General features: G+C 63.4%; 120 protein-coding genes (1 of these 120 running past the window's edge). 45 read left to right on the top strand and 75 right to left on the bottom strand.

Annotated elements, in window-relative coordinates; all coding sequences use genetic code 11:
• A protein-coding gene (locus G471_RS0104560) for an HD-GYP domain-containing protein (RefSeq protein WP_211226385.1) crosses the window boundary here: on the bottom strand, positions 1-1,019 show its 5' portion. Its footprint begins 229 nt before the window's first position; the window shows 1,019 of its 1,248 coding nt (coding positions 1-1,019); the start codon lies at positions 1,017-1,019; the stop codon falls past the left edge of the window.
• An 86-nt stretch (positions 1,020-1,105) separates the two neighbouring features.
• Between G471_RS0104560 and G471_RS0104555 the strand changes: the two genes are divergently transcribed.
• From G471_RS0104555 to G471_RS0104505, 11 genes are all read left to right on the top strand, one after another.
• Positions 1,106-2,038, top strand: coding sequence for a phosphoribosylaminoimidazolesuccinocarboxamide synthase (locus G471_RS0104555; protein ID WP_028994282.1), 933 nt, complete (start codon positions 1,106-1,108; stop codon positions 2,036-2,038).
• Positions 2,039-2,109: 71 nt separating this feature from the next.
• Positions 2,110-2,877, top strand: coding sequence for a DUF2189 domain-containing protein (locus G471_RS0104550; RefSeq protein WP_028994281.1), 768 nt, complete (start codon positions 2,110-2,112; stop codon positions 2,875-2,877).
• A 62-nt stretch (positions 2,878-2,939) separates the two neighbouring features.
• Complete coding sequence (locus tag G471_RS0104545) at positions 2,940-4,994, top strand: M3 family metallopeptidase (protein WP_028994280.1); 2,055 nt, start codon at positions 2,940-2,942, stop codon at positions 4,992-4,994.
• A gap of 20 nt (positions 4,995-5,014) precedes the next feature.
• On the top strand, positions 5,015-5,479 hold the full coding sequence (locus G471_RS16725) for a glutaredoxin family protein (protein ID WP_051295289.1): 465 nt from the start codon (positions 5,015-5,017) through the stop codon (positions 5,477-5,479).
• Positions 5,476-6,240, top strand: coding sequence for an exodeoxyribonuclease III (gene xth, locus G471_RS0104535; RefSeq protein WP_028994279.1), 765 nt, complete (start codon positions 5,476-5,478; stop codon positions 6,238-6,240). The genes G471_RS16725 and xth overlap by 4 nt, the downstream gene beginning before the upstream one ends.
• A 4-nt stretch (positions 6,241-6,244) precedes the next feature.
• Positions 6,245-6,910 (top strand): Crp/Fnr family transcriptional regulator, encoded by a 666-nt coding sequence (locus G471_RS0104530; RefSeq protein WP_043420884.1) that lies wholly within the window; start codon positions 6,245-6,247, stop codon positions 6,908-6,910.
• A gap of 70 nt (positions 6,911-6,980) precedes the next feature.
• Complete coding sequence (locus G471_RS0104525) at positions 6,981-7,172, top strand: YgaP family membrane protein (RefSeq protein WP_028994277.1); 192 nt, start codon at positions 6,981-6,983, stop codon at positions 7,170-7,172.
• Positions 7,173-7,314: 142 nt separating this feature from the next.
• Positions 7,315-8,559 carry a SpoIIE family protein phosphatase gene (locus G471_RS0104520; RefSeq protein WP_028994276.1) on the top strand — a complete coding sequence of 415 codons (1,245 nt, stop codon included), beginning with the start codon at positions 7,315-7,317 and terminating at the stop codon, positions 8,557-8,559.
• Entirely contained in the window at positions 8,556-9,125 is a 570-nt protein-coding gene (locus G471_RS0104515) for a SiaB family protein kinase (RefSeq protein ID WP_028994275.1), read from the top strand. Before G471_RS0104520 ends, G471_RS0104515 begins: the two co-directional genes overlap by 4 nt.
• Before the next feature lie 30 nt (positions 9,126-9,155).
• The gene (locus G471_RS0104510) at positions 9,156-9,545 is read left to right on the top strand and encodes a DUF1987 domain-containing protein (protein WP_028994274.1); all 390 of its coding nucleotides are present in this window, start codon (positions 9,156-9,158) and stop codon (positions 9,543-9,545) included.
• 55 nt (positions 9,546-9,600) lie between these two features.
• Positions 9,601-10,284, top strand: a complete 684-nt coding sequence (locus G471_RS0104505) for a GGDEF domain-containing protein (RefSeq protein WP_211226384.1) — start codon at positions 9,601-9,603, stop codon at positions 10,282-10,284.
• Between the two features lie 28 nt (positions 10,285-10,312).
• Here G471_RS0104505 and rsmA read toward each other — a convergent pair whose 3' ends face one another.
• Genes rsmA through G471_RS16720 form a run of 4 tightly spaced genes read right to left on the bottom strand, consistent with a single transcriptional unit; the run spans position 10,313 to position 15,886 of the window.
• Positions 10,313-11,083 carry a 16S rRNA (adenine(1518)-N(6)/adenine(1519)-N(6))-dimethyltransferase RsmA gene (rsmA, locus tag G471_RS0104500; protein WP_028994272.1) on the bottom strand — a complete coding sequence of 257 codons (771 nt, stop codon included), beginning with the start codon at positions 11,081-11,083 and terminating at the stop codon, positions 10,313-10,315.
• A complete protein-coding gene (gene pdxA, locus G471_RS0104495; protein WP_028994271.1) occupies positions 11,080-12,084 on the bottom strand; it encodes a 4-hydroxythreonine-4-phosphate dehydrogenase PdxA in 1,005 nt (334 codons plus the stop codon). Before pdxA ends, rsmA begins: the two co-directional genes overlap by 4 nt.
• Positions 12,081-13,373, bottom strand: coding sequence for a peptidylprolyl isomerase (locus G471_RS0104490; protein WP_088177952.1), 1,293 nt, complete (start codon positions 13,371-13,373; stop codon positions 12,081-12,083). The genes pdxA and G471_RS0104490 overlap by 4 nt, the downstream gene beginning before the upstream one ends.
• Before the next feature lie 5 nt (positions 13,374-13,378).
• A complete protein-coding gene (locus tag G471_RS16720) occupies positions 13,379-15,886 on the bottom strand; it encodes an LPS-assembly protein LptD (protein ID WP_081700102.1) in 2,508 nt (835 codons plus the stop codon).
• A gap of 87 nt (positions 15,887-15,973) precedes the next feature.
• Between G471_RS16720 and G471_RS0104480 the strand changes: the two genes are divergently transcribed.
• From G471_RS0104480 to hemF, 11 genes are all read left to right on the top strand, one after another.
• A complete protein-coding gene (locus tag G471_RS0104480) occupies positions 15,974-16,987 on the top strand; it encodes an aminoglycoside phosphotransferase family protein (protein ID WP_028994269.1) in 1,014 nt (337 codons plus the stop codon).
• A 6-nt stretch (positions 16,988-16,993) separates the two neighbouring features.
• A complete protein-coding gene (gene murU, locus G471_RS0104475) occupies positions 16,994-17,680 on the top strand; it encodes an N-acetylmuramate alpha-1-phosphate uridylyltransferase MurU (protein ID WP_245580504.1) in 687 nt (228 codons plus the stop codon).
• A gap of 43 nt (positions 17,681-17,723) precedes the next feature.
• Positions 17,724-18,575 (top strand): DNA damage-inducible protein D, encoded by an 852-nt coding sequence (gene dinD, locus G471_RS0104470; protein WP_028994267.1) that lies wholly within the window; start codon positions 17,724-17,726, stop codon positions 18,573-18,575.
• A complete protein-coding gene (locus G471_RS0104465) occupies positions 18,576-19,874 on the top strand; it encodes an aminopeptidase P N-terminal domain-containing protein (RefSeq protein ID WP_028994266.1) in 1,299 nt (432 codons plus the stop codon).
• Positions 19,867-21,009, top strand: a complete 1,143-nt coding sequence (locus G471_RS0104460) for an FAD-dependent monooxygenase (RefSeq protein WP_028994265.1) — start codon at positions 19,867-19,869, stop codon at positions 21,007-21,009. The genes G471_RS0104465 and G471_RS0104460 overlap by 8 nt, the downstream gene beginning before the upstream one ends.
• Before the next feature lie 66 nt (positions 21,010-21,075).
• Positions 21,076-21,930 (top strand): 1,4-dihydroxy-2-naphthoate polyprenyltransferase, encoded by an 855-nt coding sequence (locus G471_RS0104455; RefSeq protein WP_028994264.1) that lies wholly within the window; start codon positions 21,076-21,078, stop codon positions 21,928-21,930.
• Positions 21,931-22,012: 82 nt separating this feature from the next.
• Positions 22,013-23,041, top strand: a complete 1,029-nt coding sequence (gene dusB, locus G471_RS0104450) for a tRNA dihydrouridine synthase DusB (protein WP_028994263.1) — start codon at positions 22,013-22,015, stop codon at positions 23,039-23,041.
• On the top strand, positions 23,038-23,271 hold the full coding sequence (locus tag G471_RS0104445; RefSeq protein ID WP_028994262.1) for a Fis family transcriptional regulator: 234 nt from the start codon (positions 23,038-23,040) through the stop codon (positions 23,269-23,271). The genes dusB and G471_RS0104445 overlap by 4 nt, the downstream gene beginning before the upstream one ends.
• A 12-nt stretch (positions 23,272-23,283) precedes the next feature.
• Positions 23,284-24,876: a bifunctional phosphoribosylaminoimidazolecarboxamide formyltransferase/IMP cyclohydrolase gene (purH, locus tag G471_RS0104440; protein ID WP_028994261.1), complete on the top strand. Its 1,593-nt coding sequence runs from the start codon at positions 23,284-23,286 to the stop codon at positions 24,874-24,876.
• Positions 24,877-24,889: 13 nt separating this feature from the next.
• Positions 24,890-26,167, top strand: coding sequence for a phosphoribosylamine--glycine ligase (gene purD, locus G471_RS0104435; RefSeq protein ID WP_028994260.1), 1,278 nt, complete (start codon positions 24,890-24,892; stop codon positions 26,165-26,167).
• A 78-nt stretch (positions 26,168-26,245) separates the two neighbouring features.
• On the top strand, positions 26,246-27,142 hold the full coding sequence (gene hemF, locus G471_RS0104430; protein ID WP_028994259.1) for an oxygen-dependent coproporphyrinogen oxidase: 897 nt from the start codon (positions 26,246-26,248) through the stop codon (positions 27,140-27,142).
• 3 nt (positions 27,143-27,145) lie between these two features.
• Here the strand turns inward: hemF and G471_RS0104425 are convergent, their stop codons facing one another.
• From G471_RS0104425 to hemC, 5 genes are read right to left on the bottom strand one after another with little or no spacing between them, the layout of a single operon-like run.
• The gene (locus G471_RS0104425) at positions 27,146-27,385 is read right to left on the bottom strand and encodes a hypothetical protein (RefSeq protein ID WP_028994258.1); all 240 of its coding nucleotides are present in this window, start codon (positions 27,383-27,385) and stop codon (positions 27,146-27,148) included.
• Between the two features lie 18 nt (positions 27,386-27,403).
• A complete protein-coding gene (locus G471_RS0104420) occupies positions 27,404-28,594 on the bottom strand; it encodes a heme biosynthesis HemY N-terminal domain-containing protein (RefSeq protein WP_028994257.1) in 1,191 nt (396 codons plus the stop codon).
• On the bottom strand, positions 28,591-29,646 hold the full coding sequence (locus G471_RS16715; RefSeq protein WP_051295287.1) for a uroporphyrinogen-III C-methyltransferase: 1,056 nt from the start codon (positions 29,644-29,646) through the stop codon (positions 28,591-28,593). The genes G471_RS0104420 and G471_RS16715 overlap by 4 nt, the downstream gene beginning before the upstream one ends.
• Positions 29,643-30,425 carry a uroporphyrinogen-III synthase gene (locus G471_RS0104410; protein ID WP_028994256.1) on the bottom strand — a complete coding sequence of 261 codons (783 nt, stop codon included), beginning with the start codon at positions 30,423-30,425 and terminating at the stop codon, positions 29,643-29,645. The genes G471_RS16715 and G471_RS0104410 overlap by 4 nt, the downstream gene beginning before the upstream one ends.
• A 2-nt stretch (positions 30,426-30,427) precedes the next feature.
• The gene (gene hemC / locus G471_RS0104405; RefSeq protein ID WP_028994255.1) at positions 30,428-31,363 is read right to left on the bottom strand and encodes a hydroxymethylbilane synthase; all 936 of its coding nucleotides are present in this window, start codon (positions 31,361-31,363) and stop codon (positions 30,428-30,430) included.
• Between hemC and G471_RS0104400 the strand changes: the two genes are divergently transcribed.
• Positions 31,362-31,853, top strand: a complete 492-nt coding sequence (locus G471_RS0104400) for a thioredoxin family protein (protein ID WP_157272445.1) — start codon at positions 31,362-31,364, stop codon at positions 31,851-31,853. The two genes, hemC and G471_RS0104400, sit on opposite strands and share 2 nt — an antisense overlap.
• Complete coding sequence (locus G471_RS0104395; RefSeq protein WP_028994253.1) at positions 31,850-32,479, top strand: methyltransferase domain-containing protein; 630 nt, start codon at positions 31,850-31,852, stop codon at positions 32,477-32,479. Before G471_RS0104400 ends, G471_RS0104395 begins: the two co-directional genes overlap by 4 nt.
• Here the strand turns inward: G471_RS0104395 and G471_RS18245 are convergent.
• The 6 genes from G471_RS18245 to G471_RS0104365 form a co-directional block, all read right to left on the bottom strand.
• Positions 32,452-35,079 (bottom strand): response regulator, encoded by a 2,628-nt coding sequence (locus G471_RS18245; protein ID WP_051295285.1) that lies wholly within the window; start codon positions 35,077-35,079, stop codon positions 32,452-32,454. The two genes, G471_RS0104395 and G471_RS18245, sit on opposite strands and share 28 nt — an antisense overlap.
• Positions 35,080-35,150: 71 nt before the next feature.
• Positions 35,151-35,576: an ExbD/TolR family protein gene (locus tag G471_RS0104385; protein WP_028994252.1), complete on the bottom strand. Its 426-nt coding sequence runs from the start codon at positions 35,574-35,576 to the stop codon at positions 35,151-35,153.
• Positions 35,576-36,283, bottom strand: coding sequence for a MotA/TolQ/ExbB proton channel family protein (locus tag G471_RS16705; protein ID WP_043420876.1), 708 nt, complete (start codon positions 36,281-36,283; stop codon positions 35,576-35,578). The genes G471_RS0104385 and G471_RS16705 overlap by 1 nt, the downstream gene beginning before the upstream one ends.
• Positions 36,284-36,288: 5 nt before the next feature.
• Positions 36,289-36,945, bottom strand: coding sequence for an energy transducer TonB (locus G471_RS0104375; RefSeq protein ID WP_051295284.1), 657 nt, complete (start codon positions 36,943-36,945; stop codon positions 36,289-36,291).
• A 110-nt stretch (positions 36,946-37,055) separates the two neighbouring features.
• Complete coding sequence (locus tag G471_RS0104370; protein ID WP_028994250.1) at positions 37,056-38,513, bottom strand: PepSY domain-containing protein; 1,458 nt, start codon at positions 38,511-38,513, stop codon at positions 37,056-37,058.
• Between the two features lie 7 nt (positions 38,514-38,520).
• Positions 38,521-40,692: a TonB-dependent receptor gene (locus G471_RS0104365; protein WP_028994249.1), complete on the bottom strand. Its 2,172-nt coding sequence runs from the start codon at positions 40,690-40,692 to the stop codon at positions 38,521-38,523.
• Between the two features lie 174 nt (positions 40,693-40,866).
• On the opposite strand from G471_RS0104365, the gene pepN reads away from it, so the two are divergent.
• Together pepN and G471_RS16700 are read left to right on the top strand one after the other, a co-directional pair.
• Positions 40,867-43,467, top strand: a complete 2,601-nt coding sequence (pepN, locus tag G471_RS0104360; protein ID WP_028994248.1) for an aminopeptidase N — start codon at positions 40,867-40,869, stop codon at positions 43,465-43,467.
• A 141-nt stretch (positions 43,468-43,608) separates the two neighbouring features.
• On the top strand, positions 43,609-44,175 hold the full coding sequence (locus G471_RS16700; protein ID WP_081700100.1) for a response regulator: 567 nt from the start codon (positions 43,609-43,611) through the stop codon (positions 44,173-44,175).
• On the opposite strand, the gene G471_RS0104350 is transcribed toward G471_RS16700, so the two are convergent.
• Positions 44,172-44,945 (bottom strand): LytR/AlgR family response regulator transcription factor, encoded by a 774-nt coding sequence (locus G471_RS0104350; RefSeq protein WP_028994247.1) that lies wholly within the window; start codon positions 44,943-44,945, stop codon positions 44,172-44,174. The two genes, G471_RS16700 and G471_RS0104350, sit on opposite strands and share 4 nt — an antisense overlap.
• Entirely contained in the window at positions 44,924-45,934 is a 1,011-nt protein-coding gene (locus G471_RS0104345; protein WP_245580503.1) for a sensor histidine kinase, read from the bottom strand. The genes G471_RS0104350 and G471_RS0104345 overlap by 22 nt, the downstream gene beginning before the upstream one ends.
• Before the next feature lie 272 nt (positions 45,935-46,206).
• Here G471_RS0104345 and G471_RS18240 point away from each other — a divergent pair, with 272 nt between their 5' ends.
• From G471_RS18240 to argH, 7 genes are all read left to right on the top strand, one after another.
• Positions 46,207-46,887, top strand: a complete 681-nt coding sequence (locus G471_RS18240) for a phosphatase PAP2 family protein (protein WP_157272444.1) — start codon at positions 46,207-46,209, stop codon at positions 46,885-46,887.
• Positions 46,854-47,780: a lysylphosphatidylglycerol synthase domain-containing protein gene (locus tag G471_RS16690; RefSeq protein ID WP_157272443.1), complete on the top strand. Its 927-nt coding sequence runs from the start codon at positions 46,854-46,856 to the stop codon at positions 47,778-47,780. The genes G471_RS18240 and G471_RS16690 overlap by 34 nt, the downstream gene beginning before the upstream one ends.
• Complete coding sequence (locus tag G471_RS16685; RefSeq protein ID WP_043420874.1) at positions 47,777-48,790, top strand: glycosyltransferase family 2 protein; 1,014 nt, start codon at positions 47,777-47,779, stop codon at positions 48,788-48,790. The genes G471_RS16690 and G471_RS16685 overlap by 4 nt, the downstream gene beginning before the upstream one ends.
• The gene (locus tag G471_RS0104325; protein WP_051295281.1) at positions 48,787-50,322 is read left to right on the top strand and encodes an ArnT family glycosyltransferase; all 1,536 of its coding nucleotides are present in this window, start codon (positions 48,787-48,789) and stop codon (positions 50,320-50,322) included. The genes G471_RS16685 and G471_RS0104325 overlap by 4 nt, the downstream gene beginning before the upstream one ends.
• Before the next feature lie 7 nt (positions 50,323-50,329).
• Complete coding sequence (locus tag G471_RS0104320; protein WP_028994244.1) at positions 50,330-51,757, top strand: glycosyltransferase family 39 protein; 1,428 nt, start codon at positions 50,330-50,332, stop codon at positions 51,755-51,757.
• A complete protein-coding gene (locus G471_RS16680; protein WP_051295280.1) occupies positions 51,738-52,430 on the top strand; it encodes a phosphatase PAP2 family protein in 693 nt (230 codons plus the stop codon). Before G471_RS0104320 ends, G471_RS16680 begins: the two co-directional genes overlap by 20 nt.
• Positions 52,431-52,510: 80 nt before the next feature.
• Positions 52,511-53,899 carry an argininosuccinate lyase gene (gene argH / locus G471_RS0104310; protein ID WP_028994243.1) on the top strand — a complete coding sequence of 463 codons (1,389 nt, stop codon included), beginning with the start codon at positions 52,511-52,513 and terminating at the stop codon, positions 53,897-53,899.
• 24 nt (positions 53,900-53,923) lie between these two features.
• Here argH and G471_RS16675 read toward each other — a convergent pair whose 3' ends face one another.
• The 8 genes from G471_RS16675 to G471_RS0104270 form a co-directional block, all read right to left on the bottom strand.
• Complete coding sequence (locus tag G471_RS16675) at positions 53,924-54,253, bottom strand: ArsR/SmtB family transcription factor (protein ID WP_051295279.1); 330 nt, start codon at positions 54,251-54,253, stop codon at positions 53,924-53,926.
• 33 nt (positions 54,254-54,286) lie between these two features.
• Complete coding sequence (locus G471_RS0104300) at positions 54,287-55,231, bottom strand: CysB family HTH-type transcriptional regulator (protein ID WP_028994242.1); 945 nt, start codon at positions 55,229-55,231, stop codon at positions 54,287-54,289.
• Positions 55,228-56,307, bottom strand: coding sequence for a sulfate/molybdate ABC transporter ATP-binding protein (locus G471_RS0104295; protein WP_028994241.1), 1,080 nt, complete (start codon positions 56,305-56,307; stop codon positions 55,228-55,230). Before G471_RS0104295 ends, G471_RS0104300 begins: the two co-directional genes overlap by 4 nt.
• The gene (gene cysW, locus G471_RS0104290; protein ID WP_028994240.1) at positions 56,304-57,203 is read right to left on the bottom strand and encodes a sulfate ABC transporter permease subunit CysW; all 900 of its coding nucleotides are present in this window, start codon (positions 57,201-57,203) and stop codon (positions 56,304-56,306) included. The genes G471_RS0104295 and cysW overlap by 4 nt, the downstream gene beginning before the upstream one ends.
• Positions 57,203-58,039: a sulfate ABC transporter permease subunit CysT gene (cysT, locus tag G471_RS0104285; RefSeq protein WP_028994239.1), complete on the bottom strand. Its 837-nt coding sequence runs from the start codon at positions 58,037-58,039 to the stop codon at positions 57,203-57,205. Before cysT ends, cysW begins: the two co-directional genes overlap by 1 nt.
• Positions 58,039-58,170 (bottom strand): hypothetical protein, encoded by a 132-nt coding sequence (locus G471_RS19550; RefSeq protein WP_281170378.1) that lies wholly within the window; start codon positions 58,168-58,170, stop codon positions 58,039-58,041. The genes cysT and G471_RS19550 overlap by 1 nt, the downstream gene beginning before the upstream one ends.
• Positions 58,171-58,258: 88 nt before the next feature.
• On the bottom strand, positions 58,259-58,855 hold the full coding sequence (locus G471_RS16670) for an RBBP9/YdeN family alpha/beta hydrolase (RefSeq protein WP_043420871.1): 597 nt from the start codon (positions 58,853-58,855) through the stop codon (positions 58,259-58,261).
• 3 nt (positions 58,856-58,858) lie between these two features.
• Positions 58,859-59,869: a sulfate ABC transporter substrate-binding protein gene (locus tag G471_RS0104270; protein WP_028994238.1), complete on the bottom strand. Its 1,011-nt coding sequence runs from the start codon at positions 59,867-59,869 to the stop codon at positions 58,859-58,861.
• 161 nt (positions 59,870-60,030) lie between these two features.
• Here G471_RS0104270 and G471_RS0104265 point away from each other — a divergent pair, with 161 nt between their 5' ends.
• Complete coding sequence (locus tag G471_RS0104265; RefSeq protein WP_028994237.1) at positions 60,031-60,408, top strand: OsmC family protein; 378 nt, start codon at positions 60,031-60,033, stop codon at positions 60,406-60,408.
• Between the two features lie 65 nt (positions 60,409-60,473).
• On the opposite strand, the gene grxD is transcribed toward G471_RS0104265, so the two are convergent.
• The 3 genes from grxD to prfA are packed head-to-tail and all read right to left on the bottom strand — an operon-like array spanning position 60,474 to position 62,713.
• Entirely contained in the window at positions 60,474-60,797 is a 324-nt protein-coding gene (gene grxD, locus G471_RS0104260; protein ID WP_028994236.1) for a Grx4 family monothiol glutaredoxin, read from the bottom strand.
• A gap of 15 nt (positions 60,798-60,812) precedes the next feature.
• Entirely contained in the window at positions 60,813-61,634 is an 822-nt protein-coding gene (gene prmC, locus G471_RS0104255) for a peptide chain release factor N(5)-glutamine methyltransferase (RefSeq protein WP_028994235.1), read from the bottom strand.
• On the bottom strand, positions 61,631-62,713 hold the full coding sequence (gene prfA / locus G471_RS0104250) for a peptide chain release factor 1 (RefSeq protein ID WP_028994234.1): 1,083 nt from the start codon (positions 62,711-62,713) through the stop codon (positions 61,631-61,633). The genes prmC and prfA overlap by 4 nt, the downstream gene beginning before the upstream one ends.
• Positions 62,714-62,846: 133 nt before the next feature.
• On the opposite strand from prfA, the gene G471_RS0104245 reads away from it, so the two are divergent.
• The gene (locus G471_RS0104245; protein ID WP_051295334.1) at positions 62,847-64,475 is read left to right on the top strand and encodes a diguanylate cyclase; all 1,629 of its coding nucleotides are present in this window, start codon (positions 62,847-62,849) and stop codon (positions 64,473-64,475) included.
• Between the two features lie 12 nt (positions 64,476-64,487).
• Here G471_RS0104245 and hemA read toward each other — a convergent pair whose 3' ends face one another.
• Positions 64,488-65,738, bottom strand: a complete 1,251-nt coding sequence (gene hemA, locus G471_RS0104240; RefSeq protein WP_028994232.1) for a glutamyl-tRNA reductase — start codon at positions 65,736-65,738, stop codon at positions 64,488-64,490.
• 138 nt (positions 65,739-65,876) lie between these two features.
• Between hemA and G471_RS0104235 the strand changes: the two genes are divergently transcribed.
• From G471_RS0104235 to G471_RS18235, 5 genes are all read left to right on the top strand, one after another.
• Positions 65,877-66,431, top strand: coding sequence for an OmpA family protein (locus G471_RS0104235; protein ID WP_028994231.1), 555 nt, complete (start codon positions 65,877-65,879; stop codon positions 66,429-66,431).
• Positions 66,432-66,588: 157 nt separating this feature from the next.
• Positions 66,589-68,673 (top strand): methyl-accepting chemotaxis protein, encoded by a 2,085-nt coding sequence (locus tag G471_RS0104230; protein WP_028994230.1) that lies wholly within the window; start codon positions 66,589-66,591, stop codon positions 68,671-68,673.
• Between the two features lie 23 nt (positions 68,674-68,696).
• A complete protein-coding gene (dacB, locus tag G471_RS16665; RefSeq protein WP_081700097.1) occupies positions 68,697-70,148 on the top strand; it encodes a D-alanyl-D-alanine carboxypeptidase/D-alanyl-D-alanine endopeptidase in 1,452 nt (483 codons plus the stop codon).
• Between the two features lie 109 nt (positions 70,149-70,257).
• Positions 70,258-71,190 carry a substrate-binding domain-containing protein gene (locus tag G471_RS0104220; RefSeq protein ID WP_028994229.1) on the top strand — a complete coding sequence of 311 codons (933 nt, stop codon included), beginning with the start codon at positions 70,258-70,260 and terminating at the stop codon, positions 71,188-71,190.
• 2 nt (positions 71,191-71,192) lie between these two features.
• Positions 71,193-73,997: a PAS domain-containing hybrid sensor histidine kinase/response regulator gene (locus tag G471_RS18235; protein ID WP_051295278.1), complete on the top strand. Its 2,805-nt coding sequence runs from the start codon at positions 71,193-71,195 to the stop codon at positions 73,995-73,997.
• Here the strand turns inward: G471_RS18235 and G471_RS0104210 are convergent.
• The 8 genes from G471_RS0104210 to G471_RS0104175 are packed head-to-tail and all read right to left on the bottom strand — an operon-like array spanning position 73,977 to position 82,320.
• On the bottom strand, positions 73,977-74,381 hold the full coding sequence (locus tag G471_RS0104210) for a DUF4870 family protein (RefSeq protein WP_028994228.1): 405 nt from the start codon (positions 74,379-74,381) through the stop codon (positions 73,977-73,979). The two genes, G471_RS18235 and G471_RS0104210, sit on opposite strands and share 21 nt — an antisense overlap.
• Positions 74,378-74,875: a GNAT family N-acetyltransferase gene (locus G471_RS0104205; RefSeq protein ID WP_028994227.1), complete on the bottom strand. Its 498-nt coding sequence runs from the start codon at positions 74,873-74,875 to the stop codon at positions 74,378-74,380. The genes G471_RS0104210 and G471_RS0104205 overlap by 4 nt, the downstream gene beginning before the upstream one ends.
• On the bottom strand, positions 74,872-76,347 hold the full coding sequence (ubiD, locus tag G471_RS0104200) for a 4-hydroxy-3-polyprenylbenzoate decarboxylase (RefSeq protein WP_028994226.1): 1,476 nt from the start codon (positions 76,345-76,347) through the stop codon (positions 74,872-74,874). The genes G471_RS0104205 and ubiD overlap by 4 nt, the downstream gene beginning before the upstream one ends.
• The gene (ubiA, locus tag G471_RS0104195) at positions 76,344-77,219 is read right to left on the bottom strand and encodes a 4-hydroxybenzoate octaprenyltransferase (protein WP_028994225.1); all 876 of its coding nucleotides are present in this window, start codon (positions 77,217-77,219) and stop codon (positions 76,344-76,346) included. Before ubiA ends, ubiD begins: the two co-directional genes overlap by 4 nt.
• Positions 77,216-77,992: a hypothetical protein gene (locus G471_RS0104190; RefSeq protein ID WP_043420868.1), complete on the bottom strand. Its 777-nt coding sequence runs from the start codon at positions 77,990-77,992 to the stop codon at positions 77,216-77,218. Before G471_RS0104190 ends, ubiA begins: the two co-directional genes overlap by 4 nt.
• Before the next feature lie 43 nt (positions 77,993-78,035).
• Positions 78,036-79,916, bottom strand: coding sequence for an MFS transporter (locus G471_RS0104185; protein WP_028994223.1), 1,881 nt, complete (start codon positions 79,914-79,916; stop codon positions 78,036-78,038).
• Entirely contained in the window at positions 79,913-82,054 is a 2,142-nt protein-coding gene (gene aas / locus G471_RS0104180) for a bifunctional acyl-ACP--phospholipid O-acyltransferase/long-chain-fatty-acid--ACP ligase (RefSeq protein WP_211226382.1), read from the bottom strand. The genes G471_RS0104185 and aas overlap by 4 nt, the downstream gene beginning before the upstream one ends.
• Positions 82,054-82,320, bottom strand: coding sequence for an ArsR/SmtB family transcription factor (locus G471_RS0104175; RefSeq protein ID WP_245580502.1), 267 nt, complete (start codon positions 82,318-82,320; stop codon positions 82,054-82,056). The genes aas and G471_RS0104175 overlap by 1 nt, the downstream gene beginning before the upstream one ends.
• 170 nt (positions 82,321-82,490) lie before the next feature.
• Here G471_RS0104175 and G471_RS16655 point away from each other — a divergent pair, with 170 nt between their 5' ends.
• On the top strand, positions 82,491-84,824 hold the full coding sequence (locus G471_RS16655; protein ID WP_043420867.1) for a penicillin-binding protein 1A: 2,334 nt from the start codon (positions 82,491-82,493) through the stop codon (positions 84,822-84,824).
• A 15-nt stretch (positions 84,825-84,839) separates the two neighbouring features.
• Here the strand turns inward: G471_RS16655 and G471_RS0104165 are convergent, their stop codons facing one another.
• On the bottom strand, positions 84,840-85,586 hold the full coding sequence (locus G471_RS0104165) for a M48 family metallopeptidase (RefSeq protein WP_028994220.1): 747 nt from the start codon (positions 85,584-85,586) through the stop codon (positions 84,840-84,842).
• 123 nt (positions 85,587-85,709) lie between these two features.
• Between G471_RS0104165 and G471_RS0104160 the strand changes: the two genes are divergently transcribed.
• A complete protein-coding gene (locus G471_RS0104160; protein WP_028994219.1) occupies positions 85,710-86,600 on the top strand; it encodes an alpha/beta fold hydrolase in 891 nt (296 codons plus the stop codon).
• Here the strand turns inward: G471_RS0104160 and recG are convergent.
• On the bottom strand, positions 86,590-88,617 hold the full coding sequence (recG, locus tag G471_RS0104155) for an ATP-dependent DNA helicase RecG (protein ID WP_051295277.1): 2,028 nt from the start codon (positions 88,615-88,617) through the stop codon (positions 86,590-86,592). The two genes, G471_RS0104160 and recG, sit on opposite strands and share 11 nt — an antisense overlap.
• A 7-nt stretch (positions 88,618-88,624) precedes the next feature.
• Positions 88,625-89,005 carry a RidA family protein gene (locus G471_RS0104150; protein WP_028994217.1) on the bottom strand — a complete coding sequence of 127 codons (381 nt, stop codon included), beginning with the start codon at positions 89,003-89,005 and terminating at the stop codon, positions 88,625-88,627.
• A gap of 53 nt (positions 89,006-89,058) precedes the next feature.
• Here G471_RS0104150 and G471_RS0104145 point away from each other — a divergent pair, with 53 nt between their 5' ends.
• Positions 89,059-89,379: a tetratricopeptide repeat protein gene (locus tag G471_RS0104145; RefSeq protein WP_028994216.1), complete on the top strand. Its 321-nt coding sequence runs from the start codon at positions 89,059-89,061 to the stop codon at positions 89,377-89,379.
• Here G471_RS0104145 and G471_RS0104140 read toward each other — a convergent pair.
• The 4 genes from G471_RS0104140 to G471_RS0104125 are packed head-to-tail and all read right to left on the bottom strand — an operon-like array spanning position 89,376 to position 92,275.
• Positions 89,376-90,143: an SPOR domain-containing protein gene (locus G471_RS0104140; RefSeq protein ID WP_157272442.1), complete on the bottom strand. Its 768-nt coding sequence runs from the start codon at positions 90,141-90,143 to the stop codon at positions 89,376-89,378. The two genes, G471_RS0104145 and G471_RS0104140, sit on opposite strands and share 4 nt — an antisense overlap.
• A 9-nt stretch (positions 90,144-90,152) precedes the next feature.
• The gene (locus G471_RS16650) at positions 90,153-90,713 is read right to left on the bottom strand and encodes a DUF2802 domain-containing protein (protein ID WP_051295276.1); all 561 of its coding nucleotides are present in this window, start codon (positions 90,711-90,713) and stop codon (positions 90,153-90,155) included.
• Between the two features lie 6 nt (positions 90,714-90,719).
• On the bottom strand, positions 90,720-91,817 hold the full coding sequence (locus tag G471_RS0104130; protein WP_028994214.1) for an OmpP1/FadL family transporter: 1,098 nt from the start codon (positions 91,815-91,817) through the stop codon (positions 90,720-90,722).
• A 44-nt stretch (positions 91,818-91,861) separates the two neighbouring features.
• Positions 91,862-92,275: an acyl-CoA thioesterase gene (locus tag G471_RS0104125; protein ID WP_028994213.1), complete on the bottom strand. Its 414-nt coding sequence runs from the start codon at positions 92,273-92,275 to the stop codon at positions 91,862-91,864.
• A 90-nt stretch (positions 92,276-92,365) separates the two neighbouring features.
• Here G471_RS0104125 and G471_RS16645 point away from each other — a divergent pair, with 90 nt between their 5' ends.
• Together G471_RS16645 and G471_RS0104115 are read left to right on the top strand one after the other, a co-directional pair.
• Complete coding sequence (locus G471_RS16645) at positions 92,366-94,186, top strand: ABCB family ABC transporter ATP-binding protein/permease (protein WP_043420865.1); 1,821 nt, start codon at positions 92,366-92,368, stop codon at positions 94,184-94,186.
• 45 nt (positions 94,187-94,231) lie between these two features.
• On the top strand, positions 94,232-95,749 hold the full coding sequence (locus tag G471_RS0104115) for a SpoIIE family protein phosphatase (protein ID WP_245580501.1): 1,518 nt from the start codon (positions 94,232-94,234) through the stop codon (positions 95,747-95,749).
• Positions 95,750-95,813: 64 nt separating this feature from the next.
• Here G471_RS0104115 and rplQ read toward each other — a convergent pair whose 3' ends face one another.
• The 30 genes from rplQ to G471_RS0103965 form a co-directional block, all read right to left on the bottom strand.
• Complete coding sequence (gene rplQ, locus G471_RS0104110; protein ID WP_028994211.1) at positions 95,814-96,212, bottom strand: 50S ribosomal protein L17; 399 nt, start codon at positions 96,210-96,212, stop codon at positions 95,814-95,816.
• A gap of 57 nt (positions 96,213-96,269) precedes the next feature.
• On the bottom strand, positions 96,270-97,244 hold the full coding sequence (locus G471_RS0104105) for a DNA-directed RNA polymerase subunit alpha (protein WP_028994210.1): 975 nt from the start codon (positions 97,242-97,244) through the stop codon (positions 96,270-96,272).
• Between the two features lie 24 nt (positions 97,245-97,268).
• Positions 97,269-97,898, bottom strand: a complete 630-nt coding sequence (gene rpsD / locus G471_RS0104100; RefSeq protein WP_028994209.1) for a 30S ribosomal protein S4 — start codon at positions 97,896-97,898, stop codon at positions 97,269-97,271.
• A gap of 12 nt (positions 97,899-97,910) precedes the next feature.
• Entirely contained in the window at positions 97,911-98,300 is a 390-nt protein-coding gene (gene rpsK, locus G471_RS0104095; RefSeq protein WP_028994208.1) for a 30S ribosomal protein S11, read from the bottom strand.
• 12 nt (positions 98,301-98,312) lie between these two features.
• On the bottom strand, positions 98,313-98,675 hold the full coding sequence (rpsM, locus tag G471_RS0104090) for a 30S ribosomal protein S13 (RefSeq protein ID WP_028994207.1): 363 nt from the start codon (positions 98,673-98,675) through the stop codon (positions 98,313-98,315).
• A 50-nt stretch (positions 98,676-98,725) separates the two neighbouring features.
• On the bottom strand, positions 98,726-98,839 hold the full coding sequence (gene rpmJ / locus G471_RS18610) for a 50S ribosomal protein L36 (RefSeq protein ID WP_028994206.1): 114 nt from the start codon (positions 98,837-98,839) through the stop codon (positions 98,726-98,728).
• Positions 98,840-98,913: 74 nt separating this feature from the next.
• Positions 98,914-99,132: a translation initiation factor IF-1 gene (gene infA / locus G471_RS0104080; RefSeq protein WP_028994205.1), complete on the bottom strand. Its 219-nt coding sequence runs from the start codon at positions 99,130-99,132 to the stop codon at positions 98,914-98,916.
• Positions 99,133-99,137: 5 nt separating this feature from the next.
• Positions 99,138-100,460 (bottom strand): preprotein translocase subunit SecY, encoded by a 1,323-nt coding sequence (gene secY / locus G471_RS0104075; protein WP_028994204.1) that lies wholly within the window; start codon positions 100,458-100,460, stop codon positions 99,138-99,140.
• Positions 100,461-100,480: 20 nt separating this feature from the next.
• Entirely contained in the window at positions 100,481-100,915 is a 435-nt protein-coding gene (gene rplO, locus G471_RS0104070; protein ID WP_028994203.1) for a 50S ribosomal protein L15, read from the bottom strand.
• Positions 100,916-100,918: 3 nt separating this feature from the next.
• On the bottom strand, positions 100,919-101,101 hold the full coding sequence (rpmD, locus tag G471_RS0104065) for a 50S ribosomal protein L30 (RefSeq protein ID WP_028994202.1): 183 nt from the start codon (positions 101,099-101,101) through the stop codon (positions 100,919-100,921).
• Positions 101,102-101,104: 3 nt separating this feature from the next.
• Positions 101,105-101,632 carry a 30S ribosomal protein S5 gene (gene rpsE, locus G471_RS0104060; RefSeq protein WP_028994201.1) on the bottom strand — a complete coding sequence of 176 codons (528 nt, stop codon included), beginning with the start codon at positions 101,630-101,632 and terminating at the stop codon, positions 101,105-101,107.
• 26 nt (positions 101,633-101,658) lie between these two features.
• Positions 101,659-102,015, bottom strand: coding sequence for a 50S ribosomal protein L18 (gene rplR / locus G471_RS0104055; RefSeq protein ID WP_028994200.1), 357 nt, complete (start codon positions 102,013-102,015; stop codon positions 101,659-101,661).
• A gap of 9 nt (positions 102,016-102,024) precedes the next feature.
• Positions 102,025-102,555: a 50S ribosomal protein L6 gene (gene rplF, locus G471_RS0104050; RefSeq protein WP_028994199.1), complete on the bottom strand. Its 531-nt coding sequence runs from the start codon at positions 102,553-102,555 to the stop codon at positions 102,025-102,027.
• Positions 102,556-102,567: 12 nt separating this feature from the next.
• Positions 102,568-102,966 carry a 30S ribosomal protein S8 gene (rpsH, locus tag G471_RS0104045; protein ID WP_028994198.1) on the bottom strand — a complete coding sequence of 133 codons (399 nt, stop codon included), beginning with the start codon at positions 102,964-102,966 and terminating at the stop codon, positions 102,568-102,570.
• Between the two features lie 14 nt (positions 102,967-102,980).
• Positions 102,981-103,286: a 30S ribosomal protein S14 gene (gene rpsN, locus G471_RS0104040; RefSeq protein ID WP_028994197.1), complete on the bottom strand. Its 306-nt coding sequence runs from the start codon at positions 103,284-103,286 to the stop codon at positions 102,981-102,983.
• Positions 103,287-103,293: 7 nt separating this feature from the next.
• Positions 103,294-103,833: a 50S ribosomal protein L5 gene (gene rplE / locus G471_RS0104035; RefSeq protein ID WP_028994196.1), complete on the bottom strand. Its 540-nt coding sequence runs from the start codon at positions 103,831-103,833 to the stop codon at positions 103,294-103,296.
• A 9-nt stretch (positions 103,834-103,842) separates the two neighbouring features.
• Positions 103,843-104,160 carry a 50S ribosomal protein L24 gene (rplX, locus tag G471_RS0104030; RefSeq protein ID WP_028994195.1) on the bottom strand — a complete coding sequence of 106 codons (318 nt, stop codon included), beginning with the start codon at positions 104,158-104,160 and terminating at the stop codon, positions 103,843-103,845.
• Between the two features lie 10 nt (positions 104,161-104,170).
• Complete coding sequence (gene rplN / locus G471_RS0104025; RefSeq protein ID WP_028994194.1) at positions 104,171-104,539, bottom strand: 50S ribosomal protein L14; 369 nt, start codon at positions 104,537-104,539, stop codon at positions 104,171-104,173.
• 150 nt (positions 104,540-104,689) lie between these two features.
• The gene (gene rpsQ / locus G471_RS0104020) at positions 104,690-104,956 is read right to left on the bottom strand and encodes a 30S ribosomal protein S17 (RefSeq protein ID WP_028994193.1); all 267 of its coding nucleotides are present in this window, start codon (positions 104,954-104,956) and stop codon (positions 104,690-104,692) included.
• A complete protein-coding gene (gene rpmC, locus G471_RS0104015) occupies positions 104,953-105,147 on the bottom strand; it encodes a 50S ribosomal protein L29 (RefSeq protein ID WP_028994192.1) in 195 nt (64 codons plus the stop codon). The genes rpsQ and rpmC overlap by 4 nt, the downstream gene beginning before the upstream one ends.
• Positions 105,148-105,149: 2 nt before the next feature.
• The gene (gene rplP / locus G471_RS0104010) at positions 105,150-105,563 is read right to left on the bottom strand and encodes a 50S ribosomal protein L16 (protein ID WP_028994191.1); all 414 of its coding nucleotides are present in this window, start codon (positions 105,561-105,563) and stop codon (positions 105,150-105,152) included.
• Between the two features lie 2 nt (positions 105,564-105,565).
• Positions 105,566-106,351 carry a 30S ribosomal protein S3 gene (rpsC, locus tag G471_RS0104005; protein WP_028994190.1) on the bottom strand — a complete coding sequence of 262 codons (786 nt, stop codon included), beginning with the start codon at positions 106,349-106,351 and terminating at the stop codon, positions 105,566-105,568.
• Between the two features lie 9 nt (positions 106,352-106,360).
• Positions 106,361-106,690 carry a 50S ribosomal protein L22 gene (rplV, locus tag G471_RS0104000; protein ID WP_028994189.1) on the bottom strand — a complete coding sequence of 110 codons (330 nt, stop codon included), beginning with the start codon at positions 106,688-106,690 and terminating at the stop codon, positions 106,361-106,363.
• A gap of 9 nt (positions 106,691-106,699) precedes the next feature.
• The gene (rpsS, locus tag G471_RS0103995) at positions 106,700-106,975 is read right to left on the bottom strand and encodes a 30S ribosomal protein S19 (protein ID WP_028994188.1); all 276 of its coding nucleotides are present in this window, start codon (positions 106,973-106,975) and stop codon (positions 106,700-106,702) included.
• Between the two features lie 10 nt (positions 106,976-106,985).
• Positions 106,986-107,813 carry a 50S ribosomal protein L2 gene (gene rplB / locus G471_RS0103990; protein ID WP_028994187.1) on the bottom strand — a complete coding sequence of 276 codons (828 nt, stop codon included), beginning with the start codon at positions 107,811-107,813 and terminating at the stop codon, positions 106,986-106,988.
• A complete protein-coding gene (gene rplW / locus G471_RS0103985; RefSeq protein WP_028994186.1) occupies positions 107,813-108,115 on the bottom strand; it encodes a 50S ribosomal protein L23 in 303 nt (100 codons plus the stop codon). The genes rplB and rplW overlap by 1 nt, the downstream gene beginning before the upstream one ends.
• On the bottom strand, positions 108,112-108,735 hold the full coding sequence (rplD, locus tag G471_RS0103980) for a 50S ribosomal protein L4 (protein ID WP_028994185.1): 624 nt from the start codon (positions 108,733-108,735) through the stop codon (positions 108,112-108,114). The genes rplW and rplD overlap by 4 nt, the downstream gene beginning before the upstream one ends.
• 9 nt (positions 108,736-108,744) lie before the next feature.
• Positions 108,745-109,383: a 50S ribosomal protein L3 gene (gene rplC, locus G471_RS0103975; protein WP_028994184.1), complete on the bottom strand. Its 639-nt coding sequence runs from the start codon at positions 109,381-109,383 to the stop codon at positions 108,745-108,747.
• A gap of 110 nt (positions 109,384-109,493) precedes the next feature.
• The gene (gene rpsJ / locus G471_RS0103970; protein WP_028994183.1) at positions 109,494-109,805 is read right to left on the bottom strand and encodes a 30S ribosomal protein S10; all 312 of its coding nucleotides are present in this window, start codon (positions 109,803-109,805) and stop codon (positions 109,494-109,496) included.
• A gap of 64 nt (positions 109,806-109,869) precedes the next feature.
• A partial coding sequence (locus tag G471_RS0103965) for an EF-Tu C-terminal domain-related protein (RefSeq protein ID WP_028993561.1) occupies positions 109,870-110,264 on the bottom strand: 395 nt, incomplete at its 5' end.

The raw sequence follows: 110,264 nt of genomic DNA, 5'->3' as shown, positions 1-110,264 counted from the left end.
GGGTAACCGTCGCCGCCCGGTGATTCATGGTGATACGCTGCCCACAGCGCGATCTCGTCAAAGCCGGGAATCGGCTTGAGGATCTGGTAGGTCTCGAAACTGTGCGCATTCATCACCTTGCGCTCGCGCTCGTCGAGCTTGGCCGGCTTGTCGAGGATTTCATCCGGCACCCGCAACTTGCCGATATCGTGCAGCAGACCGGCAATTTCCAGCTGCTCGCAACGCGCCGCCGGCAGGTCGCAACGTTCGCCCAGCCAGCGGGCAAGCCGGGCGACACCGAGCGAATGTTCGGCGGTGAACGGGCTCTTGGCGTCGACGATGCGCGAGAAGATGGTCGCCAGTTGTTTCAGCTCACCGATGTTCATCACATGGCGGCGCCCGCGCGTGCGCATGTCGTTGAGGTAGGTCTGGATGCTGCGCGGCTCCAGGTTCAGCCAGAAGGATTCCGAGCGCGACGCTTCAAGGAACAGATCGACCAGTTCAGGCGCGAAAAAACTGCCCGAGCGCGCACTGATTTCACCCCGGATACGCTCGGTATGCATCAACAGGCTGCCGTCAGCGTAATGCGGCGCGGACAGCGCATCGACCCGGTCGACGAGGTAGATCAAGTTGGCCTGCAGGAGCACCTGCCGGTCGTGGTCGCGCTGGACCAGGTCGGCCCAGTGCGTGTGGTGCAGACGAACGGGCTGCGCCATGTCGGCCAGCGGCGCGAAATCACGCAGCAGTTCGTAGCCGGTCAGACAATGCTTCTGCGAGCTCTCCCAGTCGAATTCCTTGACCAGATGACCATGGGTAACCGTAGACGAGACACCGATATCGTGCAGCAGGCCAAGGTCGAAGATGAAACGCGTTTCCTCATCGCTCACCCCCTGGCTACGCAAACACTCGGCGGCCATGATGCCGACGCGCTTGCCGTGCGCCAGATCGTCGATACCGACCAGATCGAGGGCATCGGACAGGGCGTAGATGACGGAACGGAGATCGGCGCCAAGGAGCGCGTGAGGGTGGTGTGTGCTCATGGGAAGATTATGCATCAATCGCTGCCCGGTGCCTTGGCCGCGCCCCTCCCTTATAATTCGCCCTTTGATCTTTCGGGACCACGACCGTGACCGCTCCGCTTTTCGAATCTTCCATCACCAGCCTGCCGCTCCTGTCCAAGGGCAAGGTCCGCGACATCTACGCGGTCGACGCCGACAAGCTGCTGATCGTCACCACCGACCGCCTGTCGGCCTTCGACGTCATCCTGCCGGACCCGATTCCGAAGAAGGGCGAAGTCCTGCAGGCCGTCGCCAATTTCTGGTTCGACAAGCTCGGTCACATCGTTCCCAACCAGCTCACCGGCGTCGATCCGGAATCGGTGGTGGCTGAGAACGAACGCGATCAGGTGCGTGGCCGTGCCGTCGTCGTCAAGCGCCTGAAGCCGCTGCCGATCGAAGCCGTGGTCCGTGGCTACGTGATCGGCTCCGGCTGGAAGGATTACCAGCAGACCGGCGCCATCTGCGGCATCGCGCTGCCGGCCGGCCTGAAGATGGCGCAGAAGCTGCCGCAGCCGATCTTCACGCCGGCAACCAAGGCGGAAGTCGGCGATCACGACGAAAACGTGTCCTTCGATCAAGCTGCCGCCAACTGCGACGCGACGCTCAACGACATGCTCAAGGGTACCGGCAAGACCGGCGCCCAGCTCTGCGCCGAAGCGCGCGACGCGGCCATCCGCCTGTACCAGGAAGCGTCCGACTACGCGGCGACGCGCGGCATCATCATTGCCGACACAAAGTTCGAGTTCGGCATCGACGCCGCCGGCACGCTGCACCTGATCGACGAAGCGCTGACCCCGGATTCGTCGCGTTTCTGGCCGGCCGACCAGTACGCCGAAGGCAGCAACCCGCCGTCCTACGACAAGCAGTACGTCCGCGATTACCTGGAAACGCTGGACTGGGGCAAGGTTGCTCCCGGGCCGAAGCTGCCGGCCGAAGTCGTCGCCCGGACCAGCGCCAAGTACATTGAGGCCTACGAAAAGCTGACCGGTAAAACACTGTAACAAAGCGCCGGGAACCGTTCCCGGCCGCCGCAGTCCGACAGGTGTGTCTGATTCGACCGAGGAGTCCAGCCATGCACACCGTCTTTTCCACCCCTGGCGACAGCGCTGTCGCCATCCGCCGCATTGATGCCCGTGCCCCCAGCCGCTGGCTGGAGGCCGCCTGGCAGGACATCCGGCACAACCCCCTGCCCTCGCTGGCCTACGGCCTGCTGTTCGCGCTCGGCGGCGACCTGATCCTGCTCTCGCTGGTCAGCCATCCACACCTGCTGACTTTCGCCATTTCCGGTTTCTTCCTGGTCGCCCCGCTACTCGCCGGCGGCCTGTACGAACTCAGCCGGGCCCGCGAACAGGGCGAGAAACCGCTGTTCATCGAATCGCTGCGCGCCTTCCGGCGCAACGGCCAGTCGCTGGCGCTGTTCGGCCTGCTGCTGGCGTTGACCGCGCTACTGTGGGAACGCTTCACGGCGATTGCCTTCGCCCTGCTCAGCGGCGGCGGCGCCTTTGCCGGCAGCGCGCTACTCAGTGAAATCCTGATCGGCGGCGAACACCTGGCCTTTGTCGCCACCTGGGCTATCGTCGGTGCCCTGCTCGCCGCCTTCGTCTTTTCGCTGGCCGTCGTCTCGGTACCGATGATCATGGACCGGAACTGCGATCCGGTCACCGCCATGACCACCAGCCTGCGCGCGGTCGCCGCCAACCCCGGCCCGCTGGCACTGTGGGCGGTGTTGATCGTGATCCTGACACTGACCGGCTTCGCCACGCTGCTGTTCGGCCTGATCGTATTGATGCCGATGCTCGGTCATGCGTCGTGGCACGCTTACCGCGAGCTAGTAGAATAGGACGCTGACGCCAATAACCCGGGGCGGCCACGACCGCCCCTTTTTCTTGCCCCCGGACCATCATGACGACCACCAATCCCCTGCTCGATTTCACCGACCTGCCCCGTTTCGACCTGATCCAGCCGGAACACGTCAAACCGGCGATCACGCAATTGCTGGCCGACGGCCGCGCCCTGGTCGAACGCCTGACCGCCGACGGCACACCCGCCACCTGGGCCGACTTCGCCGGGGCCCTGAGCGAAGGCCTGGAAGGTTTCGGCCGCGCCTGGGGTGTCGTCGGCCACCTGCATTCGGTCAACGACGTGCCGGCCTGGCGCGAGGCGTACAACGAGATGCTGCCGGAAGTCTCGCGCTTCTACACCGAACTCGGCCAGAACCTGAAGCTGTTCGACAAGTACCGGGCACTCAAGCAGAGCCCGGAATACGCCACGCTCTCCGCCGAGCGCAAGAAGATCGTCGATAACGAGATCCGCGATTTCCGTCTCGGCGGCGCCGAACTGCCGGAAGACCAGAAACCGCGCTTCCAGGCGATCATGGAAGAGTTGTCGCAGCTTTCCGCCAAATTCTCGGAAAACCTGCTCGACGCGACCAATGCCTTCGCCGAGATCGTCACCGATGAAGCCCTGCTCGCCGGCCTGCCCGACTACGCCAGGGATGCCGCCCGCGAAGCCGCCGAGAAAGCCGGTGTCGAGGGCTGGAAATTCACCCTGCACGCGCCGTCCTACGGCCCGCTGATGCAATACGCCGAAAACCGCGAGCTGCGCGCGCGCATGTACCGCGCCTACGCCACCCGCGCCGCCGAGATCGACAACGGCTACTCGAAGCCGGAATGGGACAACGGCCCGCTGATCAAGCGCATCCTCGAACTTAAGGCCGAGGACGCGGCCATGCTCGGCTTCAACAACTTCGCCGAGGTCTCGCTGTATACCAAGATGGCCGATACGCCGGCGCAGGTGCTCGACTTCCTGCGCGACATGGCGAAGAAAGCCAAGCCCTTCGCCGAGAAGGACATCGCCGAACTGAAGGCCTTCGCCCGCGACGAGTTGGGCCTGGCCGACTTCCAGCCCTGGGACGCCGCCTACGCTTCCGAAAAGCTGATGCAGGCGCGCTACGCCTTCTCCGAACAGGAAGTGAAGCAGTACTTCACCGAACCCAAGGTGATCGCCGGCCTGTTCCAGGTCATCGAAAGTCTGTTCACGGTCAAGGTCAAGGAAGACAAGGCGCCGGTGTGGCACGAGGACGTGCGCTTCTACCGCATCGAGACGCCGGCCGGCGACCTGGTCGGCCAGTTCTACCTGGACCTCTACGCCCGCGAAACCAAGCGCGGCGGCGCCTGGATGGACGAGGCGCGCTCGCGCAAGCGGGCGGGCGGCGGCATCCAGAAGCCGATCGCCTACCTCAACTGCAACTTCGCCCGCCCGGTTGGCGGTAAACCCGCGACCTTCACGCACGACGAAGTCATCACCCTGTTCCACGAAACCGGCCACGGCCTGCATCACCTGCTGGCGCGCGGCGAGGAGCTGGGCGTTTCCGGCATCCACGGCGTCGAGTGGGATGCCGTCGAGCTACCGTCGCAGTTCATGGAAAACTACTGCTGGGAATGGGACGTGCTGCAGGGCATGACCGCCCATGTGGAAACCGGCGAACCGCTGCCGCGCGCGCTCTACGACAAGATGCTGGCAGCGAAGAATTTCCAGAGCGGCATGATGACCGTGCGCCAGATCGAATTCTCGATCTTCGACATGCGCCTGCATTACGAATTCGACCCCAAGGGCGACAAGACGGTGATGGATGTCATCGACGAAGTCCGCCGCGAAGTCGCCGTGCTCATTCCGCCCGAGTGGCACCGTTTCCCGAACAGCTTCTCGCACATCTTCGGCGGCGGCTACGCGGCCGGCTACTACAGCTACAAGTGGGCGGAAGTGCTGTCGGCCGACTGCTACGCGGCCTTCGAGGAGGCGGGCGACCCGTTCGACCCGGTGGTCGGCAAGCGTTTCCTCGAGGAAATCCTGTCGCGCGGCGGCGAACGGCCAGCGCTCGACAACTTCAAGGCTTTCCGCGGCCGCGAGCCCAGCCCCGACGCACTGTTGCGCCATAGCGGTATGATTGCCGCCTAAGTTCGCTCAGGGAGAAAACCATGCAACGACTGCTCGTCCTCTGCCTGGCGCTGTGCTGCGGTCTGGCACAGGCCCAGACCTACCGGTGGACCGATGCCAACGGCCGCACCATCGTCTCCGACACACCGCCGCCCGGCCAGGCACGCAATGTCGCCAAGGCCGGCGGCAAGGCCCAGCCCGATGACGGCCTGCCCTTCGCCACCCGCCTGGCCGCCGAAAAGCACCCGGTGCTGTTGTACACCGCCGCCGAGTGCGTGGCGGAATGCCAGCAGGCGCGCGAACTGCTCAAGACCCGCAACATTCCCTACAGCGAAAAGATGGTGAAGACGCCGGAAGAATTCGACGAATTGAAGCGGCTGATCGGCGACGTCTTCGTGCCGACGATGAAGGTCGGCCGCGAATTCCATCGCGGTTTTTCGCGTACCGCCTACGACAACCTGCTCGACCTCGCCGGCTACCCGAAAGCCGCAGGAGGCAAGCCTTGAAGATCGCTGCCTGGAACGTCAATTCGCTGAAGGTCCGCCTGCCGCATCTGCTCGACTGGCTGGCCGAAGCCACGCCCGACGTCGTCTGCCTGCAGGAGCTGAAGCTCGAGGACCACAACTTCCCGTGCGCCGAAATCGAGGCTGCCGGTTACCACGTCGCCTTCTCCGGGCAGAAGACCTACAACGGCGTCGCCCTGCTGGCACGCTCGCCGATCGCCGATGTCGTCTGCGGCAATCCGCTGTTTCCGGATGAGCAGAAACGCCTGATCTCCGGCACCGTCGATGGCATTCGCGTCGTCTGCGCCTACATGCCCAACGGCCAGGAAGTCGGCTGCGACAAATACGAATACAAGTTGCGCTGGCTCGATGCGCTGGCCGAATGGCTGGACGGTGAACTGCGGCAGTACCCGCAACTGGCGCTGTGCGGCGATTACAACATCGCCCCCGACGACCGCGATGTACACGACCCCAAGCGCTGGCAGGACTGCATCCTGGTCTCCGCGCCGGAACGCGCCGCCTTCCGCCGCCTGCTGGCACTCGGCCTGTCCGACAGCTTCCGCCTGTTCGAGCAGCCGGAAAAGACCTTCTCGTGGTGGGATTACCGCATGCTCGGCTTCCAGAAGAACCTCGGCCTGCGCATCGATCACATCCTGCTCTCCGGCCCGCTCGCCGAGCGGTGCACCGCAGCCGGCGTCGACCGCGGCCCGCGCAAGCGCGAACGACCGTCCGACCATGCCCCGGTGTGGGCAACGCTGAGCTGAAACGATGCCGATCCTGCTTGATCGCGAGCAATTGCTGACGCTCTACCCGGCACTTGCCGGCCTGCCCGAAGCGCGCATCGCACAACTGCTGCAGGCGCCGACCGCGAATCTGCCAGCCGGCACCACGGTGTTCTCCGAAAACCAGCCCTGCGCGGGGTTTCCACTACTGCTGGCAGGCAGCATCAAGGTCGTCAAGCAGGCCGCCAGCGGCCGCGAACTGATGCTCTACCGGGTCGTCCCCGGCGGCTCGTGCATCATTTCCTCATCCTGCCTGCTCGGCCGCAGCGACTATAACGCCCGCGGCATCGCCGAAACACCGTTGTCGCTGCTGCTTCTGCCGGTCGGCGAATTCGCCCGGCTGCTGGTCGACCACGCACCTTTCCGCGATTTCGTCTTCCACCTATTCGCCGAACGCATCGGCGAACTGATGCAACTGGTCGAGGAAGTCGCCTTCGCTCGTCTCGACCAGCGCCTGGCCAAGCTGATCCTGGCCCGCCAGAGCGACACCCTGAACGTCACCCACCAGCAACTGGCCGACGAACTGGGCAGCGTGCGCGAGATCGTCAGCCGACTGCTCAAGGGCTTCGCCGCGCAGGGCCTGGTATCGCTCGGTCGCGAGCACCTGACCGTGACCGACCGCGACGGCCTGAACAAACTTGCCGCTGTGTGACCCAGGTTACATACTGAACGGCGCGCCGCGCTTACATTGGCGTCGTCATTCAATCACTGGAGAACACATCATGAAAAGCAATGTTGGCGGCATCGACAAAATCCTGCGCATCGTGGCCGGCATCGCCCTGATCGCCTGGGCACTCACCGGCGGCCCGGTCTGGGCGTGGATCGGCATCGTCCCCCTGGCCACCGGTCTGATGGGCTGGTGCCCGCTGTATCCGCTGATCGGGTTGAATACCTGCCCGCTGAAGAAGGACTGAGCAGCCTCGCTCCGACAAAAACCCGCTGCGGCGGGTTTTTTTATTGTGCAGGACGACTAGGCCCTGCTTGTCACTGGTTGGACATATTAACTGCGTAGACTGCGGCGAATTCCAGCAACGCTAAGCCCACGGAACGCCGACCTTGGACATACCGACCCACCGCCTGCCCGATTACCGTCCACGTTTCCAGCAGCCAAGCGCTGCGGATCTTTGCGTCCCGACGCCGTCTGTGACCGCTGAAGACAGTAACGAACGGGTCATGGAGATTTTCTCCAAATACCGCGATCTGACCAGTCTACCGGTGACTGACAATGGCAAGCCAATCGGCCTGATCAACCGCGGGATTTTCCTGACGCAGATGAACAAGCCCTTCCACAAAGAGGTATACAGCCGCAAGAGCTCGATCGCCTTCATGGACAAGGAACCCCTGGTGGTTGAAGCCGACATGGACATCGAGACGCTGACCTTCAGGGCAGTGAATTATGGAGAAAAGGCCTTGGGTGACGGCTTCATCATCACCGATAACGGTCGTTTTACAGGCATCGGTCACGGCTTGCAATTAATGCGAGTGGTGGCCGACATGCAGGCTGCCCGCAATCGCCAGATCATGCACAGCATCGAATACGCGAGTGTGATTCAGCGCTCCATGCTGCGCACCTCCCGTGACACCATGCAGCACACGCTGAACGATGCTGATCTGGTGTGGGAACCGCGCGATGTCGTTGGGGGCGACTTCTATTACTTCGTTGCACGACACGATGGCTGGTTCGGCACGGTGGCCGATTGCACTGGCCACGGCGTTCCCGGCGCATTCATGACCTTGATTGCCTCCAGTTGCCTGGGCCAGGCCATTGATCAACATGGACCGACCGACCCGTCGTTATTGCTGTGCAGTGTCAACCGGGGAATCAAGCAGATGCTTGGCCAGGTCAACGGACAGGACGAAACGCCTGAATCCGATGACGGCATGGATGCCGCATGCTTCTGGTACGACGCCAGCACCCGCCAATTGCTGTTCGCCGGGGCAAAAACCAGCCTGTTCGTGCTGCATCCGGGCGCCGATGGCGTGGAGATGGTGGACGGCGACCGAGAATGTGTCGGCTACGTCGACAGCGGCCTGGATTTCACTTGGCAGAAGCGGACGGTGCAGATGCATGCCGGTAGCCTTGTTTTCGTCACCACCGATGGCCTGATCGACCAGATTGGCGGCCCCAAGTCGATCGCTTTCGGCAAGCGCCGCATTCGCGACCTGATTCTGTCCAAACGCGATCGCCCGTGCAACGAAATCAACCGCGCCATGCAGCAGGCACTGAACGACTGGCAGGGCCACAACCATCGCCGTGACGATGTTACCTTTTTCTGCTTCCGGGTACAGGAACCCCAATGAACACGCTCCACCTCGCCAAAGATTTCAGCGCCTCCTTCGAACTTGCATGCCAGCAACGGGTAATTTTCTACTACGTTGGCTACTTCTCGCAGAACGTCGTAGCCGCCATGGCCGATGCCGTCAGACTGCAACTGGAGATGAGCGGGGTAAACAGCTCGACCCGCCGCAAACTGTTTTCGTCTTTCGTCGAGATGGCACAAAACATCATCCATTATTCGGCTGATTCGCTAACCCCAAGCGATCAGGACAATCACGAAATGCGTCACGGCTCAGTGTGCATCTGCGAAAAGGAAGGGCAATACCTGCTGCAATGTGCAAATCCGATTGATGCTGCAGCCGCAGAAGGGCTGCGTGAGCGCCTGCAGTCACTGCGCAGCATGACTCTGGAAGAAATCAAGCAAGCATGCAGAGCGTCGCTGCGTGCCGAGACGCCCGAAGGAAGCAAGGGTGCCGGCCTGGGCTTCCTGACGGTGGCACGCGACTCGAGCGAGCCCCTGGAATTCGATTTCCAACCCTTGGAGGCGCACCCAGGGACGGTAATGTTCAATCTCAAGGCCACTGTCTGAGCACAGATACGACAATAGCGAGAAATTAGAATGGAAACCTTGTATATCGGCGCCACACCGAGCTCCCCGGAAGTGAATTTCGACTTTGCCAAACACCACCTCAGCATACGCGGCGAGTCCTACCCCGAAAATGCCGCCGCCTTTTATGGCGAAATCATCAAGCGCCTGCGTGAATACCTGGGCAATTGCAGCCAGACCCGCATCACCGTCGACATCTCCCTGGCCTACTTCAATAGTTCCAGCACCAAAATGCTGTTCAACATTTTCGAAGCATTCAACAGTGCGGTAACTGCGGGCAATGAGATCGTGCTCAACTGGTACCACGACGAAGAGGACGACACGATCCTTGAATTTGGCCAGGAGTTGCATATCGATTTCCCCCTGATCACCTTCTTTGATCATCCAGTGAAAACCGCCTAGCACGACCATGTCTCAGTCAAATCCGGATCTGTTCGACCAGGAGAACTGCGCCCTGATGTCCGCCCGTGCGGTGTACAACGTTGAAGCTGGCGAGACAGACATCTACCGTACTGCGCTTGGCGAATTGGTCGGCCACTACGATCAACTGCTGCGGCAAACCCGCCGGTTGATCCGCCACAGCGACCGCCAGGAGCTGGAAATGAACCGGCTCAACCATCGACTCGCCGATCTGGCCAGGGAACTGGAATATCGAGCGACTCACGACTCGCTTTCCGGTGCGCTGAACCGCGCAGCCGTCATCGAGCGCGGCGAACGCTTCCTGGCTCGGAACGAGATGGCAATGATCGTGCTCGACATCGACCACTTCAAGCAAGTCAACGATAGGTTCGGCCACCCAGTCGGGGACGCTGTCATCTGCGGAGTGGTCGATTGCCTGCAGCGAACCTTGGAAATCCCCGGCGAAATCGGTCGGGTAGGCGGCGAAGAATTCACGGTGATCCTGCCGCAACAGAATTACCTGCAGGCGCAAGAAATTGCTGAGCGCATGCGCAGCATGATCGCCAACCATGATTTTTCATTGCCCGATGCCAGTCGGATCACTGCCAGCTTCGGCGTCAGCTGGATGCCGGCCGGAGCCGCCTTCGCAACCGCCTACAACGAGGCCGACGCAGCCATGTACGAGGCGAAGCGCAACGGCCGCAACCGGGTAATCCGCGCCGACCACCTTCTTTGCGCTTAGCCGGGCAGGATCACCTGCCAGGAACGGATCAGTTCGTCAGGTAGTTGGCGATGCGCACGTAATCCTCGACCGGCAGGTCTTCCGGGCGCAGCGTCGGGGCGATGTCGAGCGCGGCAAACCCGGCATCGTCGAGGATGCCCTTGAGGTTGTTGCGCAGCATCTTGCGGCGCTGGGCGAAAGCGGCCTGGACCAGCGCCGAAAGACGCTCCGGATCGCGGGCATTGATCTGTTCCGGCGGTTTTGGAATCAGGCGGACGACCGCCGAATCGACCTTGGGCGGCGGATCGAAGCTCTCCGGCGGCACGTCGATCAGCCATTCCAGCCAGAAGCTGTACTGCAGCATCACCGACAGCCGGCCGTAGTCGGCGCAGCCGGGTTCGGCGACCATGCGCTCGACGACTTCCTTCTGCAGCATGAAGTGCATGTCGCGCACCTGCTGGCCATAGCTGGCAAGGTGGAAGAGCAGCGGCGTCGAGATGTTGTACGGCAGGTTGCCGACCAGGCGCAGGTCGCTGCCGATGCTGGCGAAGTCGAAAGCCAGCGCATCGCCTTCGTGGATGCTCAGGCGCTCGGGTGTATGCTGTTTTTTCAGGCGAGCGATCAGGTCGCGGTCGATCTCGACAACGTGCAGACGGTCGACGCGCTCGAGCAGCGGGATGGTGATGGCGCCAAGACCGGGGCCGATCTCGACGACGGTGTCGGTGCGCGCCGGATTGATCGCCGAAACGATGGCGCCGATGATGCCCTGATCAATCAGGAAATTCTGACCAAACCGCTTACGGGCGACGTGTCCCTTCATGCTTGCTTCCTTGCAGTTGCCCGTTGCGCCATTCTGGCCGCTTCGCTGACCGCGGCGAACAGGCTGCCGGCATCGGCCTGGCCGGTACCGGCGAGGGCCAGTGCGGTGCCGTGATCGACCGAGGTGCGGATGATCGGCAGGCCGAGCGTGACGTTGATGCCGTTGCCGAAGGTGGCGTACTTGAGCGCGGTCAGGCCCTGGTCGTGGTACATCGCCAGCACCGCGTCGCCGCCGGCGAGCACCGGCGGGGTGAACATGGTGTCGGCGGGATGCGGGCCGGAGAGTTGCAGGCCTTCGCCGCGCAGCCGGGCCAGCGCCGGTTCGATGATGTCGATTTCCTCGCGGCCGAGATAACCGCCCTCGCCGGCATGCGGATTCAACCCGGCGACCAGAATGCGCGGTTCGGCGATGCCATACTTGCCGCTCAGATCGGCGTCGACGATGCGCAGCGTGCGTTCCAGCAGTTCGCCGGTAATCGCTGCCGGCACGTCCTTGAGCGGCAGGTGCGTGGTCGCCAGCGCGACGCGCAGCGGGCCGCGTTCGGTATCGCCGGCGAGCATCATCACCACCAGCGGCGTATCGGTCTTGTCGGCCAGGTATTCGGTGTGGCCGGTGAAGGCGACGCCGGCGTCGTTGATCACGCCCTTGTGCACCGGCGCCGTTGCCATCGCGGCGAATTCGCCGGACTGGCAGCCGGCCAGCGCGCGGTCGAGCAGCGCCAGCACGTAAGGCCCGTTGGCGGCATCAAGGATACTGGCTTCGGCCGGCTTGGCGAGCGGCAAATGAATGATGTCGAGCGTGCCGGGCGCGGCCGGAACGGCGGGCAAATAGTCGCGCAGGACGATGTCGAGGCCAAGCATGGCGGCACGCTGAGCGAGCAGCTCGCGGTCGCCGAGAACGACCGGACGCCCTTCGCCGGACCAGCCGGCAAGCTCGAGACAGAGTTCGGGACCGATGCCGGCCGGCTCGCCGCTGGTAACGGCGATCACCGGTGCGGTCATTGCTGCTCCAGGCGGTTTTCGACGTAGGTGCGGTCGCGCAACTGACGCAGCCAGTCCTGGTAGGCATCGTCGAGCTTGCGCTCGCGGATCGCCTGACGGGCGACCGAGCGCTGACGTTCGGCCGAGACATCGCGCTCACGACGTTCGATGACCTGGATCAGGTGCATGCCGAACGGCGACTGGACGACCGGGCTGAGTTCGCCCGGCTTCAGGGCATCCATCGCCCGCTCGAAATCGGGCACGGTGTCGCCCGGATTCAACCAGCCGAGGTCGCCGCCCTTGGCCGCAGAGCCATCCTGCGAGAAAAGCCGCGCCTGCTCGGCGAAATCCATGCCGTTGACGATGCGCTCACGGACGGCTTCGAGGCGGTGACGGGCATCGGCTTCGGACACAACCTCGTTGACCCGGATCAGGACATGACGGGCATTGGTCTGCATGACCGAAGCCGGCGCATTGCCGCCGCGCTTGTCGAGCAGTTTGACGATGTGGAAACCGGCCGATGAGCGCAGCAAGTCGCTGACGCCGCCGGCCTGCAGACGCGCAGCTGCTTCGGCATACAGTTGCGGCAAACGATCCAGCTTCCGCCAGCCGAGCTCCCCGCCTTGCAGAGCATCGGGGGCATCGGAGTAGACTGCCGTCAATTCGGCAAAATTCTCGCCGGCACGCGCCCGGGCCTGCGCCTGTTCGCCACGTTGACGCAACTTGGCTAGTTGCTCCGGCGTCACCGATTCCGGCGCCCGCAACAGGATGTGAGCCAGTCGGTATTCGTCGCCGCCACCACTGGCTGCCTGATTGGCCAGGTAGTTGTCGATTTCGCTGTCCGAAACCACGAGACGGCTCTCTACCTCACGCTCACGCAAGCGCGCCATGATCATCTCGCCGCGGATTTCCTCGCGAAATTCGCTGTAGCCGATGCCGTCCTTTTGCAGTGCGGCACGGAACTGCGCCAAGCTCATGTTGTTGTTGGCCGCAATCCGACCAATTGCCTGATCGAGCTGCACGTCATCGATGCGCAATCCGCTCTCTTTGGCATAGGCAAATTGCGCACTGTCCATGATCATGCGTTCGAGCATCTGCCGTTCGAGAACATCCTGGGGGGGCAGGGGCGTCCCCTGTCGCTCCAGTTGCTTCAGGGCTACGGCCAGGCGTGCCCGCAACTCGTTACGGGTAATGACACCGTCACCAACCACGGCGACGATGTAATCGGCTTCGACCGGCTCCTGGGCCTGAACGGAAGAGGCGAACAGGCTGCACATGAAAACGAACAGGATTGCGAAAGTTTTTTGCATGGGTATCACTGGTTGGATATCAGACTGCGATCATTGGGCAATTCGTTGGTTTTACCATAGCCGGGAATGCTGCGCCGGAGCAAACCGAGGGGATTCGAGCCAATGCTGGTGAAATCCTGCAACTCCAATTGCAGGAAGAAACTGGTATTCGGCGAACCCGAGGTTGCTGCCAGGCGTTGCACGACCCCGCGCACCGCCCAGCAGCCGGCGTTGTATTCCAGGCCGCCGATGGTCTCAAGCGCCTGTTTGTCGCGCAGAGAATAGTTGAAACGGCCTATCCCGTACCACTGAGCGGCAAGCGGCCACTGACCTGCCAGATCGATCTGATCGACCACTGACTTGTTGGTCAGGGGATCCCGGGTATAGCGGTAACTAGCCGAGAGCACCTTGCCGTAGTCCGGCTGGAAGCGAACCCCGGCGGAGAAACGATCGCTGGCATGCTGATCATGGTTGTACTCCCAGGTCCCTTCTGCATAGGTTTTGGGCGCCACCAGACCGCTGACCGAGGCAATCAGGTTGGAAAACTTTTCCGGACGAGAAGTCTCATTTTTCAGGGCAACCCGCTGCCCGGAGAAATAATAGCGCTGGCCAACCATGGCCTTGAAACGCTCGGCCCCCGTGGCCTCATCAATCACCCGGCTGGTCAGGGCGACGGTCAATTGATCGGCGTCGTTGATCCGGTCCTGGCCGCTGTAGCGATTTTCCGAGAAAACCTGGGCAAAATTGAAATCGCTGAGCGCCGTATCGAATTCCGGAATCCGGCTCTGATCCTTGTACGGAATGCGTACGTAGTAAATTCTCGGCTCCAGCGTCTGCAAGTAGGTACGGCCAAACGCCGTACCCTGGCGCTCGAAAACCACCGTCGAATCCAGGGAAAAAATCGGCAGCGTGCGGGAAATCCGCTCCTGCCCACCACCATTCAGCGTCGCGCGGTCGATCGCATAGCTGCTCATGTGCAAGCCCAGCTTCGGCGTCAACTGAAAGGCGGAGCTGACGATCGGCAGGCTGATCTGCGGATAGAGCACCAAACGGTCCCCCCTGTCCTTGTTGGCGACATCGTCGTGCGTGAAGCGCGAGTACTGGCCAAGCATGGTGAAGTCCATGCCCGCCAGGTTCGGACGATAGGCGACCAGATTGAGTTGCGGCTCAAGGAAATAAGGACGCTCGACCGGATTGGATGCATCCGGTTGCAAGGTCTGGTAACGCAACAACTGCAACGAGGTCTGCAGCCAGGGACTGGGTACATAGTTGAGCGCCAGCCGACGCTCCAACTGAACCTGCGAAGTCTGCAACAGGCGCGACGACATGTCCTCCCAGTAAGTATCGTCGGAGACGCCATTCCAGTTGAGCGCAGCCGAAACCGCCTCGCTCAACTGGTGCTGATGGCGGACTGTATAAGCGTAGCGCTGACGACGCGCACTGGTGTCATTACCGATGTATTCAGCACGGATATCGCCGGCAAACGACTCGTCCAGATAGCGCGTCTCGATACCCAGCTGAGTACCACGCTTGCTCATGTAGCGCGGATAGAAAGTCGCATCGTAATTGGGTGCAATGTTCCAATAGATGGGTAAGGCAACATCGAAGCCGGTTTTCGTGGATTGTTTCAGCGAAGGACTGAGCAAACCGGAACGACGTTCACTGCTGATCGGGAACCAGGCTTTCGGCGCATAGAACAGGGGAACGCCCTTGAACCACAGCGAGGCATCGTCGGCACGACCGAAATCGCTATCATAATCAAGATCGAGAACCCCGGCCTTCAGGTACCAATCGGGCGACGACGGCTTGCAGGTGGAAAAGGTCCCCTGATTCAGGCGCATGTGGTTCTCGCCGAGAAAATCGATCCGCTCGGCGACTCCCGAGGCAGAAATCTCCCGCGGCGAAGGGGCGTCGGTCGGCAAGCCATATACGCGTGGGACATTCAGCATCATCGGCGCGCCACTGTTGCCGGCACCAGTCACCGTGACGACCGCCTGCGAGGTATCCTGATAGAACCTGCTGCTGACTTCCTTGCTGACCGAGTAGCGGGCCTTGTCGGCAAAACCCAGCTGTTCGCTCAGCTTCATCTTCAGGTAATCGGCCTCGATCTCGGCCGCTCCCCGAGTCAAACGAACCGCGCCAATCGCTTCGATCTCGTCGTCAGCGTGTTGATACGTCAGCCGATCCGTCTGCAGGGTCATGCCCGACTTGCGCAATTCGACGTTCCCTTCCGCCACCAGACGCTGGTCGGCCGCACCTTCCATCCGGTCGGCAACCAGGAATAGCGGAAGCTCCTCAGCACCGGTGAGCGGCAAGATGCTACCGACGGAAGCCAGCTTGGGTGCTGAACGCTTCCTCTCGCTGCCAACCAGCCTGCGCTCCAGTCTCAGCGGAACGACAACCTCGTCCTGAACAGCTCCGCGCCCCTCCGTTGCCAGAGAGGCAGGGTCTCCCACAGCCGCATGCACCCCCTGCGTGCCGGCAAACAGGCAGCAAACCAGCACGGCGATCGGACGTCGGGAGAAACCTGTCATCGGAGCATTCTGGGCGAGCCGGGACCGGAAAGGCCGATGCCCGGGTGTTAAAATCGCGCCATTTTACAACGAACCGTCCACTACTCGATGTCGCGCGATCAACTTGTTACCGACTGGGTTGCCAGTCGCTTCCCCGAACAGTCCGTTTCCATCACGCCAGCGTCCGCCGACGCCAGCTTCCGCCGCTATTTCCGCCTGACCTGGCCGGACGGCAGCACGCGCATCCTGATGGACGCACCACCCGAAAAAGAAGACTGCAAACCCTTCATCAAGGTCGCCGGCCTGCTCGCCAGGGCCGACCTGGCGGCACCGCGCATCCTCGACCAGGACCTCGACAACGGCTTCCTGGTGCTCACCGACCTCGGCCGCATCGGCTACCTCGACGCGCTCAACGCCGACTTGTCGCTGGCCGACACGCTGATCCGCCCGGTGCTCGACGTGCTCGTCAAATGGCAGCTATCGTCGACCGCCGCGACGCTGCCGCCCTACGACGCAACCCTGCTGCGCCGCGAACTCGACCTCTTCCCCGAATGGTTTGTCGGCCGCCACCTCGGCGTCCAGCTCGACACCAGCGAGTTGCTGATGCTCGACCGGACCTTCAAGTTCCTGATCAATTCGGCGCTCAACCAGCCCAAGGTCTTCGTCCATCGCGACTTCATGCCGCGCAACCTGATGGTCGTCGAAAGCGCGCAGACGCTGACGCCGGGCATCATCGACTTTCAGGACGCAGTCTATGGCCCGATCACCTACGACGTCGTCTCGCTGTTCCGCGACGCCTTCATCTCCTGGGAAGAAGAACAGGAAATCGACTGGGTCGTCCGCTACTGGGAAAAGGCCCGCGCCGCCGGCCTGCCGGTGCGCAACGACTTCGGCGATTTCTGGCGCGACTACGAGCTGATGGGCCTGCAGCGCCACCTCAAGGTGCTCGGCATCTTCTGCCGCCTCAAGTACCGCGACGGCAAGGAAAAATACAGCGAGGACCTGCCGCGCTTCATGAACTACGCGCGCAAGACGGCCAGCCGCTACATCCCGCTCAAGCCGCTGCTCAACCTGCTCGACAAGCTCGAAGGCAACACCGAGCAGATCGGCTACCGCCGCTAGGCCGCGATGAAAGCGATGATCCTCGCCGCCGGCCGCGGCGAACGCATGCGGCCGCTGACCGACCACACGCCGAAGCCGCTGCTTGAAGCCGGCGGCAAGCCGCTGATCGTCTGGCACCTGGAGAAACTGGCCGCCGCCGGTTTCAGCGAGGTCGTCATCAACCACGCCCACCTCGGTGAGAAGATCGAGGCCGTGCTGGGCGACGGATCGAAGTGGGGACTCAGCATCGCCTATTCTCCGGAACCGCCGGGCGCGCTGGAAACCGCCGGCGGCATCGCCCGCGCCTTGCCGCGACTCGGCGACGCGCCCTTCCTGGTGATCAATGGCGACGTCTACTGCGACGTCGATTTCCCAACTTTCGCCGCGCGCGGCTGCCCGCCCGGCGGCGCCCGCCTGCTGCTGGTCGACAACCCCGCCCACCACGGCGGCGGCGACTTCTCGCTGGCCGACGAACGGATCGTTCCCGCCAGCGGTGAGCAAACGCTCACCTACGCCGGCATCGGCGTCTTTTCCCCGGCCATGTTTGACCATGTGCCGGCCAACCAGCCGATGAAGCTGCGCCCGCTGCTCGACGCGGCGATTGCCGCCGGCACGCTGACCGGGGAACATCACGCCGGCCGCTGGGTCGACGTGGGTACGCCACAACGGCTCGCCGAATTGGATGCCGAATTGCGCGCAGCACAGGCAGGTTAAATTCCAATAGCATGGCGCTTTCAACCCCTGGAGGAATGCAGCGATGACCGACTCACCCGTTTCCCGCCAGCACCATGCCAGCTTTGAAGGCCTGCGCCAACTTGACGACGCCGGCAACGAATACTGGCTGGCCCGCAAACTGGCAACAGCACTGGATTATTCGCAATACCGACACTTTCTTCCCGCCATCGAACGCGCTAGGATAGCCTGTGAACAAAGCGGCCAAGCTGTTTCCGACCATTTTGAGGATGTCCTCACAATGGTCGACATCGGCTCGGGGGCAAAACGGCAGATCGAAGACATCCGCCTCTCCCGCTACGCCTGCTACCTGATCGTCCAGAACGGCGACCCCTCGAAGCCGGTCATTGCCAACGGCCAGACTTACTTTGCCATCCAGACCCGCCGCCAGGAACTGGCGAACGACACCGCCTTCGGGCAACTGAGCGAAGACGAGAAGCGGCTCGCCATCCGCAACGAACTCGCACAACACAACAAATACCTTGCTGCCGCTGCCGCCGAGGCCGGCGTCGAAAGTGGCCTCGACTTCGCCGTTTTCCAGGACCACGGCTATCGCGGCCTGTACGGCGGCCTGGGGGCCAAGGCCATCCACGCCCGCAAGGGCTTGAAGAAAAGCCAGAAAATCCTCGACCACATGGGCAGCACCGAACTGGCCGCCAACCTGTTCCGCGCCACGCAAACCGAGGAGAAATTGCGCCGCGACGGGGTCAAAGGCAAGCAGGAGGCGAACCTGACCCACCTCGCCGTCGGCCGAAAAGTGCGCGAGACGATCAAGGAACTCGGCGGTACCATGCCGGAAGACCTGCCGACGCCCGAGCGCAGCATCCGGCAGATCGAACATGCGCAGCAACGAATCGAGAAGAAAGACACCGACTGAATGACTCACGCCCATTACCTCACCCGCCGCCGACGCCTGCTCAAAACCATAAGCGACGGCGTCGCCATCATCCCGACGGCACCGGAGGTCGTGCGCAACCGCGACGCGCACTATCCCTACCGTTTCGACAGCTATTTCTGGTACCTGTCGGGCTTCCCCGAGCCGGAGGCAGTGGTCGTGCTGGTCGGCGGCAATAAACCGAAGTCCATCCTGTTCTGCCGCGACAAGCACGAAGAACGCGAAATCTGGGACGGCTACCGCTATGGTCCGAAAGCCGCGAAAAGCGCCTTCGGCTTCGACGCCGCATACTCGATCGAACAACTGGACAAAAAACTGCCCGAACTGCTGGTCGACCGCGACACGCTGTGGCATGCCGTCGGCCACGACGAGGCCTGGGATGCGCGCATCGCCAGGGCCTTGAACGAAGTCCGCGCCCAGGCCCGCGCCGGCAAGCGCGCGCCGCGCGCGATCCACGACCTGCGCGCCGAACTCGACGCCATGCGCCTGATCAAGGACAAGGCCGAACTGGCCACCATGCAGCGCGCCGCCGACATCGCCAGCGCCGGCCACGCCCGCGCCATGCACGCCTGCCGCCCGGGCATGGCCGAATACGAGCTGGAAGCCGAACTGTCCTACGAATTCCGCAAACGCGGCGCCGACGGCCACGCCTACACACCCATCGTCGCCGGCGGCGCCAACGCCTGCGTGCTGCATTACGTCGAGAACAACAAGCTCTTGAACGACCACACGCTGGTGCTGATCGACGCCGGCTGCGAAGTCGAAGGCTACGCCGCCGACATCACCCGCACTTTCCCGGTCAATGGCCGCTTCACGCCGGCACAGAAGGATGTGTACGAGATCGTGCTGGCCGCCCAGGCCGCCGCCATCGCCGCCACGGCGCCCGGCCGCCACTTCATGGAAGCGCACGACGCCGCCGTGCGCGTGCTGACGCAGGGCCTGGTCGACCTGAAACTGCTGACCGGCAGCGTCGACACCCTGATCGAGAAGGGCGACTTCCGCCGTTTCTACATGCACCGCACCGGCCACTGGCTCGGCCTGGACGTGCACGACGCCGGCGAATACAAGATCGGCAACGACTGGACGACGCTGCAACCGGGCATGACCATCACCGTCGAACCCGGCCTGTACATCCGCCCGGGCGCCGACGTGCCCACCGAACTGGCCGGCATCGGCATCCGCATCGAGGACGACGTGCGCGTCACGACCGACGGCTGCGATGTCTATACGACAGCGCCGAAGACGGTGGCCGAAATCGAGGAAGTGATGCGCCATGACTGAAGCTGTTGAAAACGTCGACATCCTGATCGTCGGCGCCGGCCCGGTCGGCATGACACTGCACCTGGCACTGGCAGCCGGCGGCCAGCAGTCGCTGCTCGTCGACCGGCGCCCACCGGCCGCGCTGCAAGCCGACCCTCGCGCCCTGGCGCTGTCGCACGGCGCCCGCGAACTGCTCGAACAACTCGGCGGCTGGCCGACGCGGGCAGCGACGCCGATCGAGACCATCCACGTCTCGCAGAAAGGCGGCTTCGGCCGCACGCTGATCGACCGCAGCGACTACAAGCTGCCGGCGCTCGGCTACGTCGTCCGCTACCGCGACCTCGCCGCCGCACTGGCCGCCCGGCTGGCCGACGACGCGCGGCTGACCGAGGCGGAAATCATCGACATCACCGCCGACAGCGACGGCGCCACCGTCGCCCTGCGCCACGCCGGCAAGCTGCGCCGTATCCGTTGCCGCCTGCTGGTCCATGCCGAAGGCACGCCGGGCGATGAAGCCGGCGTCACGGTCAGCGACTACGTCCAGCACGCGGTCATCTGCGAAGTCACGCCGACGCCGGGGAATGCCCGCCGCGCCTGGGAACGCTTCACCCCGGACGGCCCGCTGGCGCTGCTGCCGTTGGGCGACGAATACTCGATCGTGTTCACGCTGCCGCCGGCCAAGGCCGACGCCGTCATGGCGCTAGACGACGACGCGTTCGTCGCCGCGCTGAGCGCCCAGTTCGGCCGCAGCATGCGCTTCGCCAAGCCTGGCAAGCGCAGCCGTTTCCCGCTCGCCCTGCGCCTGCGCGACCAGTTGCACCGGGGCCGCGAAGTGTGGATCGGCAACACCGCACAGACCTTGCACCCGGTTTCCGGCCAGGGGTTCAACCTCGGCCTGCGCGACGCCTGGCAACTCGCCGACCAACTCCTTAAAGACGGCGTCGCCGGCATCGACCTTGCTGCCTACGCCGCCAGCCGCCGGCTCGACCGCGAAGGCGGCGCCTTCTTCACCGACAAGGTGGTCAAGGCCTTCTCCAACGACTGCGCGCCGCTCAGACTGGCCCGCGGCCTCGGCCTGCTGGCGCTCGACGTCTTCCCGCCGGCCCGCCATTTCGTTGCCAAACGCATGATCTGGGGCGCCCGCGCTTGGCCTTGATCCAAACCAAGGCGAATGCGCGAAGCCTAAGCTAATGTCGCACCATTCGCCCCCGGTCTGCACCAAATGAAGAAAAGCACCGCCTGGCTCCTCGCCTGCCGCCCGAAGACCCTGACTGTCTCGCTATCGCCAGTGATCGTCGGCACCGCCATCGCTTGGCAGCAGAACGGCCAACTGCTCTGGTTACCATTACTGCTAGCGCTTTTCGGCGCGGCGCTGATCCAGATTGGCACCAACCTGTTCAACGATGTCGGCGATTTCCTGCGCGGCACTGACCAACCAGGCCGCATCGGGCCACCGCGCGCCACCGCCGAAGGCTGGCTGACGCCGGCAGCAGTCCGCACCGGCGCCTTGACCAGCTTCGCCCTGGCTTTCGCCTGCGGCATCTATCTGGCCAGCCACGGCGGCTGGCCCATCGTCGCCATCGGCCTGTGCTCGCTGGCCGCCGGCTGGGCCTATACCGGCGGCCCGAGGCCGATTGCCTACGGACCGCTGGGCGAACTCTTCGTGATCGCCTTCTTCGGCGTGGTCGCCGTCGGCGGCAGCTACTACCTGCAAACCCTGGCGCTGAGCCCGGCGGCGCTGCTGGCCGGCCTTCAACTGGGCCTGCTGGCGGCGGCGGTGATCACCGTCAACAATTACCGCGACCTCGACAGCGATGCCACCAGCGGTAAGCGCACGCTGGCCGTACGCCTCGGCCGGCCGGCGACACGCTGGCTGTACGCCGGCGAACTCCTTTCGCCCTACCTGCTGCTGCTCGGCGGCACCGTCTGGCCGCTGCTGTCGCTGCCGCTTGCGCTGTGGCTGATCCGCCGTTTCTGGCGGGAAACGCCGGGCCCAGGCTTCAACGGCTTGCTGGCAGCAACCGCCGGCCTGCAACTGGTGTTCGCATTGCTGTTAACCCTGAGTCTGACGATTTGACTATTTTTTAGGCGCCGGATCAGGTAGAATTCACGGCTTCCCCTGATCTGCCCGGCGCCGCTGTTGCGCCCATTCGTCGCCCATGGAATTTGCCGGTTTTACCTTGCGAAACAACCTCTTCGTTGCACCGATGGCGGGCGTGACCGATCGTCCTTTCCGCCAATTGTGCAAGAAGTTGGGCGCCGGGTTGGCCGTCTCCGAGATGGTCACCTCGAACTCGCTGCTCTACGGCAGCGCCAAGACGCTGCGCCGCGCCAACCACGTCGGCGAAGTGGCGCCGATCTCGGTGCAGATTGCCGGTGCCGACCCCAGGATGATGGCCGAAGCGGCCCGTCACAACGTCGATAACGGCGCTCAGATCATCGACATCAACATGGGCTGCCCGGCCAAGAAGGTCTGCAACGTGATGGCCGGTTCGGCGCTGATGCAGGACGAGGCCCTAGTCGGCCGCATCCTCGACGCCGTCGTCGGCGCCGTCCCGGACACCCCGGTGACGCTGAAATTCCGCACCGGCTGGAACCTGGCCAACCGCAACGCGCCGACCATCGCCCGCATCGCCGAGAGCGCCGGCGTGCGCGCCGTCGCCATCCACGGCCGGACGCGCTGCCAGCAATACACCGGCGAGGCCGAATACGACACCATCGCCATGGTCAAGACGCTGATCCGCATTCCGGTGATCGCCAACGGCGACATCACGACGCCGGAAAAAGCCAAACATGTGCTCGACCACACCGGTGCCGACGGCATCATGATCGGCCGCGCCGCCCAGGGCCGGCCGTGGCTGTTCCGCGAGATCGAACATTATCTGAAGACCGGCGAAAAAATGGCGCCGGCACCGGTTTCCGAGATCCACGCGATCCTGCTTGCGCATCTCGAAGACCTCTACGATTTCTACGGCCTGGACACGGGGGTCAAGGTCGCCAGAAAGCACATCTCCTGGTACACCAAGGGCCTGGTCGGCTCGGCGGCGTTCCGCAAGATGATGAACACGCTGCCGACCGTCGAGGCGCAGCGGGAAGCCGTTGACCAGTTCTTCCAGCAATACGCGGAAGAACACGATCATCTGCAATACGAAGAAAACAAGACACTAGAGGAGGCGTTGGCAGCATGAGCCAACATGACTTGGGGCGGTGCGTGATCAACGCACTGGAGCAGTATTTCCGGGACCTCGACGGCGAAAAGCCGGCGGCAATCTACGACATGGTCCTGAAGAGCGTGGAAAAACCGATGCTGGAACTGGTCCTGGCCAAGGCCGGCACCAACCAGACGCTGGCTGCGGAGATGCTCGGCATCAACCGCAACACGCTGCGCAAGAAGCTTACCGAACATCAACTACTGTAAATCCGGACCACCATGACCATCAAGCAAGCGCTGATTTCCGTCTCCGACAAGACGGGTGTACTCGAATTCGCCCAAGGCCTGGCCGCCCAGGGTGTCAAGTTGCTGTCCACCGGCGGCACCGCCAAGATGCTGCGCGACGCCGGCCTGGCCGTCACCGAAATCGGCGACTACACCGGCTTCCCGGAAATGCTCGACGGCCGCGTCAAGACCCTGCATCCGAAGGTGCACGGCGGCATCCTCGCCCGTCGCGACCTGCCGGAACACCTGGCGACCATCGAAGAACACGGCATCCCGACCATCGACCTGGTCTGCGTGAACCTCTACCCCTTCGCCGCCACCATCGCCAAGACCGGCGTGACGCTGGCCGACGCCATCGAGAACATCGACATCGGCGGTCCGGCCATGGTCCGCTCGTCGGCCAAGAACTACGCCGGCGTCGCCATCGTCACCGATCCGACCGACTACCAGCCGCTGCTCGACGAAATGAAGGCCAACGGCGGCGCCCTGCAACTGGGCACCCGCTTCAACCTGGCCAAGAAGGCGTTCACCCACACCGCCCGCTACGACAGCATGATCGCCAACTGGCTGACCGGCCTCGACGACGGCGCTGAAGCCCAGCCTGAAGCCGCCGCACCGGTGCCGTCACTGTTCCCGGCCAAGCTGCAACTGGCCTTCGACCGCACCGAAATCCTGCGCTACGGCGAGAATTCCCATCAGCAAGCTGCCTTCTACCGCGACACCACGCCGCTGGCCGGCAGCATTGCCGCCTACACCCAACTGCAGGGCAAGGAACTGTCGTACAACAACATCGCCGACTCCGATGCCGCCTGGGAATGCGTCAAGGCCTTCGACGCCCCGGCCTGCGTCATCATCAAGCACGCCAACCCGTGCGGCGTGGCGGTCGACAGCGCCCTGGTGCGCGCCTACGAAAAAGCCTTCCTGACCGATTCGACCTCGGCCTTCGGCGGCATCATCGCCTTCAACGGCGAAGTCGGCATCGACATCGTCAACGCCATGAATGAACGCAAGCACTTCGTCGAAGTGCTGATCGCCCCGTCCTTCACCGCTGAAGCCAAGGCTGCGCTGGCGGCCAAGGCCAACCTGCGCGTGCTGGTGGTACCGCTCGGCCGCGAACTGAACAAACTCGAACTCAAGCGCGTCGGCGGTGGTCTGCTGGTGCAGACGGCCGACGACTTCACCGCCCAGGTCAAGGATCTGAAGGTGGTCACCAAGGTCCAGCCGACCCTGCGCCAGATCGAAGACCTGCTCTTCGCCGAGCGCGTCGCCAAGTTCGTCAAGTCCAACGCCATCGTCTTCTGTGGCGACGGCATGACCCTGGGTGTCGGCGCCGGCCAGATGAGCCGCGTCGATTCGACCAAGATCGCCTGTATCAAGGCGCAGAACGCCGGCCTCGAACTCAAGGGTTCGGTCGTCGCCTCCGACGCCTTCTTCCCGTTCCGTGACGGCCTCGACGTGCTGGCTGAAGCCGGCGCCGTCGCCGTCATCCAGCCGGGCGGCTCGATGCGCGACGAGGAAGTCATCGCCGCCGCCGACGAACACGGCATCGCCATGGTGTTCACGGGTGCGCGTCATTTCAGGCATTAACAAGGAATAAAGCATGAAACTCCTCGTCATCGGTTCCGGCGGTCGTGAACACGCCATGGCCTGGCGCCTGGCCAAGACGCCGGGCCTGCAGAAGGTCTATGTCGCGCCGGGCAACGCCGGCACGGCGCGCGAGCACGAGCTGGAAAACCTGAACCTCACCGACCCGCAGGCGCTCGCCGACTTTGCCGAAGAAAACAAGATCCACCTGACCCTGGTCGGTCCGGAAGCGCCGCTGGCGGCTGGCGTCGTCGACGTCTTCCGCGCCCGCGGCCTGAAGATATTCGGCCCGACCAAGGCAGCGGCGCAGCTCGAATCCTCCAAGGATTTCGCCAAGCGCTTCATGGCTCGCCACAACATCCCGACGGCCGAATTCGAGACCTTCTCCGACGTCGCCGCCGCCCACGCCTACATCGACAAGAAGGGCGCGCCCATCGTCATCAAGGCCGACGGCCTCGCCGCCGGCAAGGGCGTCGTCGTTGCCATGACACTCGAGGAAGCGCACGCCGCCATCGACGACATGCTGTCCGGCAACAAGCTGGGCGATGCCGGTGCCCGCGTCGTCATCGAGGAATTCCTCGATGGCGAGGAAGCCAGCTTCATCGTCATGGTCGACGGCAAGAACGTCCTGCCGCTGGCCTCCAGCCAGGACCACAAGCGCATCTTCGACGGCGACCAGGGCCCGAACACCGGCGGTATGGGCGCCTATTCGCCGGCGCCCTGCGTCACCCCGGAAATCCACGCCAAGGCGATGCGCGAGATCATCCTGCCGACGGTGCGCGGCATGGCGGCCGACGGCATTCCGTTCTCCGGCTTCCTCTACGCCGGCCTGATGATCAGCAAGGACGGCTCGGTCAAGACCCTGGAATTCAACTGCCGCATGGGCGACCCGGAAACCCAGCCGATCCTGATGCGCCTCAAGTCCGACTTCGTCAAACTGCTCGAACACGGCATCGCCGGCACGCTCGACCAGGTCGAGGCCGAATGGGACCGTCGCGTCGCGCTCGGCGTCGTTCTCGCTGCCGCCAACTACCCGGAAACGCCGAAAAAGGGCGACGCCATCATCGGCCTCCCGGCCGGCAACAGCTTTGGCGAAGATGCGCACGTCTTCCACGCCGGCACGGCCGACAAGGACGGCCAGGTGGTCACCGCCGGCGGTCGCGTCCTCTGCGTCACGGCGCTGGGCGAGAACGTCAAGCTGGCGCAGAAGGCGGCCTACGAGGCTGCCGTCCAGATCAGCTGGGACGGCATGCAGTACCGCAAAGACATCGGTTACCGGGCAATCAACCGCTAAGTACGGCCTGAACCCCATGACGACGGGCGGCTCATTCCAGCCAATGAGCCGCCCGTTTTTTTACCCCACGGAGACAAGATGGACACCACCCGCCTCAAGGATTACTTCACCGGCCTGCAGGCCCGCATCGTCGGCGAGCTCGAAGCGTTCGACGGCCAGCCCTTTCGCACCGATTCCTGGGTCCGCCCGGAAGGCGGCGGTGGCATTTCCCGACTGATCGAGGAAGGCGCCTTCTTCGAACGCGGCGGTGTCAATTTCTCGCACGTCACCGGCAAGTCGCTGCCGGCTTCGGCCACCGCCGTGCGCCCGCAACTGGCCGGCCGCGCCTGGGAAGCGATGGGCGTGTCGCTGGTGCTGCACCCGCGCAATCCCTACTGCCCGACGGCGCACATGAACGTGCGCTGCTTCGTCGCCACCAAGGAAGGCGAGGACGATGTCTGGTGGTTCGGCGGCGGCATGGACATGACGCCCTATTACGGCCAGCGCGAGGATGTGCAGCACTTCCACCGCACCTGCCGTGATGCCCTCGCACCCTTCGGCGACGAGGTCTATCCGAAATACAAGACATGGTGCGACGAGTATTTCTTCCTCAAGCACCGCAACGAACCACGCGGTGTCGGCGGCGTCTTTTTCGACGACCTCAACGAGGGCGGTTTCGAACGTTGTTTCAGCCTGACCCAGGCCGTCGGCAATGCCTTCACCCAGGCCTATCTGCCGGTGCTGGCCAAGCGCCGCGACACGCCCTACGGCGAGCGCGAGCGCGACTTCCAGGCCTACCGGCGCGGTCGTTATGTCGAATTCAATCTGGTCTGGGACCGGGGCACGCTGTTCGGCCTGCAATCCGGCGGCCGCACCGAATCCATCCTGATGTCACTACCGCCCATCGTCAAATGGCGCTACGACTGGCAGCCGGAAGCCGGCACGCCCGAGGCCGAACTCTACGCAGTCTTCCTGCAGCCGCAGGACTGGGCGTAAGCCTTACTTCAGCTTGCCCTTGACGACCCGGACGCGCACCGGGTCCTTGATCTCGAGCTTGCCGCCGCCGCCCTGCAGATTGCCGCAGGCGCAGGCGGCCTTGATGTGCGGCACGGAATTGACGATCACCGTGCAATCCAGGCATTCGTAGTAGATATCGCCGCCAGTGGGCAAGGCATCGGGCGCGGGTGCCGGCTCGACAGGGTAAAAGTTGTAGATCTTGCGCATGTCGATATTCAGCACTTCCCACTCCTCCGCGTTTTATTTTTCGCCATTGTCCGGCCGTACCGCGGCGCGGTAATGCCGGTTGGCCTCGTCGACCCGTTCGAGCTGATCGCCCAGACGCGCCAGTTCCAGATGCCCCGCCTGCGTCTCCTCGACCGACAGCGATGCTTCCAGGTAACTCTGCGCCTTGCCCCACAAGCGCTGACGGACGCACATCCGCCCCAGCGCCAGCAATAATCCGGCATGATCCGGGCGCTGCCGCAACCAGGTCTCGCCCCGGGCGATGCGCGACATCTGGTCGCCGCCGCCCAGGCGACCGTAGATGGACACCAGCTCGCTCTGCCAGACTTCCTCGTCGTCCTGGTCGAGCATGCCCTCGATCAATCGTTGCGCCTCGTCATCGGCCGCCGCTGCCGCCAGCCCCTTGGCTGCCGCCAGCACGACCTCGACCCCACGCTCGTCGGCCGGCACCTGGCGCAGATAGGCGATCAGGGCATCGCGATCGTCGCCACAACGCGCCAGATTGGCCAGATGGGCCTTGGTCGCCAAGGGCCGGACCATGTCGGCCGGCAGGGCATCGCGCTTGGCCAGCTGGCGCAGCAATTTCAAGGCGCCATCCCAGTCGCCGCTACCCTGGCGGGCACGCAGTTCCAGACGCAAGGCCGCGATATGCCGGCCCTCGCGCTGCTGCAACCGTTGCAGGACCCGCAGCGCCTCGTGAAAACGCCGCGCTTCGTTGAGCATTTCGGCTTCCAGCATCAGCGTCGCCGATTCGTTGCGCGCATCCTGCTGCTTGGCCTTGTCCAGCCATTCCTGCTGACGCTTCGGCTCACCCAGGCGCTGGGCCGCGCGCGCGGCGATCAGGGCGGCCAGCGCCGGCGCCCGGCCGGCCTCGTAGGCTTCACCGGCACGCTTCAGGGCTTGCCCGAAACGGCCTTCGAACAGGAAACGCACGGCATCCTGGAAAATCTGTCCGGATTTTTCCCGCTGGCGCCGCCGACGATACTCGGCCACCCGCTGGGGCATGCCGAAGGTCAGCGACAAGGCGCGCAACAGCGCGTAGAAGACGACAAAGGCCAGCAGCAAGGCCAGCAACAGGAAATTGAGCGAAACCTCGACCCGCCAGGGCGGCAGCACGATCAGCACATAGCCGTCGTTCATGCTGGCGCCGAGCGCGACCGCCACCGCCAGGGCAAACAGCGCGACGACCCAGAACAATCCTCTCACCGCGCCACCTTTTCTTCACGCAGGGTCAGCAGCGCCTGCTGGCTGGCGCGCAGGTCGGGCAGGTCGATGACGATCTCGGCCGCAGACAGCGCCTTGATCTGCTCGATGGCGGCCTGGACGGCACGGTCCTCGGTCGAGAAATACTTTTCCAGCCAGCTGCCGGCAACGGTCAGCTCGTTGCGGAAGGTCCGCTGCTCGCGGGCAAACAGCGCCAGACGAGCGCTGAGCAGGCGCAGCCTGAGGTTTTCGCGCAGGAAGAAGCCCTGCCCCGGCGCCAGCAGGGCCGGCTCCTCGCGGTCGAAGCGCTGGATGCGGATCATGCTGCGCGTTTCCTGCCACAGGTCGGCGAGTACCAGACGCCACCACGGCAGCGCCGACACTTCGTCGGCCGCCGCTTCGGCTGCGGCTTCCACCGGCCGGCCATGGACGGCAAAGGGAAACTTGTCGATGCCGGCGACGATCTGCTCCAGACGCAGGCTGATGCCCGGCACATCGACCAGCGGCAACTCGTTCAGGCGGGCGATGTCGGCAGCCAGGGCCTTGCGCAGCGGCAGATGGCGGGCCTTGTCGAGCCGGGCCAGTTGCGCATCCGCCGAACGCAGGGCAAGCAGCGCGACCGGCACGTTGCCGGCCAGCTGGATCTGCTGAACGGCCAGCGTCACGGCCTGCTCGATTTCGAGCAACTCGGCCTCCTCGCGGCCCTTGGCCACATCCTGGAACAGGGTCTGGAGCACAGCCTCCTGGTCCCGGGTTTCGGCCAGTCGCTGTTCGACGGCAGCCAGTCGCTCGTCAAGCGCCTTGGCCCGCTGCAACAGTTGCTGATCGATCTGAGCATCGTTGCGCGAGGTGACGGCGGCATCGGCCAGTTGGCGCGAGACACCCTGGCGCAGTTCGTTGATCTGCTGACGCGTTTCGAACCAGTGCCAGGCCAGCAGGCCGGCCAGGACGAGCACCGGCAGCACCCAGACGGCAATGCCCTTGCGCGCCCGGGCGGGAACGACAGGCGGGAGATCCGGATCGGAAACGGGAGAGGAAGGAGTTTCGGCGTTCATGCTGACCAATTATAAGCAAGTAATCCTTCAATCAGGCCGCTGTCAGTGGCTGCGGTCAGGATGATGCGTTGCAAACCGAGCACCTGGGCAGTCTCGGCGATCCGCGCATGCGGAACGAACAGCGGCGTTTCCATCAGACAGGCCCGCCCGGCCTCGTCCAGGCCGGCGACCAGATAATGCAGGGCCTCGCTGCTCGACACCACCAGCGCATCCAGTCGCTGGCCGCGCCAGGCTTCGAGCAGGACGTCAAAGCTGCCGGCCGGCCCGCTACGCCGGTAAGCAGTGATGCAATCGACCTGCGCCCCGCGGGCGCGCAAGGTATCGGCCAGCAGCTCGCGCCCGCCGTCGCCGCGGAAGATGGCGATCCGCTGGCCGGCCATTCTGTCGGCGGCCAGTTCGGGGAGTTCGAGCAGCCCCTCGGAATCGTAACGCGCGGCCGGCACCAGACAGTTTGGTACGCCGGCATCGGCCAGCGCAGCGACGGTCCCCGGACCGACAGCCGCCGCCGGTACACCGGCCGGCCAGGCACGACCGACAAGCAGCACAGGCAAGGCATGGCGGACAGCGTTCGGGCTGACGAAAACCGCCAGCGAATATTCCGCAAGTTGCGCCGCCGCCTGGCTCAAACCGCCAGCATCGTCGGCCGGCGCGATTTCCAGCAGGGGAAATAGCAGGGCATTGCCGCCGGCCGCGGCGATCATCTTGGCCAATGGCGCCGCCTGGGCGCGCGGCCGGGTGACGACGATGGTGCGCCCGGCAAGCGGGCCGGACGGGCCCATGCTTACTTGTGACAGGCCAGTGCCGCCAGGATGGCTTCTGCCCCTTGGGCACGCAGGACATCGGCGAGCTGGCGCCCCAGAGCTTCGTCATCGGCAGGATTGCCACGGACTTCGCCGCTGACCATCTGCGTGCCGTCGACGCTGGCGACGAAGCCGCGCAGCCACAACTGGCCGTTGTCGATGATCGCGTAGCCGCCCAGCGGCACCTGGCAGGAACCACCCAGGGCACGGGACAGGGCGCGCTCGGCCTTGACGCAGTGCGCCGTCTCGGCGTCGTTGAGCGGCGCGACGACGGCGGCCATGGCCGCATCGCCGTCGACCAGTTCGATCCCCAGCGCGCCCTGGCCCGGTGCCGGCAGCGACTGTTCCGGCGTCAGAACGGTCTTGATCCGGTCCTTCAGGCCGAGACGGATCAGGCCGGCGGCGGCCAGGATGATCGCATCGTATTCGCCGGCGTCGAGCTTCTTCAGCCGGGTGTCGAGATTGCCGCGCAGGCTCTTGATCACCAGTTGCGGGTATCTGGCGCGCAGGACGGCCTCGCGGCGCAGGCTGGAAGTACCGACGACGGCACCGGCCGGCAACGCGTCGAGGCCGGCATACTTGTTCGAGACGAAAGCGTCACGCGGATTCTCGCGGGCCGAGATGGCGGCCAGGACGAAGCCTTCCGGCATCACCATGGGCACATCCTTCATCGAATGCACGGCCAGGTGCGCCCGGCCTTCCTGCATCGCCACTTCGAGTTCCTTGATGAACAGCCCCTTGCCGCCGATCTCGGCCAGCGGCCGGTCGAGAATCTGATCGCCCTTGGTGGTCATGCCGAGAATGACAACTTCCGCAGCGGGATTTAAACTCGACAGACGATCCCGGACATGCACCGCCTGCCACATGGCCAGACGGGATTCACGGGAGGCGATGATGATTTTCGACGGAGCAGACATGAGGCAATCCTGGAAGTCTTGGAGCGTGCTGTTTGGGGGGCTGATTCTAGCATGCCTGCCCCTGACCGCCCCCGCCGCGCCCCAGCTTGCCCAGGCCAGCCACCTTGACGCCGAAGCCCGCCAGGCGGCGAAGGCCGGCGGCCCGCTGATCATTCTTTACAGCCGGGCCGACTGCAGCTTCTGCAAGACCATCAAGCGCGACTTCCTCGGCCCGCTGGCGGTCGATCCGCGTTACGCCGGGCGGGTGGTCGTCCGTGAGGTCGCCCAGGACAGCAACGCCGCGCTGACCGACTTCGCCGGGCGCGACACCACGCACGCCCGCTTTGCTGCCGCAGAAAAGATCCGCCTGGTGCCGGTCGTCGCCTTTTACGGGCCGGACGGCCGGCAACTCCACGAACCCATCGTCGGCGCTCGCCTGCCGGACTTCTACCAGAGCTACCTCGAAGCGGCCATCGAACAATCGACCCGGGCACTGCAACGCAAGCCATGAGCGAACAGGACAAGGTGCCGGCACAGCGGCCGGAACATCCGGATTTCTGGTGCAAACGCTTCGCTGAAGGGGTCACTCCCTGGGATGCCGGTTGTGTACCGGCGGATTTCGACGCCTTCGTCAGCCCCCGGCAAACCCCGATGAACACGCTGATTCCAGGTTGCGGCAGCGGCTGGGAAGCCGCCCGATTGGCCGCCGCCGGCTGGCCGGTCACCGCCCTCGATTTCTCGCCGGTCGCCGTCGCCCGGGCCCGCGAGGTACTGGCCGGACACGCCGTCGAACTGGTCTGTGCCGATTTCTTCAGCTACGCCCCGGCCACGCCGCCGACGCTGATCTACGAACGCGCCTTCCTCTGCGCCCTGCCGCGCAAGCTGTGGACGGACTGGGCCGGCAAGGTAGCAGCGCTGCTGCCCTCAGGCGGCCTGCTGGCCGGCTATTTCTTCGTCTGCGAGCAATTGAAGGGCCCACCGTTCGGCATCCAGCCGGAGCAGCTCGACACGCTGCTGCTACCGGCGTTCGAGCGCATCGAAGATCGCCCGGTCGCCGATTCGATCCCGGTCTTCGCCGGCCGCGAACGCTGGCAGGTGTGGCGCCGACGTCAGGACGAACGAGGCGCGGACAGGTAACGCAGCAGCATCGCGTACAGCCGCTCGGGCACGACCGGCTTGGCCATGAAATCGTCCATGCCCGCCGCCAGGCAGCGGGCGCGGTCTTCGGCAAAGGCATTGGCGGTCATCGCCAGGATCGGCACCGCCCGGCACGCCGGCAACTCGCGGATACGCCGGGTCGCCTCGATGCCGTCCATGGTCGGCATCTGCATGTCCATCAGGATCAGGTCGTAGGCGCCATTCGCCGCCATGGTCACCGCCTGTCCGCCATCCTCGGCCTGATCGACCGACAGCCCGGCATCCTCAAGCATCAGCAACGCAATTTCGCGGTTGATCGGCTCATCCTCGACCAGCAGCACGCGACGGCCGGCAAAATCCCGGCGCAGGATTTCTTCCGCGTCGTCGACCGGCAGATCGGCCTGCACCTCGGCAGCCTGGTCGCGTTGCAGGCTGACGGTGAACCAGAACAGGCTGCCGACCCCCGGCGTGCTGCGGGCACCAGCATCGCCGCCCATGAGCACGGCCAGCTTGCGGGTAATCGCCAGCCCCAGGCCGGTGCCGCCGTAATGGCGGGTGATCGAGGCATCGGCCTGCTCGAAGGCTGAAAAGAGTCGGCCCAGCGCTTCTTCGCTGATACCGACGCCAGTATCCTCGACTTCGAAACGCAAGCGCACCGACACCCTGCTGTCGTCCTCGACGATTACCCTGATGGCAACCCTGCCGCGCTCGGTGAACTTGACTGAATTGCTGACGTAATTGAGCAGGGCCTGCTGCACCCGCGTGGCGTCGCCAAGCAGGTTACCGGGTATTTCGGCGACCTCGGCATCGAGCACGAGACCCTTGCTGCGCGCTCGCTCCTGCATCATCGACACCACGTTGGCAACCAATGCCGACACCCGCAGCGGCGCCGAATCCAGCGTAAACCGCCCGGCCTCGATCTTGGACAAATCGAGCACGGCGTTGATGATTTCGAGCAGGTGATCGCTGGCCGCCTCCAGCTTACTCATCTGCCCGAGTTGCTCGTCGTTCAATCCCCCCTTGCGGACCAACCGGGCCATGCCCAGAATGGCATTCATCGGCGTGCGGATTTCATGGCTCATGTTGGCCAGGAACGCACTCTTGGCGACACTGGCGCTTTCCGCCAGTTGCTTGGCTTGCGCCAGTTCGGCCGTGCGCCGTTCGACCAGTTGTTCCAGATGCTCACGGTGCGCCGCGAGTTCGGTTTCGATACGTCGACGCTCGGTCATGTCGCGCAGACTACACTGGATCAGCACCCGGTCATCGAGCTTGATTCGCCCCAATATCACTTCGGCGATGAAGGGCTGGCGGTTGTCGATGCGTCGGTGCATCCATTCAAAGCGCGGATTTTCGCCGGCCAGCGCCAGCGCAGTCACTTCTCTGGCCAACACCAACGATGACTGACCATCAGGCTGATTTTCCGGAGAAAAATCAAGTGGCGTACTGCCCAGCAGAGCACTCTGGTCGCTTGCACCGAACAGCGTCGCCGCGGCCGGATTGCAGTCGACGATCCTCAAACCATCAAGGATCAATACCGTTTCCCCGGTCGACTCGAACAAGGTCCGGAAGCGTGCCTCGGACAGTTGCAAGGCCCGCGTCCGTTCGCTGACACGCTGCTCAAGCTCCTGATTGGCCTGCAGCAAGGCTTGGTCGGCGCGCCGCCAGCGACGACTGAAACGGAAGGCGAGCAGCATGCCGATCAGACTGGGCACCAGCACCATCAACGCCACCAGCTGCATGACCCGATAGACCTGCGGCCCGATGGCCGCATTCAGGGAGGCTTCGCTACGTTCCAGGGTCAACACCCAACCGTGGCGCAAGGCGACGGCGAAGCGCAACCAGGCCTCGCCATCGGCGTCGGCCACCCGGACCATGCCGGGCACCACCGGCGGCAAGGCGTGGGTAATCAGCTCCTGCGCCGTACCATGCCGCGAATCTGCCACTCGCCGGCCCTCACGGTCATACAAGGCCGCCCGCTCGAACGGGCTGATCTTGTCGGCAATCAGCAAGCCGCTCAAGCGTGACAGATGCAGGACGCCGCCCAGATGCAGGATGATCTTCCCATCAGCGTCGAGCACCGGCACGTCGATGGCCACCGCCGGCACGCCGTCAGCACCAACAAAGCCGCCGGACACCACGGCTTCCTTGAATGTCGTTGCCTGCTGGAAATAGGGGCGATCGGCCAGGTTGTACTTGCGCAGCGCCAATTGCACGCTGTAAGGGTGCGAAATGTAGTGATCGCCCTCTGGCGTCAGCACGAACAACACCGAAAAACCACCGGTTTTACGCAGGCTCTCCAGAATTTCGTGTTTTTCAGGATCGAGGTGTTCGGGAATGCCGTTCAAGGCAAGATCGATGGCCTGGCGTTCGGCGAGATGCCGGAATGCCCGGTTGCTGGCGACCAGCTTGAGCATTTGCAAAGGCTGCTCGATCTCCGCGTCCAGCCGTGCTGCCAAGGCATCGACAAAAGCCTGGTTGTCTTCGGCCCAACGCTCGACGGCCCATTCGTGCAGCGAGCCGCGCAGGAAAAAGAGGAGCAATGCCAGCGACAGCAAGGTCGGCAGCAATACCAGGGCAACGATGTGTCGCCGTTCACCCATCCAGCACCTCATCCACAACAAGTCTCCGCGATTATGCCTCGTTGGACAGCGGGAACAAGCGAGGATTTCCCCTAATGGGACGGATCGCTGACGAAACCGATCTTGCTTAGCCCGGAACGCGCGGCAATCGCCATCACCTGCGCCACCTGCTCGTAGGGCACCAGCCGGTCGGCGCGGATATGCAGCTCCGGCGCCACATCCTGGCCGGCGGCGGCGGCGCAGCGCGCCGGCAGCTCGGCCAGCGTCACCGGCTCGCCGTTCCAGAACATCTCGCCGTTCTCGCGCAGGCCAAATTCGATGTGCTCGGGCTTGGTCAGATTGACCGCACTCGACGCCTTGGGCAGGTCGATCTTGACCGCATGCGTGAGCAGCGGCGCGGTGACGATGAAGATGACCAGCAGCACCAGCATCACATCGACCAGCGGAACGACGTTCATCTCGGCTTTCGGCGTGCCATGCGCCTGACCGCGATAGCGGCGGAAATCGCCCCCGGCCATCAGGCGCCCCTGCCCGCCCCGTCGTTGCGGACGGTGAGCAGCACGTAGAGGTCGTGGGCAAAACCTTCCAGACGCGCCAGCCACAGTCTGTTGCGCCGGCTGAAAGCGTTGTAGGCAAGCACCGCCGGAATCGCCACGGCCAGACCGAGCGCGGTCATGATCAGCGCTTCGCCGACCGGTCCGGCGACCTTGTCGAGCGTACCCTGGCCGGACAGACCGATCTGCACCAGCGCGTGATAGATGCCCCAGACGGTGCCGAACAGGCCGATGTAGGGCGCTGCCGAACCGGCCGAAGCAAGCACCGTCAGGCCATGCTCGGCGGCAGCGGCTTCCTGGTCGATGGCGTTGTTCAGCGTGCGCGTAAGGTACTCGGCCAGGCCGCCGGCCGTCTTCAGGCTGTCCTCACCCCGCGCCGCTTCCTCGGCCGCATCGACCGCGTCGAGCGCCAGCCGGGCAAAGGCGTTGTCGATCTTTTCGGCGTGCAGGCGCGCCGCCAGTTCGCTGCGCGAACCGCCCTGCCAGAACCGCTTGAGAAAGGCCTCAGCCTGCCGCTGGGCCAGGAAATTACCCAGCCAACGGGTGACGATCAGGTACCAACTGGCCACCGACATCAGCAGCAACAGGCCGAGCACGACCCGCCCGACGCCATCGAGATGCCCGAGAAAATGGGCGAAGCCCAGACCTTCCACGACGACCGACTGCTCCATGAATCCTATCCTTCAAGTACGAAATTGAAAGGTTGCAAAGCGGTCGCCTCGACCGCCTGACCATTGCGTTGCGCCGGCGTGCACCGCCATTCGCGCACCGCCGCCAGCGCCGCCTCGTCGAGGCGGTTGAAACCGCTGCTTTGATTGACCGTCGCCTTGGCCACCCGCCCCTGGGCATTCAGGGTCACCCGCAACACCACTTTGCCGGTTTCGCCCAGACGCCGCGACATCGGCGGGTAGGCCGGTGACCGCCGCTCGGGACAGACCACCGACAACTCGCCGCCCAAGGCCACCGGCCCGGCCGGCAAGGGCATCGCCGGTGCTGCCGGCGCCGACTCGACCACCGGCACTTCGGGCAGCGGCGGCGCCACCGGCTCGGCCGGACTGAGCACCGGCGCCTGCGCCACCAGTTGCTGTGCCGGCTGTTTGGGTAAAGGCTTCGGTTCAGGCGGCTTCGGCGCCGGTTTGGGCGCCGCCTGCTGCAGAGCCGGCGGCGCGATGAAATTGACCATCAGGGTCACCGCCTCGTCGGGCATCGGCAACAAGCGCTGCGCCATCAGCCACCCGATGACCAGGACGTGCGCGATCAGGACGAAGGCAATCCCCAGCCAGCGGGTGGCGCGGGTCTGTGGCGGAACAACAGGAGATGACCGACGACTCACGATAAGCGGTGGGGATCTTTGAAGACTCGGGATGATACGCAAGAAGCCGGGCGCTGGCACCCGCCCGACGCACGCCTCGACTGCGACAAATCGTCGCAGCCCGGGCCAGGTCACCGTCGACACAGGCGTCGCCAACCGAGCACCACGCCACTGACGCTGACGGCAAAGCCCCCGAGACTACCGACGATCAGCAAGAGGTCCCACAACGGCCGACGCGCCAGCAGAGGCTGCCAGTCCCAGCTATGCAGCAGGGCAAACAGCCAGCGCTTGACCCGACCATGACTGTTCAGGCGCTGCACCACGGCACCGCTGCGTGGATCGAGGTAAAGCCAGGTCTGCGCAGGATCGTCGAACTGCAGGCGCAGCACCGGCAAGGGACGGTTCTGGTGTCCGCCCATGGTGTGCTCTGCCCGGGAATAATAGTGCCAGTCGTAGGCCTGCTGGACGAAGACATCGCTCACCCGGGCATGCGGCAGCATGGCGGCACCCGCCGCCAGCAGACTGGCCTGCTCATGCTCGCGAAACGGTGCGCAGCGTCCGGGCGACAACAGGCGACTACTGCCCCCGGCAGCGCGGGCGAGAATGAAAGATTCGTCGGCCAGCCGCACCCAGCTCAGTTCGCTGGCCGCAAACCCGGCGGCTTCTTCCAGGCAAGCAAGCATGGCAGCGGGACTCATTTCGTTGTCGGCCACTTGCACCACCGGCATGGGCGGACGCGGCCCACCGGCATCGAAGATTTTCCAGGGATTCATCGAAAGCAGGCCACTGGCGATCCAGGTCACGATCAGCCCGCCGAACGCCAGACCCAGCCAGTGGTGCCAACGCGCCCAGGGCGCCCGGTAAGGGCTGTGACTGCCGCTGGCGTAGGGGCGACGGCGCCAGCGCAGGCAGCCGGCCCAGAGGCCGGTCAGCCCGAGCACGGTCGCAGCCAGCGAGGAATAGATGACGATGCCGCTCCACCAGTCGTCGAACCAGCCGCCGCGTAGCGGGTACAACCAGTGCAGCCAGGCGCCGATCCAGTTCCACCGGCGTTCCGTCAACGTTGCATCGCGGACCACTTCGCCGGTGACGCTGGACACATACAGCCGGGTCCGCGCTTCGTCCTGCATGTCCACCCGGTGCAGCGGACGATGCCCGTCCAGCACTCGCGAATGAGTCCAGGCGTCTTCGTCGACCAAGCCCGCATACGTCGCCATGACGGGCATGAAAGCCTGCGCCGACTGCACCGCCAAGGCCGCGTCCGCGAGTGGCCGCAAGGCACCGCTACGGCCATCGATGGCGGCGAAGCGGTTCTTGTCCAGGGTCGCCACGTAGACCGGTGTGCCGGCAATCGAGGTCAGCCGCAAAGTGCGCACCACGCTGCCTGTCGGCAAAGCGGCCAGCGCCTCGCCCGCCGCCAGGCAGCAGGCGCCGCCGTCAAGCACCGGCAGACGTTGCCAGTGTTCCTGCGGCGTCAGTTTCGGATAACCGACGTACATCATGACGACGCCGGACAGGAACCAGAGCGCCATGAACACGCACAACAGGATGCCTAGCCAGCGATGCGCCAGGTAGAGATAGCGCTTCATGCCCGGCTCAGAAACTGGTCATGATCGACAGGTCGACCGTGCGCGGACGCCCCAAGTAAACCATGTTGGTCCCGGAGAAACTTTCGGCATAAATCTTGTCGGTCAGATTCTTGCCGCGCAAGACGATGCGCGTCCGGCGGTCGAACTGGTAACTGGCGTAGGCCCCGAGCAGGGTATAGGCTTCGCCGCTCAGGGTATTTGCCGAATCGGCATAACGCGCTGAGACATGACGCAGATCGCTGCCCAGTTCAAGCTTCGCCAGCGGGCGGTAGGTCAGCCACAGATTGCCGACCCGCTTAGGAACATTGCTCGGCCGGTTGCCGGCCCGCGAGACAGCCACACCGCCAACGGTTTCGTTGAACTCATCATATTGCGCATCGACCAGCGACAGGTTGCCGGCCACCTGCAAGGCAGGAACGATCCGGTAAGCAAGCGCCACTTCGATGCCGCGCGACGACTGCTGACCGACTGGAATTGTCGTTCCCGGATTGCTCGGATCGCTGACTGCGATATTGCGCCGGACGATGTCGTAGTACGCCACTGTGCCGTTACCCCGGCCGTCGGCAAAGGAAAATTTGCTGCCAATTTCCCATTGTTTGCCGGTGGTCAGATCGAAGTCGCGCACCTGGGTGAAGGTGGCGGTGGTCAGGATGCCGGACGGCGGATCGGCGGCCGTACTGTACTGCACATAGACATTGGCATTCGGCGTGACATCCCAGGCGAGCGCAATGCGCCCGGTGGTCGGGGTATAGCGACGAGCGAAAAATGCCGGATTGGTCGCCGTCACCGTGCGGTGGTTGGTCACTTCCAGATCGATGCGGTCATGCCGCAGCCCGGTCAGCAAGGAGAGCGCCGGGGTCAGCAAGGTACGGTTCTCGAGGAAGGCAGCCAGCGTCTTCACCCGGTTGCTGCGATCCGGATTGAAACCCGGCGTCACGCCCGGCAGGCTGAAGAAATTCTCGGTCGTGAAGTCATAGGGATCGACCGTGCCAAACGGCCCGGCGACCGACAACGGGAAACGCGTCTGTTTGTTGATGCTGTAATCGACACCGCCCGCCCAGGTCGTCGGTCGGCCACCCAGGCTATCCTGCCAGGTGAATTCGAAACGGTTGCCGCTCAGGGTCTGGTCGTGGCGCTGCAGCAGCGCATTCGAGCGAATGACGCCGGTGTTGGTGGCATTGAAGGCATAGGTTTCGACATTGCGATAGTCGCGCAAGGCGTCGTAATGGTAGATCGTGTTGCGCAGCTTGAGCCGCTCGCCCGCCTTGTATTCAAGGATCGAGCGCGCCCAACGCACGGTCTGCTCGTAGATGCCGTCGGCCGAGTTGTAATTCTTGAAGCGCGTTCCCTCGTCGATGCTGACACGGCTGCCGACCGGCTTGAGGATGGGCGTCCCCCAGTAGGGACGATCCACTTTCTCGTTCTGGTATTCCAGCGCCAGGGTATGCGTCAGGGCCGGCGTCAGCCTGGCCAGCCAGGACGCTGCGACTTCACCGGCGTTGCGCTTGCTACCATCGCTCCAGCCATTAACGGCGCTGCGATTGACGTCGAGGCGCAGCGCCTGATTGTCGCCGATCCGGCGATTAGCGCCGACCGCCAACTGACGCGCGTCGAAGCGGCCGTAAGCGGCTTTCAGGTCGGTCAAATCACCCTCGGTACTGGCCAGGCGAGTCACGTAATTGATCGTGCCGCCCACCGCCCCGGCACCATGCAGAAAACCGGAAGCCCCGCCAACGGCCTCGACCCGGTCATAGATCCAGCTATCGACCGCCCGCCCGGCAATGGCGTCGTATTGCACGGTAATACTGTTGAACAACTGGGTCACGCTGGCGCCGCCAAAGCCACGATAGAACACCGCCCCCGGCGACCCCGGCGCCGAAGAAGAAGTGATGCCCGGCACGCTGTTCAGCGCCTCCTTGGTCGACTCAACGCCACGTCGCTCCAGGGTTTCGCGGTCCACCACCGTCACCGAAGCCGGCGTTTCACGAATGCTCAAGCCCAAGCGGCTGCCGGTCTGGTGTTGTCGCCCCAGATCGAGTGGATCGCCGAGTGCACTGTCGGTCACGGTCATCTCATCGAGAACGCTGTCGGCCGCCAGCGAGACCAGCGGAAAAGCCAGCAAGAACGCCAGCGACAAAGGTTTCAGGGCACCACGCCCGATCGATTCATGAATCCGCATCCGTTCCCCCGGAAAGACATCACCGACCAGACCTGCGGCCCACTACCACTGGCTGTCGGAAGGAGGCGGATGGTAGCCAGCCGGCACCCATTGGAGAATGTGACATATCGTCGCACCCCGGACACTGGCGTATCATCGGCCGCTTCGCCCCTGCCCAGCGCACCAGACCAGACAATGAAAACCGACACCCCGCAAACGATTTACCTGAAGGACTACACCCCGCCCGCCTGGCTGGTCGACACGGTCGACCTCGACGTTTCGATCGAAGCCGACGGCACCGTCGTCAGCGCCACGCAGACCTTGCGCCGCAATCCGGCGGTGGCCGACCAGCCGCTGGTCCTGGACGGCGAGGAGCTGGAGACGCTGGCGGTATCGGTCGATGGTCGTGAGCACCCCTACCTCGCCAGCGCCACTTCGCTGACCCTGAACGATCTGCCGGCGTCCTGCACGCTGCGCACCGTGGTGCGCATCCAGCCGGACAACAACACCCGCCTGTCCGGCATGTACCGGTCCAAGGACGGTTATTTCACGCAGTGCGAGGCGCAGGGTTTCCGCCGCATCACCTGGTTCATGGACCGGCCGGACGTGATGTCCACCTATACCGTGACCCTGCACGCCGACCGCGCGACCTTCCCGGTGCTGCTCGCCAACGGCAATCCGGTCGCCAGCGGCGACGAGGCCAATGGTCGCCACTGGGCGACCTGGGCCGACCCCTTCCGCAAACCGGCCTACCTGTTCGCGCTGGTCGCCGGCAAGCTCGACGTGCTGCGCGACACTTTCCGCACCGCCTCCGGGCGCGAGGTTCAACTCGCCATCTACGTCGAACCCGGCAAGCTCGACCAGTGCCCGCACGCGATGGCGGCGCTGAAAAAATCCATGAAGTGGGACGAGGAACGCTTCGGCCTCGAATGCGACCTCGACCACTACATGATCGTCGCCGTCGGCGACTTCAACATGGGCGCGATGGAGAACAAGGGCCTCAACATCTTCAACACGAAGTATGTGCTCGCTCGCCCGGATGTCGCCACCGACGTTGATTTCGAGAACATCGACCGGGTCGTCGCCCACGAGTATTTCCACAACTGGACCGGCAACCGCGTCACCTGCCGCGACTGGTTCCAGCTCTCGTTGAAGGAAGGTTTGACGGTATTCCGCGATCAGGAATTCGGCGCCGACCTGCACAACCGCCAGACTGCCCGCATCCGCGAGGTGCGCGGCCTGCGCGCCGCGCAGTTCCCCGAGGACGCCGGCCCGATGGCGCACCCGATCCGGCCCGAGAGCTTCGTCGAGATCAACAATTTTTACACCGCCACCGTCTATGAAAAGGGCGCCGAGGTCATCCGCATGATCCAGACGCTGATCGGCCGCGATGCCTTCCGCGCCGGCATGGACGAGTATTTTCGCCGCCACGACGGCCAGGCCGTGACCTGCGAGGATTTCGTCGCGGCGATGGCGGCGGCCAGCGGTTTCGACTTCACGCAATTCATGCGCTGGTACCGCCAGCCTGGCACGCCGCGCATTGCCGCCGACGGTTTCTGGGATGCCGACAGCGCCAGCTACACGCTGACCCTGAGCCAGTCCAACCCGCGCGCCAGCGACGACGCGCCCTACCTGATCCCGGTCCGGGTCGCGCTATTTGCTGCCGATGGCCGCTTGCTGCCGGGCAGCGAGCGCCTGCTGCAACTGAGCGCGAGCAGCCAGTCCTTCGTCTTCGAGAACGTTGCCGAAGAGCCGGTGCCGTCGCTATTGCGCGATTTCTCGGCGCCGGTCTACCTCGATTTCGACGATACGCCAGAGCAACTGACCGTACTCCTGGCGCATGAGAGCGACCCGTTCAACGCCTGGGAAGCCGGCCAGCGCCTGGCGACCCGGCTGATCCTGGCCGCCAGCACGGAAATCGCCGCCGGCCGCACACCGGTGTGGCCAGCGAGCTTCGTCGACGCCGCCCGCCAGTTGCTGCAGAGCCATGCCGAACGCGGTGCCGCTTTCGTCGCCGAAGCGCTCACCCTGCCCGGCGAAACGACGCTGGCCGAACTGATCAGCGTGGTCGATCCGGACGCCCTGCACGCCGCCCGCAACAGCCTGAGCCGCCATCTCGCCGAACAGCTCGAAAACGAGTTCGCCGGCCTCTACGCCAGCCTGACCGTCAGCGAAGCCTACACACCGAGCAGCGAACATGCCGGTCGCCGCGCGCTGCGCAACCTGTGCCTGTCCTACCTGGTCGAGTTCGACGGCGAGGCGGTGCGCGAACTGGCGTTCAAGCAGTTCCGGGAAGCCGACAACATGACCGACCAGTTCGCCGCGCTGGCGGCGCTGGCCAACATCAACGCCGCCGACTGCCGCCAGCGCGACAGCGCGCTGGCCGAGTTCTACGCCCGCTGGCAGGATGAAGCGCTGGTCGTCGACAAGTGGCTGCAGGTGCAATCGACCAGCCGCCGGCCGGACACCCTGGCCACGGTGAAGGCGCTGACCGCCCACCCGGCCTTCGACCTCGGCAACCCGAACAAGATCTACGCGCTGATCCGCGCCTTCGGCGCCAACCTGGTCCGCTTCAACGCTGCCGACGGCAGCGGCTACGCTTTCATGGCAGAACAGATTCTGGCGCTGCACGACCGCAACCCGCAGGTCGCCTCGCGGCTGGCGCGCTGCTTCGACCGCTGGAAGAAATTCGACGCCGGCCGGCAAGCGCATGCACAGGCCGCGCTGAGGCGCGTTCGCGACCATCAGGGCTTGTCGCGCGACGTGCTTGAGGTGGTTACCCGGGCACTGGGCTAAGGGATATCCACAAGAAAATTTGCTGGAAATTATTCCCTTGTCGTGATCAAATGCGAACAACATGACTCGCGCCCGGAGACAGCCGACATCGTCGCCGGAAAGAACGCCCGAAGACTCAGGTGACCAAGCGGAGAACAGCAGATGGGAATACTCGACCAGCTCAAGGCATTGTTCGGCCGTCCGGCGATGGTGCCGGCCAGTCAGCCACTGACGGCAGCCCCGGCGCCTGAACGACGGCTACAGCCGCGACTGAACGCCCGCGACGGCACGCGCGTACTGATCATCGACGACTCCAAGACGGTCCTGGCCGTGCTGCGCAAATTCCTGCGCTCGGCCGGCTACGAAACCATCGAATGCCTCGACGCCGAAACCGGCCTGGTCGCCCTACGCGAACAGAAGCCGGAACTGGTCTTCCTCGACATCATGCTGCCGGGCATGAACGGATTTGCCGCCCTGCGTGCCATCCGGCGCGACCCGCAAACCCGTGAGACGCCGGTGATCATGATGAGCGGCAACGAGCAGGCCATGGAGCAGTTTTTCGGCACCCGCATCGGTGCCGACGACTTCATGAAGAAACCCTTCTCGCGACACGAAGTCTTTTTCCATGTCGAACGCCTGCTCGATGAAGACGGCATTCCCCGACGGGCGGCACCGCGCACCGCAGCGCCGCACCTGCAGCCCGAAATCCGCGTCGTCCGGGCCGCCTAGGCCGTCAGTTCGGCACGGGCAGTCGCCCATTGCCGGCGGCTGACCGGCAGTTTTTCGGAAACGCCGCGCAGCAACGCCCAACCATAAGCCTCGGCATCGTCGCCGGCTGCCTTTTCGAACCCTGCCAGCGCCGGGCGCGCGACCAGCACGGCGCGGTGCAGGCGCAGGAAGCGTTCGGGAAACTCTTCCTCAAGGTGGGTCAACGACTCGTCGAGCAGGTATTCGCGCTCAACCGTCCGGGCCGTGACGTATTTCAGGTCGGCCTTGAAGTAGAGGACTTCAGCCACCGGAACCAGCAGCAGGCGCCCGCGCTCGTGGCAGGACAGGTGGGTCCGGCCGCCACCACGCACCACCTGACCGATGCCGGCAAACAGGGCGCTGTCCGGGCGTTGGCCGGCTACCTTCTGCAGCGCTGCCAGCAGGCGCTGGGCACGTACCGGCTTCATCAGGTAATCGACGGCATTGAGGTCGAAGGCCTGGACCGCATAGTTGTCGTATGCCGTGGTGAAGATCACCGCCGGCGGCCTGTCCAGCCGGCCGAGATGCGAGGCCAGTTCGATGCCGTCCATGCCCGGCATGCGGATGTCGCTGAGCACGACGTCAACTGCCGCCTGCTGCAGGAATTCCAAAGCCTGAACACCGTTGGCCGCTTCGCCGGCAACCTCGACCGGGCATTGCCCGGCAATGTCGCCAAGCAGGGTACGCAGACGCTCGCGCGCCGGCGGTTCATCATCGACCAGCAGGATTTTCAGCGGGGTTTGCGTTGGCATGGCAGGACGATACGGACTTCGTAGGAATTGTCGCCGGCTTCGGTTTCCAGGCGGGCTTCGAGATCGTAATACAAGGCAAGGCGTTCGCGGATATTGGCCAGGGCCATGTGGTTGCCGGCAGCATGCGTCGCCTGAGCAACGGTTGGATTGGCGATACGGACATGCAGTTCGTCGCCGCGCCGACGAATCTGCACACTGACCACGCCGCCGGTCGCCGACGGCTCGATGCCGTGATATACCGCGTTTTCCAGCAAGGGCTGCAGCATCAGCGGCGGGATCGGCAACCCCAGGAGGGTCTCGTCGACCTGCCATTCAGCCGACAGACGCTCGCCCAGACGCAGTTGCTCCAGCTCGAGATACTGCCGGCCAAGCGCAACTTCGTCGGCCAGGCTGACCAGTTCCGCCGGATCGCGCATCGCCGCCCGGAACAGGTCGGACAGCGACTCCAGCGCCGCCTCGGCCTGCTGCGGCTGCGCCCGGATCAGCGACAGCACGGCGTTCAGCGAATTGAACAGAAAATGCGGCCGGATGCGGGCATTCAGCGCCGCCAGCCGCGCCTCTGCCTGGGCCGGCGAAAAGGCCCGCGAGCGAAGCTCGAAATAGGCGAGCAGCAAGCCCGTCGTCGCCAGGGTCAGCAGGATGCTGCGGCTGACCGCCCCGTCAACCAGATTCAATGAGGCCGCGTAGGCGTGCATCGCCCCCGCCATGACCGCCGTCAATGCGAGCACGCAGGCCTGCCCGTGACGCAGGCGCAAGCGCCACAGGACGTCGCGCAGCAAGGACAAGATGCCGAGACAAAGCAGCAGCAAGGGCTCGACAATCGACGCCAGATCCATGAATCGCTCGCCCCAGGAGAGCAGGTCCGGCGCCTGAACCAGCGCCCCAAGCGCCGCCAGCACATTGACCCCGAGCAGCACGCGCAGCATGACCCCGAAGTTGCGCCAGTCGGGCAGCGGGTAAGTCGCCGGAAAGTGACGGATACGCTTCAAGGTTTGATCACGCCTCAGCAAAATTGAATCTGGCAGGATTTTACGGCTGCGTGCCAGCGCTCATGCGCCATCCTTGACAAGGATGGCGCCTCAACCTAGACTGCTTCCCCATTTAAATCAAGGCCTTTCCCGTGTCCGCGGACTTACCGCCCAATCGTCCAGCCACTCCCGCCCTTGCAAACGACACGACTGCAGCGACATATTTCTGGCTAGTCCGCATCCTACCACTTGCCATCGCCACGTTGCTCCTGGCCCTTGTTCATGGCAGCGACATGCCGGCCATGATGTCTGCATTCCAGCAATACACGCGAACCCTGCCAGACGCAGTCTGGGCCTCGCTGACGATGCTGGGCCACGGCAGCGTGCTGCTCGCACTCGTCGTACTGGCCTGGAAATACCGGCCCGACTGGATATTAGCCTGCGTCTGTGGCGGTATCGTCACCGGCGCCTTCAGCAACATTCTCAAAAATCTGATCGGCGGCCCCCGACCGGCAGCCGTCATGCCGGCGGACCAACTGCACGTCATCGGATCCCAGTTGCTCAACCACTCCTTTCCTTCAGGACACACTGCCACCGCCTTTCTTTTTGCCGGCATTGTCCTGATGTCTCGCCGCCCGCCGCCGCTGGCAGCTGTGGCAGTCCTGAGCCTGGCCATCCTGACTGGCCTGTCGCGCATCGCCGTTGGGGCACACTGGCCGATCGACACGATCGCTGGCGCCGCTGGCGGCTGGTTCTCGGCTGCCGTCGGCATCGCCTTCGCCAACAGGCTTCGCTGGCTGGACACTGCCCACGCCAGACTGGCAATCGCACTGTTGATCCTCGGTTCGTCCATCAGTCTGTTTTTCATATCAACCGGCTATCCCCTGGCGTTACCTGTGCAGTATTTCTGCGCATGCCTTGGCGTAATCGTCGCAGGTCAATGGGGGCTCAAAGAATGGTCAAGGCTGCGCTGATCCGCCATCTGCTGTCGCTGGCAATTGCCCTGCTGCTGCTGTGGTGGCTGACCCACAGCGACATGGTCGGGGTTGCCCTGAAGCAATTGACGACACTGCCGGCAAGCCTGCTGCTGACCTTGCTGGTCAGCCAGTCGCTGTCCTACCTGTGCCGCGCCGGCCGCTTGTTCAGCCAGTTGCAAGCACGCGTCCCGCTCGGAATCAGCGGTTACATGCGCCTTGTCCTGCTGCACAACCTGAGCATCAACGTCATTCCTTTCCGCGCCGGGGAGTTGTTCCTGCCGGCGGCGCTGAAACGTTACGGCCTGTCGGTACAGGAAGCGATTGCCACACTGTTCTGGCTGCGCATCCAGGATGCATTGGTTCTGGCCGCACTGGCAATCGCCCTCTGGCCGGCCATTCCCATGCCCCTGCGAATAATGGCCGGCATCGGCATGCTCGTCGCCATCTATCTTGGTCACGCCTACCTGCCTAGCTGGCGCCCCGGCAACCCGCGCCTGGCGCGACTGCTGGAGAAAATCCGCCCGGTCATCGATGCCTCCCCGGTCAGTTGGAGCTGGTGCATCGCCAACTGGTGCAGCAAGCTGCTGGGTCTGAGCATCGTCCTCGCCGCACTGGGCGGGTTCGCCCTCAGCGGCGGCGCCGCCGGCGCGCTCGGCGGGGAGCTTTCCGCGCTCTTGCCGATTCAGGGCGTAGCCGGTTTCGGCACCTACGAAGCGGGCGTTGCCTTCCTCGTCAATCTGGCTGAAGGACAGGGGCGACAAGCACTGGCGTCAGCCTTCGCGTTACACTGCCTGACCCTCTCCCTGGCCATCCTGGCCGGGACTTTGGCCTGGATATTCCTGCCCGGACATAAGCAATCGTCCTCACCCCACCCCGAGTCACCGTCATGAACATGCGCCCAACGCCTTCACACAGCCTTTCCATTGTCGTCCCGCTCTACAACGAAGAGGACTGCGTGGCGCCACTGGTTGCCCGCATGCACGAATGCCTGGGCAACTATCAGTATCCCTGGGAGCTGATCCTGGTTGACGACGGTAGCAGCGACCGGACAGTCGATGAAATCCGCAAGGCCGCCGGCATCTGGGGCAACCATGTCCACCTGCTCGAACTGGCACGAAACTTCAAGCAGACCGCGGCCATGCAGGCCGGCATCGATGCCGCTACCGGCGACATCATCGTCACGCTGGACGGGGATTTGCAGAATGATCCGATCGACATCCCGAAGATGGTCGACAAGCTGCTCAACGAAGATCTCGACCTGGTCTCCGGCTGGCGGGAAAAACGTCAGGACGGCTTGTGGCTGCGCAAGATCCCGTCGCGTATCGCCAACCGCCTGATCGGCCGGGTTACCGGCGTCCGCCTGCACGACTACGGCTGCAGCCTCAAGGTATTCCGGGCTGAAGTGGTCAAACGGATTCGCCTGTTCGGTGAAATGCACCGTTTCATTCCCGCCTGGCTGAGCACGGTCACCTCGCCCCGGCGCATCGCCGAAATGCCGGTCAGTCACCATCCGCGCACGCTGGGCCAGTCCAAGTACGGCATTTCCCGGACCTTCCGCGTCATCCTCGACTTGCTGGCAGTCTATTTCTACATGCGCTTCCGTGACCGCCCCGGACACTTCTTCGGCGGCGTCGGCCTGATGCTGTCGACCGCAGGCTCGGCGGTCATCGCCTACCTGTTCATCCTGAAACTGCTGGGCGAAAGCATCGGTACCCGCCCGCTGTTGCTGGTCGGCTTCTTCTCGCTGCTGGTCGGCGCCCAGTGCATCCTGACCGGTGTGCTGGCGGAGACGCTGTCGCGCATCTACTTCGCCAGCGACGCCGGGCGCTCCTACACCCTGCGCCGCTCGACCAAGCAGGAACACTCCCAATGGCACGCCCCCCAGGAGGAAAATAGGTGATCAGCAAGCAGCGTCTGGTCGACGCCCTGCCCATCATCCTGCCCTTCCTGGCGCTGCTTCCCTTTCTCGGCAACAGCCCGCTGTTCGATGTCGACGAAGGCGCCTTTTCCGCCGCCACCCAGGAAATGCTGGCTCGCGGCGATTACCTGTCCACCTGGCTCAATGGCTCGGCACGTTTCGACAAGCCGATCCTGATCTACTGGCTGCAAGCGCTCTCCGTCAGTCTGCTCGGCGCCAACGAATGGGGATTCCGCCTCCCCTCGGCCCTGGCTGCTGTCGGCTGGTGCATCGTCCTGGCGCGCTTTGCGCGTGAACATTTTGGCCGCGACGCCGCGCTCATGACCAGCCTGGTGGTGCTGACCTGCCTTGGCGTCCAGTTGATCGGCCGGGCCGCTACCGCCGACGCCCTGCTCAACCTGCTGCTGGCACTGGCGATGGTCGACCTGTGGCGGCATATCGAAGGCAAATCGCCCTGGGCTGCCCGTCGACTCGCGCTCTGGGTCGCGCTGGGTTTCCTGACCAAGGGCCCGATTGCCTTGCTGGTTCCCGGCGCAACCATGCTGCTGTGGACACTGTTCAGCCGGCAAACCGATGCCCTCGTGCGACTGCTGCGCTCGCCGGCCAACTGGTTGATCTTCCTGGCCGTTGCCTTGCCCTGGTACATCGCGGCCTACGCCATCCATGGCGATGCATTCATCCAGGGTTTCTTCATGCGGCACAACGTCCAGCGCTTCTCGACAACGCTGGAGGGACATAGCGGCAGCCTGTTCTATTACGTGCTGATCGTTCCCCTGCTGATCTTTCCCTGGCTCCCCTGGTTGTGGCAGGCATTGCGCCGGCTGCGCAACGACATCCGGCAACCCTTGCCTCGCTTCCTCTGGCTCTGGTGTGGCTTCGTCGTCGTCTTTTTCTCGCTCTCCGGCACCAAGCTGCCACACTATGCCCTGTATGGCTGCACCCCGCTTTTCGTGCTGCTGGCGGCCCGCCACGCCGATGTCAGCTCGCGCTGGGCGATCCTTCCCGGCCTGCTGCTGCTGGCCTTGTTTGCCGCCCTGCCGAGCATCCTTGGCCAGACCAGCGTCACCGACGGTTTTTACGCAGCCCAGCTCAGCCGGCTGCCTGAATTGCTGACCTGGCATTACGGGCTGTTTGCTGGCCTGCTGCTGTTGTTCGCCCTGCTCACACCGAAGCTCGCCGTCGCCGCTTGGCAGCGGGCCGGCATGGTCGCCCTGGGCAGCAGCCTGTTTCTTTCCGCCGCGCTGGCACCGCTGCTTGGCGAACTCCTGCAGGGACCGATCCGCAATGCCGGCGTGTTCGCCCGCACCTATCAGGAACCCGTCATCCAGTCGCAAACCCACTGGCCGAGCTTCAGCGTCTATCTGGGCCGACCGACCCCGGTACGTAACGCCGAGCCCGGTGAACTTGCCCTGACCCGAACCGATCGACTGCCCCCCGCAGGCGACTACGACACGCTGTACGCCGAAGGTGGCGTTGCCCTGATCCGTATCCATGCCACACCTGTCGCTCAATAAGCCCGGCATGGGCCACCGTCTCTGGCTGTCCGCGCTGCTGCTCGGCGGACTGCTGCTGGCCTGGCGAATCTGGGCGATCCACCTGTCGGGGATCACCCTGTACGTGGACGAAGCCCAGTACTGGGGATGGGCTCAGGCGCTGGACTGGGGCTATTTTTCCAAGCCCCCCGGCGTTGCCGTCCTGATTGCCGCCTCGACCGCCCTGTTCGGCGACGGTGTCATCGGCACCAAGCTGCTGGCCATGGCCTGCTATCCGCTGACCGCCTGGGTGGCCCTGCTGATCGCCCGCGAGGCCTACGATGAACAAACCGCCATTGCCTCAGGCCTGGCCGTCCTGACCCTGCCCATCTACGCCTGGCTGGGGCTGTTCGTATCCACCGATGCGCCGCTGGTGCTGCTCTGGTCAGCCGCCATCCTGCTCTATACCCGTGCCCTGACCCGGGGCGGCACCGGCAATTGGCTGCTGCTCGGCATTGTCTGCGGCCTGGGCCTGCTGACCAAGTACACGATGCTGGCCTGGCTGGGTTCGGCCATGCTGCATCTGCTGATCGTCGAGCGGCGGCGACTTCTGCAGCCCGCCCCCTGGCTGGCAGCCATGCTGGCCTGTGCTTTCCTGCTGCCCAACCTGATCTGGAACGCCGGCCACGACTTCCCCACCCTGCGGCATACGGCCGACATCACCCTGCAAAGGACTGCCGGCGGCTTGCTGCCCTTGCTCACCTTCCTCGGCGCCCAGTGGCTGGCCTTCGGCCCCCTCCTCGGCACCGCCTTTGCTCCCGCCCTGTTACCGCAGCCGGCCAGCGACAATCAACGCCGCTTGCGGGGTATCCTGATCTGCTTTGCCCTGCCGCTATGGCTGGTCGCCGCCGCGCAGGCAGCCGGCGGCAGCGCCAACGCCAACTGGGCCGCACCGGCCTTCGTTCCGGCCAGCATACTCGCCGTCGCCTGGCTGCTCGGGCGCGGCCACCGGCGCTGGCTGTTCATCGCCTTGAGCCTGAATCTGCTGCTTACGGCCACGCTGTACCACTGGCCGACGCTCAGCGCGAGCTTCTTCCCGCAGGTTGCCACGCCCTACAGCCGGGCGCTCGGCTGGGACAAGGTGGGCCAGCAACTGCGACCGATCGCTGCAGCCCATCCGGGAACGCCCTTGCTCGCCGAGGAGCGTACCCTGCTCGCCCATCTGCAGTACGAACTGCGCGACCAACCCCTGCGCGTCGCCAGCTGGAACCCCCAGGGGACACGCAACGACCACTATCAGCTGACTGCCAGCTTCACCCGGGGAGACGCCCTGATCCTGGTCCCGGACAAGGTGCCCGAACACATCGCCAGCCGCTTCGCCGCCACCCGTCATCTGGCCACGCTCGAAGCCGACACCGGCCCCCGCCGGAAACTACATTTCCAGGTCTACCTGCTGCATGACTTCCAGGGTTATTGAATTTCGCCTGCTGACGCTCCTCGCCGGACTGCTGACAGTCGTTTTCCTGGCCTGGCCGGAGATCGACCTGGCCACCAGCGCCCATTTCTATGCCGGGGAAGGTCGCTGGCTGTACACCAATGAAATGAGCTTGCCGGGAATCGCCTACGACTGGACGACCATCCTCGGCCGCCTCCTGATCGCCGGCGTGATCCTGACCCTGCTGGCCGGCAGATGGCTCCGCCGGATCGCCCCCAATGCCCGGCAGACCAGCATCTTCCTGCTGGTCGGCGCCCTGCTCGGCCCCGGCTTGCTGGTGGACGTCGGACTGAAGGGGCAACTCGGACGGGCACGACCGGTGCAGACGGATGTCTTCGGCGGCCAGGCCAGCTTCACGCCGGCTTTTGTGCCAAGCACGCAATGCAGCAGCAACTGCTCCTTCGTCAGCGGCCATGTCGCCACCGCCGCCTTCGTCATGGCCTTCGGCTGGCTGGGCAGCAGGCGCCAGCGACTGGCCTGGCTGGGAGGCAGCCTGCTGACGGCGGGCTACGTCGGCTGGGCACGCATTGCGGTCGGCGGCCACTATCTGTCGGACGCGATCTTTGCCTGGTTCGCGATCTATTTCGCACTGTGGTTCAGCGAGTGGTGCTTGAAACGCCTGGGCGTCCTGCCCCGGGGGACGCCGACCCCCTGACTGAAACTGCCGTATACTTGCCACCTTCTGGCGATTTCCCTGAAAGTCGCCGTCGATCTGCCCCAATCCAGACCCGAATCATGACTTCCAACGCCAATCAATACACCTGGGCCGGCCGCTTCTCCGAGCCAGTCTCCGATCTCGTCAAACGCTACACCGCTTCGGTCGATTTCGACCAGCGCATGTGGCGCCAGGACATCCGCGGTTCGCTGGCGCACGCCCGCATGCTCGCCAAACAGGGCATCATTGCCGCCGCCGACCTGGCCGACATCGAGCGCGGCATGGCCATCGTCACCGAAGAAATCGAATCGGGCAAGTTCGAATGGTCGCTCGACCTCGAAGACGTGCACCTCAATATTGAAAAGCGCCTCACCGCCCTCGTCGGCGACGCCGGCAAGCGCCTGCACACCGGCCGCTCGCGCAACGACCAGGTGGCCACCGACATCCGCCTCTACCTGCGCGACGCCATCGACGACATCCAGATGCTGTTGAAGGCCTTCCGCAGCGCGCTGGTCGATCTGGCCGAAAAGGAAGCGGCGACGCCGATGCCCGGCTTCACCCATCTACAGGTGGCGCAACCGGTGACTTTCGGCCACCACATGCTGGCCTATTTCGAGATGTTCGGCCGCGACAGTGAGCGCTTCGCCGACTGCCGCAAGCGCGTCGCCCGCCTACCACTGGGCTCGGCCGCACTGGCCGGCACCACCTACCCGATCGACCGTGAATTCGTCGCCGAACAACTCGGTTTCGAAGGTGTCTGCGAGAACTCGCTCGACGCTGTCTCGGATCGCGATTTCGCCATCGAATTCACCTCGGCCTGCGCGCTGCTGATGATGCACATCAGCCGCCTGTCGGAAGAGCTGGTCATGTGGATGAGCCCGCGCGTTGGCTTCATCCAGATCGCCGACCGTTTCTGCACTGGCTCGTCGATCATGCCGCAGAAGAAGAACCCGGACGTGCCGGAACTGGCGCGTGGCAAGACCGGCCGCGTGTACGGCCAGCTGATGAGCCTGCTGACGCTGATGAAGTCGCAGCCGCTGGCCTACAACAAGGACAACCAGGAAGATAAAGAGCCGCTGTTCGACGCCGTCGACACGGTCACCGACACGCTGCGTATCTTCGCCGACATGGCCGGCGGCATCACGGTGCGCGCCGACAACATGAAGGCCGCGCTGACCCAGGGCTTCGCCACCGCCACCGACCTCGCCGACTATCTGACCAAGAAGGGCCTGCCCTTCCGCGATGCCCACGAAGCCGTCGGCCTGGCGGTCAAGGCCGCCGAGTTCAAGGGCGTCGACCTGCCGCAGCTGACGCTGGAAGAACTGCAGCAGTTCTCGCCGCTGATCGAGAACGACGTCTTCGCCGTACTGACGGTCGAAGGTTCGCTGGCTTCGCGCAACCACATCGGCGGCACCGCGCCGGACCAAGTGCGCGCCGCCGTGACCCGCGCCCGCGCACGTCTGGCCTGAAAAACCTGCGAGGGGAAGCAGGCCTCAGGCCTCGCTTTCCCCGCTTTCCTGGCCGGTGGGAAAATCGCAACTGGCAACGCGGATGCTGACCGTGCGGCAGATGTCCATGAAATCCGGGTCGATGACGCGGTAGAAAATGCTGGTCCCGGCGCGCCGCTTGTCGATCACCTCAGCCTCGAACAGGATGCCGAGGTGACGCGAGATGTTCGGCTGGGACAAACCGATGATGTCCACGATCTCGCCCACCGTACGCTCCTGATTGCACAGGCTGGAAAGAATCCGTAAGCGCGTCGGATCGGAGAGCAGCCCGAAATACCTGGCCACCCGGTCGAAAACTGCCTGTGTTTCATCCATGAAACGCGTTGTATCCGGTCAATGAAGGCTCAATCATAAATCCTCTTCACGGCGCGCGCCCGGATCGCTGACCGCCCGCACCCTGGCCTCGTTCAGCGCCGGTGCGCACAACTCGATGAAGCGGTAGGCGAAACCGCGCAGGTAATGGCCGCGCCGGATCGCAATATGCGTGGTGTTCAAGGGGAAGAGGTGCTGGCAGTCGATCATCACCAGGCCTTCGTCGCGCTTGGGGTGAAAGGCCATCGAAGCGACGATGCCGATCCCCAGCTCCAGTTCGACATAGGTCTTGATCACGTCCGCATCAAGCGCCGACATGACGACATCCGGCACCAGCCCGGCCTCGGCAAAGACACGGTCGATGCCGGCCCGGCCGGTGAAGCCCTCGTGATAGGTGATCACCGGATACTCGGCAATCGCCTCCAGGCTGGGCCGGGCAGCCGTTAACAACGCGTGCCCGGCCGGCACGACCAGCGCATGGTGCCAGTGATAGAAATCGAAAGCCGCCAGTTCAGGATGCCCGGCGACAGCTTCGGTGGCGATGCCGATGTCGGCTTCACCCTCAAGCAGCAGGTCAACGATTTCCTGCGGGCTGCCCTGGTGCAATTTCAGATGCACGCGCGGAAAAGCCTTCTTGAACTCGGCGATCACCCGCGGCAAGGCGTACCGGGCCTGGGTGTGCGTTGCGGCGACGGTCAGCTGTCCAACGTCCCGCTGGCTGTACTGTTCGGCCAGCGTCTTGATGTTGCGCGCGTCGTGCAGCATGCGCTCGACCAGGACCAGCAGGTCCTTGCCCGGATCGGTCAGACCAAGCAGGCGTTTGCCCTTGCGCACGAACAACTCGACGCCGAGTTCGTCCTCGAGATCCTTGATGTGCTTGGAAACACCCGACTGCGACGTGAATAGCGCGTTGCCGACTTCGGTCAGGTTGAAGTTGCGGCGCACCGTCTCGCGGATGATGCGCAGTTGCTGGAAATTCATGCGGACGCTCCTTCGCGTTCGAATACCTTCAGGCGGGACGGGACCAACCGCACGGCCTGTCCATCCTTGAGCCCAAGTTCGCTGACCCGCTCGCGGGTCAGTTCAACCTCGAAATGCTGGCCACTCGAACCATTGATGCCATCCAGCTCGACCCGGGCGGTGACACCGAAGGCGAGCACACGGTTGATGCGCGCGGCGATGCCGGCGGTCGACGCCGGATCGGTGTCGATATCCAGTTCATGCGGCCGGGCAAAGGCAACCACCTCGGCACCGTGATCGAAATCGTGCGGCTCGTGCGGCAAGGTGTCGTCGCCGACGCGAACGGCTTCGCCTTCGACCCGACCGTGGAAGAAATTGACCGAGCCGAGGAAGCCATAGACGAAGGGCGTCGCCGGGTGGCGATAGACCTCTTCCGGGGTGCCGATCTGCTCGACCTTGCCGTGGTCCATCAACACGACGCGGTCGGCGACTTCGAGCGCCTCTTCCTGGTCGTGGGTGACGAAGATCGAGGTGATGTGCAGTTCGTCGTGCAGCTTGCGCAACCAGCGGCGCAGTTCCTTGCGCACCTTGGCGTCGAGCGCGCCGAACGGCTCGTCGAGCAGCAGCACGCGCGGTTCGACCGCCAGCGCCCGGGCCAGCGCGATGCGCTGACGCTGACCGCCGGACAGTTGCGACGGAAAGCGGTCGGCCAGCCAGTCGAGCTGGACGAGGTTGAGGAGCTCATGCACCTTGTCCTTGATCTTCGCTTCCGACGGCCGCTGGCCGCGCGGTTTCATGCGCATGCCGAAGGCGACGTTGTCGAACACGGTCATGTGCTTGAACAGGGCGTAGTGCTGGAAGACGAAGCCGACCTGGCGCTCCCGGACATGAGTGCTGGAAGCATCGTCGCCGTCGAGCAGGACCTGGCCGGAATCGGCCTGTTCCAGCCCGGCGATGATGCGCAGCAGCGTGGTCTTGCCGCAGCCCGAAGGCCCCAGCAGGGCGACCAGCTCGCCGGTCGGGAAGTCGAGGGTGATGTCGTCCAGCGCGGTGAAAGCGCCGAACTGCTTGTGAATGTTCTTGACCTGGATGCTCATGATGCGGATTCCTGGGTGTCTCGGTAGGAGCGGGCCGCCTGATGCTCGACCCAGTTCTTGATGACCAGCGTGACCAGTGCCAGCAAGGCCAGCAGCGAGGCCACGGCGAAGGCCGCCGAGAACATGTATTCGTTGTAGAGAATTTCGACGTGCAGCGGCAGCGTGTTGGTCTGCCCACGGATGTGGCCGGAAACGACGCTGACCGCGCCGAACTCGCCCATCGCCCGGGCGTTGGTCAGGATCACGCCGTACATCAGGCCCCACTTGATGTTGGGCAGGGTGACGTACCAGAACACCTGCCAGCCTTTGGCGCCGAGAACCACGGCCGCCTCTTCCTCTTCCTTGCCTTGCGCCTGCATCAGCGGGATCAGTTCGCGGGCGATGAAGGGGAAGGTGACGAAGACGGTGGCCAGCACGATGCCCGGCACGGCAAAGATGATCTTGATGTCGTTGTCGATCAGCCAGCTACCGAACCAGCCCTGGGCACCGAAGATCAGCACGAAGACCAGACCGGCGATGACCGGCGAGACCGAGAACGGCAGGTCGATCAGGGTGATCAGGAACTGCTTGCCGCGGAACTCGAACTTGGCGATCGCCCAGGCTGCAGCGACACCGAAGACCAGGTTGAGCGGCACCGAAACGGCCGCCGCCAGCAGGGTCAGCTTGATCGCCGACAAGGCATCCGGATCGACCAGCGCGGTGACGTAGGTTTCCCAGCCTTTACGGAAGGCTTCAACAAACACTGCGATCAACGGCATCAGCAGGAAGACGGTGAAAAAAGTCAGGGCAATGGCCAGGATGGTCCATTTGACCAGCGGCGTTTCGCTGGTCGCTGCCTTGTTCTCGAAGCGGGCAGCGTGATTGCCGCCCAGGTGCATGGTGGTTGCGCCAGCCATTACCGATCCCTCCCGGTGCGTTTGGCGGTCCAGGCCTGCAGGCCATTGATGATCAACAGCAGGATGAAGGAGAAGACGAGCATCACTGAGGCAATGGCCGTCGCCCCCTGGTAGTCGTACTGCTCGAGCTTGGTGATGATCATCAGCGGCGTGATTTCGGAAACGAAAGGCAGGTTGCCGGCGATGAAGATGACCGAGCCGTACTCACCGACCGCGCGGGCAAAGGCCAGCGCGAAACCGGTCAGCAGCGCCGGCAGCAGGATCGGGAAGATGACGTGGCGGAAGGTCTGCCAGCGTTGCGCGCCGAGACTGGCGGCGGCTTCTTCGAGTTCGGTGTCGAGGTCTTCCAGGATCGGCTGCACGGTACGCACGACAAACGGCAGGCCGATGAAGACCAGCGCCACCAGCACGCCGAGCGGCGTGAAGGCGACCTTGATGCCGATCTCCTCCAGATACTGGCCGAGCCAGCCGTTCTTGGCATAGAGCGCGGTCAGCGCAATGCCGGCCACGGCGGTCGGCAGCGCGAACGGCAGATCGACCAGGGCATCGACGATCTTCTTGCCGGGAAAGCTGTAACGCACCAGCGCCCACGCCAGCATCAGGCCGAACACCGCGTTGATGGCTGCCGCCAGCAAGGAGGCGCCGAACGACAGCTTGTAGGTGGCGACGACCTGCGGCGCCGTAACCACCTCGACGAAGCGCGCCCAACCCATCCCGAAGGTCTTCAGGAAGACCGCCGACAGCGGGATCAGGATCAGCAGCGACAGGTAGCCCAGCGTGTAACCGAGCGTCAGATTGAAGCCCGGCAACACGCGGAAGGTTCTTGTTGCGGTCATTACTTCCTCGCGACGATCTGGTCATACAGGGCGCCGTCGGCAAAATGCGCCTTCTGCACCGCCGCCCAGCTGCCCAGCTTCTGCGTGAAGGTGACGCTGCTGACAGCCGGGTAGGTGTTGGATTGCGACATGGCAGGACTCCGGAAAGAAACGATGCGGCAGTGTAGGCACGAGGGCTTAGCAGCCAAACTAATAAAAATCGATTTTTATATTCGTTATTCAGCTAAACGAGGCCGCATCGAGCACTTCGCCGACCAGGAAACTGCCCTGGGCCGCCTGCATCGCACGCAGCATCGCCAGACCATCCGGCCAGGGGCCGAAACCGGAATCGACATTGATGTGACCGACCGCCCCCAGGCAGTGCAGCCGGCTGCCCCAGCGGTCGGCCCAGTAGGCGGCGCTGGCGAAGTTCATCCAGGGGTCGTTGGTGCTGGCAACGACCAGGCTCGGACAAGCCAGCCGGGTGTCGTAGAGCCAGCGGGCGATGCTGCTTTCGTCGCGCTGACGGAAACCGGCTTCGGCAAAGCGCTCCGGATCGGCCGGCGCCACCAGCAAGGCGCCAGCCACCCGCTCCGGCCGGATCGATGCGGCAATCACACCGGCGAGGCAGCCGAAACTGTGGGCGACCAGCCAGACCGGGCCGTCGGCCCGGTCAATGGCGTCGCCGACGCGCCCGGCCCAGCGCCCGAGTTGCGGCGCCTGCCAGGCTATGCCTTCGACCCGCCGGGCTTCCGGCAATTGCCGTTCAAACCAGCTCTGCCAGTGGGCAGGACCGCTGCCGAGATAGCCCGGCAGGATCAGGACGGGCTGCTTCATGATTCAGCGGCCGTAGATCTGGTCGAAGCTGCCGCCATCGCTGAAATGCTTCTGCTGCGCCGCCTGCCAGCCACCGAGATCGTCGATGCGGATGAAATTGACCTTGGGAAAACGCGCCACATCGCGGGCATCGGCGAGTTCCGGCTTGATCGGACGGTAGTAGTGACGGGCCGCAAGTTTCTGCCCGACCGGCGAATACAGGTATTCGAGGTAGGCCCGGGCGACGGTCTCGGTCCCGCGTTTGCGCGCCACCGCGTCGACCACCGCCACCGGCGGCTCGGCCAGGATGGAAACGGAGGGCACGACGATCTCGAACTTGTCCGGACCCAGTTCGTTGATCGACAGAAAAGCCTCGTTCTCCCAGGCCAGCAGCACATCGCCCAGCCCGCGCTGGACGAAGGTGTTGGTCGCGCCCCGGGCGGCCGGATCGAGGACCGGCACGTTCTTCAGCAAGCGGCTGACGTAATCGCGTGCCGCCGCTTCGCTGCCGCCCTTCTTCAGGGCATAGCCCCAGGCCGCCAGGTAGTTCCAGCGGGCGCCGCCGGAAGTCTTGGGATTGGGCGTGATCACCTGCACACCGGGCTTGACCAGATCGTCCCAGTCCTTGATGCCCTTGGGGTTGCCCTTGCGCACCAGGAAAACAATCGTCGACGCGTAGGGCGAGGCGTTGTGCGGCAGGCGCTTCTGCCAGTCGGCCGGCAGCTTGCCCGACTTTTCGGCAATCGCATCGATGTCGTAGGCCAGCGCCAGCGTCACCACATCGGCATCGAGCCCGTCGATGACCGACCGCGCCTGCTTGCCGGAACCGCCGTGCGACTGCCTGACGGTGACCGACTGGCCGGTTTTCTCCTTCCAGTAACGCGAAAATTCGGGATTGAAGGCCTGGTAGAGCTCGCGCGTCGGATCGTAGGAAACATTTAGCAGGCTCAATTCATTGCTCTGGGCAAACGACAGGGGCGCAACGGCAGCCAGGAGCAAGGCCAGCAACTGGCGACGGCTTGATTTGAAGATCATGGTTTTTTCCTCGGTTTGATTGGGGTCGAGGAAATGTACCCAGCGCCGCCGTCGCGACGAAGCGAGAAAAAATGCTGAGCTTATGAAGCGCTGCCAGTTGCCTCGCTGCATATTAGCGACTTAATATATAAGCACACATCAATAACCAAAGGCAGAACAGCATGTACAGCACCATCGTCGACAGCACCCCGCTGATCAAGGTCAGCACCGGCAAGCACGAAACCAGTTTCGCCCTCAACGGCAGCCTGATGAACCCGCTCGAAGGCTTCTACGCCACCCTGGCCGCCTGCGCCGCCGTCTATGCCAAAAAAGCGTGCAAGGAACTCGGCATCTCGGCCGAAGGCATCGCCATCGACTGCAAGCCCTTCGCCGGCCCCAAGGGTCCGCTGACGCTGGCCAAGTTCAAGACCGACGTGCGTTTCCCCGAGCATTTCAACGCCGAGCAGAAGGCCGCCATCCTCGACAGCATCGCTCATTGCGCGGTCAAGGAAGTGGTCATGGACGGCCCGAGCATCGAATTTCTGGTCGCCGAAGTCTGATTCCGGCAAACCTGGAATGACAAAGCCCGCCAATCGGCGGGCTTTGTCATTGGCGAAACGAAAACTCAGGGCTTGGCGATGTCGGCAAGCAGCGGTTGCAGTTCGCCGGACTGGTACATTTCCTTGACGATGTCGCAGCCGCCGATGAATTCGCCCTTGATGTAGAGCTGCGGAATGGTCGGCCAGTTGGCGTACTCCTTGACGCCCTGGCGGATTTCCTCGTCGGCGAGCACGTTGACCGTGACGAAGTCGGTGACGCCGCACAGCTTGAGCACCTGGACGACGGCGGCCGAGAAGCCGCACTGCGGGAAGCGCGCGTCGCCCTTCATGTAGAGGACGACCGGGTTGTTGGTGACGGTTTCGTGGATGCGTTGCTGAACGTCGGACATGCTGGCTCCAGAGGATTACAGTTGGCCGCCGGACACGCGATCGGTGCCGGCAAGGTCGGGATGGGTGAACGCCGCTTTGAACCCGGCGGCGGTCAATAAGTTCCGGCTGGCTTCGCCCTGGTCGTAACCATGTTCGAACAAGAGCCAGCCACCAGGCTTGAGGAAAGCGGGTGCGGCGGCGACGATGCGGCGGATGCAGGCCAGGCCGTTGCCGCCCGGTTCGAGATCGCTCAGGGCCATCTGCGGCTCGAAGGGGAGGCCGTCCCGGCGCAGGTGCGGATCGCCGTCGGCGACGTAGGGCGGGTTGGAGACGATCAGGTCGAAACGCTCGCCGGTCAGCGGCGCGAACCAGTCACCCAGGCGGAAATCGACAGCGGCACCGAGCCGGCCGGCGTTGTTGCGGGCAACGGAAATTGCCCCGGGCGACAGGTCGACCGCAACAATCCCGGTCTGCGGACATTCGAGCGCCAGCGAGATGGCGACGATGCCGGAGCCGGTGCCGAGATCGACGACACGCGCGGTTTTTTGCGTTTTCAGACGGTCGACCGCAAGATCGATCAAGACTTCGGTTTCCGGCCTCGGGATCAGCACCTCGGGCGAAACCTGGAACACCCGGCCGCGGAATTCGGCTTCGCCGACCAGATAGGCCAGCGGTTCGCCGGCGGCGCGCCGCTCGACCCACTCGGCGAACTGCGCATACGCCGGCGCGATCACCGGGGTTTCCGGACGCGCCAGCAGGTCGGCGTGGGTACAGCCGGTGGCGTATTCGAGCAGCAGGCGGGCGTCGAGCCGGTCGATCTTCTGCCGCGCCGCGGCCAGCGCCTCGCCCAGCGTCATTGCTGCTCGGCCAGTTCGGCCAGCAGGTCGGCCTGGTGTTCGGCAGCCAGTGCGCCGAGCAGTTCGTCCATGTCGCCGTCCATGATCGCGGCGATCTTGTACAGCGTCAGGTTGATGCGGTGATCGGTGATCCGCCCCTGCGGGAAGTTGTAGGTGCGGATGCGCTCGGAACGGTCGCCGGAGCCGATCAGGTTCTTGCGCGTGCTGGCGATGTGACTCTGCTGGGCGCGCACCTGCACGTCCTTGATCCGTGCCGCCAGCACCTTCATCGCCGACGCCTTGTTGGCGTGCTGCGAGCGGCCGTCCTGGCATTCGGCAACGATACCGGTCGGGATGTGGGTGATGCGCACCGCCGAGTCGGTCTTGTTGATGTGCTGGCCGCCGGCGCCGGACGCGCGGAAGGTGTCGATGCGCAGGTCGGCCGGGTTGAGGTTGACGTCCTCGACCTCGTCTGCTTCCGGCATGATCGCCACGGTGCAGGCTGAGGTATGGATGCGACCCTGGGTTTCGGTTTCCGGCACGCGCTGGACGCGGTGGCCGCCGGACTCGAACTTCAGGCGCGAATAGGCGCCGTAGCCGGCGATGCGGCAGATGATTTCGCGGTAGCCGCCGAGCTCCGACTCGCTCGCCGACAACACCTCGACCTGCCAGCGCTGGCGCTCGGCGTAGCGCGAATACATGCGGAAGAGGTCGCCGGCGAACAGCGCCGACTCGTCGCCGCCGGTGCCAGCGCGGATTTCCAGCAGCACGCTGCGCTCGTCGTTGGGGTCTTTCGGCAGCAGCAGTTTCTGCAGTTCGACTTCCAGCTCGGGCAGGCGCGCCTTGGCGGCGGCGATTTCTTCTTCGGCAAAATCGCGCATTTCCGGGTCGTCACGCATCGCCTCGGCCTCGGCGAGATCCTGCTCGGCCTGGCGGAAGGCGTTGAAATGAACGATCACCGGTTCGACCTCGGCGCGCTCGCGCGACAGCTTGCGGAACTGCTCCATGTCGCCGGCGGTTTCCGGTGCCGACAGCATGCGGTCGATCTCGTCGAGACGGTCGACCAGCAGATCGAGTTTTTGGCGGATGCTCGGTTTCATTGATGGGGCCGGGCCGGCGAAAGCGCTGGAAAGGGGCGTTATGGTACCCGAGTTCACCATCCCCCGGGAATCGACCGAGATTGCCTTGTCATTCTGCGAGCCGCATAATCACGCATTCCCGAAAAGCGACGCAATGTCCTCCTTCCCAAATTCCATCGTAGCCCTGGCCGCCACCCTCGAACGTGGCTGGCAAAGCTATCGCAGCTCTGGTGAGTTCGACCTTTTCGTCGAATTCACGCTGTCGCTGAACGGCCTGACCGAACAGTTGCATCGTCAGCACCTGCCCGGCCTGGTACGCGCCTGCCAGGAACTGGAAAACACCGCGCTGACCTTCTTCGCCGACCGCGAGATGCACCCCATCCCGCTCGACCAGGCGGTGGCCATCGAGCGCAAGTTGCAGATCATTCTCGGGGAATTGCGCCGCCACGAAACCCCGGCAATCCTGGCCCGACGCACGCTGGACACGGCGGAAGGACAAATCGGCGACTGCTGGAACCAGCCCCGCCGCGTCCTAATCGTTTCCCGGGAAAACCACCCGTGGTCGGCATCGCTGGCCGAACAACTCGGCTTCTTCGGCTTCACCCCGGAAGAAGCGCGCTGGGGCGAGCAACCGGCCAACGACGAACCGCCGCTGGCCATCACCTTCATCCCCGATGTCGAGGGACGTGCCTACCCGCCGGCCGCCATCTCGGCGATCATCGCCCTGCGCACCCGTTTCCCGACCAGCTATTTCTACTGCCTGTCGGTGCCGTCCAACCTGCAGAGCATCGTCCTGCTCCAGCGTGCCGGCGCCGATGCCTGCGTACCGGTCGGCAACAAGGTCAGCGACGTGCTGTCGCGCATCCTCGACCTGGTCGAAATGCACGAACAGGAAATGCACCGGGTGCTCATCGTCGAAGATTCGGCCACCGCCATCGCCCACATCCGCCGCTCGCTGTCGCAGCACGGCATCGACAGCAAGGCGATCAACGACCCGCGACTACTCTTCGAAGTGGCCAACGAATACCGTCCCGACGCCATCCTGATGGACATGTACATGCCCTTCTGCACCGGCGTCGAAGTCACCAGCGCTTTGCGCCAGATTCCCGAATACCAGGCGCTGCCGGTGATCTACCTGTCGAGCGAGAACGACATCGTGCAACAGGTCGAGGCGCTGCGCCTGGGCGGCGACCAGTTCCTGACCAAGCCGGTCAACCCGATCATCCTCGCCTCAGTGGTCAAGACCAAGATCGAGCGCTACCGGGAAATGCTCTATTCCGGCCAGCACGACAGCCTGACCGGCCTGTTCAACCATTCAACCTCGAAGGTCCAGGTCGAGCGCCTGCTGCACGCAGCGCAACCCGACGGGCAACTGGTCGTGGCGATGATCGACATCGACCGCTTCAAGACGATCAACGACAACTACGGGCACCCGGTCGGCGACCAGGTCATCCGCAGTGTCGCCTGGCTGTTGCGCGGCCGTTTGCGCAGCACCGACCTGGTCGGTCGCTATGGCGGAGAGGAATTCATCATTGCCCTGCCCGGCATCGACCCGGCCCAGGCGATCGGACTGATCGAACAGATTCGCGAGGATTTCTCGCAACTGCCGCACGCCCATGCCCACGGCACCCTGCGTGCCACGCTCAGTTGCGGCGTTGCCGCGCTACCGGACTACCTGACCGCCTCGTCGTTGATTGCTGCAGCCGACGACGCTCTGCTCGAAGCCAAGCGCACCGGACGCAACCGCGTTGTCCTCAACCGGGGCAATCCTCAGGGCCAGTAAGGCCCGACGACCTCAGTCGCCGCTGCGCAGGTGGAACAGTCGTTCGACCGCCGCATGCAACTGCACGCGGTCCTCACCGTCGGCCGCATTGAGGGTGCTGGTCGGTGCGTGCAGGAACTTGTTGCTCAAGCGCTGCGCCAGTTGTTCGACCACTTTCTCCGGCGCTTCGCCCTTGCCCAGGGCCTTGAGCGCGTGCTCGACCTCGTGGCGTCGGATCCGGTCAGCCGAGTCGCGCAAGGCGCGGATCACTGGCACCGTGTCCCGCGACTGCAACCAGCCGACGAACTCGCGGACCCGCTGGCCGATGATGTCCTCGGCTTCGACCACGGCAGCCTGCCGCGACTCCATGCCGCTTTCGACAATCTGGGCCAGGTCGTCGACGGTATACAGGAAAACGTCGTCGAGTTCGCCGACTTCCTCCTCGACGTCGCGCGGCACCGCCAGGTCGACGATGAAGATTGGCCGGTGCCGGCGTGCCTTGATCGCCCGTTCGGCCATGCCCAGGCCGATGATCGGCAGCGGACTGGCGGTACAGGAGACGACGATGTCGTGCTGCGGCAGGGCGTCGGCCAGTTCATCGAGCCGGATGGCCTTGCCACCGTAGCGCTCGGCCAGTTCGCGACCGCGTTCGACAGTGCGGTTGGCGATCGTCACCTGTTTCGGCTGTTCGGCGCAGAAATGCGCTGCGCACAATTCAATCATCTCGCCGGCGCCGATGAACAACACCCGCTGCCCGGCAATCGAATCGAAGATGCGTTCGGCCAGATGCACGCCGGCGGCGGCCATGGAAACGATATTGGCGCCGATCGCGGTTGTGCTGCGCACCTCCTTGGCCACCGAAAAGGCGCGCTGGAAGAGCTTGTGCAGTTGCGTGCCCAGCGTCCCGACCTCTTCCGCGGCACGCACCGCATCCTTGACCTGCCCCAGGATCTGCGGCTCGCCGATGACCATGGAGTCCAGTCCGCAGGCAACACGGAACGCATGGCGGATCGCTGCCGGCTGATCGTGTACATAAAGGAAGGGCGACAGTTCGTCATGCGCGACCTGGTGATAGGCCGTCAACCAGTCGATGACCCGCTGCGGCGACTCCGCAGCGCAATAGATCTCGGTCCGGTTGCAGGTGGACAGGATCGCAACCTCGCGCACCACCTGGGCATGTGCCAGCTCGGCCAGGGCATGGTGCAGCTTGTCAGCACCGAAAGCGACGCGCTCGCGGATGGCGAGTGGTGCTGAATGATGGTTGATGCCTAGGGTGAAGATCACTGGAAAACGCCAGGTGCAAATTTCGGTGGGCGATTATATCACTGCCGTGCGGGCGGGTTTTCCGGGGCGGGCCAAAGCAAACTGGTCGGAAAGCGGGAGAGCGGATATCATTCCCGCTTTCCCGGATGCCAGAACACCATGCGTACGCTCCTTGCCCTCCTGCTTGCTTCCCTGCTCAGCGCCTGCGCCACGAGCGACGATCCGTCCCGTACGCGCCAGGTCGCCCAGACCGGCAACCTCAAGGTGCACCCCGGTCTGCTCGGCCAGCCGGTGCCGACTGAGCTTCTGGTCCCACAGACCGTCGCCGCCCGCGAAGTCGAGCAAGCGCCGATGCGCATGGACGAAGAAGGCCTGCGCACGCAACGCAGCATCTATTTCGACCTCGACAAGGCCGACCTCAAAGCCGATTACGACCCGGTCATCAGCGCCCACGCCCGCTACCTGGCGCGTAATCCGAATGCCAAGGTACGCGTCGAAGGCCATGCCGACGAACGCGGCAGCGCCAGTTATAACCAGCGCCTGGGCCTGAATCGCGCGCAGACGGTACGAGCCACCCTGCTCGGCTACGGCGCTGGCAAGCAACAGGTCAGCATCAAGAGTTGGGGTAAAGCAAAACCCAAGCTGCTTGGCCGCAACGAAGAGGCCTGGGCCGAAAACCGCCGCGCCGACATCGTCTACGAATTGGAAAAATAAACGCCTTTCTGGCGCATCAACAACCCGCCCATCCGGCGGGTTTTTTTCGTCAACATCTGGACACATTGCAAAATCAGCATGACGAACAACACGAGCTATTACTAACGTTATATATTGCTGGGCTAAGCATCTCCATCGCCACGCTTCCGGACACAACATGAAAAACAATCAGCCCGTCACCCAGCATGAAGTGCATTTCCCCCGTGACACCTATCTGGTATCACGCACCGACCTCAAGGGCATCATCACCTATGCCAACGACGCCTTCGTCAACATCAGCGGCTTCACCCGCGACGAACTGATCGGCAAGAGCCACAATCTTGTTCGCCACCCGGACATGCCGGAAGCCGCCTTCCAGGATTTGTGGGGCACGGTGAAGAAGGGACTGCCGTGGCGCGGCATGGTCAAGAACCGCTGCAAGAACGGCGATTTCTACTGGGTCGAGGCCTTTGTCGTCCCGCTCAAGAAGAATGGCCAGATCACCGGCTACATGTCGGTACGCACCCCGGCCCCCAGCGCCAAACGCGCCGCCGCCGAAGCCGCCTACGCTGCTGCCGGACAGAAGGGCCGTCTACCGGCCACCGGTCGTAAATCGCTGTCGCTGCGCGCCCGTATCTGGGCAACCATGGCGGCGCTGGTCGTGTTGATGAGCGTGGTCGGCATTGTCGGCCTGACCAGCCTGAAGAGTACCGACGACGAGTTGATCGCCCTGTACAACGAGAACCTGGTCCCGTCCAACATCGTCAACCGGATGATGTTCCTGCTCTCGGACAACCGCTCGCAGATCATGCTCGGCCTGCAACACGACACGTCCAGCCAGTTTGCCAAACTGCACGACCACCCGATCGACCTGCACATCGACAACACCCTGAACAACCGCAAGGAAATCAACGAACTGCTCGACCGACTCAAGGCCATTTCGCTGACCGACAAGGAAAAGGCGCTGCTCGACAAGTTCGGCGAGACCCGCGAACGCTTCTCTCGCGAAGGCATCAACAAGGCCCGCGACCTACTGCGCCAGGGCAACTTCATGGACGCCAATGTCCTGCTGCTGCGCAACATCAACCCGCTCTACGCCGAGATGCAGCGCGATGGCCAGGCGCTGATCCAGGCCATCGCCGATGGCGCCAATGCCCGCTACGAAGCGGCCGACGCACACTACCGCTGGGTGCGCAATCTGAGCATCGGCCTGCTGGTCGCTGCCGTCCTGCTGGCGGTCATTGGCGGCGCCTTCCTGGTCAATGCCATCGTCGGCCCCATCCGCAAGACCATCGACCAATTCGACCGGATCGCCGAGGGCAAACTGACCGACGAGATCGACATCGAAGGCCGCGACGAAACCGGCCTGCTGCTATGCAACCTCGGCGTCATGCAGGGGACCCTGAAAGCCATGCTCGACGAGATCAACGCCGCCTCGCGCGCCATCGACTCGCGCAGCAAACTGCTTGAAACCCAGATGGCCCAGGTTACCTCGCAGTCCGAGCAACAGCAGGCCAGCGTCGAGGGTGTGGCCGCCGCGACCGAGGAATTCAGCCAGTCGGTCCAGGAAGTTGCCGCCAACGCCCAGGACACGGCCAGTGCCGCCCGCGAATCACAAAACCAGGTCAACCAGAGCAACACCAACATCAGCCAGAGCATGGCGGCGACCAACCGGGTGGTCGATGCCGTCAATGCCTCGAACGGCACCATCGATCAGTTGAACCGCTCAATCGCCAAGATCGGTGACATTACCAGCGTCATCGCCGACATCGCCAGCCAGACCAACCTGCTGGCGCTCAACGCGGCCATCGAAGCTGCCCGTGCCGGCGAGCAGGGGCGCGGCTTCGCCGTGGTGGCCGACGAGGTACGCAAACTGGCCGAACGGACAACGACCTCGACCGCCGACATCAATACCACGGTCAGCGAAATCCAGTCGGTCACCGCACAGGCCGTGGCCAGCATGGACGTCGCCTCGCAGGAAGTCGAAACCGGAATCGGCAAGCTGCGCGAGAGCGTTGCTGGTCTGGAAGGCATCACCCAGTCGTCGAGCCAGGTTTCCCTGATGGCCGGGCAGATTTCCGATGCTGCCCGCCAGCAGGGCATTGCCAGCGAAGAGGTCGCCATCAGCATGCAGCAGATCACCGACCTGATCGAGCAGAACACCAACGCCGCCCGCCAGGCCCGCCAGGCTTCGGCCGAATTGCTGCAGACTTCGAAATCGCTGGCCGACCTGATTTCCGGCTTCGAGCTGTACAAACGCTGATCGCCGGTCGACGGCAACGTAGAATGGGGGCTTCAGACCCCCATTTTTTCGTCTGCCGCACCATGCTCGCCCGCCCCTTCATCCTCTTGTTGTCGCTGCTGGCCCTGACCGCCAGCACCCCGACCTTCGCCCAACTCCCGCCGCCGGTTGTCCGTGCCCTGCAGGCGGCGCAGATCCCCTTGGACAAGGTGGCCGTGATCGTCCAGCCGGTCGACAGTGCGACGCCGACCCTCGCGCACAATGCGGAAATGGTCATGAACCCGGCGTCGGTGATGAAACTGCTCACCACCTATGCCGCACTCAATCTGCTCGGCCCCGCTCACACCTGGCAAACCACCATCCTCGCCGAGCAGCCGGTCGAACGCGGCACGCTGCCGGGCAACCTGTACCTGAAGGGCAGCGGCGACCCCCGCTTCACCGTCGAACACCTGTGGCTGCTGCTGCGCCAGTTGCGCACCCGCGGCGTCGACCGCATCGCTGGCGACATCGTCCTCGATCGCAGTGTTTTCGCCAGCATGACCTTCGATCCTGCCGCCTTCGACAACAAGCCGTTGCGCGCCTACAACGTCGGCCCCAACGGCCTGCTGATCGATTTCCAGGCCCTGCGCTTCACCCTGCTGACGACGGACGGACAAGCCCGGGCATGGCTGGAATCGCCCAGTGCCGGCCTGATCGTGGACGACCGCCTGCAGACAATGAACGGCCCCTGCCCCGGCGACTGGCGCGACCGCATCGCGCTCGCGCTGATCCCCGACGGCAGCAGCCGTCGCCTGGAAATCCGTGGCAGCTACGCAGTGCAGTGCGGCGAACGCACGGTCAACCTGGCGCCGCTGTCCGCCGACGCCCATGCCAGCGGCCTGATTCTCGCGTTATGGCAGGAACTGGGCGGGCGCATCGACGGCCAGGTTCGCCCCGGTCAGACCCCGGCTACCGCCGTCGCCTTGGTGCGCCACGAATCCGCAGCACTGGGCGAAGTCGTGCGCGACATCAACAAGTACAGCAACAACGTCATGGCCCGCCAACTTTTCCTGACGCTCGGCAACGATGGCGCACCGGCCAGCAACGAGCGGGCGACGCGCCGCATCATTGACTGGCTACGCACGCGTCGCCTGGACTTTCCCGAACTGGTCATCGACAACGGCTCCGGCCTGTCGCGCAGCGAACGGATCAGCGCCGGCAACATGAACCGCCTGCTGCTCGATGCCTGGCGCAGCCCGGTGATGCCGGAATTCATCGCCAGCCTGCCGCTGGCCGGCATCGACGGCACCATGAAGAAACGCCTGAACGGCGACGCGGCCAGCGGCCGGGCGCATATCAAGACGGGCACACTGAACGGCGTACGCACCGCCGCCGGCTATGTGCTCGACGCCAACGGCCGCCGCCACGCCCTGACTTTTTTCATCAACGACCCGCGCGCCCAAGCCGGCGGCGAAGCCATCGACGCCCTGCTCAACTGGCTGGCCGACAGTCGATGACTTGCTGGTCACGGCTCGAAAAGCGACCGTGAATGGGTTAAAGTGAAGCTATTGGTGCGACAGCGGCACAAGAATCGCTGACGCCAAACAGAAGAGAAGGGAGTCTCTCATGCAACGCCGGCAATTTAGCCTGCTCGCCCTCGGGCTGAGTCTGGCGCCGCAGTTATTTGCCAATCCCTCCCGGCAGCGCAAGCATGTTGTCGCCTTCGCCCAGGACACCATGGCCAACGACTGGCGCGCCGCCCAGGTCCGCGACCTGCAGCAGGCTTTCAGCAAACGCCCCGACATCGAGTTCGTCTTCAGTGACGCCGGCGGCGACACCGCCCGCCAGGTCCAGGACATCGAGCAGTTCGCCGCACGCGGCGTCGACATCCTGATCACCAGTCCGCGCGATGCCGACCTGATGCGCGAACCGATCGCCCGCATCCATCGCCGGGGCATTCCGGTCATCCTGCTGTCACGGCGGGTCAATGGCGAGGAATTCACCCATTTCGTCACCGCCGACAACCGCGCCATCGCCCGTCAGGCTGCGCAATACCTGGCCAGGCGACTGAACGGCAAAGGCCGGATACTGGTGTTGCAGCACATCCCGACCTCGACCCCGGGACAACTGCGTACCGAGGGATTCATGGACGAACTGGCCAGACACCCCGGACTGAAGATTGCCGCCGTCAAGCGTGCCGATTCGCAACGCGCACTGGCCATCCAGAAAGTCGAGGAAGCCCTGGCCGAAAACCTGGCCTTCGATGCCATCTACGCCCAGTCCGACAGCATGGCACTCGGCGCCATCATGGCACTGAAGAAGGCGGGACGCGATCCCCGGCAGATTCCGATCACCGGCATCGACTTCATCACCGAGGCGCGCAACGCCATTCGCGCCGGTGACCTCGACGCCAGCTTCACCTACCCGACTTTCGGCCGGGAAGGCGCCGAGGCCGCGCTGACCCTGATCGATGGCGGCCGGCTGGCAACGCGCGAACGTATCGTCGCATCGATTGCTGTCACCCGCGACAACGTGGAGCGGATCGAACCGATATTCTGATCGTGCGCAAGCTGCCCCTGGCCCATCGGCTCCTCCTGCTGTGGTTTGCCGCAACCCTTGCCGTGCTGGTGGTTGCCGGCTTGCTGTTTTCCGTCCTGCGCGGGCAGCAACAATGGGAAGAACAGACGCGCACGATCGACGCCGCCTGGCATCACCTCGACACGGAAACCGAATATCGTGCCCAGGAACTGGCTGGGATGACGCGAACGCTGAGCGAATCGCCCAAGCTGCAGGCTACCCTGCACCTGTTTGACGGCTACTTCGACAGCGAACGCGGCAACCCCGACATCTTCGACTTCCCTGCCCGCGAACTCGCCTTGCTGCTCGGTGAAAGCGGCCGGACCAGCGGCATCGACTGGTTGCTGGTCAGCGGCCGGCACGGTCCGATCGCCGGCTATGCCATGCAGCAAAATCTCTACTGGTCGCAGCGCAGCGAAGGCGAGCCGGTGCTTTTCGCCAGCAAGGCCAGTCTGGCACCGTTCGAACCGATTGCCAGCATTGACCTGGCAGCACCAGCCAACGGCAGCGATAAGGTCCGTTTCGGGCGTTGCCGCACCGCCCCCGGCATCGCGCTGCTCCATGACCTGCCCGTCGTTTCAGCGGCCGGCGAAATCGGCCGGCTGTCGGTCGGCCGCTGCCTGGATCTCGCCTTCATCGAACGCACCGCCGGCGAAACCGGCCTGGCCTTCGCCATCGGCAACGACGAAACGCTGCATTCGGCACTGATGCCGCCCCAGGCATTGATGACCGACAGCGGCAAGGAACGCGAGCTGAACTTGCGCTGGTTTACCGACCTGCACCTCGGCAGGTCCGGAGAACACACCTTCTCCACCGCCACCGCACAACTGCTCGATGGCCCCGCCGTCAGCTTCCGTTTTGTCCGTCCGGCTGACATCGGTGATGCCTCCACGGGTTTGCTGATCGGCGCCGGCTTCGCCAGCCTGGCTGCCGTTTCGCTGCTGGTATTCATCATCGGCCTGATTTTCATGCGCCGGGAAATCATGAATCCACTCGACCGCCTGATGCAGGCCGTCGACTCGGCCCGCAGCGGGCACTTCGTGCCGGTCGACGGCAAGCTGCCGGACAACGAACTGGGGACGCTGGCGCGTGTCCTCAACGAGACCATGACGGCGCTGACCCGTGAGCGCGCGCACCTGCACACCCTGGTCGACACCATCCCCGACCTGATCTGGCTGAAGGATCCGGAAGGCGTGTACCTGGCCTGCAATCCGCGTTTCGAGCAGTTTTTCGGCGCCAAGGAAGAGGAAATTGTCGGCAAGACCGATCACGATTTCGTCGACGCCGAACTCGCCGACTTTTTCCGCGAAAAGGACCTGGCTGCCGTTGCCGCCGATGGACCAAGCACCAACGAGGAATGGCTGCACTTTGCCGGCTGCGACTATCAGGGCTTGTTCCTGACCACCAAGGTGCCGATGCGCCTGGCCGACGGCACCCTGATCGGTATCCTTGGGATCGCCCACGACATCACCGAACTGCGCGCCGCGATGGATGAAATTGCCGGCCACCGCGACCAGCTGGAGATCAAGGTCCGCGAACGCACCGCTCAGCTTGAAGCGGCCATCGAACTGCAGAAGACAACCGAACTGGCATTGCAGGAAGCCAAGGAAGTCGCCGAGGCGGCCAGCCTGGCCAAGAGCAGCTTCCTGGCCAACATGAGCCACGAAATCCGCACCCCGCTCAACGCCATCACCGGCATGGTGCACCTGATCAGCCGCGCCGGTGTTCCGCCCGATCAGCAGGAGCGCCTGCACAAGATCGACCTGGCCGGCCAGCATCTGCTGAACATCATCAATGCCATCCTCGACCTGTCGAAGATCGAAGCCGGCAAGTTCGAGCTCGAGGAAAACGAACTGCAGCCGGGCAGCATCCTCGCCAATGTTTCCTCGATGATGCTCGACAAGGCGCTGGAGAAGGATTTGCAACTGGAGATCGTCAACGACGTTCCCGGTCTCGTGCTGCGAGGTGACGCCGGCCGCCTGCAGCAGGCATTGCTCAACTTCGCCGCCAATGCCATCAAATTCACCGACCAGGGCAGCGTTACCCTGAAGGTCAGCCGCGAACAGGAAGACGAGCACGGCGTCCTGCTCCGCTTCGAGGTCCGCGATACCGGCATCGGCATCGACCCGGCGGCCCAGGCCCGCCTGTTCTCCGCCTTCGAACAGGCGGACAACACGATTACCCGACGCTTCGGCGGTACCGGCCTGGGCCTGGTCGTGACCCGCAAACTGGCGCTGGCCATGGGCGGCGACACGGGGGTCAGCAGCCAACCCGGGCACGGCAGCACCTTCTGGTTCACCGCCCGACTGAAACACGGCCACGCCAGCATCACCGCACCGAGCCGCCCGAGTATCCAGGGAGAGAGCGCCGAAACATTGCTCGCTCGCGACCATGCTCACTGCCGCCTGCTCCTCGCCGAGGACGAACCGATCAATCGCGAAGTCGCACTGTCGCTGTTCAGCGATGTGAACCTGCAGGTGAATGTCGCCGAAGACGGTCAGCAGGCACTGGAGATGGCAACCCGCGGCAATTACGACCTGATCCTGATGGACATGCAGATGCCGCGTCTCGACGGTCTCGAAGCGACCCGCCGCATCCGCGCGCTACCGGCGCGGCAACACGTACCGATCCTGGCGATGACCGCCAATGCCTTTGCCGAGGACCGTCAGCGCTGCCTCGATGCCGGCATGGACGACTTCATCGCCAAGCCGGTCGATCCCGACATCCTGTTCGGGACGGTGCTCAAGTGGCTGCGCAAGCGCGCCGCCTCACAAGCCGATAGCGTTTGAACTGCCGAGCGCCAGCCAGCCGCGGACAACGCGGTAGGCAACCCAGAAACCGAGCACCAAGATCACGCCGATGGCGATCGGAATACCGATGATGGTGATCAGAAACAGGCCATAGACACCGAGCCACAGCACGGTGAACCAGAAGGTCCGGATCTGCCAGCGAAAATGGCTTTCCAGCCAGGTGCCGCGAACTTCGCTGCGCATCCAGTAGTTGAGGAAGACCGCCAGCAGCGACGGCACCCCGAAGACAAAGCCGCCGGCGATGGTCGCCGACGAGGTGACGCCGACGACGACGGCAATCGCATGCAGGCCATAGATCAGGTGGGTGACATTGACCAGCGACGGGCGCACGCCGCCGGGGCCGCCAGGGACAGGCTCGTTCATGATTTCTCCTCGGCCAGCAGTTTCTGCAGGAACAGCGCCTGACCAGCCGCCGGGTCGAGCACATAGGGCGCGAAACCGGCGAGCTGGTACGAAGCCATCGCCTGCTGGTTGTTCGACAACACTTCCAGCGTCAGCTTGCAGCAGCCGAGTGCCCGCGCCTTGGTCTCGGCCCAGGCCAGCAGCGCCTGACCGATACCCTGACGGCGGCGGTCGCGGCGCACCACGATATCGTGGATGTTGAGCAGCGGCCGGGCAGCGAAGGTCGAGAAACCGGCGAAGCAATTGATCAGCCCGACCGGCTTGTCGCCAGCCAGCGCCAGTCCGCCGTGATAGACCGGCACACCCTTCAAGCCTGCGACCAGCGTCGCCTTGACCTCGGGCTTGAGGCCCTGACCGCCGCCCATCGGGTCCTGCGCGTAGTGGTCGAGCAGCTCAAGCAAGGCCGCCGCATGGGTGGTGTTGTTCAGATCGAGATCGATGACGGTCAGGCTCATAAGCCCAGTTTCCCCCAGAGATCGTCCACGCGCTGTTTAACCGCAGCGTCCATGACGATGGGCCGCCCCCATTCGCGCTGGGTTTCGCCCGGCCACTTATTGGTCGCGTCGATCCCCATCTTCGAGCCCAGGCCGGCGACCGGGCTGGCGAAGTCGAGGTAGTCGATCGGCGTGTTATCGACCAGGGTCGTATCGCGCACCGCGTCGAAACGCGTGGTCATCGCCCAGATCACTTCCTTCCAGTCGCGGATGTCGATGTCGTCGTCCACGACAACGATGGTCTTGGTGTACATGAACTGGCGCAGGAAAGACCAGATGCCGAACATGATGCGCTTGGCGTGGCCGGGATAGGCCTTCTTGATGCTGACGATGGCCATGCGGTACGAGCAGCCTTCCGGCGGCAGGTAGAAATCGACGATTTCGGTGAACTGCTTCTGCAACAGCGGCACGAACACTTCATTGAGCGCCACGCCCAACACCGCCGGCTCGTCGGGCGGCTTGCCGGTATAGGTGCTGTGGTAGATCGGGTTCTTGCGCATGGTGATGCGGTCGACCGTGAACACCGGAAATTCCGCCTGCTCGTTGTAGTAGCCGGTGTGATCACCGTAGGGGCCTTCGAGCGCCATCTCGCCGGGATGGATATGGCCTTCGAGAACGATCTCGGCGGAAGCGGGCACTTGCAAACTTGAGCCGAGGCATTGCGTCAGCTCGGTCTTGCCGCCGCGCAGCAGGCCGGCGAACTGGTATTCGGAAAGGCTGTCCGGCACCGGCGTCACCGCGCCGAGTATGGTCGCCGGATCGCAGCCGAGGACCACGGCAATCGGGAAAGGCTGGCCGGGGTTGGCCATCTTGAAATCGCGGAAATCGAGCGCACCGCCGCGATGCGCCAGCCAGCGCATGATCAGCTTGTTCGGCCCGAGCACCTGCTGGCGGTAGATGCCGAGGTTCTGGCGGCTCTTGTGCGGGCCTTTGGTGACGACCAGGCCCCAGGTGATCAGGGGCGCGACGTCGCCGGGCCAGCAATGCTGGATCGGCAGCCGCGAGAGGTCGACGTCCTTGCCTTCCCAGACGATCTCCTGGCAGGGCGCGTTCGACACCTTCTTCGGCGCCATGTTGAGCACCTGCTTGAGCACCGGCAGCTTGTCCCAGGCATCCTTCAGGCCCTTGGGCGGCTCCGGTTCCTTGAGGTAGGCAAGCAGCTTGCCGACTTCGCGCAGCGCCTGCACCGAATCCTCGCCCATGCCCAGGGCTACGCGCCTGGGCGTGCCGAACAGGTTGGTGAGTACTGGCATCTCGTGACGCCGGCCCTGCGTATGAGCCTTTTCGAAGAGCAGTGCCGGACCGCCGGCGCGCAGCACGCGGTCGCCGATCTCGGTCATCTCCAGGTGGGTATCGACATCGACCGCAATGCGCTTGAGTTCGCCGGTCTTTTCCAGTTGCGACAGGAAGTCGCGCAGGTCGTGGTATTTCATCGGAGCAGGAAGTCCAGGGCAATGCCGGCGAAGATGATGCCGCCGACCCAGTTGTTGTGCAGGAAAGCCTTGAAGCAGGCCATGCGTTCGCGGCCGCGAATCCAGATGTAATGGACGCCCATGATGCCGGCGGCAATGGCCAGCGCGCTGTAGAACGGCCAGCCCAGCGCGTAGGTGCTGCCGACCCAGGCGATCAGCGCCAGCGTCGCGGCGTAGCAGAGCATGACGGCGGCGACGTCGAAACGACCGAAGGTGATCGCCGAGGTCTTGATGCCGATCTTGAGGTCGTCGTTGCGGTCGACCATGGCGTATTCGGTATCGTAGGCAACCGCCCAGAAGATGTTGGCCAGCAGCAGCCACCAGGCTTCGGCCGGCACGCTGCCCTGGTGCGCAGCGTAGGCCATCGGGATGCCGAAGCCAAAGGCGATGCCGAGGTAGGCCTGCGGAATAGCCAAGAAGCGCTTGGTGAAGGGATAGCTGGCAGCCAGGAAGACCGCTGGGATTGACAGCCAGATGACCAGCGGAATCCCCAGCACCAGCACCAGCGCGAAAGCCAGCAGGCAGAGGACGGCGAACAGCGCCAGTGCTTCCTTCGTGCTCACCCGACCGGCAGTCAACGGACGCTCCTTGGTCCGTTCGACATGCTTGTCGAAATCGCGGTCGGCGTAGTCGTTGATGACGCAACCGGCCGAACGCATGAGCACGGTGCCGAGCACGAAGACCAGCAGCACGGGCCAATCCGGACGGCCATTGGCAGACAGCCACAGCGCCCACAGCGTCGGCCACAGCAAGAGCAGGATGCCGATTGGCTTGTCCAATCGCATCAGCTTCTCGTAGAGATCCAGTCTTTCCTTGATCGCGGCCAGGGTCATGCGTCGATTCTACCTTCTGTGTCGCGTGCCCGCCGCGCCTGCTGCCAGGCAACGACGGCCTGCCCGGAATGGGCGAGGATGGCCTGGTAACGTTCAGCAGGCAGCGCGTGACGCAAGGCCGCGAATAACTGCTGCGTGCCGTCCTGGGCCATCGCCGAGGCCGCCGCATCGGCGAGCAGCGAAATCTGGATGCTGGCCAGCGCGTCGGCAATCAACCGCCAGCCGAGCTCCGGCATCTGTTCGTTGAGCCCGAGCAGCAGGCTGCCCAGCGGCCGGACCAGGCCTTCGGCCTGTTCGGCCGTCTCACAAGCGGCCATCGCATGCCACAGCGCGAGATGGATGCTGCGGCGCAGTTCGACCTTGAAATCGACGGCGGCGAATTCATTCCCCGTCAGCGCCGCAAACTGTTGCTGGAAGCGCGCATCGGCGGTGGCGTCGAGACGCGTGCGCAGTCCGCCGATCAGCGCCGTCAGCGCCGGGATCGCTTGGAGCTGGAATGCCTGCGTGTAAGCCAGCCCCCAGGCATCGAGCCCGTTGATCAACAGGGCCAGGCGCAGCGCCCGGGCGTCGTCGGCGGCACCGGCCTGGCTCCAGTTGTAGCAGCGCCCGGCCAGTTCGCCGAGGGCGCCGGCTTCGGCGTCACTGTCCGGCGCGACGGCCATGCGGAACACGGCGGCAAAGGCATCCTGCGCTAGGCGCGCGGCCAGTCGCTGGCTGTCGGTATCGGCCAGGGTGGCCAGCGGGTCGGCGGGAATCGGGGAAGCGGTGGCCATCGTCAGCTTTCGGGCAAAGTCCGGGATTTTACCGCCGCGCCGGCTATTTGGCCGCCCCCCGCAAGCTCAGCACGCGTTCGAACAAGGTCGTCGGCGTTGCCGCCGTCGGCGCCAGCGGCGCGCCGACGTGCAAGCTGATCGGCGAAAACATCCCGCGGCGGAACGGCGTTTTCATCGCCGCACCATCGATGCGCGAGAAAAAACTACCCCACAAGCCGGACAGCGCCATCGGCACCACCGGCACCGGATTGGCCGCGAGGATGCGGGCGATACCCGGGCGGAAAGGCTGCAACTCGCCATCACGGGTGATGTTGCCTTCGGGGAAGATGCCGACCAGTTCGCCATTGGCCAGTGCGGTCGACACCTCGGCAAAGGCCTTCTCCGTCAGCGCCGGGTCTTCCTTGGCCGAGGCGATCGGAATCGCCCCGCAGTGGCGGAAGACGAAGCCGAGCAGCGGCGTGCGGAAGATGCGGTGATCCATGACAAAGCGGATCGGCCGCGGTGACGCCCCCATCAGGATCACCGCATCGGCGAAGCTGACGTGGTTGGCGACCAGCACCGCCGGCCCGGCCAGCGGGATGTGTTCGACGCCTTCGCTGCGCAACCGGTACACCGCCTTGACCAGCAGCCAGGCGACGAAGCGCAGCAGAAATTCCGGCACCAGCCCGTAGATGTACACCACGACTGCCGCATTGAGCAGTGCCGCGATGCCAAACAGCGCCGGGATCGACAGTCCGGCGCCGAGCGCCGCCGAGGCACCGAGGGCGCCGACCACCATGAACAAGGCGTTAAGGATGTTATTGGCGGCAATGATCCGCGCCCGGTGGCTGGCCTCGCTACGCGTCTGCACCAGCGCGTACAGCGGGACGATGAAGAAGCCGCCGAAGACACCGATCATCAGCAGGTCGAACAGCACCCGCCAGATCGCCGGGATACTGAGCAGCGCCGTCAGTTCATGCGCCGTCGTGCCGATCAGGCCGACCGGCGAGGCGAAATACAGGTCCAGGCCGAACAGCGTCAGGCCAATCGAGCCGAACGGCACCAGGCCGATTTCGACATGCTTGCCCGACATCCGCTCGCAGAGCAGCGAGCCGACCCCGATACCGACCGTGAAGATGGCCAGCAGCAGCGTCACCGTCGTTTCGCCACCGCCGAGCACGTTCTTCGTGTAGGCCGGGAACTGGGCGAGGAACAAGGCACCGTAGAGCCAGAACCAGGAAATACCGAGAATCGACAGGAACACGGTCCGGTTACCCTTGGCAAAAACCATGCTGCGCCAGGTTTCGGTCAGCGGATTCCAGTTGACCTTCAGTTCGGGCGCCGGCGGTGGCGCTGCCGGAATGCCCCGGCTGTAAAGGTAACCGAGCACCGCCACGGCCAGCCCGCCAACAGCGATCCACACCGGCTGACTCACCGCCCCCGCCAGCAGCCCGCCGGCCAGCGTGCCGATCAGGATGGAAACGAAGGTGCCGGCCTCGATCAGCGCGTTGCCGCCAACCAGTTCGTCCTCGCGCAGGTGTTGCGGCAGGATCGAATACTTGACCGGGCCGAACAGCGTCGACTGCAGGCCGAGCAGGAATAGCGCGGCGAGCAGCCAGCTCAGGCTGTGCAGCCAGAAACCGGCGGCGGCGACGCCCATGATCAGGATCTCCAGCACCTTGGACAGCCGCGCCAGGCCGGCCTTGTCGTACTTGTCGGCCAGTTGCCCGGCGGTCGCCGAGAACAGGAAGAAAGGCAGGATGAACAGGCCAGCCGCCAGATTGCCGAGCAGTTCGACCGGGATCGTCGTCCATTGCGCCGCCTGGAAAGTCAGCAGCACAACCAGCGCGTTCTTGTACAGGTTGTCGTTGAAGGCGCCGAGGAACTGCGTGCCGAACAGCGGCCCGAAACGCTTTTCCTTGAGAAGTCCGAATTGTCCGCTCATGCCGCCTCCGCCATCTGTTTCAGCGTCACGTAATCGATCTTGCCGGTGCCGAGCAAAGGCAGTGCGTCGACCAGCTTGATCTTTCTCGGCACCGCCAGTTCCGGCAGGCCGAGCTCGCGCGCCTTGCTGGCCAGCGCCTCACGGTTCAGTGCCGGGTCGGTGGTGAATAGCACCAGCCCCTCGCCCTTGCTTTCATCCGGCTGGCTCGACACCGCGTGCGGCTTGTCCGGCGCGGTGGCGACGGCGAGTTTCTCGACCACTTCCAGGCTGACCATCTCGCCGGCGATCTTGGCAAAGCGCCTGACCCGGCCGACGATCTTCACGAAGCCCTCGTCGTCGATGTCGACCACGTCGCCGGTTTCATACCAGCCATCACCGGCTTCCGAAGTCGGCGCTTGCAGTACCCCCGGCTGTTCGGCCTTGAGATAGCCGGCCATGACGTTGGGACCGCGCACGTGCAGGATGCCGCCGTTATCAATGCCCGGCACCGGCACCAGCTTGTGCTCGATGCCCGGCAGCAGGTTGCCGACGGTACCGGTTTTGTAGGCCATCGGCGTGTTGACCGCCAGCACCGGCGCCGTTTCGGTAGCGCCATAGCCTTCGAAGATGCGCACGCCGAACTTCTCGAACCATTGACTGCGCACCGCTTCGGAAAGCTTCTCGGCACCGGCAACAACGTAACGCAGGCGGTAGAAATCGTAGGGATGGGCGAACTTGGCGTAATTGCCGAGGAAGGTCGAGGTGCCGAAGAGCACGGTGCAGCCACGGTCATAGGCGACTTCCGGGATCACCCGGTAATGCAGCGGCGACGGGTAGAGGAAGAGGTTGGCGCCGGTCAGCACCGGCAGCAGCGCGCCGGCGGTCAGGCCGAAGCTGTGGAAGATCGGCAGCGCGTTCAATACCTTGTCGTCGACCGAGAAGTCGATCACCGCGCGAATCTGCGCGATGTTGGCGAGCAGCGCCCGGTGCGGCAGCACGACGCCCTTGGGCTTGCCCTCCGAACCGGAGGTGAACAACACCACCGCCGGCTCTTCGGGCGACGCCGACAATTCGAAGGCACGCGGAAAATGGATCGCCCACAGCATCAGCCACAGCTTGTCGCCCAAGCTGATGCGGTCGCGGATATCTTCCAGGTACAGCAACTCAACACCACGCAGCCCGGCCAGCTTGTCGGCGAGCTTGGCCTGCTCGACAAAGGCGCGCGAGGTGACCACCGTCTTTACCTCGGCAGCGGTGCAGGCGGCCTGCATGGCGTCAGTACCGGCCGTATAGTTGAGCATGGCCGGCACGCGCTTCCTGGCACTCAAACCGAAAACCAGGCCAACGGTAGGCACCAGATTGGGCAACAGCAAGCCGACCTTCTCGCCAGGCGCCGATACGCGCTCGATCTGTCGGCCCAGCATCAAGGCCATCTTGAGCAGGTCGTTGTACGAATACTCGATCTGCTTCATGTCCTCCAGCAGGCGCCGGCCGCGCCCGTACACCGTGGCCGCATCGCACAGCGCGCCGTACAGCGTTTGCGTGGGACGCGAAGCAAAGATCATTTCCTGCATCAACTTGCGCATCTGCTCGCCCGCCTTGCGCCGGCGCAATTTTGCGGTCGACGCCGCCGGCATCGGGAAATGCGCTTCCGGCAGCACGGTCAGGCGGATTTTCGGAAACAGCACCTTCGGATACTTGCCCGACAGGCGCGAAAAATACGAGCGCGACGCGCCATCGACGCGTACCGGAATCACCGTCGCGCCGGTCTTGGCAGCGACGAAGGCCGGGCCGTCGTAAACCTTCATCAGCGAACCGGTCTGGGTAATCCGCCCCTCCGGGAAGATGACCACCGGCCGGCCGGATTCGATCAGCCGGATGACCTTCTTCATCGCCATCGGGCTGGTCGGATCGACCGCCAGGTAATCCACCTGCGACAGCAGCAGGCGGAAGTACCAGCGCCGAACAACCCCGGTATGGACCACGAAAACCGGATCAACCGGCAGGAACAGGCCGAGCAACAGGCCATCGAGAAAGGATTCGTGATTGGCGACGATCAGCAGCTTGTGCTGCGAAAAATCGGACTGCCGGAACTGCACATCAACGCGGAACAGCAGGCGGGCGACCCCCCGCAGGATTGGACGCAAAACGGCACGCATCAGGTGGACTCCCGAACGTAATCAAGAACGTTGGTAAAGGTGGTTTCCAGCGCCTTACGGTCAATCCAGAACCACACCTCCTTGCCGATCTTCTCCGAGGCCAGCACGCCGGACTCATGAAGCACTTTCAGGTGGTGCGACACGGTCGACCGCGCCAGCGTCGACACTTCGGCAATCTGCCCGACATTCAGGCGCTCACCCGGCTCGAACAACAGCAGGATGCGCTGACGATGTTCATCGCCCAAGGCAACGAACATCCTGGACATGACGGCCCACTGCGGGGGGATGGTTTGGCTGTAGTCAGATTTCATGTCGACAAGTTTAGTTATATCGATATGATATAGTCAAGCAAAACCACCGAAATTTTTTGTCTTCAACATTACGGCTAAACTGCGCCTTCAAGCGGCCCAGTTGCCACCTCGACCAGGACCAACGCGTGAATTTCTTCTCAACCGCCGTCAAGTTTCTTGCCTTACCTTTTGCCCAAGCCAATTACCGCAATGACCTGCGGCGCACGCTCCTGGCGCTGAGTGCCATTGGCGTGCTGACGGTGTTCGTGCTGCTCGGCGGCACCCTGCTGAGCATCCTGCCCAGGCTGCCATCGCTCGACCTGGTCACCGACTATCGCCCGAAAATCCCCTTGCGCATCTATACCGCCGACGGCGCGCTGCTCGGTGAGTTCGGCGAGGAACGCCGGGACTTCACGCCGATTCAGGAAATTCCGCCGGTGTTGAAGGATGCCCTGCTGGCGATCGAGGATGCGCGCTTCTACGAGCACGGCGGGGTCGATTACCGGGGCGTGGCGCGGGCGGTGGCTGCCGGGCTGACCGGCGGCATGCGCCAGGGGGCATCGACGATCACCATGCAGGTGGCGCGCAATTTCTTCCTGACGCCCGAGAAGACGCTGCGCCGCAAACTGACCGAGGTGATGCTCTCCTACCGCATTGAATCGGCCTTGAACAAGGACCAGATCCTTGAGCTCTACATGAACCAGATTTACCTCGGCCAGCGCTCCTACGGCTTTTCCAGCGCCGCCCGCACCTACTTCCGCAAGCGCCTGCCCGAGCTGACGCTGGCTGAGGCGGCGATGCTCGCCGGCATTCCGCAGAACCCGTCCAAACACAACCCGGCGGTCAATCCGGCGCGGGCCAAGGCACGCCAGGAACTGGTGCTCAAGCGCATGCTGCAACTGGAGACGATCACCCAGGCGCAGTTTGACGAGGCCGTCGCCCAACCGCTGGCGGTCAGCCAGCGCATGCAGTTCGAAGCCCAGGCCGATCATGTTGCCGAACTGGTTCGCCAGGAGCTTTATGCACGCTACCAGGGGGCCACCTATACCCAGGGTTTCAACGTTTACACCACGCTCGACAAGGCTGAACAAAACGCTGCCTACGAATCGCTGCGGCGCAACGTGCTGGCTTACGACCAGCGCCACGGCTACCGCGGCCCGGAAGCTTACGTCGAGCTGCCAGCCGACGCCAACGAACGCGAGGAAACCATTGATCAGGCGCTGGCCAAACACCCGGGCAGCGACAAGCTTATCGCCGCCGTCGTCACCGAGGTTTCAGCCAAGCGCGTACGCGCCGAACCAGCCTTCGGCGACACCCTGGAGATCACCGGCAATGGCCTGCGCTTCGCCGCCCGCGCCCTGCAGCCGAAAACGCCGCTGGCCGAGCGCATCCGCGTCGGCTCGGTGATCCGCGTCAGCCAGGACGCCAAGGGCCATTGGGCGATCGCCCAGATGCCGGAGGTGGAAGCAGCTTTCGTCGCTCTCGACGCCGAGGATGGTTCCTACCGGGCGCTGGTCGGCGGCTTCGACTTCAACCGCCGGCAGTTCAACCACGTCACCAGCGCCTGGCGTCAGCCAGGGTCGATCATCAAGCCTTTCGTCTATTCAGCGGCGCTGGAAAAGGGCTTCTCGCCGGCCACGCTGATGAACGACGCGCCACTGTCGCTGCCCGGTGGCGCCGACGGCCAGCCATGGGAGCCGCGCAACGACGACGGCTACGACGGCACGCTGACGCTACGCCGGGCGCTCGCCCGCTCCAAGAACGTGGTCGCCGTGCGCCTGCTGCAGGCGATCACGCCGCAGTATGCGCGCGACTATCTGACGCGCTTCGGCTTCGACGCCGCCAAACACCCGGACAACCTGACGCTGACGCTGGGCAGCGGCTCGGTAACGCCCCTGCAGATGGCCCAGGCCTACGCGGTGTTCGCCAACGGGGGCCACCAGGTCAGCCCGCGCCTGATCGAGAAGATCACCGACGCCCGCGGCCAGGTGCTGTGGGAAGCCCCGGCGCCGTCGAAGGAAGACAGGCAACCGGTGATCGATCCGCGCAATGCCTTCATCATCGACAGCATGCTGCGCGAAGTGGTGAGCAGCGGCACCGGCGCCGCTGCCAGCCAGCGCCTGGGGCGCAGCGACCTGGCCGGCAAGACCGGCACTACCAGCGACGCGGTCGACGGCTGGTTCGCCGGCTACGCCGCGAACGTGGTGGCGGTGGCGTGGATGGGTTACGACCAGCCGAAATCGCTCGGTGCCCGCGAATTCGGCGCCACCCTGGCACTACCGATCTGGGCCGACTACATGCGTCAGGCGCTGGCCGGCAAGCCTGCCAGCGAGCGGACGGCGCCACCCGGCGTTTCCTACGTCGACGGTGACTGGGTGTACGACGAATTCACGGGCGACGCCGGGGTCAAGGCACTGGACGTGGAGATGTCGCCGCTTGATTCCATTTTCGATGCGATACGGAAGATATTTGGGGACTGAGCAAGGCCCCCTGATTTATACCTGGGCGCGCATGCGCTCGGCCCGGGCTTTCGGGCTCGGGTGGGTGGACAGCCATGACGCCCCACCGCCGCCCAGCGCATCGAGTTTCTCCAGCGCCGTCACGCAGGCCGCCGCCGGATAGCGCTGGGACTTCATGAACTGCATCGCCAGATCGTCGGCCTCGTTCTCGTTGGCCTGCGAATGCTGGGCGCGAACGACCTGCTCGAACAAGTCGCCAAGTTGCGATTCGGCAAGCTGCGCGGTCTTGCCGCCGGTCGAGGCCACGGCACTGCGCAGGGCGCTGGTGCGCATCGCGGTCTGGATGCGGGACTTGGTATGACCGGCCTTGACGTGGCCGATTTCGTGACCGATCACGTAGCGGATCTCGTCGTCGGTGAATTTGTCCATCAGCCCGCTGTAGACGCGGATGGTGCCGTTGGCCATGGCAAAGGCGTTCACTTCCGGCGTCAGGTAGGCCTTGATGTCGAGCTTGAGACCGTCGTAACTGTCCAGCCCCTTGGCCAGTTTGGCGATGCGTTTGCCGTAGGCATCCTTCGGCCCGGCCAGCTTGTTCTTGGCATCGGAATCGGCGGCCATCTGGTCGAAGTAGGACTTGAGGTCGGCGTCGCTGAGCGTCTCCGATTCCATCAGCGTCTTGCCGGCTTCGAGCACCTTGCCGAAATTGAACTGGGCCAGCACCGGATTGACGGCACTGACACCGGACATCAAAGTACCCAACAGCACGAAATCGCGACGTTTCATCAAAGCTCCCGACGGTAAAAACTGGAAAGGCGCGATTATATGCCATCGACACATTTTTCATGCAATGCTGCTGTCGGGCACCAGGCGCTACAATGCCCGCTTCGCGAAGCTCCCCGATCGACCATGCGCCCCTCCCGTTCCGAATTCCTCGACGCCTACGGCGTCCGCCTGCACATCCGTCGCTGGGGCAATCCCGAGGCGCCGACACTGTTCCTGCTGCACGGCTGGATGGATGTTTCCGCATCCTGGCAGTTCGTCGTCGATGAATTGCAGCAGGACTGGAACATCGTCGCCCCCGACTGGCGCGGTTTTGGCCCGTCGCAATGGCTGGACCGCCCGTACTTCTTCGCCGAGCACATGGGCGACATGCTGGCCATCATCGACCGTTACGCGCCGCAAGGGCAGGTGCGCCTGGCCGGTCACAGCATGGGCGGCATCATTGCCACACTGTACGCCGGCCTGTATCCGGATCGCGTCGAAAAACTGATTTCACTCGAAGGCTTCGGTATTGCGCCAACCACGCCGGACATGGCGGCCGGCCGCTACCGGCACTGGCTGGGCGAATTGAAGAATCCGCCGCGCCTGCATGTCTATCCGGATCGACCGGCTTTCGCCCGGCGCCTGATGAAGACCGACCCCTACCTGACCCCGGCACGCGCCGATTTCCTGTCGCGGCACCTGGCCCGGATCGGCGATGGCACGACCAAGGGCGGCGAGTACCGGCATGGCATCATCTGGAACGGCGACCGCTGGCACAAGGCGATGTCGCCCAACCTGTTCCGCCTCGAAGAGTCGATGGCGATCTGGCGCGACATCACCTGCCCGGTACTCTGGGTCGCCGGTCGCCAGTCGTGGATCGTGCGCGATTTCGCCACCCGCCCCGGCGACTGGGAAGCGCGCCGCGCCTGCTTCGCCGATGTCCGCGAAGCCTGGATCGACCAGGCCGACCACATGCTGCACCACGACCAGCCAGAACAGGTGGCGGCGCTGATCGAGGACTGGTTTACGACTTGAGCAATTCCTCGCGGGCGCCCAGCCAGCGTTGCAGGTGTTTTTCGGCCAGGGCCGGATGCTCGGTGAGCATTTCCTCGGCAATCTGGCGCGCCATCTCGACCAGATCAGCGTCCATTTCGAGATCGGCGTAGCGCAGCAGCGGCACGCCGCTCTGGCGGGCCCCGACGAATTCGCCGGGACCGCGAATCTGCAAGTCCTGGCGGGCAATCTCGAAACCGTCGGTATGCTCGAAGATGATCTTCAGGCGCTGGCGGGCGACCTCGCCGAGCGGCCCGGCGTAGATCAGCACGCAACTCGATTCGTACTGGCCGCGACCGACGCGGCCGCGCAACTGGTGCAGTTGCGAAAGGCCGAAGCGTTCGGCGTGCTCGATGACCATCAGGCTGGCATTCGGCACGTCGACGCCGACCTCGATCACCGTCGTCGCCACCAGCACGTCAATCTCGCCGGCGGCGAAGGCGCTCATCACCGCCTGTTTCTCGTCGGCCTTCAGCCGTCCGTGCACCAAGCCAACGGACAGCCCCGGTAGATCGGTCGAAAGCTGTTCGTAGGTTTCTTCCGCCGTCTGCAACTGCAGGGCTTCCGATTCCTCGATCAGCGGACACACCCAGTAGGCCTGGCGGCCTTCCTCGACGTGTTTCTTGACGAAGCCGACGACATCCTGGCGCCGGTTGTCGGCGACCAGCCGCGTCTTGATCGGCGTCCGGCCGGGCGGCAGTTCGTCGAGCACGGTGACGTCGAGGTCGGCGTAGTAGCTCATCGCCAGCGTGCGCGGGATCGGCGTCGCCGACATCATCAGCTGGTGTGGGTTGCTGCCCTTCTTGCGCAGCGCCAGGCGCTGGGCGACGCCGAAGCGGTGCTGCTCGTCGACGATCGCCAGGCCCAGCCTGGCGAAGTCGACGCCATCCTGGATCAGCGCATGGGTGCCGACCACCAGTTGCGCGTCGGCCGCCGTCGCCGCCAGTTGCTCGCGCTTGGCCTTGCTCTTCAGGCTGCCGGACAGCCAGGCGACGCGCACGCCGAGCGGTTCCAGCCAGTCGCGCAATTTCAGGTAATGCTGTTCGGCGAGGATTTCGGTCGGCGCCATGAACGCCGCCTGCCAGCCGGCGGCAATCGCCTGGCAGGCCGCCAGCGCGGCGACGATGGTCTTGCCGGCGCCGACATCGCCCTGCAGCAGGCGCTGCATCGGATAAGGCTGGGCGAGGTCGCCGGCGATCTCGGCCATCGCCCGCAACTGCGCGCCGGTCAGGCCGAAGGGCAGGCGGTCGAGCAGGCGGGCGCCAAGGTCGTCCTGCGCCACCAGCACCGGCGCGCCCTGCTCGCGGCGCGCCAGGTAGGCGCGGCGCAGCGACAGTTGCTGAGCGAGCACCTCGTCAAATTTGACCCGCCGCCAGGCCGGATGATGGCGGGCATGCAGCGTGTCGACATCGGTACCCGGCGGCGGCCGGTGCAGGAAATGGATGCTGCGTGCCAGGCCGGGCAGCTTGAGGCGCTGGCGGATCTCGTCGGGCAGCGTCTCGGACAGGTCACCATCGGCCAGCGCCCGGCCGATCAGCTTCTGTAGCGCTGAACTGGTCAAGCCGGCGGTCGACGGGTAAATCGGCGTCATTTCCGCCGGCAGCGGCTCGCCCTCGGCGATCTTGCGGAAACGCGGATGCACCATCTCCAGCCCGTAGAAGCCGCCGCGCACCTCGCCGAAGACGCGCACCAACGAGCCTTCGCTGAGCGCCGCCTGCTGGTTCGGGTAGAAGCTGAAGAAGCGCAGCGTGATTTCGCCGCTGTCGTCGCAGGCGCGCACGACCATCTGTCGGCGCGGCTTGAACTGGATCTCGTTGTTCAGCACACGCAGTTCGAGCTGCACCGCCTCGCCGCTGAAGGCGCGGGCGATCTCGGTGATGCGCGTTTCGTCCTCGTAACGCAGCGGCAGATGCACCAGCAGATCGGCCTCCGTATGGAGACCGAGCTTGGCCAGCTTTTTCTTCAGCGCATCGGAGGCGCGGATCGGCGCCAGCGACATCCAGCGATCAGCCGAGGAACATCACCGCGTCGGCCTCGACCAGCGCGCCGCGCGGCAATTCCTTGACGCCGACGGCGGCACGCGCCGGGAACGGCTCGCTGAAATAGCGCGCCATCGTTTCGTTGACCTTGGCGAAGTTGCCAAGGTCGGTGAGGAAGACATTGAGCTTGACCACGTCGGCCAGCGAGCCGCCGGCAGCTTCGGCAACGGCCTTGAGATTTTCGAAGACGCGAACGATTTGCGCGTCGATACCGTCTACCATCTGCATGGTCGCCGGATCGAGACCGATCTGCCCGGACAGGTAGACGGTATCGCCGACGCGCACGGCTTGCGAATAGGTGCCGATGGCAGCCGGTGCGTTCGGCGTGGCGATGATGGTCTTGGCCATGTGGAATTCCTTCTGATGATTGGCGAAAGCCGCTATTTTAGACCCGAGCCCCCATGAACCCGCGTATCGAATCCCTGGAAAAAATGATCGACGGCCCGCGTGACGGCGCCCTGCTCCGCTTCTCGTTGGGCAATGAGTACCTGAAGGCGGCGGCGCCGCAACAGGCGGCAAATTGCTTCCGTGCGGCAGTTGAACGCGACCCGCAGTATTCGGCGGCGTGGAAGGCGCTGGGCAAGGCGCTCGCCGAAGCTGGCGATGCGGCCGGCGCCATCGCCGCCTATGAAGCGGGAATCGCCGTTGCCGAGACCAAGGGCGATATCCAGGCCGCCAAGGAAATGAAGGTGTTCGCCAGGCGCCTGCAGAAAGCCGGTTAGCGCCCGCCCTTGGGCGCGATCAGGATCGAGTCGATGCCCAGTTCGCGCAATTTCTCCTGGGCTTCGGCGGCTTCCTTGCGGGTGCGGAAAGGTCCGACCTGAACCCGGGTTTCGATGCTCGATTGAACCCCGCTCAGCGTCAGCTTGGCATGCAGTTCCTCGGCCCGCTGGGCACTGGTGAACACGCCCGCCTGCAGGACAAAACCCGAGAACAAGCGGGGCGCAGCCGGCGTGGTCGGCGTGGACTCGACGACCCGGGCCGACGGCACCGGGGCTTTCGGCACGCTGACCGGCGGCGCAGGCGCAATCGGCGGTGCCGAGGTCATTTCGGGAACGATTTCCGGGCTGGCCGGTGCCACAGGGCGCACCCGCGGCCGTGCCACCGGTGGATTTGCTGGCGCGACCGTGGGCTCAATCGCCGGTTGCGCAGCGACCTCGGGCGGCGGCGGCGCCCCGACCGCAGCCTCAACCGGAACGGCACCCACAGGTGCCGCTTCCTGCACGACCGGCGCCTCATCGGCCACCGGCTCGACCGGTGTCACCGGCTGCGTCACCATCTTCTTGGGCGCGACCGGTACCGGCTCGGTGAACACTCGGACTTCCTGTTCGTCGGCTGGCTGGGACAAATGGTCGAACACCGCCAGCATGCCCAGCAAAACCGCCACCAGGCCACCGGCCATGGCCAGCCGCCGGATCATCTGGTTACGTAGGTCAGGGGCTGCCGCCGTCTCGTTCGCACTATCACCTGCCGGCTTGTCCGTCATGCTCATTCCTCACTGAACCTGGCTGCGAGCGAGAGCCACCACCAGCTCGGCTTCGGCGCGCGCAATGCCGCAGCGTTCGGCAATCGCCGCTGCGTCGTAACCTGCTGCCGCCATCTGTACCGCATCGCCGTAAATCGGTGAAACGGTCTGCGCAGCCCGCAGATGCGCGACTTCCTGCAGCATGTCCTCGCGCAAGGCGGCCAGTTCACCGCGCATCGCATCGACTTCGTCGCGCAACTGGCCCAGTTCGCGCGCCAGACCTTCGGTGACCAGTTCGCTGGCCAGTCGAGCGGACGATGAGGCAAAACTGTCAGCCGACAGGGTATCGCTACGGCGGTCTGGCAACGTCGATTCATCCTCGTTTCCGGCCGCAGCGGGGATTTCCGTTGGCTCGGCTTTCCCCGCAGCAAGGCTGGTGGATGGCGCTGCCGACATGCCTCCCAGCCGACGCATCCGCCACAGAACAACGGCGATATACAGCGCAACCAGAACGATCAGCGCAAGTACGGCCTCGCGCACGCCGATGGTGAGACCGGCGATTTCGAGCGAAGGCAGACTGGCGCCGAACACGACCCCTTAGAACCCGATCGAATACTGGACACCCACGACGTGGGCTGCGCTATCGTACTTCCCGATCACACCTTGCTCGATACTGACATCACGCATGTAGCGATAAGCATAGCCGACATCAAGCAGGCTGCGACCAAAGGTCCACTGCCCGCCCACCGACAGCCACAAGCGACTGCTATCCGGCATGCGCACGGTACGCTTGCTGTCGGTTACCGGCGAACGGTCATAGGCAATACCGAATTTCAACTTTGCCTGATCGTTGTACTTGTAGGCGGCCCCCCAAGCGAGGCGCCAGGCATTGTCAAGATCAAATCCATCGACTCCCTTCCAGCGTGTATGGGACAGGTCTCCCATGGCCTCCCAGCGATCGGAAACCTGTTGCCAGACCGACAGGGTGAACACCGCCGGCGTATCGATATCGCGTCGCGCGGCAACGCCTGAATCAGTTCCCGAAATCGCATGCTCGATCTTCGAACGATAAGCGACCCCGACACGCATGGCCGGCGATAGCGTGAACAACGCACCGACATTCCAGCCCAGCGAGTTGTCGTCGCCCTTGAAATCTTCCCCGGTACGGGTCAGGCGGACGTCCATCGTCTGGTAGTTCAGGCCGGCACCGAGGGAAACCACGTCGCTAACCTTGTAAGCGATGGCCGGATTGACATTAACCGTGGTCAGTTCGGTTTCGATGCCGGACGCACTTCCGGCCCAGCCAGCGTCATAACGCGTATCGAGCAGGTACGGCCGGGAAACACCCAGACCAACGGTTAGAGCCGGCGTGAACTGCCAGGTCAGGTAGGCATTGGGCAAGGCATTGCTTTCGCCGGCATCACCGCCCGAGCTCACACCGGCATTGTTACGGAACTTGTAACGCTCTGACACACCGACCACGCCCATGGAGAAATTGACGCCTTCAAGGCGGCTCATGCCGGCCGGATTGGCAAACAGCGTGGCGGCATTGTCTGCGATGGCTGCCGAGCCTGCGTACGCGACGCCCAGTCCGCTGGCATTCTGCTCAAGCGCCTGGTAACCGGCTGCCGATGCCAGGCCAGACATGGCCAGCAGCATTGCAGCAGGCAGGGTACGCATGGTGGTCTTGTTCATTTCCTGAATCCCCGAAGACATCCGAATTATTTGATCGCGCGATTTTATTCCATTTCCCCGCCATTTTTGCCGGGAACCTCGCGTTTGTTGCCGGATTCGTCAATTGCCACGTAAGTCAGCTCGGCCTGGGTCACCTTGACGGTGATCGGATCGGCATAATTCCGCTCGGCAAAGACCTCGACGCGTACCGTCAACGAGGTCCGGCCCACATGCACGATTTCCGCATAAAAGCTGACGATATCGCCCACCGACACTGGTTGCCGGAACTGGAATGAATTCACGGAAACGGTGGCCACCCGGCCACGAGCCCGGCGCATGGCGGGAATGGCACCGGCCACATCGACCTGGGCCATGACCCAGCCGCCGAAAACATCACCGTTCTGATTGAGATCAGCCGGCATCGGCACCACGCGCAAGGTGGGCTGACGGTCCGGCAAACAAAGGCTTGGCTTGTTCATGAAAAATCCTTGACGACAGGTCCTGTCGATTCTCCCGGAAATCCCGCTTATTTCATATACTCGTTTCCTTCGAGACTCAGGGCAGCCCCCATGCGCCGCGCCACCGCCTTACCCAAACCGCCTGCCGGGCAACCGCTGCAGGAGATCCACGTCTGGCAGACGGTGCGCACGCTCTTCCCCTATCTCTGGCAGTACCGTTTTCGGGTCGTTGCCGCCCTGTTCTGCCTGGTCGCCGCCAAACTGGCTAATGTCGGGGTTCCGCTGGTCTTCAAGGACATGATCGACGGCATGTCGGGCGAGGTACTGGCGCTGCCGGTGATGCTGCTGGCGCTTTACGGCGCACTGCGCTTCTCCAACTCGCTGTTCACCGAATTGCGCGAACTGCTGTTTGCCCGCGTTACCCAGCGGGCCATCCGCAAGGTGGCGCTGGAAGTCTTCCAGCACCTGCACGCGCTATCCCTGCGTTTTCACCTGGAACGCCAGACCGGCGGCATTTCCCGTGACCTTGAACGCGGCACGCGCTCGATCTCCAGCCTGATTTCCTACACCCTGTATTCGATCCTGCCGACCCTGATCGAGATCGGGCTGGTACTGATCATCCTCTACGTCCAGTACGACATCGGCTATGTATTGATCACGGCGGCTTCGCTGATCGCCTACATCGTGTTCACGGTCAAGGTCAGCAATTGGCGCATAGCCATCCGGCGCGCCGTCAACGAAAGCGACTCAGCCGCCAACACCAAGGCGGTCGATAGCCTGCTCAATTACGAGACGGTCAAATATTTCAACAACGAAGCCTGGGAAGCGAAGCGCTACGACGAGCAACTGGTCAAGCTCGAAGATGCCAGCACCCGCAGCCAGAGCAGCCTGGCGCTGCTCAATCTCGGCCAGCAGGCAATCATTGCCCTGGGGGTAACGGCCATGATGTGGCGCGCGGCCAACGGCGTGGTCGAAGGGCGGATGAGTATCGGCGATCTGGTCCTGGTCAACGCCTTCCTGATCCAGCTCTACATGCCGCTGAATTTTCTCGGCATCGTCTATCGCGAAATTCGCCAGGCGCTGACCGACATCGAGCGGATGTTCGGGTTGCTCAACGAACACCGCGAGGTTGCCGACGCAGCGGACGCTCACACCTTGCCGGCAGACCGGCAGATGCAGGTCGATTTCGACAGCGTCGGCTTTGCCTATGAAACCAGCCGCCGCATCCTGCACGACGTCAGCTTCACCATCCCGCCGGGGCAGACCTACGCGGTGGTCGGCCATTCGGGCGCCGGCAAGTCCACGCTGTCGCGCCTGCTCTACCGTTTCTACGATGTCAGCAACGGCAGCATCCGGATCAACGGGCACGATCTGCGCAGCGTCACCCAGCACAGCCTGCGCTCGGCCATCGGCATCGTCCCCCAGGACACCGTGCTGTTCAACGACACGATCCTGTACAACATCCGCTACGGCAAGCCGGATGCCGATGACGACGCGGTGTTCGCCGCCGCCCGCGCAGCCAGCCTGCACGATTTCATCGACGGCCTGCCGGACAAGTACCAGACCCGGGTCGGTGAACGCGGGCTGAAACTCTCGGGCGGCGAAAAGCAGCGGGTGGCGATTGCCCGGGCCTTGCTCAAGGACCCGCCGATCCTGATCTTCGATGAAGCCACTTCCGCACTCGACTCCGCGACCGAACGCGCCATCCAGCAGCAACTCGAGGTAGCCGCCCGCGGCCGGACCACGCTGATCATCGCCCACCGGCTGTCCACAGTGATGAACGCCGACTGCATCCTGGTCATGGAAGACGGACGCGTCGTCGAACGCGGCACGCACGCGGCCCTGCTCGCTGCGGCCGGCAAGTACGCCGACATGTGGTTCCTGCAACAGCGGGAAATTCAGGAACCGGGCGGCGAAGGCGTGGTAGCATGATTGTGCAGATACGCTACCCGAGCGCATCTCCGATTGACCCTTGCCATGACAATGAATAACGCATTCGAGAAGATGAGCGTGCTGGCGGTTGATGACAACCGCACCAATCTGCACATCCTTCAGGTCTTCCTGAAAAAACTCGGGCACGAGGTCATTCTCGCGGAAAACGGCGAGGAGGCGGTGGCACGCTTCCAGCAACATCATCCCGACCTGGTCCTGCTCGACATCATGATGCCGGTCATGGACGGCTTCGAGGCAGCGCGCAGGATCAAGGCCGCCAGCCGGGACAAGTGGGTGCCGATCATCCTGCTATCGGCGCTCAACCGCGATGAAAACCTGGTAGAAGGCCTGGAGGCCGGGGCCGACGATTACCTGACCAAGCCGATCAATTTCGTCGTTCTGGAAGCCAAACTGCGCTCGATGCAACGCTCATTGTCGATGCAGCGCAGCGCCACGGTTACGCTGGAGCGCCTGCTTGCCATCTCCGACAACGTTCCCGACGCCATCATCACCTGCAACGGCAGTGGCGAAATCCTGACAGTCAATCGCGCAACCGAGATCATTTTCGGCCATCCGGCCGCTGAACTCGTCCACCGCCAGATTCGCCTGCTGGTTCCCGATCTGCTGTGCGAAACGGCAGCCAATACCACGGCGCGTAACCGCGAACGCGAGGCCACCGGGCATCGTCGCGATGGGCGGGCATTCCCCGTCGAGTATGGGCTCTCGGAAGTCAGCATCGATCACGAACGGATTTTCGTCATCGTCATTCGCGACATCACGCAGCGCAAACTGGCCGAAACCCAATTGCAGCAGAACGCTGCGCTGTTGCAAACCTACTACGACCATAGCCAGAACGAACAGCAACTGGCGTTGCGGTTGATGGAGAAGTTGCTGCATCGGCCGGGCCTGCTCGATTCCCGGCTGCGCTACAAGGTCATCGCGACCGAGAATTTCAGCGGCGACATCGTTGCTGCATCGCATTCGCCCGAGGGCCGTTTCTACGCCTTGCTGGCCGACGCCACCGGCCATGGCCTGCCGGCCGCGATCAGCGTTTTACCCGTGCTGGCCCTGTTCTACCGGATGACCCGCCTGAACCGGACGATTCGTGAACTGGTGATCGAAATCAACCAGCAATTGAAGGAATCGATGCCGATCGGCCGCTTCGTGGCCGCCACCATCGTCTGCCTCGACGAGATCAGCCTGAGCGGTGAAATCTGGATCGGCGGCACGCCGGAAGCCCTGCTGATCGATGCCGACGGCCAGATCTGTGAACGCTTCCCCTCGGAAAATCTGGCGCTCGGCATCATCGACAGCACCCAGATGAACGACCAGCCCCGACGTTTCGAATGGCAGCCGGGCAGCCAGCTGCTGATGTATTCGGATGGCGTTCTCGAAGCCGCCGACGGGCAAGGCCAGCAATTCGGCAGCCAGGGTATCAGCGATGCTGTGCAGGGGACTTCCCGGGCGGAGCGATTCACCGCACTGGAAGATGCGCTGTCCAAGCACCTGGGTCAGAACGCCGCGGGTGACGATGTCTCGCTGATGCTGATCGACTGCCCCTGATTTCTGTCAGCCAAATAGAAAAAGGCCGGTTACCCGGCCTTTTTTCATTGCGTGAGGAGGACGATTACTCGGCCGACTCATCGACTTCAACAGCTTCGGTCGGCTCGGGACGATCGAGCAGTTCGACAAAAGCCATCGGTGCGTTGTCGCCAACGCGGAAGCCGCACTTCAGGATGCGCAGGTAGCCGCCCGGACGGGTGGCGTAGCGCGGACCGATTTCGGCGAACAGCTTGACCACGATCTCACGATCGCGAAGACGGTCAAAGGCCAGACGCTTGTTGGCCAGCGTCGGGTTCTTGCCGAGGGTGATCATCGGTTCGACGACACGACGCAGTTCCTTGGCCTTCGGCAACGTGGTCTTGATGGCCTCGTGACGGAGCAGGGAAACGGTCATGTTGCGCAGCATCGCCAGGCGATGGCTGCTGGTGCGGTTCAGTTTGCGAAGTCCATTGCGGTGACGCATGGTTAATCCTTTCTATGTTCTGCAGGCGTCCCTTGACTGCCCGGATCGGGAAAAGGCTTACGCCTTCTCCAGACCGGCGGGCGGCCAGTTTTCCAGTTTCATGCCGAGCGTGAGACCACGTGCGGCAAGAACTTCCTTGATTTCGTTGAGCGACTTGCGACCCAGGTTCGGGGTCTTGAGCAGCTCGTTTTCGGTGCGCTGGATGAGGTCGCCGATGTAGTAGATATTCTCGGCCTTGAGGCAGTTCGCGGAGCGAACCGTCAGTTCGAGATCATCAACCGGACGGAGCAGTACCGGGTCAACCTGGGCCGGCTTGGAGGCTTCGGCGACCGGCGCCGTGCCTTCCAGATCGGCAAAGACCGACAGTTGCTCGATCAGCACGCGGGCAGCGTAACGGATCGCTTCTTCCGGTTCGACCACACCGTTGGTTTCGATATCGACGATCAGCTTGTCCAGGTCGGTACGCTGCTCGACCCGGGCGTTCTCGACCGAGTAGGCAACGCGACGAACCGGGCTGAACGAGGCATCCAGCACCAATTGGCCGATGGTCTTGGCATCGCCAAGATTACGGACGTTACCCGGAACGTAGCCACGGCCCTTTTCGACCTTGATTTCCATCGCCAGCTTGCCTGCGGTGGACAGGTGGGCAATGACGTGCTCCGGATTGATGATTTCGACGTCGTGCGGCAACTCGATGTCGCCAGCGCGAATCACGCCCTCGCCTTCCTTGGCCAGCTTCAGGGTGACGACCTCGCGGTTGTGCAGCTTGAAGACGACCCCCTTGAGGTTCAGGAGGATGTCGACGACGTCTTCCTGGACGCCGTCGATGGTCGAGTATTCGTGCAGCACACCGTCGATCGACACTTCCGTCGGTGCATAACCCGGCATCGACGACAACAGGATGCGACGCAGGGCGTTGCCGAGGGTGTGACCGAAACCGCGTTCAAACGGCTCCATGACCACCTTGGCTTCGACCGGCGAAACACTCTGTACGTCGATGATGCGGGGCTTAAGAAGTCCACTGCTTTGCATGGGCTAGATTCCTCTGCTTGCGGGTTACTTCGAATAAAGTTCGATGACCAGACCTTCGTTCAGGGTGGCCGGCAGCTCAGAGCGCTGCGGCATGGCCTTGAACGTGCCCTTGCCTTCCTTGACATCGACCGAGATCCATTCCGGGAAGCCACGCGACTCGGCAGCTTCGAGAGCGGCCTTGCAACGCAGCGAGGCACGGGAACGCTCGGTCAGCTGGACGACATCACCCGGCTTGACGAGGTAGGAAGGAATATTCACGCGCTTGCCGTTAACCAGAACGCCGTTGTGACGGACGATCTGACGGGATTCGGTGCGCGAAGCACCAAAGCCCATGCGGTAGGCGACGGAATCCAGGCGGGCTTCCAGCAACTGCAGCAGGTTTTCACCGGTCTGGCCTTTACGGCGCTCAGCTTCGGCAAAGGTGCGACGGAACTGGCCTTCGAGAACGCCATAGACACGACGGATCTTCTGCTTGGCACGCAGGTGGACGCCGTAGTCGGAGAGACGGGCGCCAGACTTCTGGCCATGCTGACCCGGCGCATACGAGCGACGCTCGATGGCACACTTGTCGGTAAAACACTTTTCGCCCTTCAGGAACAGCTTTTCGCCTTCGCGGCGGCACTGACGGCATTTCGGATCGAGATTACGAGCCACTTGTCTTTCTCCTTAGATGCGGCGCTTCTTGGGCGGACGGCAGCCGTTGTGCGGCACCGGCGTCACGTCGGAAATCGCGGTGATCTTCATGCCCAGTGCGTTCAGCGCACGGACAGAGGATTCGCGGCCTGGGCCGGGGCCCTTGATGCGCACTTCCAGATTCTTGACGCCACATTCCTGGGCTACCTTGCCGGCAGCTTCAGCGGCGACCTGAGCAGCGAACGGGGTGGACTTACGCGAACCGCGGAAGCCGGCACCGCCGGAAGTTGCCCACGACAGCGCATTGCCCTGGCGATCGGTAATGGTGATGATGGTGTTGTTGAACGAAGCGTGGATGTGGGCAATGCCCTCGGCAACGTTCTTCTTGACCTTCTTGCGAACTTTGGTAGCAGTCTTAGCCATGTTCTATCCCTATTACTTCTTGCCAGCGATGGCCTTGCGCGGACCCTTGCGGGTACGAGCGTTGGTCTTGGTGCGTTGACCGCGGCAGGGCAGACCCTTGCGGTGACGCAGACCACGGTAGCAACCGAGGTCCATCAGGCGCTTGATGTTCATCGTGACTTCACGACGCAGATCACCTTCAACGGTGAACTTCGCCACTTCATCACGCAGACGGTCCATATCCGTATCGGAAATGTCCTTCATTTTGGTGGTACGACCAACACCGGCCGCGTCACAGATTTGCTGTGCGCGGGTACGGCCGATGCCGTAGATCGCCGTCAGGGCGATGCAGGCATGCTGATGGTTCGGAATGTTTACCCCTGCAATACGGGCCATCGATTCACTCCAATATTTCTAAAATTAACGAATGCCGACTTCGTCAGGCATTAACCCTGGCGCTGTTTGTGACGCGGATCCTTGCAAATGACGCGCACGACGCCCTTGCGACGGATCACCTTGCAATTGCGGCAAACGCGCTTCACTGAAGGTTGCACTTTCATGATTCACTCCTCGTCTGCGAGAGCTTGGAAGCAGCCGTGATTCCTTGCCCTGCGGTTTATTGCGTAGAGAACTTTTACTTTGCCCGGAAAACGATCCGGGCCTTGCTTAAATCGTACGGGGTCAATTGCACCGTGACCTTGTCACCGGGAAGGATGCGGATGTAGTGCATACGCATTTTTCCGGAGATGAAGCCAAGCACAACGTGCCCGTTTTCCAACTTGACCTTGAAAGTTGCATTGGGGAGGTTTTCGATAACCTCGCCCTGCATCTCGATATAGTCTTCTTTTGCCATCGCGCTTACTTGATCATTGGTGATCCCTTGAAGTTTGCTTTCTTCAAGAGACTTTCATATTGCTGGGACATGACGTAGGCCTGAACCTGGGACATGAAATCCATCGTAACGACAACAATGATCAGCAGCGAGGTACCGCCGAAGTAGAACGGCACGTTCCACTTGAGAATCAGGAACTCTGGCAGCAGACACACCAGCGTGATGTAGGCAGCACCGATCAGCGTCAGGCGCATCAGGATCTTGTCGATGTAGCGTGCAGTCTGTTCGCCCGGACGAATACCCGGGACAAAGGCGCCACTCTTCTTCAGGTTGTCGGCGGTTTCCTTGGAATTGAACACCAGGGCCGTATAGAAGAAGCAGAAGAAAATGATCGCTGCTGCGTACAGCATGACGTAGATCGGCTGACCGGGCGACAATACCGCCGCCATGTCCTTCAGCCAGGTCATCGACTCGCTCGAACCGAACCAGCCAGCCAGCGTCGCCGGGAAGAGGATGATCGACGAGGCGAAAATCGGCGGGATGACGCCCGACATGTTCAGCTTGAGCGGCAGGTGCGAGCTCTGACCGCCGTAAATCTTGTTGCCCACCTGGCGCTTGGCGTAATTCACCAGAATCTTGCGCTGACCCCGTTCGACGAAGACGACGAAGGCGGTAACCACGACAACCAGGATACAGATCACGATGGCGGTCAGCGGATGCATGGCACCGGTGCGGACCAGTTCGAGCAGGCCACCGATGGCGCTGGGCAGGCCAGCCGCAATACCGGCGAAGATGATCATCGAGATGCCGTTGCCGATGCCGCGTTCGGTAATCTGCTCACCGAGCCACATCAGGAACATCGTGCCGGTCAGCAAGGTCGACACCGTGGTCAGACGGAACATGAAACCGGGATCGTTGACCAGACCGGGCTGGGCTTCGAGCGCAACGGCAATGCCGATACCCTGGAACAGAGCCAGGACGACGGTACCGTAGCGGGTGTATTGGGTAATCTTGCGCCGACCGGCCTCACCCTCTTTCTTGAGGGCTTCGAGCTGCGGGCTGGCGACACTCATCAGCTGCATGATGATCGACGCCGAAATGTACGGCATGATCCCCAGCGCGAAGATGGTGAAACGCGACAGGGCACCACCGGAGAACATGTTGAACATGCCCAGGATGCCGCCCTGTTGCGAATTGAACAGATCGGCCAGAACGTTGGGGTCGATACCGGGAACCGGAATATGCGCGCCGATGCGATACACAACCAGTGCGCCAAGCAGGAACCAGAGACGACGCTTGAGGTCGCCAAATTTTCCGCCCTTGCCTACGGTATTCGGATTTGCTGCCAACGTTCTGCCCTTTCCGTGTCTTACTCGCCGACCGAGCCGCCAGCGGCTTCGATCGCTGCCTTGGCGCCCTTGGTGGCGCCAATGCCCTTGAGGACGACCTTGCGGGTGATCTCACCCGACAGGATCACCTTGGCGGACAGGGCGTCATTCGGAACGACACCAGCAACCTGCAGGACCAGCAGATCGATTTCCTCGACCGGCAGGGCTTGCAGTTCACCGAGGCGAACTTCGTAATTGCGGGCACGCGTCAGCGAGTTGAAACCGCGCTTCGGCAGGCGGCGTTGCAGGGGCATTTGACCGCCCTCGAAACCGACCTTGTGGAAACCGCCGGAACGGGACTTCTGACCCTTGTGACCACGGCCACAGGTCTTGCCGAGGCCGGAACCGATGCCGCGACCGACGCGCTTGGCGGCCTTCTTGGAGCCTTCAGCCGGCTTGATGGTATTCAGACGCATGGTTTAGCCCTCAACCTTGACGAGATACTGAACCTTCTGGATCATGCCGCGCACAGCCGGCGTATCCAGCAGCTCGGCAGAGCTGTTCAGCTTGCGCAGGCCCAGACCGCGCACGGTGGCGCGATGGTCCTGCTTGGTGCCGATGATGCTCTTGACGAGCGTCACTTTGATTTTCTTGTCGGACATGACTTACCCCAGGATCTGTTCAACCGACTTGCCGCGCTTGGCAGCAATCTCGGCCGGCGTATTCACCTTCATCAGACCGTCGATGGTGGCACGCACGATGTTGTAGGGATTGGTGGAGCCGTGAGCCTTGGCGACGACGTTGGTCACGCCGACGACTTCGAAGACGGCACGCATGGCACCGCCAGCGATGATGCCCGTACCTTCCGGTGCCGGCTGGATCATCACGGTGGTGGCACCATGGCGACCCATCACGGTGTGATGGACGGTACCGTTCTTCAGGCTGACCTTGGCCATCTTGCGACGCGCCTCTTCCATTGCCTTCTGTGCGGCGACCGGGACTTCGCGGGACTTGCCCTTGCCCATGCCGATGCCGCCGTCGCCGTCACCGACGACCGTAAGTGCTGCGAAACCGAGGATGCGACCGCCCTTCACCACTTTGGTGACGCGGTTGACCGCAACCATCTTCTCGCGCATGCCGTCATCACGCTCTTCAGCTTGCTGCGGCTTCTTGTTTCTTTCAGGTTTAGCCATTTTGTAACCTATTCCTTTCGCAGCGATCAGAACTTCAGGCCGGCTTCACGCGCGGCTTCAGCCAGCGCCTGAACACGACCGTGGTACTGGAGGCCGGAGCGATCGAAAGCCACTTGCTCGACACCGGCGGCCTTGGCGCGCTCGGCGATCAGCTTGCCGACAACGGCAGCGGCGGCCTTGTTGCCACCATTCGCGACATCGCCGCGAACGTTCTTGTCCAGCGTGGAAGCCGAAGCCAGGACCTTGCCGCCACACGGCGAGATGACCTGGGCGTAAATGTGGCAGTTCGTACGATTGATACACAAACGTACAGCCTTGAGCTCGGCGATTTTGGCCCGGGTTTTGCGGGCACGACGCAGACGTGCTTCTTTCTTGTTAAACATATGCCACCCTTACTTCTTCTTGGTTTCCTTGATAACCACCACTTCGTCGGCATAACGAACGCCCTTGCCCTTATAGGGCTCCGGCTTGCGATATGCGCGAATTTCGGCGGCAACCTGACCGACCTGCTGCTTGTCCGAACCCTTGATCAGGATTTCGGTCTGCGTCGGACACTCAACCTTCACGCCAGCGGGCATCTTGTGCGCAACCGGATGCGAGAAACCCAGCGACAGGTTCAGCACATCACCCTGAGCCTGGGCACGATAGCCCACGCCGACGAGTTGCAGCTTGCGTTCGAAGCCCTTGGAAACCCCAGTCACCATGTTGTTGATGTTGGCACGCATGGTGCCCCACATGGCGGAGCCGTTGTCAGCGCCGGCCACCTTGGCAACGACGACGCATTGACCTTCCTGGCTCACCTGGACAGCGGGGTTCGCTGCCGTCTTCAAGGTACCCAGCGGGCCCTTGACGACGATCTGCTCAGCGATGGTGATTTCCACACCGGCCGGCAGAACAATTGGATTCTTACCTACACGAGACATTTGCTTCGCTCCTTATGCCACGATGCAGAGGACTTCGCCCCCGACACGGGAAGCGCGCGCCTTGCGGTCGGTCATCACACCCTTGGGGGTGGAAACGATGGCCACACCCAGACCGTTCATGACACGCGGAATGTCTTCGGCACCCTTGTAGATGCGCAGACCAGGTTTGGACACACGCTCAATGCGCTCGATCACCGGACGACCGGCGTAATACTTCAGCGCAATTTCAAGGCTGGCCTTGCCATCGTCGGACTGACGAACGGCAAATTCCTCGACGTAACCTTCATCCTTGAGCACGGCAGCGATAGCCACCTTGAGCTTGGACGAGGGCATGGACACAGACGCCTTTTCGGCGAGCTGGGCGTTGCGGATGCGGGTCAGCATGTCCGCGATCGGATCGCTCATAGCCATTTCTGTATCTCCTATTACCAGCTGGCCTTGACAACGCCCGGGATCTCGCCATTGAAGGCAAGTTCGCGGACCTTGTGACGGCACAGACCGAATTTACGGAACACGCCACGCGGACGACCGGTCAGCTGGCAACGATTGCGCAGACGGGACGGGCTGGCATTGCGGGGCAGGGCCTGCATCTTCAGACGAGCTTCATAGCGCTCCTCGTCAGACAGGCTCACGTTGTTGATGATCGCCTCGAGGGCAGCACGCTTCTTCGCATACTGCGCCACCATCTTGCGGCGCTTCTCTTCACGGTTGATCAGAGCAAGTTTTGCCATGATTGCCTCAATTCTTGAACGGGAACTTGAACGCGGCGAGCAGGGCCTTGGCTTCTGCGTCGGTCTTCGCGGTCGTCGTGATGCTGATGTTCATACCACGGAGCGCATCGATCTTGTCGTATTCGATTTCCGGGAAAATGATCTGCTCTTTGACACCCATGTTGTAGTTGCCCTGGCCGTCGAAACCCTTGCCAGCAACACCACGGAAGTCACGAACGCGCGGCAGCGCGATGGTGACCAGGCGGTCGAAGAATTCGTACATGCGCGGACCGCGCAGGGTGACCATGCAGCCGATCGGGTAGCCGTCACGAATCTTGAAACCGGCGATCGAGGTACGAGCCTTGGTGGTAACCGGCTTCTGACCAGCAATCTTCTGCATGTCGCCGACGGCGTTCTCGAGAACCTTCTTGTCGGCAACCGCTTCACCGACACCCATGTTCAGGGTGATCTTGGTGATACGCGGCACTTCCATCGTGGACTTGTAGCCGAACTGCTTGACCAGCTCACCGACGACGGTTTCCTTGTAAAACTGTTGCAAACGCGCCATGACTACCCCTTATGCGTTCACCAGTTCGCCGTTCGACTTGAACACGCGAACCTTGCGACCATCTTCAAGCGACTTGATGCCGACGCGATCGGCCTTCTGAGTCGCCGAATTGAACAGCGCAATATTGGAGATATGGATCGGCATGTCCTTGTCGACGATGCCACCCTGAACACCCTTGATCGGGTTCGGCTTGACGTGCTTCTTGGCGCGATTGACACCTTCGACCAGCACGTGATCGGCATCGATACGAGCCAGCACGGTACCGCGCTTGCCCTTATCCTTACCGGTAATGACGACGACTTCGTCGCCCTTGCGAATCTTTTCCATTGCCCTCTCCTTACAGCACTTCAGGCGCCAGGGACACGATCTTCATGAAGCGCTCGGTACGCAGTTCGCGGGTCACCGGGCCAAAGATGCGCGTGCCGATCGGCTCGAGCTTGTTGTTGAGAAGAACCGCGGCATTGCCATCAAAGCGCACCAGCGAGCCGTCCGGACGACGAACACCCTTGGCGGTACGAACCACCACGGCGTTGTAAACATCACCCTTCTTGACACGACCACGCGGGGCAGCATCCTTGATGCTGACCTTGATGATGTCGCCAATACCGGCGTAACGGCGCTTGGAGCCGCCGAGCACCTTGATACACATAACTGAACGGGCGCCGGTGTTATCGGCGACGTCCAGCGTCGTCTGCATCTGAATCATTTAATTAAACTCCAACTTAATCCGCTGCGCGGTCAGTCTTGGAACCCGTACGGGTCGAACAAATTTGCGTCACGGAGGCGTGACTGCAAAAAAGAAGCCGGATTATACCGGCTTCTTTACTGAATGCGCAAGTACCTGGAAAAAATTACATCAAACGATGATGGCTTTTTCCAGAACGCTGGTTACGGCCCAGGCCTTGGTCTTCGAAACCGGACGGGTTTCGACGATTTCGACCAGGTCGCCCGCCTTGGCAATGCTGCCTTCGTCGTGCGCCGCATACTTCTTGGAACGGACGATAACCTTGCCGTACATCGGGTGCTTGACCTTCCGTTCGACCAGGACGGTCACCGTCTTTTCCATCTTGTCGCTGACGACACGGCCGATCAGCGTACGCTTGATGCTGGTGGTTTCGCTCATTGCTGCACCGCCTTTTCACGGATGAGGGTACGAACGCGAGCGATGTCGCGACGAACCTTGGACATTTGGCTGGTGTTGGACAGCTGCTGCGTGGCGATCTGCATGCGCAGACCAAATTGCGCCTTCAGCAGTTCCAGCAATTCCGTCTTGAGCTCGTCCACGCTCTTGGTTCTCAGTTCACTAGCTTTCATGATTACCCCAGATGACGAGTCACGAAGGTGGTGGCGATCGGCAGCTTGGCAGCGGCGAGGGCAAATGCCTCGCGGGCCAGCGCTTCATTGACACCGTCCATTTCGTACAGGACCTTGCCCGGCTGGATTTCAGCAACCCAGTACTCCGGGTTGCCCTTACCGTTACCCATACGAACTTCCGCCGGCTTCTTGGAAATCGGCTTGTCCGGGAAGATACGGATCCAGATGCGACCACCGCGCTTGATATGGCGGGTCATCGCACGACGGGCGGCTTCGATTTGTCGCGCGGTCAGACGACCACGACCGGTCGCCTTGAGGCCCCACTCACCGAACGACACCTTGGTGCCGCGGGTGGCCAGACCTTCATTGCGTCCCTTGTGCTCCTTGCGGAACTTGCGACGATTAGGTTGCAACATGATTAAGCACCTGCCTTTCTGACGCGCTTGGCCGGCTCGCCAGCACCGTCGGCCTTCTTGACCGTACGGGTGCGGGGCTTGTCGCCCTCAGGCTTGCCCGGCGCACGACGCGGACGACGCTCTTCAGCGCTCGGCTCTTCAGCCACCGGCTGCTCGTTGCGATCGAGCATGTCGCCCTTGTAAACCCAGACCTTGATACCGATGATGCCGTACGTGGTCAGCGCTTCCGAGGTTGCGTAGTCGATGTCGGCGCGCAGGGTGTGCAGGGGCACACGACCTTCGCGATACCATTCGCTACGGGCGATTTCGGCACCGTTCAGACGACCGGCGCTCATCACCTTGATACCCTGGGCACCAAGGCGCATGGCGTTCTGCATCGCACGCTTCATGGCGCGACGGAACATGATGCGCTTTTCGAGCTGCTGGGCGATCGAGTCGGCGATCAGCTGAGCATCGATTTCCGGCTTGCGGATTTCTTCGATCGACACATGGACGGGAACGCCCATGATGCGCTGAAGATCCGTACGCAGGGTTTCGATGTCCTCGCCCTTCTTGCCGATGACCACGCCCGGACGGGCGGAGTACACGGTGACGCGGGCGTTCTTCGCCGGACGCTCGATGGTGACGCGACCCACGGAGGCATGCGCCAGCTTACGCTTCAGGTACTCACGAACCTTGACGTCTTCCTGCAGCATACCGGGGAAGTCCTTGCTGTTGGCGAACCAACGCGAACTCCAGTTCTTGGTGACGGCCAGACGGAAGCCAGTCGGATGAATTTTCTGTCCCATGGCTCTTCCTTAGTTACCAACGGTCAGATAGATGTGGCAGGTCGGCTTGCTGATCCGATTGCCACGACCCTTGGCGCGCGCGGTGAAGCGCTTGAGCACCATGCCTTTTTCGACGTAGATGGTCTTCACCGTCAGTTCGTCGATATCAGCACCATCGTTATGTTCGGCGTTGGCGATGGCCGACTCCAGAACCTTCTTGATGATACCGGCGCCCTTGGTCGGGCTGAAAGCCAGGATGTTGAGAGCCTGACCAACCGGCTTGCCACGCACCAGGTCCGCAACCAGGCGGCCCTTTTGCGCGGAGAGGCGTACGCCCCGCAAACTTGCACGAGTTTCCATGTCAGCTCCTTACTTCTTGGCCTTCTTGCCGGCGGTGTGACCCTTGAACGTCCGGGTCAGCGAGAACTCGCCGAGCTTGTGACCGACCATATTCTCGGTGACGAACACCGGGATATGCTGCTTGCCATTGTGGACCGCAATCGTCAGGCCGATGAACTCGGGGAGGATCGTCGAACGACGCGACCAGGTCTTGATCGGGCGCTTGTCGTTGGTGGCGCGAACTGCTTCGACCTTGTCGATCAGATGCGCATCAACAAACGGGCCCTTTTTGAGAGAACGTCCCATTTCCTACCCCTTAACGCTTATGACGGCGCTGAACGATCATGCTGTTCGTGCGCTTGTTGCTGCGGGTACGGTAACCCTTGGTCGGTTGACCCCACGGGTTAACCGGCACACGGCCTTCACCGGTCTTACCTTCACCACCACCGTGCGGGTGATCGATCGGGTTCATCGCGGTACCACGGACCGTCGGACGAATACCACGCCAACGCTGAGCACCGGCCTTGCCGATCTTGCGCAGGTTGTTTTCTTCGTTACCGACTTCACCGATGGTGGCGCGGCATTCGACGTGAACGCGGCGCACTTCGCCGGAGCGGAGGCGGATCTGGGCGTAGGTGCCTTCACGGGCCAGCAACTGGACCGAGGTACCGGCCGAACGGGCGATTTGCGCGCCCTTGCCCGGCAGCATCTCGACGCAGCAGATGGTCGTACCGACCGGAATGTTCCGGATCGGCAGGGCATTGCCGGACTTGATCGGGGCTTCGGAGCCGCTCATGATCTGCTGACCGACCACCATGCCCTTGTTGGCGATGATGTAACGGCGCTCGCCGTCGGCGTAGCAAACCAGGGCGATGTTGGCGGTACGGTTCGGATCGTATTCCAGACGCTCGACCTTGCCCGGAATACCGTCCTTGGTGCGCTTGAAATCGATGACACGATAAGCCTGCTTGTGGCCGCCACCCTGATGACGCACGGTGATGCGGCCATTGTTGTTGCGGCCGGCGTTCTTCGACTGGCTTTCGACCAGACCGGCAAACGGCTTGCCCTTGTGCAGATTGGCATTGACGACCTGAACCACGGCACGACGGCCGGGGGAAGTCGGCTTGACTTTAACGAGAGCCATCAGGCGTTACCCCCTTCAACGAAGTTGATTTCCTGGCCGGCCTTGAGGCAGACATAGGCCTTCTTCCAACCCTTGCGGCGACCGGTCGCGCCCTTGAAGCGCTTGACCTTGCCCTTGACGTTGGCGACCTGGACAGACTCAACTTCAACCTTGAACAGAAGCTCGACCGCAGCCTTGATCTCCGGCTTGGTTGCATCGGTGGCAACGCGGAAGATCACCTGCTCGTTCTTCTCGGCAACGTAGGTTGCCTTTTCGGAGATTTGCGGTGCCAGCAGCACCTGCATCAGACGTTCCTGGTTCATCCCCACATCTCCTCGAACTTGGCCACGGCGTTCTTGGTGACCAGCACCTTGGCGAAGCGGACCAGCGAAACCGGATCGGTTTCATGGGCTTCGAGCACCAGAACGTTGGGCAGGTTGCGCGACGACAGATACAGGTTCTCGTTCAGTTCGTCGGTGATGACCAGCAGGTTGCCGTCCAGACCCATGTTCTTCAGCTTGGCCGAGAACAGCTTGGTCTTCGGTGCGTCGATCGCGAGATCGTCAACAACGATCAGGCGATCCTGACGGGCCAACTCGGAGAGGATCGCAGCCATACCGGCGCGGAACATCTTCTTGTTAACCTTCTGGGAGTAATTTTGATCCGGGGAGTTCGGGAAAATCCGACCGCCTCCGCGCCACAGCGGCGAACCGTTGGAACCGGAACGGGCACGACCGGTACCCTTCTGGCGCCACGGCTTGGTGGTGGTGTGACGGACTTCGGAGCGATCCTTCTGCTTGCTGTCGCCCGAACGTGCGTTGGCCTGGTAGGCCACGACGATCTGGTGCACCAGCGCCTCATTGAATTCGCGACCGAACAGCACGTCGGAAGCCTGCAGCTTCGCTGCTTCCTGACCTTGTTCGTTGATAACCTTCAGTTCCATGTCGCCCCCTTAAGCCTTGACTGCCGGACGCACGACGACGTCGGAACCCTTGGCACCCGGAACAGCGCCCTTGACCAGAATCAGCTGACGTTCGGCATCAACGCGAACGATCGTCAGACCCTGCATCGTGGACTGCACATCACCCAGGTGACCCGCCATGCGCTTGCCCGGGAAAACACGACCCGGGTCCTGCGCCATACCGATGGAACCCGGCGCGTTGTGCGACACCGAGTTACCGTGGGTGGCACGGTTGGAGCTGAAGTTGTGGCGCTTGATGCCACCCTGGAAACCCTTACCGATCGAGGTACCGGTGACGTCAACCTTCTGCCCTTCAGCGAAGATGGTAACGGCAACCTGGTCACCCGCCTTGAAAGAGGCGAGCTGCTCGGCATCGATACGGAATTCCTTGAGCACATGCCCGGCTTCCACGCCTGCCTTGGCCAGATGGCCAGCCAGGGGCTTGGAAACGCGCGAGGCACGGCGCTGGCCGAAAGAGACTTGAACGGCTGCATAGCCGTCGTTCTCCGGCGTTTTGACTTGGGTCACGCGGTTATTGGACACGTCAAGCACAGTCACCGGGATGGACGCGCCATCCTCAGCAAAAATGCGAGTCATGCCAACCTTGCGACCAACAAGGCCTAGACTCATGGTTATTCTCCTCATCGCCGGCTGCGATTGGCCGGTCGATGTAAAACAACAAATGGGCAGCCGTCACCGGCCACCCCCGAAAACCGCAGATTATAACTGCGGAACTACAATTACTGCAACTTGATTTCGACGTCGACGCCAGCCGGGAGGTCCAGCTTCATCAGCGCATCAACGGTCTTGTCGGTCGGATCGACGATATCCATCAGACGCAGGTGCGTACGGATTTCGAGCTGATCACGGGAAGCCTTGTTGACGTGCGGCGAACGCAGGATGTCGAAACGCTGCTTGCGGGTCGGCAGCGGCACGGGACCACGAACGACGGCGCCGGTGCGCTTGGCGGTCTCGACGATTTCCTGGGCGGATTGATCGATCAGGCGATAGTCGAAGGCCTTCAGGCGGATACGGATTTTCTGGCTTTGCATTTTCTTGGCTTCCAAAAGAACGATGGGGTGACAGGCTTGCCACCCCGGGTTTTCAAAAGAGCAATTACTCGATGATCTTGGCGACGACGCCGGCGCCAACGGTACGACCGCCTTCGCGGATGGCGAAGCGCAGACCTTCTTCCATGGCGATCGGAGCAATCAGCTTGACCGTCATCTGGATGTTGTCACCCGGCATGACCATTTCGACGCCTTCCGGCAGCGAGATCGCGCCGGTCACGTCGGTCGTGCGGAAGTAGAACTGCGGACGGTAGTTGTTGAAGAACGGGGTGTGACGACCACCTTCGTCCTTCGACAGAACATACACTTCGCCGGTGAAGTGGGTGTGCGGGGTGATCGAACCCGGCTTGCACAGCACTTGACCACGCTCGACGTCTTCACGCTTGGTACCACGCAGCAGGGCGCCGATGTTGTCGCCAGCCTGACCTTGGTCGAGCAGCT

Origin of the sequence: Azonexus hydrophilus DSM 23864 (assembly GCF_000429605.1) — a bacterium.
GTDB lineage: Bacteria > Pseudomonadota > Gammaproteobacteria > Burkholderiales > Rhodocyclaceae > Azonexus > Azonexus hydrophilus.
This window is presented reverse-complemented; position numbering and strand designations above follow the sequence as displayed.

What these genes read in the sequence shown, in the direction of transcription:
- G471_RS0104150 (WP_028994217.1), bottom strand. Translation starts at nt 89,005, where the DNA reads ATGGCCAAGACCATCATCGCCACGCCGAACGCACCGGCTGCCATCGGC.
- prmC (WP_028994235.1), bottom strand. Translation starts at nt 61,634, where the DNA reads ATGACGCTGGGCGAGGCGCTGGCCGCGGCGCGGCAGAAGATCGACCGG.
- recG (WP_051295277.1), bottom strand. Translation starts at nt 88,617, where the DNA reads ATGTCGCTGGCGCCGATCCGCGCCTCCGATGCGCTGAAGAAAAAGCTG.
- grxD (WP_028994236.1), bottom strand. Translation starts at nt 60,797, where the DNA reads ATGTCCGACGTTCAGCAACGCATCCACGAAACCGTCACCAACAACCCG.
- argH (WP_028994243.1), top strand. Translation starts at nt 52,511, where the DNA reads ATGACTTCCAACGCCAATCAATACACCTGGGCCGGCCGCTTCTCCGAG.
- G471_RS0104145 (WP_028994216.1), top strand. Translation starts at nt 89,059, where the DNA reads ATGAACCCGCGTATCGAATCCCTGGAAAAAATGATCGACGGCCCGCGT.
- G471_RS0104230 (WP_028994230.1), top strand. Translation starts at nt 66,589, where the DNA reads ATGAAAAACAATCAGCCCGTCACCCAGCATGAAGTGCATTTCCCCCGT.
- G471_RS0104410 (WP_028994256.1), bottom strand. Translation starts at nt 30,425, where the DNA reads ATGGGCCCGTCCGGCCCGCTTGCCGGGCGCACCATCGTCGTCACCCGG.
- G471_RS0104480 (WP_028994269.1), top strand. Translation starts at nt 15,974, where the DNA reads ATGTCGCGCGATCAACTTGTTACCGACTGGGTTGCCAGTCGCTTCCCC.
- G471_RS0104175 (WP_245580502.1), bottom strand. Translation starts at nt 82,320, where the DNA reads ATGTCCAGGATGTTCGTTGCCTTGGGCGATGAACATCGTCAGCGCATC.
- rsmA (WP_028994272.1), bottom strand. Translation starts at nt 11,083, where the DNA reads ATGAAGGGACACGTCGCCCGTAAGCGGTTTGGTCAGAATTTCCTGATT.
- G471_RS16715 (WP_051295287.1), bottom strand. Translation starts at nt 29,646, where the DNA reads ATGAACGCCGAAACTCCTTCCTCTCCCGTTTCCGATCCGGATCTCCCG.
- G471_RS0104460 (WP_028994265.1), top strand. Translation starts at nt 19,867, where the DNA reads ATGACTGAAGCTGTTGAAAACGTCGACATCCTGATCGTCGGCGCCGGC.
- rpmJ (WP_028994206.1), bottom strand. Translation starts at nt 98,839, where the DNA reads ATGAAAGTGCAACCTTCAGTGAAGCGCGTTTGCCGCAATTGCAAGGTG.
- G471_RS16675 (WP_051295279.1), bottom strand. Translation starts at nt 54,253, where the DNA reads ATGGATGAAACACAGGCAGTTTTCGACCGGGTGGCCAGGTATTTCGGG.
- dacB (WP_081700097.1), top strand. Translation starts at nt 68,697, where the DNA reads ATGGGGGCTTCAGACCCCCATTTTTTCGTCTGCCGCACCATGCTCGCC.
- rpmC (WP_028994192.1), bottom strand. Translation starts at nt 105,147, where the DNA reads ATGAAAGCTAGTGAACTGAGAACCAAGAGCGTGGACGAGCTCAAGACG.
- G471_RS0104320 (WP_028994244.1), top strand. Translation starts at nt 50,330, where the DNA reads ATGGGCCACCGTCTCTGGCTGTCCGCGCTGCTGCTCGGCGGACTGCTG.
- G471_RS0104115 (WP_245580501.1), top strand. Translation starts at nt 94,232, where the DNA reads ATGACAATGAATAACGCATTCGAGAAGATGAGCGTGCTGGCGGTTGAT.
- G471_RS0104160 (WP_028994219.1), top strand. Translation starts at nt 85,710, where the DNA reads ATGCGCCCCTCCCGTTCCGAATTCCTCGACGCCTACGGCGTCCGCCTG.
- rplF (WP_028994199.1), bottom strand. Translation starts at nt 102,555, where the DNA reads ATGTCTCGTGTAGGTAAGAATCCAATTGTTCTGCCGGCCGGTGTGGAA.
- dusB (WP_028994263.1), top strand. Translation starts at nt 22,013, where the DNA reads ATGGAATTTGCCGGTTTTACCTTGCGAAACAACCTCTTCGTTGCACCG.
- ubiD (WP_028994226.1), bottom strand. Translation starts at nt 76,347, where the DNA reads ATGAAATACCACGACCTGCGCGACTTCCTGTCGCAACTGGAAAAGACC.
- G471_RS0104300 (WP_028994242.1), bottom strand. Translation starts at nt 55,231, where the DNA reads ATGAATTTCCAGCAACTGCGCATCATCCGCGAGACGGTGCGCCGCAAC.
- G471_RS16685 (WP_043420874.1), top strand. Translation starts at nt 47,777, where the DNA reads ATGAACATGCGCCCAACGCCTTCACACAGCCTTTCCATTGTCGTCCCG.
- G471_RS0104530 (WP_043420884.1), top strand. Translation starts at nt 6,245, where the DNA reads ATGCCGATCCTGCTTGATCGCGAGCAATTGCTGACGCTCTACCCGGCA.
- G471_RS0104385 (WP_028994252.1), bottom strand. Translation starts at nt 35,576, where the DNA reads ATGGCCGGGGGCGATTTCCGCCGCTATCGCGGTCAGGCGCATGGCACG.
- cysW (WP_028994240.1), bottom strand. Translation starts at nt 57,203, where the DNA reads ATGGCTGGCGCAACCACCATGCACCTGGGCGGCAATCACGCTGCCCGC.
- G471_RS0104125 (WP_028994213.1), bottom strand. Translation starts at nt 92,275, where the DNA reads ATGAACAAGCCAAGCCTTTGTTTGCCGGACCGTCAGCCCACCTTGCGC.
- rplV (WP_028994189.1), bottom strand. Translation starts at nt 106,690, where the DNA reads ATGGAAACTCGTGCAAGTTTGCGGGGCGTACGCCTCTCCGCGCAAAAG.
- G471_RS0104465 (WP_028994266.1), top strand. Translation starts at nt 18,576, where the DNA reads ATGACTCACGCCCATTACCTCACCCGCCGCCGACGCCTGCTCAAAACC.
- rpsJ (WP_028994183.1), bottom strand. Translation starts at nt 109,805, where the DNA reads ATGCAAAGCCAGAAAATCCGTATCCGCCTGAAGGCCTTCGACTATCGC.
- G471_RS0104545 (WP_028994280.1), top strand. Translation starts at nt 2,940, where the DNA reads ATGACGACCACCAATCCCCTGCTCGATTTCACCGACCTGCCCCGTTTC.
- G471_RS0104235 (WP_028994231.1), top strand. Translation starts at nt 65,877, where the DNA reads ATGCGTACGCTCCTTGCCCTCCTGCTTGCTTCCCTGCTCAGCGCCTGC.
- G471_RS0104105 (WP_028994210.1), bottom strand. Translation starts at nt 97,244, where the DNA reads ATGCAAAGCAGTGGACTTCTTAAGCCCCGCATCATCGACGTACAGAGT.
- G471_RS0104210 (WP_028994228.1), bottom strand. Translation starts at nt 74,381, where the DNA reads ATGAACGAGCCTGTCCCTGGCGGCCCCGGCGGCGTGCGCCCGTCGCTG.
- rplB (WP_028994187.1), bottom strand. Translation starts at nt 107,813, where the DNA reads ATGGCTCTCGTTAAAGTCAAGCCGACTTCCCCCGGCCGTCGTGCCGTG.
- G471_RS0104490 (WP_088177952.1), bottom strand. Translation starts at nt 13,373, where the DNA reads ATGCAAAAAACTTTCGCAATCCTGTTCGTTTTCATGTGCAGCCTGTTC.
- G471_RS0104140 (WP_157272442.1), bottom strand. Translation starts at nt 90,143, where the DNA reads ATGACGGACAAGCCGGCAGGTGATAGTGCGAACGAGACGGCGGCAGCC.
- pepN (WP_028994248.1), top strand. Translation starts at nt 40,867, where the DNA reads ATGAAAACCGACACCCCGCAAACGATTTACCTGAAGGACTACACCCCG.
- G471_RS0104130 (WP_028994214.1), bottom strand. Translation starts at nt 91,817, where the DNA reads ATGAACAAGACCACCATGCGTACCCTGCCTGCTGCAATGCTGCTGGCC.
- murU (WP_245580504.1), top strand. Translation starts at nt 16,994, where the DNA reads ATGAAAGCGATGATCCTCGCCGCCGGCCGCGGCGAACGCATGCGGCCG.
- G471_RS0104165 (WP_028994220.1), bottom strand. Translation starts at nt 85,586, where the DNA reads ATGAAACGTCGCGATTTCGTGCTGTTGGGTACTTTGATGTCCGGTGTC.
- purD (WP_028994260.1), top strand. Translation starts at nt 24,890, where the DNA reads ATGAAACTCCTCGTCATCGGTTCCGGCGGTCGTGAACACGCCATGGCC.
- G471_RS16645 (WP_043420865.1), top strand. Translation starts at nt 92,366, where the DNA reads ATGCGCCGCGCCACCGCCTTACCCAAACCGCCTGCCGGGCAACCGCTG.
- G471_RS0104515 (WP_028994275.1), top strand. Translation starts at nt 8,556, where the DNA reads ATGAACACGCTCCACCTCGCCAAAGATTTCAGCGCCTCCTTCGAACTT.
- G471_RS0104365 (WP_028994249.1), bottom strand. Translation starts at nt 40,692, where the DNA reads ATGCGGATTCATGAATCGATCGGGCGTGGTGCCCTGAAACCTTTGTCG.
- rplX (WP_028994195.1), bottom strand. Translation starts at nt 104,160, where the DNA reads ATGGAAAAGATTCGCAAGGGCGACGAAGTCGTCGTCATTACCGGTAAG.
- rplR (WP_028994200.1), bottom strand. Translation starts at nt 102,015, where the DNA reads ATGTTTAACAAGAAAGAAGCACGTCTGCGTCGTGCCCGCAAAACCCGG.
- G471_RS0104295 (WP_028994241.1), bottom strand. Translation starts at nt 56,307, where the DNA reads ATGAGCATCCAGGTCAAGAACATTCACAAGCAGTTCGGCGCTTTCACC.
- rpsK (WP_028994208.1), bottom strand. Translation starts at nt 98,300, where the DNA reads ATGGCTAAGACTGCTACCAAAGTTCGCAAGAAGGTCAAGAAGAACGTT.
- G471_RS16690 (WP_157272443.1), top strand. Translation starts at nt 46,854, where the DNA reads ATGGGGGCTCAAAGAATGGTCAAGGCTGCGCTGATCCGCCATCTGCTG.
- G471_RS0104455 (WP_028994264.1), top strand. Translation starts at nt 21,076, where the DNA reads ATGAAGAAAAGCACCGCCTGGCTCCTCGCCTGCCGCCCGAAGACCCTG.
- G471_RS0104190 (WP_043420868.1), bottom strand. Translation starts at nt 77,992, where the DNA reads ATGGCCACCGCTTCCCCGATTCCCGCCGACCCGCTGGCCACCCTGGCC.
- rpsQ (WP_028994193.1), bottom strand. Translation starts at nt 104,956, where the DNA reads ATGAGCGAAACCACCAGCATCAAGCGTACGCTGATCGGCCGTGTCGTC.
- rpsE (WP_028994201.1), bottom strand. Translation starts at nt 101,632, where the DNA reads ATGGCTAAACCTGAAAGAAACAAGAAGCCGCAGCAAGCTGAAGAGCGT.
- G471_RS16700 (WP_081700100.1), top strand. Translation starts at nt 43,609, where the DNA reads ATGGGAATACTCGACCAGCTCAAGGCATTGTTCGGCCGTCCGGCGATG.
- rpsH (WP_028994198.1), bottom strand. Translation starts at nt 102,966, where the DNA reads ATGGCTATGAGCGATCCGATCGCGGACATGCTGACCCGCATCCGCAAC.
- G471_RS0104185 (WP_028994223.1), bottom strand. Translation starts at nt 79,916, where the DNA reads ATGAGCGGACAATTCGGACTTCTCAAGGAAAAGCGTTTCGGGCCGCTG.
- G471_RS18245 (WP_051295285.1), bottom strand. Translation starts at nt 35,079, where the DNA reads ATGGGTGAACGGCGACACATCGTTGCCCTGGTATTGCTGCCGACCTTG.
- aas (WP_211226382.1), bottom strand. Translation starts at nt 82,054, where the DNA reads ATGCGTGCCGTTTTGCGTCCAATCCTGCGGGGGGTCGCCCGCCTGCTG.
- rpsS (WP_028994188.1), bottom strand. Translation starts at nt 106,975, where the DNA reads ATGGGACGTTCTCTCAAAAAGGGCCCGTTTGTTGATGCGCATCTGATC.
- G471_RS0104505 (WP_211226384.1), top strand. Translation starts at nt 9,601, where the DNA reads ATGTCCGCCCGTGCGGTGTACAACGTTGAAGCTGGCGAGACAGACATC.
- G471_RS0104510 (WP_028994274.1), top strand. Translation starts at nt 9,156, where the DNA reads ATGGAAACCTTGTATATCGGCGCCACACCGAGCTCCCCGGAAGTGAAT.
- G471_RS0104525 (WP_028994277.1), top strand. Translation starts at nt 6,981, where the DNA reads ATGAAAAGCAATGTTGGCGGCATCGACAAAATCCTGCGCATCGTGGCC.
- rplW (WP_028994186.1), bottom strand. Translation starts at nt 108,115, where the DNA reads ATGAACCAGGAACGTCTGATGCAGGTGCTGCTGGCACCGCAAATCTCC.
- rpsN (WP_028994197.1), bottom strand. Translation starts at nt 103,286, where the DNA reads ATGGCAAAACTTGCTCTGATCAACCGTGAAGAGAAGCGCCGCAAGATG.
- hemF (WP_028994259.1), top strand. Translation starts at nt 26,246, where the DNA reads ATGGACACCACCCGCCTCAAGGATTACTTCACCGGCCTGCAGGCCCGC.
- G471_RS19550 (WP_281170378.1), bottom strand. Translation starts at nt 58,170, where the DNA reads ATGTCGCAATCCAACACCTACCCGGCTGTCAGCAGCGTCACCTTCACG.
- G471_RS0104205 (WP_028994227.1), bottom strand. Translation starts at nt 74,875, where the DNA reads ATGAGCCTGACCGTCATCGATCTCGATCTGAACAACACCACCCATGCG.
- G471_RS0104350 (WP_028994247.1), bottom strand. Translation starts at nt 44,945, where the DNA reads ATGCCAACGCAAACCCCGCTGAAAATCCTGCTGGTCGATGATGAACCG.
- G471_RS16725 (WP_051295289.1), top strand. Translation starts at nt 5,015, where the DNA reads ATGCAACGACTGCTCGTCCTCTGCCTGGCGCTGTGCTGCGGTCTGGCA.
- infA (WP_028994205.1), bottom strand. Translation starts at nt 99,132, where the DNA reads ATGGCAAAAGAAGACTATATCGAGATGCAGGGCGAGGTTATCGAAAAC.
- G471_RS18240 (WP_157272444.1), top strand. Translation starts at nt 46,207, where the DNA reads ATGCCGGCCATGATGTCTGCATTCCAGCAATACACGCGAACCCTGCCA.
- rpsC (WP_028994190.1), bottom strand. Translation starts at nt 106,351, where the DNA reads ATGGGACAGAAAATTCATCCGACTGGCTTCCGTCTGGCCGTCACCAAG.
- rpmD (WP_028994202.1), bottom strand. Translation starts at nt 101,101, where the DNA reads ATGTCCGACAAGAAAATCAAAGTGACGCTCGTCAAGAGCATCATCGGC.
- rplD (WP_028994185.1), bottom strand. Translation starts at nt 108,735, where the DNA reads ATGGAACTGAAGGTTATCAACGAACAAGGTCAGGAAGCAGCGAAGCTG.
- cysT (WP_028994239.1), bottom strand. Translation starts at nt 58,039, where the DNA reads ATGACCGCAACAAGAACCTTCCGCGTGTTGCCGGGCTTCAATCTGACG.
- G471_RS0104270 (WP_028994238.1), bottom strand. Translation starts at nt 59,869, where the DNA reads ATGATCTTCAAATCAAGCCGTCGCCAGTTGCTGGCCTTGCTCCTGGCT.
- rplQ (WP_028994211.1), bottom strand. Translation starts at nt 96,212, where the DNA reads ATGCGTCACCGCAATGGACTTCGCAAACTGAACCGCACCAGCAGCCAT.
- G471_RS0104445 (WP_028994262.1), top strand. Translation starts at nt 23,038, where the DNA reads ATGAGCCAACATGACTTGGGGCGGTGCGTGATCAACGCACTGGAGCAG.
- dinD (WP_028994267.1), top strand. Translation starts at nt 17,724, where the DNA reads ATGACCGACTCACCCGTTTCCCGCCAGCACCATGCCAGCTTTGAAGGC.
- rpsM (WP_028994207.1), bottom strand. Translation starts at nt 98,675, where the DNA reads ATGGCCCGTATTGCAGGGGTAAACATTCCGAACCATCAGCATGCCTGC.
- G471_RS0104370 (WP_028994250.1), bottom strand. Translation starts at nt 38,513, where the DNA reads ATGAAGCGCTATCTCTACCTGGCGCATCGCTGGCTAGGCATCCTGTTG.
- G471_RS16705 (WP_043420876.1), bottom strand. Translation starts at nt 36,283, where the DNA reads ATGGAGCAGTCGGTCGTCGTGGAAGGTCTGGGCTTCGCCCATTTTCTC.
- rplO (WP_028994203.1), bottom strand. Translation starts at nt 100,915, where the DNA reads ATGCGTCTGAATACCATCAAGCCGGCTGAAGGCTCCAAGAAGGCCGCC.
- rplN (WP_028994194.1), bottom strand. Translation starts at nt 104,539, where the DNA reads ATGATTCAGATGCAGACGACGCTGGACGTCGCCGATAACACCGGCGCC.
- G471_RS0104265 (WP_028994237.1), top strand. Translation starts at nt 60,031, where the DNA reads ATGTACAGCACCATCGTCGACAGCACCCCGCTGATCAAGGTCAGCACC.
- G471_RS0104395 (WP_028994253.1), top strand. Translation starts at nt 31,850, where the DNA reads ATGAGCGAACAGGACAAGGTGCCGGCACAGCGGCCGGAACATCCGGAT.
- prfA (WP_028994234.1), bottom strand. Translation starts at nt 62,713, where the DNA reads ATGAAACCGAGCATCCGCCAAAAACTCGATCTGCTGGTCGACCGTCTC.
- purH (WP_028994261.1), top strand. Translation starts at nt 23,284, where the DNA reads ATGACCATCAAGCAAGCGCTGATTTCCGTCTCCGACAAGACGGGTGTA.
- ubiA (WP_028994225.1), bottom strand. Translation starts at nt 77,219, where the DNA reads ATGACCCTGGCCGCGATCAAGGAAAGACTGGATCTCTACGAGAAGCTG.
- G471_RS0104245 (WP_051295334.1), top strand. Translation starts at nt 62,847, where the DNA reads ATGTCCTCCTTCCCAAATTCCATCGTAGCCCTGGCCGCCACCCTCGAA.
- rplC (WP_028994184.1), bottom strand. Translation starts at nt 109,383, where the DNA reads ATGAGTCTAGGCCTTGTTGGTCGCAAGGTTGGCATGACTCGCATTTTT.
- pdxA (WP_028994271.1), bottom strand. Translation starts at nt 12,084, where the DNA reads ATGACCGCACCGGTGATCGCCGTTACCAGCGGCGAGCCGGCCGGCATC.
- G471_RS16680 (WP_051295280.1), top strand. Translation starts at nt 51,738, where the DNA reads ATGACTTCCAGGGTTATTGAATTTCGCCTGCTGACGCTCCTCGCCGGA.
- rplE (WP_028994196.1), bottom strand. Translation starts at nt 103,833, where the DNA reads ATGGCGCGTTTGCAACAGTTTTACAAGGAAACCGTCGTCGGTGAGCTG.
- G471_RS0104400 (WP_157272445.1), top strand. Translation starts at nt 31,362, where the DNA reads ATGAGGCAATCCTGGAAGTCTTGGAGCGTGCTGTTTGGGGGGCTGATT.
- hemC (WP_028994255.1), bottom strand. Translation starts at nt 31,363, where the DNA reads ATGTCTGCTCCGTCGAAAATCATCATCGCCTCCCGTGAATCCCGTCTG.
- G471_RS0104550 (WP_028994281.1), top strand. Translation starts at nt 2,110, where the DNA reads ATGCACACCGTCTTTTCCACCCCTGGCGACAGCGCTGTCGCCATCCGC.
- G471_RS16670 (WP_043420871.1), bottom strand. Translation starts at nt 58,855, where the DNA reads ATGAAGCAGCCCGTCCTGATCCTGCCGGGCTATCTCGGCAGCGGTCCT.
- G471_RS0104220 (WP_028994229.1), top strand. Translation starts at nt 70,258, where the DNA reads ATGCAACGCCGGCAATTTAGCCTGCTCGCCCTCGGGCTGAGTCTGGCG.
- G471_RS16720 (WP_081700102.1), bottom strand. Translation starts at nt 15,886, where the DNA reads ATGACAGGTTTCTCCCGACGTCCGATCGCCGTGCTGGTTTGCTGCCTG.
- rplP (WP_028994191.1), bottom strand. Translation starts at nt 105,563, where the DNA reads ATGTTGCAACCTAATCGTCGCAAGTTCCGCAAGGAGCACAAGGGACGC.